Annotated in this window: 100 protein-coding genes, 3 tRNA genes, 1 pseudogene and 1 riboswitch (2 of these 105 cut by a window edge); of the genes and pseudogenes, 54 read left to right on the forward strand and 50 right to left on the reverse strand. The window is 65.1% G+C overall.

Features of this window, described 5'->3' with window-relative positions:
* The 4 genes from AC50X7_RS09915 to AC50X7_RS09930 form a co-directional block, all read left to right on the forward strand.
* Positions 1-66 carry the 3' portion of a prolyl oligopeptidase family serine peptidase gene (locus AC50X7_RS09915; protein WP_494978845.1) on the forward strand. The gene continues 2,175 nt to the left of window position 1, outside the view, so the window shows 66 of its 2,241 coding nt (coding positions 2,176-2,241); its start codon lies beyond the left edge, outside the window; the stop codon is at positions 64-66.
* 2 nt (positions 67-68) lie between these two features.
* Positions 69-599, forward strand: coding sequence for a GNAT family N-acetyltransferase (locus AC50X7_RS09920; RefSeq protein ID WP_494978846.1), 531 nt, complete (start codon positions 69-71; stop codon positions 597-599).
* A 94-nt stretch (positions 600-693) separates the two neighbouring features.
* Positions 694-781, forward strand: a tRNA-Ser gene (locus AC50X7_RS09925).
* 91 nt (positions 782-872) lie between these two features.
* Positions 873-2,303, forward strand: coding sequence for an MFS transporter (locus AC50X7_RS09930; protein ID WP_494978847.1), 1,431 nt, complete (start codon positions 873-875; stop codon positions 2,301-2,303).
* A gap of 11 nt (positions 2,304-2,314) precedes the next feature.
* Here the strand turns inward: AC50X7_RS09930 and AC50X7_RS09935 are convergent, their stop codons facing one another.
* Positions 2,315-4,546 carry a RecQ family ATP-dependent DNA helicase gene (locus AC50X7_RS09935; RefSeq protein WP_494978848.1) on the reverse strand — a complete coding sequence of 744 codons (2,232 nt, stop codon included), beginning with the start codon at positions 4,544-4,546 and terminating at the stop codon, positions 2,315-2,317.
* 157 nt (positions 4,547-4,703) lie between these two features.
* On the opposite strand from AC50X7_RS09935, the gene AC50X7_RS09940 reads away from it, so the two are divergent.
* The 4 genes from AC50X7_RS09940 (at position 4,704) to AC50X7_RS09955 (ending at position 8,425) form a co-directional block, all read left to right on the forward strand.
* Positions 4,704-6,122, forward strand: a complete 1,419-nt coding sequence (locus tag AC50X7_RS09940) for a phosphomannomutase/phosphoglucomutase (RefSeq protein ID WP_494978849.1) — start codon at positions 4,704-4,706, stop codon at positions 6,120-6,122.
* 7 nt (positions 6,123-6,129) lie between these two features.
* Complete coding sequence (locus AC50X7_RS09945; RefSeq protein WP_494978850.1) at positions 6,130-6,630, forward strand: hypothetical protein; 501 nt, start codon at positions 6,130-6,132, stop codon at positions 6,628-6,630.
* Between the two features lie 15 nt (positions 6,631-6,645).
* On the forward strand, positions 6,646-7,095 hold the full coding sequence (locus AC50X7_RS09950) for an RrF2 family transcriptional regulator (RefSeq protein ID WP_494978851.1): 450 nt from the start codon (positions 6,646-6,648) through the stop codon (positions 7,093-7,095).
* A 169-nt stretch (positions 7,096-7,264) separates the two neighbouring features.
* Entirely contained in the window at positions 7,265-8,425 is a 1,161-nt protein-coding gene (locus AC50X7_RS09955; protein WP_494978852.1) for a globin domain-containing protein, read from the forward strand.
* Positions 8,426-8,515: 90 nt separating this feature from the next.
* Here AC50X7_RS09955 and AC50X7_RS09960 read toward each other — a convergent pair whose 3' ends face one another.
* Positions 8,516-10,342 carry a phosphoenolpyruvate carboxykinase (GTP) gene (locus AC50X7_RS09960; RefSeq protein ID WP_494978853.1) on the reverse strand — a complete coding sequence of 609 codons (1,827 nt, stop codon included), beginning with the start codon at positions 10,340-10,342 and terminating at the stop codon, positions 8,516-8,518.
* 277 nt (positions 10,343-10,619) lie between these two features.
* Here AC50X7_RS09960 and AC50X7_RS09965 point away from each other — a divergent pair.
* From AC50X7_RS09965 to AC50X7_RS09990, 6 genes are all read left to right on the forward strand, one after another.
* A tRNA-Arg gene (locus AC50X7_RS09965) sits at positions 10,620-10,693 on the forward strand.
* Positions 10,694-10,868: 175 nt separating this feature from the next.
* Positions 10,869-12,323: a dihydrolipoyl dehydrogenase family protein gene (locus tag AC50X7_RS09970; protein WP_494978854.1), complete on the forward strand. Its 1,455-nt coding sequence runs from the start codon at positions 10,869-10,871 to the stop codon at positions 12,321-12,323.
* Positions 12,324-12,388: 65 nt separating this feature from the next.
* Positions 12,389-13,099, forward strand: a complete 711-nt coding sequence (locus AC50X7_RS09975) for an ABC transporter ATP-binding protein (protein ID WP_494978855.1) — start codon at positions 12,389-12,391, stop codon at positions 13,097-13,099.
* Positions 13,096-15,132 carry a YhgE/Pip family protein gene (locus AC50X7_RS09980; protein ID WP_494978856.1) on the forward strand — a complete coding sequence of 679 codons (2,037 nt, stop codon included), beginning with the start codon at positions 13,096-13,098 and terminating at the stop codon, positions 15,130-15,132. The genes AC50X7_RS09975 and AC50X7_RS09980 overlap by 4 nt, the downstream gene beginning before the upstream one ends.
* A complete protein-coding gene (locus tag AC50X7_RS09985) occupies positions 15,129-15,824 on the forward strand; it encodes a TetR/AcrR family transcriptional regulator (protein WP_494978857.1) in 696 nt (231 codons plus the stop codon). The genes AC50X7_RS09980 and AC50X7_RS09985 overlap by 4 nt, the downstream gene beginning before the upstream one ends.
* A 17-nt stretch (positions 15,825-15,841) precedes the next feature.
* Positions 15,842-16,363, forward strand: coding sequence for a hypothetical protein (locus AC50X7_RS09990; RefSeq protein WP_494978858.1), 522 nt, complete (start codon positions 15,842-15,844; stop codon positions 16,361-16,363).
* A gap of 6 nt (positions 16,364-16,369) precedes the next feature.
* On the opposite strand, the gene AC50X7_RS09995 is transcribed toward AC50X7_RS09990, so the two are convergent.
* The gene (locus tag AC50X7_RS09995; RefSeq protein ID WP_494978859.1) at positions 16,370-16,897 is read right to left on the reverse strand and encodes a SixA phosphatase family protein; all 528 of its coding nucleotides are present in this window, start codon (positions 16,895-16,897) and stop codon (positions 16,370-16,372) included.
* A gap of 100 nt (positions 16,898-16,997) precedes the next feature.
* Positions 16,998-17,864 (reverse strand): winged helix-turn-helix domain-containing protein, encoded by an 867-nt coding sequence (locus AC50X7_RS10000; RefSeq protein ID WP_494978860.1) that lies wholly within the window; start codon positions 17,862-17,864, stop codon positions 16,998-17,000.
* A 572-nt stretch (positions 17,865-18,436) separates the two neighbouring features.
* On the opposite strand from AC50X7_RS10000, the pseudogene AC50X7_RS10005 reads away from it, so the two are divergent.
* Positions 18,437-18,640 (forward strand): annotated as a pseudogene (locus tag AC50X7_RS10005) (DNA-binding response regulator); the annotation flags it as partial.
* A 357-nt stretch (positions 18,641-18,997) separates the two neighbouring features.
* Positions 18,998-19,158: riboswitch (cyclic di-AMP (ydaO/yuaA leader) on the forward strand.
* A 5-nt stretch (positions 19,159-19,163) separates the two neighbouring features.
* Positions 19,164-19,910 carry an aggregation-promoting factor C-terminal-like domain-containing protein gene (locus AC50X7_RS10010; RefSeq protein ID WP_494978861.1) on the forward strand — a complete coding sequence of 249 codons (747 nt, stop codon included), beginning with the start codon at positions 19,164-19,166 and terminating at the stop codon, positions 19,908-19,910.
* Between the two features lie 184 nt (positions 19,911-20,094).
* Here AC50X7_RS10010 and AC50X7_RS10015 read toward each other — a convergent pair whose 3' ends face one another.
* From AC50X7_RS10015 to AC50X7_RS10025, 3 genes are read right to left on the reverse strand one after another with little or no spacing between them, the layout of a single operon-like run.
* Complete coding sequence (locus AC50X7_RS10015) at positions 20,095-20,469, reverse strand: glyoxalase superfamily protein (RefSeq protein WP_494978862.1); 375 nt, start codon at positions 20,467-20,469, stop codon at positions 20,095-20,097.
* 45 nt (positions 20,470-20,514) lie between these two features.
* Positions 20,515-21,150 (reverse strand): uracil phosphoribosyltransferase, encoded by a 636-nt coding sequence (gene upp / locus AC50X7_RS10020; RefSeq protein ID WP_104043130.1) that lies wholly within the window; start codon positions 21,148-21,150, stop codon positions 20,515-20,517.
* Positions 21,151-21,190: 40 nt separating this feature from the next.
* Positions 21,191-22,042: a phosphatase PAP2 family protein gene (locus AC50X7_RS10025; protein ID WP_494978863.1), complete on the reverse strand. Its 852-nt coding sequence runs from the start codon at positions 22,040-22,042 to the stop codon at positions 21,191-21,193.
* Positions 22,043-22,102: 60 nt separating this feature from the next.
* Here AC50X7_RS10025 and AC50X7_RS10030 point away from each other — a divergent pair, with 60 nt between their 5' ends.
* Entirely contained in the window at positions 22,103-22,609 is a 507-nt protein-coding gene (locus AC50X7_RS10030; protein ID WP_494978864.1) for a nucleoside deaminase, read from the forward strand.
* Positions 22,610-22,643: 34 nt separating this feature from the next.
* On the opposite strand, the gene AC50X7_RS10035 is transcribed toward AC50X7_RS10030, so the two are convergent.
* The 3 genes from AC50X7_RS10035 to AC50X7_RS10045 form a co-directional block, all read right to left on the reverse strand.
* On the reverse strand, positions 22,644-23,615 hold the full coding sequence (locus AC50X7_RS10035) for a glycosyltransferase family 4 protein (RefSeq protein ID WP_494978865.1): 972 nt from the start codon (positions 23,613-23,615) through the stop codon (positions 22,644-22,646).
* 98 nt (positions 23,616-23,713) lie between these two features.
* Positions 23,714-24,109 (reverse strand): 6-pyruvoyl trahydropterin synthase family protein, encoded by a 396-nt coding sequence (locus tag AC50X7_RS10040; protein ID WP_494978866.1) that lies wholly within the window; start codon positions 24,107-24,109, stop codon positions 23,714-23,716.
* A 2-nt stretch (positions 24,110-24,111) separates the two neighbouring features.
* Entirely contained in the window at positions 24,112-25,143 is a 1,032-nt protein-coding gene (locus tag AC50X7_RS10045) for a zinc-dependent alcohol dehydrogenase (RefSeq protein ID WP_494978867.1), read from the reverse strand.
* Between the two features lie 205 nt (positions 25,144-25,348).
* Here AC50X7_RS10045 and AC50X7_RS10050 point away from each other — a divergent pair.
* A tRNA-Ser gene (locus tag AC50X7_RS10050) sits at positions 25,349-25,438 on the forward strand.
* Positions 25,439-25,667: 229 nt separating this feature from the next.
* Here AC50X7_RS10050 and AC50X7_RS10055 read toward each other — a convergent pair.
* The 3 genes from AC50X7_RS10055 to AC50X7_RS10065 form a co-directional block, all read right to left on the reverse strand.
* Positions 25,668-26,207 carry a hypothetical protein gene (locus AC50X7_RS10055; protein WP_494978868.1) on the reverse strand — a complete coding sequence of 180 codons (540 nt, stop codon included), beginning with the start codon at positions 26,205-26,207 and terminating at the stop codon, positions 25,668-25,670.
* 643 nt (positions 26,208-26,850) lie between these two features.
* On the reverse strand, positions 26,851-27,276 hold the full coding sequence (locus AC50X7_RS10060; RefSeq protein ID WP_494978869.1) for a PadR family transcriptional regulator: 426 nt from the start codon (positions 27,274-27,276) through the stop codon (positions 26,851-26,853).
* Positions 27,263-27,694, reverse strand: a complete 432-nt coding sequence (locus tag AC50X7_RS10065; protein WP_494978870.1) for a hypothetical protein — start codon at positions 27,692-27,694, stop codon at positions 27,263-27,265. The genes AC50X7_RS10060 and AC50X7_RS10065 overlap by 14 nt, the downstream gene beginning before the upstream one ends.
* A gap of 130 nt (positions 27,695-27,824) precedes the next feature.
* On the opposite strand from AC50X7_RS10065, the gene AC50X7_RS10070 reads away from it, so the two are divergent.
* The 7 genes from AC50X7_RS10070 (at position 27,825) to AC50X7_RS10100 (ending at position 31,160) form a co-directional block, all read left to right on the forward strand.
* Positions 27,825-28,247, forward strand: coding sequence for a hypothetical protein (locus AC50X7_RS10070; RefSeq protein WP_494978871.1), 423 nt, complete (start codon positions 27,825-27,827; stop codon positions 28,245-28,247).
* 9 nt (positions 28,248-28,256) lie between these two features.
* The gene (locus AC50X7_RS10075; RefSeq protein WP_494978872.1) at positions 28,257-28,523 is read left to right on the forward strand and encodes a hypothetical protein; all 267 of its coding nucleotides are present in this window, start codon (positions 28,257-28,259) and stop codon (positions 28,521-28,523) included.
* A gap of 167 nt (positions 28,524-28,690) precedes the next feature.
* Complete coding sequence (locus tag AC50X7_RS10080; protein ID WP_494978873.1) at positions 28,691-29,323, forward strand: hypothetical protein; 633 nt, start codon at positions 28,691-28,693, stop codon at positions 29,321-29,323.
* A gap of 176 nt (positions 29,324-29,499) precedes the next feature.
* A complete protein-coding gene (locus AC50X7_RS10085) occupies positions 29,500-29,736 on the forward strand; it encodes a hypothetical protein (protein WP_494978874.1) in 237 nt (78 codons plus the stop codon).
* A 24-nt stretch (positions 29,737-29,760) separates the two neighbouring features.
* Positions 29,761-30,645: a PheS-related mystery ligase SrmL gene (gene srmL, locus AC50X7_RS10090; RefSeq protein WP_494978875.1), complete on the forward strand. Its 885-nt coding sequence runs from the start codon at positions 29,761-29,763 to the stop codon at positions 30,643-30,645.
* An 81-nt stretch (positions 30,646-30,726) separates the two neighbouring features.
* Positions 30,727-30,915: a hypothetical protein gene (locus tag AC50X7_RS10095; RefSeq protein ID WP_494978876.1), complete on the forward strand. Its 189-nt coding sequence runs from the start codon at positions 30,727-30,729 to the stop codon at positions 30,913-30,915.
* Positions 30,876-31,160, forward strand: coding sequence for a hypothetical protein (locus AC50X7_RS10100; protein ID WP_494978965.1), 285 nt, complete (start codon positions 30,876-30,878; stop codon positions 31,158-31,160). Before AC50X7_RS10095 ends, AC50X7_RS10100 begins: the two co-directional genes overlap by 40 nt.
* Positions 31,161-31,244: 84 nt before the next feature.
* Here the strand turns inward: AC50X7_RS10100 and AC50X7_RS10105 are convergent, their stop codons facing one another.
* From AC50X7_RS10105 to AC50X7_RS10125, 5 genes are all read right to left on the reverse strand, one after another.
* The gene (locus tag AC50X7_RS10105; protein WP_494978877.1) at positions 31,245-31,544 is read right to left on the reverse strand and encodes a hypothetical protein; all 300 of its coding nucleotides are present in this window, start codon (positions 31,542-31,544) and stop codon (positions 31,245-31,247) included.
* Between the two features lie 121 nt (positions 31,545-31,665).
* Positions 31,666-32,226 carry a DUF805 domain-containing protein gene (locus AC50X7_RS10110; RefSeq protein WP_494978878.1) on the reverse strand — a complete coding sequence of 187 codons (561 nt, stop codon included), beginning with the start codon at positions 32,224-32,226 and terminating at the stop codon, positions 31,666-31,668.
* A 736-nt stretch (positions 32,227-32,962) separates the two neighbouring features.
* A complete protein-coding gene (locus tag AC50X7_RS10115) occupies positions 32,963-33,754 on the reverse strand; it encodes a hypothetical protein (protein ID WP_494978879.1) in 792 nt (263 codons plus the stop codon).
* On the reverse strand, positions 33,747-39,362 hold the full coding sequence (locus AC50X7_RS10120; RefSeq protein ID WP_494978880.1) for a DUF6531 domain-containing protein: 5,616 nt from the start codon (positions 39,360-39,362) through the stop codon (positions 33,747-33,749). Before AC50X7_RS10120 ends, AC50X7_RS10115 begins: the two co-directional genes overlap by 8 nt.
* Before the next feature lie 252 nt (positions 39,363-39,614).
* A complete protein-coding gene (locus tag AC50X7_RS10125; protein WP_003803594.1) occupies positions 39,615-39,896 on the reverse strand; it encodes a hypothetical protein in 282 nt (93 codons plus the stop codon).
* A gap of 224 nt (positions 39,897-40,120) precedes the next feature.
* Between AC50X7_RS10125 and AC50X7_RS10130 the strand changes: the two genes are divergently transcribed.
* The 4 genes from AC50X7_RS10130 (at position 40,121) to AC50X7_RS10145 (ending at position 50,779) form a co-directional block, all read left to right on the forward strand.
* Positions 40,121-42,985 (forward strand): hypothetical protein, encoded by a 2,865-nt coding sequence (locus AC50X7_RS10130; protein ID WP_494978881.1) that lies wholly within the window; start codon positions 40,121-40,123, stop codon positions 42,983-42,985.
* On the forward strand, positions 42,982-44,325 hold the full coding sequence (locus AC50X7_RS10135; protein WP_494978882.1) for an ABC transporter substrate-binding protein: 1,344 nt from the start codon (positions 42,982-42,984) through the stop codon (positions 44,323-44,325). The genes AC50X7_RS10130 and AC50X7_RS10135 overlap by 4 nt, the downstream gene beginning before the upstream one ends.
* Positions 44,326-44,386: 61 nt before the next feature.
* Positions 44,387-48,706: a type VII secretion EssC family protein gene (locus AC50X7_RS10140; RefSeq protein ID WP_494978883.1), complete on the forward strand. Its 4,320-nt coding sequence runs from the start codon at positions 44,387-44,389 to the stop codon at positions 48,704-48,706.
* 87 nt (positions 48,707-48,793) lie between these two features.
* Positions 48,794-50,779 (forward strand): serine/threonine-protein kinase, encoded by a 1,986-nt coding sequence (locus AC50X7_RS10145; protein ID WP_494978884.1) that lies wholly within the window; start codon positions 48,794-48,796, stop codon positions 50,777-50,779.
* A 108-nt stretch (positions 50,780-50,887) separates the two neighbouring features.
* On the opposite strand, the gene AC50X7_RS10150 is transcribed toward AC50X7_RS10145, so the two are convergent.
* The 14 genes from AC50X7_RS10150 to AC50X7_RS10215 form a co-directional block, all read right to left on the reverse strand.
* Positions 50,888-53,170, reverse strand: coding sequence for a gluconokinase, GntK/IdnK-type (locus AC50X7_RS10150; RefSeq protein ID WP_494978966.1), 2,283 nt, complete (start codon positions 53,168-53,170; stop codon positions 50,888-50,890).
* A 65-nt stretch (positions 53,171-53,235) separates the two neighbouring features.
* Positions 53,236-54,465: a D-mannonate dehydratase ManD gene (gene manD, locus AC50X7_RS10155; RefSeq protein WP_494978885.1), complete on the reverse strand. Its 1,230-nt coding sequence runs from the start codon at positions 54,463-54,465 to the stop codon at positions 53,236-53,238.
* Between the two features lie 45 nt (positions 54,466-54,510).
* On the reverse strand, positions 54,511-55,977 hold the full coding sequence (gene uidB / locus AC50X7_RS10160; protein ID WP_494978886.1) for a glucuronide transporter: 1,467 nt from the start codon (positions 55,975-55,977) through the stop codon (positions 54,511-54,513).
* A gap of 288 nt (positions 55,978-56,265) precedes the next feature.
* Positions 56,266-57,702: a mannitol dehydrogenase family protein gene (locus tag AC50X7_RS10165; protein ID WP_494978887.1), complete on the reverse strand. Its 1,437-nt coding sequence runs from the start codon at positions 57,700-57,702 to the stop codon at positions 56,266-56,268.
* The gene (uxaC, locus tag AC50X7_RS10170) at positions 57,699-59,105 is read right to left on the reverse strand and encodes a glucuronate isomerase (protein ID WP_494978888.1); all 1,407 of its coding nucleotides are present in this window, start codon (positions 59,103-59,105) and stop codon (positions 57,699-57,701) included. The genes AC50X7_RS10165 and uxaC overlap by 4 nt, the downstream gene beginning before the upstream one ends.
* 75 nt (positions 59,106-59,180) lie before the next feature.
* Positions 59,181-60,242 (reverse strand): LacI family DNA-binding transcriptional regulator, encoded by a 1,062-nt coding sequence (locus AC50X7_RS10175; protein ID WP_494978889.1) that lies wholly within the window; start codon positions 60,240-60,242, stop codon positions 59,181-59,183.
* A 148-nt stretch (positions 60,243-60,390) separates the two neighbouring features.
* On the reverse strand, positions 60,391-61,557 hold the full coding sequence (locus AC50X7_RS10180; protein ID WP_494978890.1) for a Gfo/Idh/MocA family protein: 1,167 nt from the start codon (positions 61,555-61,557) through the stop codon (positions 60,391-60,393).
* 62 nt (positions 61,558-61,619) lie between these two features.
* Positions 61,620-62,480: a sugar phosphate isomerase/epimerase family protein gene (locus AC50X7_RS10185; protein ID WP_494978891.1), complete on the reverse strand. Its 861-nt coding sequence runs from the start codon at positions 62,478-62,480 to the stop codon at positions 61,620-61,622.
* A gap of 47 nt (positions 62,481-62,527) precedes the next feature.
* Positions 62,528-63,433: an ATP-binding cassette domain-containing protein gene (locus AC50X7_RS10190; protein WP_494978892.1), complete on the reverse strand. Its 906-nt coding sequence runs from the start codon at positions 63,431-63,433 to the stop codon at positions 62,528-62,530.
* A complete protein-coding gene (locus AC50X7_RS10195; RefSeq protein ID WP_494978893.1) occupies positions 63,430-65,304 on the reverse strand; it encodes a dipeptide/oligopeptide/nickel ABC transporter permease/ATP-binding protein in 1,875 nt (624 codons plus the stop codon). Before AC50X7_RS10195 ends, AC50X7_RS10190 begins: the two co-directional genes overlap by 4 nt.
* Positions 65,301-66,242, reverse strand: coding sequence for an ABC transporter permease (locus AC50X7_RS10200; protein ID WP_494978894.1), 942 nt, complete (start codon positions 66,240-66,242; stop codon positions 65,301-65,303). Before AC50X7_RS10200 ends, AC50X7_RS10195 begins: the two co-directional genes overlap by 4 nt.
* Before the next feature lie 119 nt (positions 66,243-66,361).
* Positions 66,362-67,885 (reverse strand): ABC transporter substrate-binding protein, encoded by a 1,524-nt coding sequence (locus AC50X7_RS10205; protein ID WP_494978895.1) that lies wholly within the window; start codon positions 67,883-67,885, stop codon positions 66,362-66,364.
* Positions 67,886-68,078: 193 nt separating this feature from the next.
* On the reverse strand, positions 68,079-69,092 hold the full coding sequence (locus AC50X7_RS10210) for a Gfo/Idh/MocA family protein (protein ID WP_494978896.1): 1,014 nt from the start codon (positions 69,090-69,092) through the stop codon (positions 68,079-68,081).
* Positions 69,089-69,937: a sugar phosphate isomerase/epimerase family protein gene (locus AC50X7_RS10215; RefSeq protein ID WP_494978897.1), complete on the reverse strand. Its 849-nt coding sequence runs from the start codon at positions 69,935-69,937 to the stop codon at positions 69,089-69,091. The genes AC50X7_RS10210 and AC50X7_RS10215 overlap by 4 nt, the downstream gene beginning before the upstream one ends.
* A 222-nt stretch (positions 69,938-70,159) precedes the next feature.
* On the opposite strand from AC50X7_RS10215, the gene AC50X7_RS10220 reads away from it, so the two are divergent.
* On the forward strand, positions 70,160-71,173 hold the full coding sequence (locus tag AC50X7_RS10220) for a LacI family DNA-binding transcriptional regulator (RefSeq protein WP_494978967.1): 1,014 nt from the start codon (positions 70,160-70,162) through the stop codon (positions 71,171-71,173).
* A gap of 22 nt (positions 71,174-71,195) precedes the next feature.
* On the opposite strand, the gene AC50X7_RS10225 is transcribed toward AC50X7_RS10220, so the two are convergent.
* Together AC50X7_RS10225 and AC50X7_RS10230 are read right to left on the reverse strand one after the other, a co-directional pair.
* A complete protein-coding gene (locus AC50X7_RS10225; RefSeq protein WP_494978898.1) occupies positions 71,196-71,498 on the reverse strand; it encodes a hypothetical protein in 303 nt (100 codons plus the stop codon).
* 65 nt (positions 71,499-71,563) lie between these two features.
* A complete protein-coding gene (locus tag AC50X7_RS10230) occupies positions 71,564-71,908 on the reverse strand; it encodes a hypothetical protein (protein ID WP_494978899.1) in 345 nt (114 codons plus the stop codon).
* Between the two features lie 115 nt (positions 71,909-72,023).
* On the opposite strand from AC50X7_RS10230, the gene AC50X7_RS10235 reads away from it, so the two are divergent.
* The 3 genes from AC50X7_RS10235 to AC50X7_RS10245 all read left to right on the forward strand — a co-directional run bounded on the left by AC50X7_RS10235 (position 72,024) and on the right by AC50X7_RS10245 (position 74,706).
* Complete coding sequence (locus AC50X7_RS10235) at positions 72,024-73,097, forward strand: NAD(P)H-dependent flavin oxidoreductase (RefSeq protein ID WP_494978900.1); 1,074 nt, start codon at positions 72,024-72,026, stop codon at positions 73,095-73,097.
* A gap of 131 nt (positions 73,098-73,228) precedes the next feature.
* Positions 73,229-73,855: a hypothetical protein gene (locus AC50X7_RS10240; RefSeq protein WP_494978901.1), complete on the forward strand. Its 627-nt coding sequence runs from the start codon at positions 73,229-73,231 to the stop codon at positions 73,853-73,855.
* A 98-nt stretch (positions 73,856-73,953) separates the two neighbouring features.
* Positions 73,954-74,706 carry a YcnI family copper-binding membrane protein gene (locus AC50X7_RS10245; protein ID WP_494978902.1) on the forward strand — a complete coding sequence of 251 codons (753 nt, stop codon included), beginning with the start codon at positions 73,954-73,956 and terminating at the stop codon, positions 74,704-74,706.
* Between the two features lie 112 nt (positions 74,707-74,818).
* Here AC50X7_RS10245 and AC50X7_RS10250 read toward each other — a convergent pair whose 3' ends face one another.
* A complete protein-coding gene (locus tag AC50X7_RS10250; RefSeq protein ID WP_494978975.1) occupies positions 74,819-75,043 on the reverse strand; it encodes a hypothetical protein in 225 nt (74 codons plus the stop codon).
* Here AC50X7_RS10250 and AC50X7_RS10255 point away from each other — a divergent pair.
* Positions 74,988-75,479: a DUF4232 domain-containing protein gene (locus AC50X7_RS10255; protein ID WP_494978968.1), complete on the forward strand. Its 492-nt coding sequence runs from the start codon at positions 74,988-74,990 to the stop codon at positions 75,477-75,479. The genes AC50X7_RS10250 and AC50X7_RS10255 overlap by 56 nt on opposite strands.
* A gap of 144 nt (positions 75,480-75,623) precedes the next feature.
* Here the strand turns inward: AC50X7_RS10255 and AC50X7_RS10260 are convergent, their stop codons facing one another.
* Complete coding sequence (locus AC50X7_RS10260; protein ID WP_104043382.1) at positions 75,624-76,085, reverse strand: DUF4383 domain-containing protein; 462 nt, start codon at positions 76,083-76,085, stop codon at positions 75,624-75,626.
* A gap of 189 nt (positions 76,086-76,274) precedes the next feature.
* On the opposite strand from AC50X7_RS10260, the gene AC50X7_RS10265 reads away from it, so the two are divergent.
* Genes AC50X7_RS10265 through AC50X7_RS10275 form a run of 3 tightly spaced genes read left to right on the forward strand, consistent with a single transcriptional unit; the run spans position 76,275 to position 83,795 of the window.
* Positions 76,275-77,801: an FAD-dependent oxidoreductase gene (locus tag AC50X7_RS10265; RefSeq protein WP_494978903.1), complete on the forward strand. Its 1,527-nt coding sequence runs from the start codon at positions 76,275-76,277 to the stop codon at positions 77,799-77,801.
* A gap of 56 nt (positions 77,802-77,857) precedes the next feature.
* The gene (locus AC50X7_RS10270) at positions 77,858-82,972 is read left to right on the forward strand and encodes an Lhr family helicase (RefSeq protein ID WP_494978904.1); all 5,115 of its coding nucleotides are present in this window, start codon (positions 77,858-77,860) and stop codon (positions 82,970-82,972) included.
* Entirely contained in the window at positions 82,965-83,795 is an 831-nt protein-coding gene (locus tag AC50X7_RS10275; RefSeq protein ID WP_494978905.1) for an Fpg/Nei family DNA glycosylase, read from the forward strand. Before AC50X7_RS10270 ends, AC50X7_RS10275 begins: the two co-directional genes overlap by 8 nt.
* 24 nt (positions 83,796-83,819) lie before the next feature.
* On the opposite strand, the gene yczE is transcribed toward AC50X7_RS10275, so the two are convergent.
* Complete coding sequence (gene yczE, locus AC50X7_RS10280) at positions 83,820-84,473, reverse strand: membrane protein YczE (protein ID WP_494978906.1); 654 nt, start codon at positions 84,471-84,473, stop codon at positions 83,820-83,822.
* 61 nt (positions 84,474-84,534) lie between these two features.
* On the opposite strand from yczE, the gene yczR reads away from it, so the two are divergent.
* On the forward strand, positions 84,535-86,070 hold the full coding sequence (gene yczR / locus AC50X7_RS10285) for a MocR-like transcription factor YczR (RefSeq protein ID WP_494978907.1): 1,536 nt from the start codon (positions 84,535-84,537) through the stop codon (positions 86,068-86,070).
* Here yczR and AC50X7_RS10290 read toward each other — a convergent pair.
* The gene (locus AC50X7_RS10290; RefSeq protein ID WP_494978908.1) at positions 86,060-86,563 is read right to left on the reverse strand and encodes a DUF4188 domain-containing protein; all 504 of its coding nucleotides are present in this window, start codon (positions 86,561-86,563) and stop codon (positions 86,060-86,062) included. The two genes, yczR and AC50X7_RS10290, sit on opposite strands and share 11 nt — an antisense overlap.
* A gap of 79 nt (positions 86,564-86,642) precedes the next feature.
* On the opposite strand from AC50X7_RS10290, the gene AC50X7_RS10295 reads away from it, so the two are divergent.
* The 4 genes from AC50X7_RS10295 (at position 86,643) to AC50X7_RS10310 (ending at position 89,280) form a co-directional block, all read left to right on the forward strand.
* Positions 86,643-87,218: a TetR/AcrR family transcriptional regulator gene (locus tag AC50X7_RS10295; protein ID WP_494978909.1), complete on the forward strand. Its 576-nt coding sequence runs from the start codon at positions 86,643-86,645 to the stop codon at positions 87,216-87,218.
* Between the two features lie 24 nt (positions 87,219-87,242).
* Positions 87,243-88,217: an RluA family pseudouridine synthase gene (locus tag AC50X7_RS10300; RefSeq protein WP_494978969.1), complete on the forward strand. Its 975-nt coding sequence runs from the start codon at positions 87,243-87,245 to the stop codon at positions 88,215-88,217.
* A 190-nt stretch (positions 88,218-88,407) separates the two neighbouring features.
* Positions 88,408-88,626, forward strand: coding sequence for a BTAD domain-containing putative transcriptional regulator (locus AC50X7_RS10305; protein WP_494978910.1), 219 nt, complete (start codon positions 88,408-88,410; stop codon positions 88,624-88,626).
* A gap of 33 nt (positions 88,627-88,659) precedes the next feature.
* Positions 88,660-89,280 carry a DedA family protein gene (locus AC50X7_RS10310; protein ID WP_494978911.1) on the forward strand — a complete coding sequence of 207 codons (621 nt, stop codon included), beginning with the start codon at positions 88,660-88,662 and terminating at the stop codon, positions 89,278-89,280.
* 67 nt (positions 89,281-89,347) lie between these two features.
* Here AC50X7_RS10310 and AC50X7_RS10315 read toward each other — a convergent pair whose 3' ends face one another.
* From AC50X7_RS10315 to AC50X7_RS10330, 4 genes are all read right to left on the reverse strand, one after another.
* Positions 89,348-91,135 carry a S8 family peptidase gene (locus AC50X7_RS10315; protein ID WP_494978912.1) on the reverse strand — a complete coding sequence of 596 codons (1,788 nt, stop codon included), beginning with the start codon at positions 91,133-91,135 and terminating at the stop codon, positions 89,348-89,350.
* A 726-nt stretch (positions 91,136-91,861) separates the two neighbouring features.
* Positions 91,862-92,167 (reverse strand): hypothetical protein, encoded by a 306-nt coding sequence (locus tag AC50X7_RS10320; protein WP_307096683.1) that lies wholly within the window; start codon positions 92,165-92,167, stop codon positions 91,862-91,864.
* A 114-nt stretch (positions 92,168-92,281) separates the two neighbouring features.
* Complete coding sequence (ppc, locus tag AC50X7_RS10325; protein WP_494978913.1) at positions 92,282-95,104, reverse strand: phosphoenolpyruvate carboxylase; 2,823 nt, start codon at positions 95,102-95,104, stop codon at positions 92,282-92,284.
* Positions 95,105-95,217: 113 nt separating this feature from the next.
* The gene (locus tag AC50X7_RS10330; RefSeq protein ID WP_494978914.1) at positions 95,218-95,763 is read right to left on the reverse strand and encodes a hypothetical protein; all 546 of its coding nucleotides are present in this window, start codon (positions 95,761-95,763) and stop codon (positions 95,218-95,220) included.
* Positions 95,764-95,856: 93 nt separating this feature from the next.
* Here AC50X7_RS10330 and AC50X7_RS10335 point away from each other — a divergent pair, with 93 nt between their 5' ends.
* Positions 95,857-96,684, forward strand: coding sequence for a DUF1684 domain-containing protein (locus AC50X7_RS10335; RefSeq protein ID WP_494978915.1), 828 nt, complete (start codon positions 95,857-95,859; stop codon positions 96,682-96,684).
* Here the strand turns inward: AC50X7_RS10335 and AC50X7_RS10340 are convergent.
* On the reverse strand, positions 96,681-97,904 hold the full coding sequence (locus tag AC50X7_RS10340; RefSeq protein ID WP_494978916.1) for an acyl-CoA dehydrogenase family protein: 1,224 nt from the start codon (positions 97,902-97,904) through the stop codon (positions 96,681-96,683). The two genes, AC50X7_RS10335 and AC50X7_RS10340, sit on opposite strands and share 4 nt — an antisense overlap.
* A complete protein-coding gene (locus AC50X7_RS10345) occupies positions 97,901-98,770 on the reverse strand; it encodes an SDR family NAD(P)-dependent oxidoreductase (protein ID WP_494978917.1) in 870 nt (289 codons plus the stop codon). The genes AC50X7_RS10340 and AC50X7_RS10345 overlap by 4 nt, the downstream gene beginning before the upstream one ends.
* A gap of 129 nt (positions 98,771-98,899) precedes the next feature.
* On the opposite strand from AC50X7_RS10345, the gene AC50X7_RS10350 reads away from it, so the two are divergent.
* Entirely contained in the window at positions 98,900-100,135 is a 1,236-nt protein-coding gene (locus AC50X7_RS10350) for a glycoside hydrolase family 76 protein (RefSeq protein WP_494978918.1), read from the forward strand.
* Here AC50X7_RS10350 and AC50X7_RS10355 read toward each other — a convergent pair.
* Positions 100,127-100,732 carry a YdeI/OmpD-associated family protein gene (locus AC50X7_RS10355; RefSeq protein ID WP_494978919.1) on the reverse strand — a complete coding sequence of 202 codons (606 nt, stop codon included), beginning with the start codon at positions 100,730-100,732 and terminating at the stop codon, positions 100,127-100,129. The two genes, AC50X7_RS10350 and AC50X7_RS10355, sit on opposite strands and share 9 nt — an antisense overlap.
* A 104-nt stretch (positions 100,733-100,836) precedes the next feature.
* Between AC50X7_RS10355 and AC50X7_RS10360 the strand changes: the two genes are divergently transcribed.
* The 6 genes from AC50X7_RS10360 to AC50X7_RS10385 all read left to right on the forward strand — a co-directional run bounded on the left by AC50X7_RS10360 (position 100,837) and on the right by AC50X7_RS10385 (position 106,507).
* A complete protein-coding gene (locus AC50X7_RS10360) occupies positions 100,837-101,571 on the forward strand; it encodes a VOC family protein (RefSeq protein WP_494978920.1) in 735 nt (244 codons plus the stop codon).
* Between the two features lie 9 nt (positions 101,572-101,580).
* Positions 101,581-102,120: an NUDIX hydrolase family protein gene (locus AC50X7_RS10365; protein ID WP_494978921.1), complete on the forward strand. Its 540-nt coding sequence runs from the start codon at positions 101,581-101,583 to the stop codon at positions 102,118-102,120.
* Positions 102,121-102,207: 87 nt separating this feature from the next.
* Entirely contained in the window at positions 102,208-103,206 is a 999-nt protein-coding gene (locus AC50X7_RS10370; protein ID WP_494978922.1) for a DUF6707 family protein, read from the forward strand.
* Between the two features lie 48 nt (positions 103,207-103,254).
* On the forward strand, positions 103,255-103,980 hold the full coding sequence (locus AC50X7_RS10375) for an SRPBCC family protein (RefSeq protein WP_494978923.1): 726 nt from the start codon (positions 103,255-103,257) through the stop codon (positions 103,978-103,980).
* A 104-nt stretch (positions 103,981-104,084) separates the two neighbouring features.
* Positions 104,085-105,374: a tRNA guanosine(34) transglycosylase Tgt gene (tgt, locus tag AC50X7_RS10380; RefSeq protein ID WP_494978970.1), complete on the forward strand. Its 1,290-nt coding sequence runs from the start codon at positions 104,085-104,087 to the stop codon at positions 105,372-105,374.
* Between the two features lie 194 nt (positions 105,375-105,568).
* The gene (locus AC50X7_RS10385) at positions 105,569-106,507 is read left to right on the forward strand and encodes a type IV toxin-antitoxin system AbiEi family antitoxin domain-containing protein (protein WP_494978924.1); all 939 of its coding nucleotides are present in this window, start codon (positions 105,569-105,571) and stop codon (positions 106,505-106,507) included.
* Positions 106,508-106,611: 104 nt separating this feature from the next.
* Here AC50X7_RS10385 and AC50X7_RS10390 read toward each other — a convergent pair whose 3' ends face one another.
* Positions 106,612-107,346, reverse strand: a complete 735-nt coding sequence (locus AC50X7_RS10390) for a queuosine precursor transporter (protein ID WP_494978925.1) — start codon at positions 107,344-107,346, stop codon at positions 106,612-106,614.
* 145 nt (positions 107,347-107,491) lie between these two features.
* On the opposite strand from AC50X7_RS10390, the gene AC50X7_RS10395 reads away from it, so the two are divergent.
* Complete coding sequence (locus AC50X7_RS10395; RefSeq protein WP_494978926.1) at positions 107,492-108,349, forward strand: hydroxymethylpyrimidine/phosphomethylpyrimidine kinase; 858 nt, start codon at positions 107,492-107,494, stop codon at positions 108,347-108,349.
* Positions 108,350-108,362: 13 nt separating this feature from the next.
* On the opposite strand, the gene AC50X7_RS10400 is transcribed toward AC50X7_RS10395, so the two are convergent.
* The 3 genes from AC50X7_RS10400 to AC50X7_RS10410 all read right to left on the reverse strand — a co-directional run bounded on the left by AC50X7_RS10400 (position 108,363) and on the right by AC50X7_RS10410 (position 111,234).
* A complete protein-coding gene (locus AC50X7_RS10400; protein ID WP_494978971.1) occupies positions 108,363-109,454 on the reverse strand; it encodes a serpin family protein in 1,092 nt (363 codons plus the stop codon).
* On the reverse strand, positions 109,391-109,630 hold the full coding sequence (locus AC50X7_RS10405; RefSeq protein ID WP_494978927.1) for a hypothetical protein: 240 nt from the start codon (positions 109,628-109,630) through the stop codon (positions 109,391-109,393). Before AC50X7_RS10405 ends, AC50X7_RS10400 begins: the two co-directional genes overlap by 64 nt.
* A 209-nt stretch (positions 109,631-109,839) precedes the next feature.
* Positions 109,840-111,234: an MFS transporter gene (locus AC50X7_RS10410; RefSeq protein ID WP_494978928.1), complete on the reverse strand. Its 1,395-nt coding sequence runs from the start codon at positions 111,232-111,234 to the stop codon at positions 109,840-109,842.
* A 300-nt stretch (positions 111,235-111,534) separates the two neighbouring features.
* On the opposite strand from AC50X7_RS10410, the gene AC50X7_RS10415 reads away from it, so the two are divergent.
* The 3 genes from AC50X7_RS10415 to AC50X7_RS10425 are packed head-to-tail and all read left to right on the forward strand — an operon-like array spanning position 111,535 to position 114,658.
* Complete coding sequence (locus tag AC50X7_RS10415) at positions 111,535-112,203, forward strand: response regulator transcription factor (protein ID WP_494978929.1); 669 nt, start codon at positions 111,535-111,537, stop codon at positions 112,201-112,203.
* Positions 112,200-113,645 carry a sensor histidine kinase gene (locus AC50X7_RS10420; RefSeq protein ID WP_494978930.1) on the forward strand — a complete coding sequence of 482 codons (1,446 nt, stop codon included), beginning with the start codon at positions 112,200-112,202 and terminating at the stop codon, positions 113,643-113,645. Before AC50X7_RS10415 ends, AC50X7_RS10420 begins: the two co-directional genes overlap by 4 nt.
* Positions 113,642-114,658, forward strand: a complete 1,017-nt coding sequence (locus AC50X7_RS10425) for a TAXI family TRAP transporter solute-binding subunit (RefSeq protein WP_494978931.1) — start codon at positions 113,642-113,644, stop codon at positions 114,656-114,658. The genes AC50X7_RS10420 and AC50X7_RS10425 overlap by 4 nt, the downstream gene beginning before the upstream one ends.
* 194 nt (positions 114,659-114,852) lie before the next feature.
* Here the strand turns inward: AC50X7_RS10425 and AC50X7_RS10430 are convergent, their stop codons facing one another.
* Positions 114,853-115,343: the final stretch of a helix-turn-helix domain-containing protein gene (locus tag AC50X7_RS10430; RefSeq protein ID WP_494978932.1), read on the reverse strand. It continues 1,024 nt past the right edge of the window; 491 of the gene's 1,515 nt are visible here — the last part of the coding sequence; the start codon falls outside the window, past its right edge — the gene reads right to left on this strand; its stop codon occupies positions 114,853-114,855.

Below are 115,343 nucleotides of genomic sequence, written 5' to 3' on the forward strand. Positions count from 1 at the left end.
GCCGCGGCGCTGCAGGCCCGCAGCCAGCATTTCCTCTGGAAGGCGCTGGCCGGCGGGACGGAGTAGCGGTGTCCCTGGTGGTTAGGCGGGCGCTGCCGGCTGACGTGGCGCGGCTGGCAGAGGTGCACGTCCGCTGCTGGCAGGAGACGTACCAAGGCATGTTGTCCGATGGGTTCCTGGCCGCACAGGGTCCCGAAACCCGGCTGCCGCTCTGGCGCCACCTCCTCGAAGCAGCGGAGCCTGCCGAAGCGTGGGTGGCATGCGACGACGGCACCGTCGTGGGGTTCGCGGGCATCCGCCGCGCGCCCGACGGCGGATCGTCACACGCCTTTGGGGCACCATCGTCAGGGGACCTGGAGCTGTGGGGACTGTACCTGTTGGCATCGCACCAGGGGCTGGGCTTGGGACGCCGTCTCCTGGAGGCAGCGTTGGGCGACAGCCCGGCAAGCCTGTGGGTGGCGGCGGAGAACGGGCGTGCCATCGGCTTCTACCGCCACTTCGGGTTCGCACCCGACGGCGCCGCGGACGTGATTCCAGACTGGGAAAACCTGCGCGAAATCAGGATGGTGCGGCCCAGGCACGCTCCGCCCCTGCTGTGAGGGGGCGATCCCGGCGCGCCTGGAGGGGCCGGGCCGCCCGTTTTGCACTGCGTGCCACGTTCTGCGTATCCTTGGTGGGCTAGGAACAGCAATTGGAGACGTGCCAGAGCGGCCGAATGGGCTTCACTGCTAATGAAGTGTGGGGCACAACTCCACCGGGGGTTCAAATCCCCCCGTCTCCGCGTTTGGCCCCGGTCCTGGACCGGGGCCTTTTGCGTATCGGCGGACGGACAAGTGGCGCCCTGGGTGCCGCGCCGGTGGAATGATGAACGGATGGCAGCAAGGAACACGGTGGATGAGGCCGGCAGCACGAAGGCATGGAGCCCCCATCTGGCCCTCCTGGTGGCCGCCACCTTCTTTATGGAGTTCCTCGACGGCACCATCCTTACCACTGCCATCCCCAACATCGCTGCCGATTTCCGGGTTCACGCCGCAGACGTGAACATCACGATGACGGCGTACCTGCTGACCGTTGCCATGGGCATCCCCCTCAGTGGCTGGCTGGCTGAACGGTTTGGCGCCCGCCGCATCTTTTGCCTGGCCATCGTGATTTTCACCGTTGCATCGCTGGCTTGTTCGCTGAGCCAGGACCTTCCCGCGCTCACCCTCAGCAGAATCGTTCAGGGTTTTGGCGGCGCCATGATGGTTCCGGTCGGAACCCTTCTGGTCCTGCGCGGAACGCCCAAGGCAGACCTGCTCCGCGCCACGGCGTTCCTGGTGTGGCCGGGCCTGCTGGCACCGGTCCTGGCACCATTGGTGGGCGGGGCCCTGACCACGTACCTGTCCTGGCACTGGATCTTCCTGATCAACCTCCCCCTTGGTGTTGCGGCGTTGCTTGCCGCCCTGCGGCTGGTCCCGGCGGCGGCCGGCGATCACCGGCGGCGGCTGGATTGGCCGGGGCTGTTCCTCACTACGCTCGGCCTGGGCGCCCTGGTGGCCGGACTCGAACTGGCCAGCACCCATCCGGACGCTCCCTGGGCAGCCCTGAGTGCGGGATCGGGTGCGGTTGCTGTTACCTTCGCCGTGCTCTGGATGCGCCGCACCCGCAACCCCCTCTTTGACCTCGGGGTTTTCAGCACCCGGACGTTCAGGGCCATGGCCACCGGAGGTTTCGCATACCGGCTGACCATCAGCTCCGTCCCCTTCCTGCTGCCGCTGATGTTCCAGGCCGGGTTCGGCTGGTCCCCGCTGCACGCCGGCGCCATGGTGGCGGCCGTCTTCATCGGAAACATCGGCATCAAACCGGCCACTACACCCCTGATCCGGCGGTTCGGCTTCAAGCCGGTGCTCGTCTTTGCCTCCGTTGCTTCTGCGGCCACCTTTGCCCTCTGCGCCCTGCTCGCGGCAGAGACCCCTGAGCCACTGACCTTCGCCCTGCTGGTCTGCAGCGGCGCCTTCCGCTCCATCGGTTTCTCGGCCTACGCGTCGGTTCAATACGCGGACATCGTCCCGGCACAGCTCACCTCGGCCAACACCGTTTCTGCCACCCTGGTCCAGCTCGCGGCTGCTGCCGGCATCGCCGTCGGAGCCTTGCTGATCCGGCTGTTCGACGGACTCAGCACCTTCCCGGAAGACCCCGCCGGGCCATTCCGTGGTGCATTCCTCACCATGGCGTTGCTGATGCTTGCGAGCACGGCCGACAGCCTGTTCCTGCCGCGGCATGCCGGCGCGGAAGTCAGCCAGCGCAAGGCCGAGCGGATCTAGGCCACCAGGGCTCAACCAGCCTGGGCAAGGACCAGCGGCAGGACAGCCCCGGCCCCGGCCTGACGAAGGGCCCGCCCGGCAACCGTCACCGTCCACCGGCTGTCAGTCAGGTCATCGATCAACATCACCGGCTGCCCCTGCACTGCGCCCAGCGCGGCTTCGAGCTCGGGACCCACGACAAGCCGGTCCCAGACCCCTGCCAGACGGTACGCGCTGTTGCCGCCACGGCCTCCGGTAGGACCGCCGTGGGCCAGCTGCAGCGCACCCAGGTAGGGAATGCGCCCGATCTCCGAGATTCCCCGGGCCAGGGAGTCCACCAGCTCCGGCTTGCTCCGCGAGGGGATGCTCACGATCGCTGCAGGCCGGCCGACTCCGCTCCAGCCAGGATTGCGGCCATCGCCGGTCCCCCATCCCCGCAGAACCTGCACGCAGGCCTGGAGCATGGCGGGGTCCACGGGCCGGTCTTCAGCTCCGGCCGCAAACAGCCCGCGCAAAGCGCCACCCCAGCCAAGATCCGTAAGCCTGGCCAGGACACGTCCCTCGGCAAGGCCTTCCCCGGGCTTGAGCTTCCCCTTGACCGGGACTCCCAGCCGGTCCATGCCGCTGGGCCACTGCAGCCGGGCCTCCAAAACCCCGCCTGCCCTGCTGAGCGTCTGGCCGGCGGCTTCCGTAGCTGTTTCGGCGATGTCTGCCCGGAACCAGCGCCCGGCGCAGTTGTCGCACCGGCCGCAGGCCCGCGCGGTTTCGTCGTCGAGGACGGAGGTGATGTATTCCATCCGGCAGCCGGCGGTGTCCTGGTAAATCACCATGGAGTCCTGCTCATCCACACGCGCTTCTGCGATCCGCCGGTACCGCTCGGCGTCGTAAATCCAGGGCTGGCCGGTGGACCGCCATCCGCCTCCCACCCGTTCGACCGCGCCGTCAACGGACAGGACCTTCAGCAGCAGTTCCAGCGGGGTGCGGCGGAGGTCAACCCGGGCCTCCAGGGCTACCGTGGAGAGCGCAGTGCCGGCTTCTGCCAAAGCGGTAAGGACGGCCGCCGCCTTTTCTTCGGAGGGCATGGACGCGGTGGCGAAGTACTGCCAGATCTCCCGGTCCTCCGAGCCGGGAAGCAACAGGACATCGGCGTTGGCGGCACCACGCCCGGCACGGCCCACCTGCTGGTAATAGGCCACCGGGGAAGACGGCGCCCCAAGGTGGACCACAAAGCCCAGGTCAGGTTTGTCGAAGCCCATCCCCAGGGCTGAGGTGGCCACCAGCGCCTTGACCTGGTTGTCCTTCAGCAGCTGCTCGGCCTGTTCCCTGTCCGCTGGATCGGTGCGACCCGTATAAGCCAGCACCGCGTGCCCGGCTTCGGCGAGGAGCCGGGCGGTGTCCTCTGCCGCCGACACCGTCAAGGTGTAGATGATGCCGCTTCCGGGCAGATCGGCCAGATGCGTCAGGAGCCAGCCCAGGCGCTGCTTCGAGTCCGGCAGGGACAGGACGCCCATCCGCAGGGAATCACGGCCCAGCGAACCGCGGATGGTGAGGACGCCGTTCCCGAGCTGCTCCTCGATGTCGTGCACCACCCGCGAGTTCGCCGTGGCGGTGGTGGCCAGCACCGGAACTGCATCCGGCAGCTGGGTGATCAGGTCCGCGATCCGCCGGTAGTCGGGACGGAAGTCGTGGCCCCAGTCGGAGATGCAGTGGGCCTCGTCAATAACCAGCAGGCCGGTCCGCCGGATAAGCTCCGGCAGCTGGTTTTCCCGGAAGGCCGGGTTGGTGAGCCGCTCCGGGGAGACCAGCAGCACGTCCACCTGGTCCGTGGCCAGCTGCTCCCGGACTGTGTCCCATTCCAGCTGGTTGGCGGAGTTGATGGCAACGGCACGCACCCCGGCCCGGGCAGCCGCCGCCACCTGGTCCCGCATCAGGGCAAGCAGGGGCGAGACGATGAGCGTGGGCCCGGCACCGCGGCGCCGCAGCAGCAGGGAGGCAACAAAATAGACGGCCGACTTGCCCCAGCCGGTGCGCTGGACCACCAAAGCCCGCCTCCCGCCGTCGACCAGCGCTTCAATGGCTTCAAACTGCCCCTCGTGGAATGCAGCCCCGGGGTGTCCCACGAGCTCGCGGAGTACTTCCAATGCCTGCTGGTGGGTTGTGGAAGCGGAAGCAGGACCGGCGGATGGGGCTGCAGAGCCGGGCGGAAGACCGTCAAAATGCGGGGCAGGGTCAGAAATTGCTGTGGCGTGCTGGTTATCGACCATTGGTTCAGTATCCCAGCCGCCCCTGACACCAGGCACCGCACGCAGCCCTTATGTGGGCAGAGCGGGAACATCGCGTTCGCCGGGACCCGCCGTCACATACAGCGCTTCCCAACCTGTCCACCACAGCCACTTCCGCCGTCCACGTAAGATAAAGCCCGTGACTAGCGAACAGACAACGACTTTTGACCTTTCGGCTTCCTTCAAGGCGTACGACGTGCGCGGCATTGTGGGCGAATCGATTACGGCCGAAATCGTCGAAGCCGTGGGGGCCGCGTTCGTGGATATCCTGCAGCTCCAGGGCCAGACGATCCTGGTGGGCGGCGACATGCGCCCCTCCTCCCCCGAGTTCAGCAAGGCCTTCGCCAGCGGCGCAACGGCCCGCGGAGCCGACGTCGAACTCCTGGACCTGATTTCCACTGACGAGCTGTACTTTGCCTGCGGTCACCTTAACCGTGCCGGCGCCACCTTCACCGCCAGCCACAACCCCGCCGGCTACAACGGCATCAAGATGTCCAAGGCCGGGGCTGTGCCGATTTCCTCCGAAACCGGCCTCAAGGACATCCAGGCCCTGGCCGAGCAGTACCTCAACACCGGCTCCATCCCTGCCGCCGAAAAGCGGGGCCGGATCAGCGTCCGCGATGTGCTGAAGGACTACTCCGAATACCTCCGCAAGCTCGTGGACCTCTCCGGCTCCCGTCCCTTGAAGGTGGTAGTGGACGCGGGCAACGGCATGGCAGGCCTCACCACCCCGGCAGTCCTGGGCGACGCCCTGCTCCCCAAGCTTCCGCTGGAGATCGTTCCCCTGTACTTCGAGCTGGACGGCTCCTTCCCCAACCACCCCGCCAACCCGCTTGAGCCGGAAAACCTCCGCGACCTGCAGGCGGCAGTGCTCCAGCACGGCGCTGACATTGGTCTGGCTTTCGACGGCGACGCTGACCGCTGCTTCGTCATCGACGAGAAGGGCGAGCCGGTCTCGCCGTCGGCCATCACCGGGATGGTGGCCCGCCGCGAGATCGCCCGTGCCAAGGCGCAGGGCGAAGCTACTCCCACGATCATCCACAATCTCCTCACCTCGCGTGCCGTGCCCGAGCTGGTGGCGAACGACGGCGGCCGGGCAGTACGCACGCGTGTGGGCCACTCCTTCATCAAGGCCGTCATGGCAGAGGAAGGAGCAGTGTTCGGCGGAGAGCACTCGGCGCACTTCTACTTCCGTGACTTCTGGAACGCGGACACGGGCATGCTCGCGGCAATGCACGTCCTTGCCGCCCTGGGCGAGCAGGACGGACCGCTTTCCGAGCTGGGCCGCGAGTACGAGCCCTACGTATCGTCGGGCGAAATCAACTCCGAAGTTGAGGACAAGGCCGCGGCAGTTGAGCGGGTACGCCTCGCTTTCGCGGATCAAGACCTCACCATCGACGGGATGGACGGCAGCACATTCACGGCCAACGACGGCAGCTACTGGTTCAACCTGCGCCCGTCCAACACCGAGCCGTTCCTCCGGCTTAACGCAGAAGCCACGGACCGCGCCACCATGGAACGTGTCCGGGACCGCGTCCTTTCGATCGTCCGGGCCTAGTCCACGCATGGCTGAGGACACGGGATTGGACTCCGGAAGAGGTGCCGGCGGGCAGGCGTCCTGGCGGGACTCCGTTCCGGAGAGCACGGCCACGGACCTTGAGAACCTTCTGGGGACGGGCATCAGCGCCGCGCAGGAACAGCTCCAGCGCAACGGCGGGTTCCTGCCCTTCGCCCTGACAGTTCAGAACGACGGCGAGGTACGCCTGGTTGCCGTTTCCCCGGCGGATGCGGAGGAAGGCTCCGATGGGGACTTCGACGCCGATGCCATGATCAGCGACCTCACGGCCCTGCTGCGGCAGAACCGGGAAGACTTCCGGGCAGCGGCCGTGGTCTGCGACATCCTGCTCCTGGAGGAGGACTCGGACGCCATCCACGTGGCAACCGAGCACCGTGAGGGCCCGGTGTTCGCCGCCGTCCTGCCCTACTCGGCCGATGCTGCCACCAGGACCTGGGAGTTCGGCGAGCTTGCCGCGGACACCAGCGAACCCGTTATCTGGGTGGACTAGACCGGCGCCGGGGCCATGAAGATCAACGCTTTTGCTGATGTGAGCCTGCGGGCCCTGATGGTGCTTGCAGCCGTTCCTGGCGGCACCCTGCTGACCACGCAGAACATCGCGGACACCGTTGGAACCCCGTACAACCATGTCAGCAAGGCAATGGCGAAACTGCGGAACCTGGGGCTGATTGAGGTGGAGCGCGGCCGGACCGGTGGTTCCAGGCTGAGCCACGCCGGCCGGCTTGCCACCGTGGGGCAGATCCTCCGCCAACTCGATACCCGCGCCGACGCTGCAGAGTGCGTTGCCCCGAGCGGCAACTGCCCGCTGATCAACGAGTGCAAGCTCAGGTCCGCCCTCTCGCGGGCGCGTGAGGCGTTTTACCGCGAACTCGATGGCGTGGTCATCGCCGATCTTCCCGCGTCCCGGCAGATGGCCCCGGTGTTCGAAATGATCGGACTGCGGCCGGGGATCTAGGCTCCTGCCGGAAACGTCCTCCCCGCGTTACGGCACCCCCTGCAGTGTTTCACGCGCGATTTGGTCCTAATTTCTACGGCGTGTAGAACTAGGAATGAATACAGGTATTCCAGATGCCAGTATTTATCAAGGCCGGACGAAGGCCCCGGTCGCTACCTCAGGAGTTCCTATGCTCTCGGACAAATCCCGCCCTGTCATCGAGGCGACGCTGCCGCTGGTCGGGTCGCGCATCGGCCAAATTACCCCGAAGTTCTATCAACGGCTCTTCGCCGCGCATCCCGAACTCCTGGACGGCCTGTTCAGCCGCTCCAACCAGCGCTCAGGCAACCAGCAGCAGGCGCTGGCCGGCAGCATTGGGGCCTTCGCCACGCACCTCATCAACAACCCGGGCACCCTACCCGAGACCGTGCTCTCGCGCATCGCCCACCGGCACGCCTCCCTGGGCATCACCGAACCGCAGTACCGGGTGGTCTATGAGCACCTGTTCGCGGCCATCGCCGAAGACCTGGCAGAAGTCATCACACCGGAAATCGCGGAGGCATGGACCGAGGTGTATTGGCTCATGGCGGACGCATTGATCAAACTCGAGAAGGCACTGTACGCAGGCCAGGCCAACGGCAAAATGTGGATGCCGTGGCGGATTGCTGCTAAAACTCCCGCCGGCGCCGGCTCCATGACCTTCACCCTTGAGCCCGCTGACGAGACCCCGGTGACGCCGGCGCTCCCGGGCCAGTACATCAGCGTGAAGGTGGTCCTGCCGGAAGGCCTACGCCAGGTGCGCCAGTACTCCCTGTCCGGCGAGGCCGGGACCAACCGCAGCTTCACCACAAAACTGGACGACGGCGGAGAGGTATCCCCTGTCCTTCATACCAGCGTGCAGGTGGGGGATATCCTCGAGATCTCCAATCCGTACGGTGAGATCACCCTCAAGGACGGCGACGGCCCGGTGGTTTTGGCTTCCGCAGGCATCGGGTGTACTCCCACCGCGTCCATCCTGCGGTCACTGGCGGAGTCCGGATCCGGGCGGCAGGTGCTGGTGCTTCACGCAGAGAGCACCTTGGACAGCTGGGCGCTGCGCAGCCAGATGACGGACGACGTGCGTCGCCTGGACGGTGCCGAGCTGCAGTTGTGGCTGGAACAGCCTCAGGCCGGGGCCAAGGAAGGGTTTATGTCCCTGCGCGAAGTGGACCTTCCCGCCGACGCGTCCCTGTACCTCTGCGGCCCGTTGCCGTTTATGAAAACCATCCGCAACGAGGCAATCAACGCCGGCATCCCGGCCACCCGGATTCATTACGAGGTCTTCGGTCCTGACATATGGCTCGCCTCCTGAGGTTAGGACGACGACGGCCCCGCACCTTTCGCTGGAAAGGTGCGGGGCCGTCGTCGTACTTCAGGACGCCGTTGTCCCGGTCGGTTGGGCTCAGCCCAGACGGGACTTCAGGCTGGTGAGCTCCGACTGCAGCGCATTTGGCAGGGAGCCGCCGAAGTTGGCGAACCATTCTTCGATGGAGGCGAGCTCCTTGGACCATTCCGCCGGGTCCACCTTAACTGCTTCCTCCACCTGGGCGGGGGTCATGTCCAGGCCTTCGAGGTCGATCGCGTCGCCGGTGGGCACGAAACCGATGGGGGTCTCCACGGCTTCCGCTTTGCCCTCGAGGCGCTCGATGGCCCATTTGAGGACGCGGGCGTTGTCGCCAAAGCCGGGCCAGGCGAAGCCGCCCTCGGAGTTGCGGCGGAACCAGTTGACCAGGAAGATCTTGGGCAGCCGCTCGGGGTTGGCCTTGGCCGAGAGGTTAACCCAGTGGTTCAGGTAGTCGCCTGCGTCGTAGCCGATGAAGGGCAGCATGGCCATGGGGTCGCGGCGCACCACTCCGACAGCACCTGCTGCGGCTGCAGTGGTTTCCGAGGACAGGGTTGCGCCCATAAAGATGCCGTTTGACCAGCTGCGGGCTTCGGTGACCAGCGGAATGGTGGTCTTGCGCCGGCCGCCGAACAGGATGGCGGAAAGCTCCACGCCGTTGGGGCTGTGGTACTCCTCGGCGAGCATGTCGATCTGGTCGATCGGCGTGCAGAAACGGGAGTTGGGGTGTGCGGCGGGCTTATCCGAGTCCGGGGTCCAGGAGTTGCCCTGCCAGTCGGTAAGGTGCGCAGGCACCTCGTCCGTCATGCCCTCCCACCAAACACCGCCGTCGTCGGTCAGCGCCACGTTGGTGAAGATGCTGTTGCCCTTGGCGATGGCGCGCATGGCGTTGGGGTTGGTGCCCCAGCCCGTGCCCGGGGCTACGCCGAAAAGGCCTGCTTCGGGGTTGACGGCGCGCAGTTCGCCTTCCTTGCCGAACCGCATCCAGGTGATGTCGTCGCCGAGGGTTTCGACCTTCCAGCCCTTGATGGTGGGGTCAAGGAGGGCGAGGTTGGTCTTGCCGCAGGCGGACGGGAAGGCAGCGGAGACGTAGTACGTCTTCTGTTCGGGCGAGGTGAGCTTGAGGATCAGCATGTGCTCGGCCAGCCAGCCTTCATCGCGTGCCATGACAGAGGCGATGCGCAGGGCGTAGCACTTCTTGCCCAGCAGCGCGTTTCCGCCGTAACCCGAGCCGAAGGACCAGATGGACCGCTCCTCGGGGAAGTGGACAATCCACTTGTCCGGGTTGCAGGGCCAGGGGACATCAGCCTGGCCGGGCTCCAGCGGCGCGCCCAGGGAGTGCAGGGCGGGGACGTAGAACGCATTCGTTTCAGTGATGCGGTTCAGGACGTCGGTGCCGATGCGGGCCATGATGCGCATCGAGGCGACAACGTACGCGCTGTCGGTGATTTCGACGCCGAACTTGGGGTCCTCGGCGTCGAGGTGGCCCATAACGAACGGAATGACGTACATGGTCCGGCCGCGCATGGATCCGGCGAACAGGCCGCGAAGCTTGTCCTTCATTTCTGCCGGCGCCATCCAGTTGTTGGTGAAGCCCGCGTCATGCTCCTTCTCGGAGCAAATAAAGGTCTGCTCCTCCACGCGGGCCACGTCGGCCGGATCGGAGAATGCCGCGAACGAGTTGGGGAACAGTTCCTGGTTCAGCCGGGTCAGTGTTCCTGCCGCCACCAACTCGTCCGTCAGGCGGGTGTTCTCCTCTTCCGAGCCGTCCACCCAGTAGATGCGGTCCGGCTGCGTAAGCTCAGCAACCTCTTCGACCCATGCCAGCAGACCGGCATGTGTGGTGGGTGCGTTGTCAAGCAGCGGCTTCTGCGCCAGATCGCCCATTTCGGTTCCCTTCCTCGGGTTCATCGGTGTGTGCTAAATGCTATGGTCCGGACCACGTGAGTTTTTTGGACGTATGCTGAGCATTTGGCACCGTCAAAATGCCTTTCCGCGCGAATTCAAGGAATTTCAGATTCAAATCGTACAATAAAGTGACGAAGGTCACCTATACCGGTCTAGTTGCCGAGATTACACTCCGTCCGATTTGGCATCGCGGCCAAACCTCGCGTAAAGTAATTCGAGGTTCAGGGAGAGCGGTTCTTCGCCCGGGACACAAGATGCGCCCATAGCTCAGCTGGATAGAGCGTCTGTCTACGGAACAGAAGGTCAGGGGTTCGAATCCCTTTGGGCGCACAGATAAGGTCCGCACCGGTTCGCTGGTGCGGACCTTTTGCGTTGTGCCGGCCGCTGCTTGGCACCCGCGCCCCAGGGTCCGCAGCCCGGCCGCCATCAAAAGTTACGCAAACCGGCAACTGCGGTCCTTTCCCAATGCAGCCCCGGCCTCAGATCCCCGGCGTAGGCTTTCCCCATGATGCCCGAGGCAATTTCGCGTGAATTTGATGTTGTAGTGATAGGCGCAGGCGCCGTGGGGGAAAACGTAGCGGACCGGGTGGTGCAGGGCGGCCTTACCGCCGTGTTGGTGGAAGCGGAACTCGTGGGCGGCGAGTGCTCCTACTGGGCATGCATGCCGTCGAAAGCCCTGCTCCGCCCCGGCGCCGCCCTCCACGGAGCGCAGACCGCCCCGGGAGCCAAGGAAGCAGTCACACGGACCCTTGACGCTGCAGCCGTCCTGAGGCGCCGGGACGCCCTCGCATCCAACTGGCAGGATGACGGCCAGGTCAAGTGGGTGGAGGACACCGGCATCGAACTGATCCGCGGCCATGCATGGCTGACTGCGCCGAAGTCGGTTGAAGTCGCGGGCCTCGACGGCAACTCCTACCAGCTTCAGGCCCGTCATGCGGTGGTGCTGGCCACCGGTTCAGCGCCCAACACTCCCCCCGTCAAGGGGCTTCAGGACGTGCAGGTGTGGGGCACACGGGAGGCAACCTCGGCCAAGGAAGTGCCGCCGCGGCTGGCAGTGCTGGGTGGCGGCGTAGCCGGGACAGAACTGGCCCAGGCCTACGCACGGTTGGGTTCAACAGTAACGCTCGTGGCACGGAGCGGGCTGCTCGGGAAATTCCCGGCGGAAGCAGCAGGCCTGGTCGCGGCCGGGCTGCGTGCCGACGGCGTAGAGATCCGGCTCAGCACGTCTGCGGAAAGCATCCGCGAGAACGACGACGGGACACTGAGCCTGCAACTTGGTGACGGTTCCAGCGTTACCGCCGAAAAGGTCCTGGTGGCCGCAGGGCGCCACCCGGCCTTGGAAGGCTTGGGGCTGGAGAGCCTGGGACTCGAACCGAATGAGGCAGGGCACCTCGCCCTGAGGGTTGACAACTCGGGGCTGGTGGAAGGAGTCCCCGGCGGCGAGTCATGGCTCTACGCAGTAGGCGACGCCGCCGGAAAGAACCTGTTTACCCACCAGGGGAAGTACGAAGCCCGCGCCACGGGAGACGCCATCGCCGCCCGGGCCAAGGGGGAATTGGAAGGCGCAGTCCACGACTGGAGCCGCTTCGCGCAGACTGCCAACGAGCACGCAGTACCCAGTGTTGTCTTCACCGACCCGGAACTCGCCGCGGTCGGACGCACTTTGGAAACTGCACAAAAGGACGGCTATAACGCTTCTTCCGTGGACCTGCCTATCCAGGTGGCGGGGTCCTCGCTGCATTCCGAGCATTACGAGGGGTGGGCGCAACTGGTCATAGACGAGGACCGCAAAGTTCTCCTGGGCGCGACCTTCGCCGGGCCGGATGTAGCGGAACTGCTGCACGCAGCCACCATCGCGGTGGTGGGCGAAGTGCCGCTGGACCGGCTGTGGCATGCAGTCCCTTCCTACCCCACCGTCAGCGAGGTCTGGTTGCGGCTCCTAGAAAAGTACGGGCTGTAGGACTATTTGAACTGACCGGTCAGTTTGATTAGAATGGGTGCTGAACAAGTTCGCGAAAGGCCCCATTGCTCCTAGCTCAGCAGCTCCACGTCCACGGCCGCCGGGACCCCTTGCTCCCGGCGACGTCCCTCCAGGCCAGCCGCGGGGAGCTGACCCTCGTTTCCGGGGAACGGCAGGACCATCGCACGGCATTGGCCCTGGTGATCAGCGGCAGGATGAAAGCCGGTAAGGGCTACATCAGCTGGGACGGCAGCGGCGGGATTAGACAGCTCCGCATGGCGAGCGCACTGGTGGATGCCCCGGGCGTTAATGAGCCCGAGCGGCACCTGAGCGTGCGCGACCTGGTGACGGAGGACCTGGCCCTGATCCCCCGCCGCTACCGGGGCGCACTGCTCAGCAGTCCGTGGCTGAAGGTGAACAGCTTTGAGGACATCGCGGACCTGTGGACCGAGCAGCTTGCTCCTTCCCGCCGGCTGGAACTCCTGACGGCGCTGGCGCTGGCCAACCCGCATACGGACTTGCTGGTGGTTGACTCCCCCGACCGGCACAGCGCCGGCTCAGGCAGTTGGTTGCCCCGCCTTCACGAGCTGGCGTCCGACACAGGCCGTCCGCTCGCGGTCGTCGCTACGGTAGCTGCCCCGCCGTCGTCGTGGTCCGGGCCCGTCGTGGCGATCGGCAATGCGGTGCCCCGCGGGCTCCCATCCGAGTCGGAAGCCGAGACGGAAAGCCACGGGGGTACTACTGAAGCCGCCCTCGAACGTGAGGATGCCAAGTGACAGTACTGCGGCTGGCCCGCTCCGAACTCAAGCGGATGACCGGTGGGCTGCTGCCGAAGCTGACCATCCTCGCGCTGACGTTGGTCCCCCTGCTGTATGGCGCCGTATACCTCTATGCCAACTGGGACCCGTACGGCAACCTGGACCAGATCGACGCCGCGCTGGTGATGGAGGACGCCGGTGCCACCGCCAGCGACGGGTCGGAACTCCAGGCGGGCAGGGAAGTGGCCGACAGCCTAATGGACGGCAATGTCTTCCACTGGATTCCCGTGGCGGGCGGGAAAAAGGCGGACGAGGGCGTCGCCAGCGGAAAGTACGCCTTCGCACTGAAGATACCGCAGGACTTTTCCGCCCACCTCATATCCCCCGGCAGCTTTGATTCCGCCAGCCAGGCCATGCTCAACGTCACCACCAATGACGCCAACAACTACCTGCTGAGCACCATCGTGGACAAGTTGACCACCTCCGTGCACAGCACCGTCGCCGCCGACGTTGGAGAAGAAACAGCCAACCGGCTGCTCACGGGCTTCGGCAGCATCCACACGCAGATGGTCAAGGCGGCAGACGGCGCCGGCCAACTCGCCCACGGAGTGGCGGCCCTCCGCGACGGCTCTGCCACCCTTCACGAGGGAACGGCCGGCCTGAGCAGCGGAGCCGGTGAGCTGTACGCGGGTCAGCTCAAACTGCGCGATGGGGCCAACCAGCTGACCGATGGCGCCGGCCAGTTGAGCACCGGACTCTCCGTTTTGAAAAACAAGACGGCAACGTTGCCCGGCGACTCCCGGACACTGGCAACGGGTGCCGCGCAGGTGGCCGCCGGAAACGCGCAGCTGAACACCAAGGTCCAGGACGTGGCCGCCCAGCTGGAGGCGGCCGACCAGGGACTTCGCGCCCGCGTGGTGGAGTCAAACAACAGGCTGATTGCTTCCGGGGTCCTCACCCAGGCGCAGGCTGACAGCATCCTGGCCGACTTCGACTCGGTGGCCGCCTCCAGCCCGGTGGCGGCAGCCAAAACGAAAATCCAGACAGACGTTGCACAGATCCAGCAGCTGGCAGACGGCGCCGAGGCCGTCAGCGTAGGTGCGGCGGAACTGGCCGCCGGCACCCCCGCGCTGAGAGATGCCATCGCCGAGGCCTCCGGTGGTGCTGACCAGCTCCACACCGGCGCCGCGACGCTGGCCACCGGGGAGCAGTCGGCAGTGGACGGCGCCGGCGCAGTGGCGGAGGGAGCGCGCAGGCTCGACGCTGGTGCAGCACAGCTCGAGGAAGGCGCGGGCTCGGCCGCAGACGGTTCCAGGACCCTGGCCGACGAGATCGGCAAGGGTGCAGGACAGGTGCCCAACCCGGACGACGCCCAAAAGAGCAACCTGTCCCGCGTTATCGCCGACCCCGTGGCCGTCAGCAACGTCTCCCAGGCGAAGGCGGGATCCTATGGGGCCGGGCTTGCACCGTTTTTCCTAACCCTCGCCCTGTGGATCGGCATTTTTATGCTGATCCAGGCCATGCGGCCCCTCACCCAGCGCGCACTGGCCTCCAACGCCCGTTCCTGGAAAATCGCCCTTGGCGGCTGGCTGCCCTTCCTGGCCGTCTCGGCGGTGCAGGCCACCCTCCTCACCCTGGTGGTCAACCTCGCACTGAACCTCGACCCCGCCCATCCGGTCCTGATGTGGCTCTTTATGCTGGCTGCGGCCACGGGCTTCAGCGCCATCATCCAGGGCACCGTGGCGCTGCTGGGCTCCACGGGCAAACTTGTGGTGCTGATCCTTTTGGTCCTGCAGCTGGTGTCCTCCGGCGGTACTTTCCCCTGGCAGACCACACCACAGCCCCTCCACGTGGTGCACGAAATCCTGCCCATGGGGTACGTGGTCACTGGAATGCGGCACCTAATTTACGGAGCTGACCTGTCGATGATTGTTCCAACCGTGCTGGGACTTGCGGGGTACACAGCACTGGGGCTGGTGATGTCCACCCTCGCCGTGCGCAAGGGCAAATACTGGACGCTCAAGACGCTGAAACCGGAGATAGCAGTATGAGCTCCCGGGATTCCGAGCCAGGGAGGGAGGACCCGGAGCCGGACAGAAAACTGCGTCCTGCCCGGACTACTGCAACCCGGCAGAAGCTTTTTGACGCTTCCATGGAGCTGATCGGTGAGCGCGGCGCAGCCGGAGTGACCGTTGACGAGATCGCAGCTGCGGCGGGCGTCTCCAAGGGAACCGTCTACTACAACTTTGGCAGCAAATCGGACCTCATCGCCCAGCTGCTGCGCCATGGCGTGGATATCCTCAAGGCGCGCCTCCTTGCGGCGCCAGACCGAGCTTTGCCCGAGGGCGGGGCAGCAGACGGAGGCACCCGCAAAGACCCCTTGCTGGCAATGGAGGCAATGATCGGCCAGGCCATGGACTTCATGGCTGAATACCCCTCCTTCGCCCGGCTCTGGGTCAGCGAGAACTGGCGTACCCCGAGCGAGTGGCAGGGGACGTTCACGCTCCTGCGCGCCGAGCTCCTGGCGGTCATCGGTGACGCGGTGGAAAGCGTCGCCAAGGCCTACCCGGTGGATCGGTCCGTTTCGCGGGGGAGCCTGGAAACAGCAATTTTTGGCGCGTGCTTCGTGGTGGGGCTTGACCGGCAGACTTACAACCCGGAGCGCACGCGTGACCAAAGTGTTGCAGCAATCATGGCCATCATGCGCGGCTACGTGCTGAAGCAATCCCCTCCTCGGGGATGATGGTGAACATGCGTCACATGGGGAACAGCGGAAAGTTTGCGGTCGTCGCAGGCATTGTGGCTGCGGGGCTGCTGGTCCTGACGGGCATGACGCTGGCGGAGCCAGTGTTCATCGCCTTCCTCGGCGTCCTCGGTCTCGCCTGCCTCGCCTGCCTTATGGAGATACTCCGCCGCCGTCGCTTCTTGATGCTCGCCGTCGCTGGCTTATCCACGAGCCTGGCTCTGGCGGGATCGATCGCTTTCCTGAGCACCTGGGAACTGGCCTTCGCCGATCAGACCTCGCTATTCGGCACCCCGCTGCCCACCTCGGATCCGGACAACTACTTCTTCCTTGCGGCGCTCTCCCTGCTGACGGCGCTGGGGGCACTGTTCACGGGCGCCCTGTGGCCGGGGCGCCGGCGCAGCGCTCAACAAGCCCGGGCTGCTGGCGTCAGGACCACTCCCCGCGGCGGCACTGCCGCTAGGCAGGGTGCGCGACAGAACGCCGCCCGGCAAGGTGCGGTGAAGCAGCCGGTGCGCCGTCCCGCTCCGAGGAAATAAACCGCCTTAGTGGGACCGCGGCACCTTGAACCTCGTGATCCGTGCATCCTGCCCGTCCAACTCCGCCCAGGACTTCTCCGTTTCGAGGACGGTGAGCGCGTTGGTGGGGTACCTCGTGGCGGCATCCATGTAGGCGTCATGGTCGGAATCACGGGAGGCAAGGTGCATGGCAAGGTCCTGCACCCCCGGCAAGTGCGCGATCAGCATCAGCGTTGTCACCGTATCCGGCACGTGGTTGACCACCGTAAGCATACGAAGGGCCGACGCCGCATAAAGCCCGTCCTCGAGTTTGGGCGTAGGCGCTTTGTCCCCCAGTTCGGAACACACCCAAGTGCAGGTCTGGCGCGTCCGCAGGGCACTTGAGCACAGGATGAAGTCCGGAACAACGTTGTGCTTAAGCAGCCAGCGACCGGCAAGCGGCGCCTCCCGATGGCCCCGCTCCTCCAGCGGCCGTTCATGATCCGCTACACCACCAGGCCAGTCGGCCTTGGCATGCCGCATGATCACAAGGCGTCGAAGATGGTGCTGGCTCATGGCCCAAGCCTAATGCCAGCCTCAACCCCTTAGCCGCAGGGGCTAATGCTTGGAAGGGCCAAGTAGACAGGTGCCGACCTAAGGCGTCAAACAGTAAGGGTTAGATCGAGTATTCCGGAGCGGCCCAGACAACAACCTCCGGGTGCTCGTAGAACCGGTAGCCCTGGCCGCGGACGGTGCGCACGGTGTTGGCGAGGCGGCCGAGCTTGGAGCGGAGGCGGCGGATGTGGACATCGATGGTGCGCTCGTTGGGTACTTCTTCGGCGTTCCGCCACAGGCCTTCGAGCAGTTCGTCCCGGCCCACGGTGCGGGTGCCGTTTTCCACCAGGTAGTTCAGGAGCTCGAACTCCTTGAACGTCAGGTTCAGGGATTCACCATCAAGGTGCACTTCGCGGCGGGCGAGGTCGATCAGGACGCCGGAGGGACGCGGTTCCTGGGGCTGCTGCGGCCGGGGGGTTTCGGTGCGCTGACGGGTGTTGACCGTAGGGTCACCGAAAGTCGAGCGGACGACGTCGAGGGCTGAGCCGGGGGTGCCGGCCGGGGCGACGGCGACAGCGGCGTAGCTCTCGGCTCCGGTAACCAGGGACTGGGCGTAGGCGCGGATTTCCTGGGCGAGCTTGGCGATGGAAGTACCTGCGGCTGCCGCAGTTTCCTCATCGATTCCCATGTACAGAACGAATCCACGCGCAACGTTGTCGTTGGCCACTGGGCGGACCGGGTTCGGCCCGGCCACTACAGGGGTGGGAGCGGTGACCGGCGCGGACTCTGCCGGCGGGACGGCACGGAGCTGGCCGTAGGAGTTGGGGTTGTAGCCCTGGGGGCCGTATCCAGGGCCGGGGAAGCTGCTTCCCGAAGTTGCGGGAGCGAGCGACGTGCGCGGTCCAAAGCCGGGGCGGAGGCCGGACGACTGGCCACCCTTGGCGGCGTTACGGACAGAAATGTGGACGTATCCGGATGCAACTGACATGGATTGCTTACCTCAATGTGAATGGCCGTCATCGCGGCTCGAATGCTGGGTTCCCCGCAATGGATTGGGGAGGGACGCCCGACGCTGGGCTGGGGGCGTATGCCTACGAACTTCAAGGGGTGGGAAGATCAGGCGTACATTCGACAACAGCGCATGTCGGCAGCACCTGATGTGCTGGGCCAATAGTCTGCGGCTGCAGGTGCTGTTGAGTTCTTGTTCACAATGGAAGTGTGCAGCGTAACAATGCTAACTTGCAAGTAACAATGGACGCTCCGGTCCGCATATTGAGACAAAAGCGCTTAATGTGCTGCAGATCACGATTCTGACGAATGGTCGGATTGCTGATCATTTCCCCGGTTTTCTGTCCCCCGGGCTGCCGAAGCTGAACATAATTCGGGCCCGCCCCCGTCAACGAGCTTTTTCTTCAGATGCACTGGGAATGCCGAAATCGCCCAGCCGTGCGGGGTCTTCTGTCCAGCGGCACTGGGGCTTGGACAGTAAAAATGCCTCGTCCTCCGCCTCAGGAACAACCAGACCGAGAGGCACAGGAACCCCATAGCCGCGGCTAACCGATCGATCGCCCCCAGCCCTCCCACCCGGACGGATCCCCCATCCGCGCCCTGGTGGTTGACGACGAGCCAAGCCTGTCCGAGCTGATCAGCATGGGCCTGCGCGTGGCCGGCTGGTCGGTGGCGGTGGCTGCGGACGGTCGCCCCGACGGTGCAAAGTGGCTGCCCATCGAAAGCGTCAGTGACGAAAAGGTGATGGTGCCCGGGCATAACTGGCGGCTGCAGCTTCCGGACGAGCCCGTTGTGGTCAACGGCGATCCTTCGCAGCTGCGCCAGGTTGCTGATGAATCTGTTGTCGAACGCGCGGAAACAAACCTCGGCCGGAACCACCGCGGAGGCTGTCTCGGGCTGTCCATCGTGAAGGCCCCCGGAGGAAGGGTAACGGTGACGTCACAGCCACTGCGCGCTGAACCTGCCCTGCAACTGCTGATCCTGTGACCCTTTCGGCAAGGCGACGCGCCGTCGTCGTGATCTCTGTTACCAAAATGTGACTTGTGCTGGTAATTCCTGTACCGTCGATTAGGTACGGTTCCCGTTCGGGCCGTATATCCGGATGACGCCAAGCTCTGCCACTTCCCGGATTCCTCTTGAACCAAGGCAGAGGCGGGGGACCCACCGTCCCGGGCACTGATTGCCCTTGGGGTTAAGCCAGCACGTGATCCTTCCGTCTGGCCGGATGCCCTCATCCGAACCCGACAGCTAACTCCGCAGGTGTGAGAGGCGATTCATTATGTTCAAGTTCCTGGCACAGCCACGCCCGAAAAACGAGTCTGCACCGCAGGCCGCACCGGAAACCGGCAAAATCCCTTCCTTCGGCAAGCGCGCCGCCGTGGTGGCCGCGTCATGCGCACTCCTAATTGGGGCGGGCGCTGCAGGGCAGGCTACGGAAACCAGCATCCGCGTAGCAGCCACCGAGACGCAGGCCGCCGAGGCGCAATCCAGCCTCAGCATCGAGAAGAGCGAGATCACGGCGAATCCCGCGCCGGAGTCTGCTGCCCCAGCCCTGCCGAAAATCAATGTGGTTCCGCAGGCGGCCGAGCCCGCACCGGCTCCGAAAGCCGCACCGGCACCCGCTCCCAAGCCTGCGCCGGCACCAAAACCTGCCCCGAAACGTGCACCGGCACCCAAGCCTGCCCCCGCACCTAAGCCTGCCCCCGTCGTCGCGGTCAATGATCCCGCCGGCGCCCAGGCTTATGCCGCTAGCAAGCTGGGAAGCTACGGTTGGGCTCCTGACCAGATGCAGTGCCTGAAGACACTGTGGACCAAGGAATCGGACTGGACCACCACGGCCACCAACCCGAGCAGCGGCGCCTACGGCATCGTCCAGTCCCTGCCCGCCGAGAAGATGGCCAGCGCCGGCGCGGACTACCGCACCAACTACCGCACCCAGATCAACTGGGGCCTGGACTACATCCAGGAGCGCTACCAGTCCCCGTGTGGTGCGCTGAACTTCCACCTGTCGAACAACTGGTACTAAGCCCACCGGTTCCACAGGACACGTCAGCCGGCGCGGCCCGCACCTCGTAGAGGGGCGGGCCGCCCGGCGTATTGTGCACCATGACCGCGGGGCGAAGCCAAAACTGCGGGAACCCCTCGCGGCGGATTGCCAAGATGGTTGCAGACCTCAAGCCGGAAAGAAATGACCTGGCCGTCGCAGCAGGTCAGGCGCCGCGGCCGGGGATGTACTGGACGGCCCACCTGTTGCCGTCGGGATCGGCGAAGTACACAAAGTGGCCCCAGTCCTGTATGTCGACGTCACTGACGTCTACCCCGTTGTTTTTCAGATGCTGGTGCGCGGCAGAGATGTCGTCCACCACGAGCTGGAGGTTGGAGCCGGTGCCCGGAGGTGCGTCCGTAAGCCCCTCCCCAATGCAGATCGAGCAGGCCGAGCCCGGCGGCGTCAGCTGGACAAAGCGGATCGAGTCCGTGGGCCGCTCATCGAAGTCGGCATTGAACCCCACCTTGTTGACGTAGAAATCCTTGGCGCGGTCCACGTCTGACACAGGGACATACACAAGTTCCAGTTTCCAGTCCATCCGCACAGGCTAGCGACGCGGCGCGGAATGCAAAAGGCTTGAGGACTACCCCGCGATGCCGTAAAGGCGGTCGCCCGCGTCCCCGAGTCCGGGGACGATGTATGACTTCTCGTTGAGCTTTTCGTCGATTGAAGCCAGGACGATGGTTACGTTGGCGTCCGCGAGTTCCTCCTCCAGCTTCGCCAGGCCTTCCGGCGCGGCGAGGAGACAGATGCAGGTTACGTCCGAAGCGCCGCGCTTGAAGAGGAACTTGATGGCTTCGCGCAAGGTTCCGCCGGTGGCGAGCATGGGGTCCAGGACGAAGATCTGCCGGTCCGTGAGGTTCTCGGGGAGGCGCTCGGCGTAGGTGATGATGTCCAGGGTCTCCTCGTCCCGGGCCATGCCCAGGAAACCGACCTCTGCGGTGGGAACAAGTTTCGTCATACCCTCGAGCATGCCCAAGCCGGCGCGCAGGATAGGGACCACCAGCGGCGTGGGCTTGGTGAATGCGGTGCCCACGGTGGTGCTGACCGGCGTTTCAATGGTGACGGGCTCGGTGCGCACCTCGCGGGTGGCCTCGTAGGCAAGGAGTGTCACCAGCTCCTCCGTCAGCTGCCGGAAGACCGGGGACGGGGTGTTCTTGTCCCGCAGGACCGTGAGCTTATGGGCGACCAGCGGGTGGTCCACAACGAGAGTGCGCATGGGTCAAAACTATCACCCGGCTGCCCGTGCCCTTCCGCTGTCAGCCTCCCGCACCAGTCCGCGAGGAGCCGCCGTCGCGCCCTTCCGGACTAACGACGTCGTTGCTCTGGGAAGTCCCCGCGTTGCCCGGGAGCGGCTCCGGGCTGTGGTCCTCCCGAAGGACGGGATGCTCGAAGGTGGGGGCCGGGCCAGCATGCTCCCGCTTCCGCATCAGATGGAAGAGCCTGTGGGCAAGGATCACCATGCATACCCAGGCCAGGCCCAGGAACCACCCGGCCATGACGTCCGTCATCCAGTGATGCCCCAGGAAAACCCGGCTCAGGCCCATGGCGATGATGAATATGACGCCGGCGGTGATGGCAGTGATCCTGGCCCAGAGCATCTGGAACTGGAGGCACATGAGGTACACCAGGACGCCGATCACCACTGTTGTATTCAGGGTGTGGCCGCTGGGGAAAGACGGTGAGGTCTCGAAGGGCGGGACTGCTTCGGAGTGGTCCGGCCGGGTCCGGCCCACCAGGCCCTTGCCCAGGGTAGTGGCCGTGGTGGAAACGAGTGCCGCGCCGCCCACCAGGACGATGGGCCGCCAGGTTCGGCTCAGGAGCGTCAGCCATGCCGTTAAGACGCCCGCGACGATGGGCATGCCGATGCCGCCGCCCACGTTGGTGAAGCCGGTGGCGAACGCGCTGGCCTCGGGGTTCCGCAGTGATTGGGAATATTTCAGGGCAGGAATATCAAGGCTCGCCAGTCCCTCCTCGTCCACGACGTCGGAGTAGACCTCGGCTCCGAGCAGGGCCATGGCGAGCACCAGCGCACCGCCGATGATCATGGTCAGCCACAGGACGGCATAGGGCTTGATCCACTTGTCCACGCGGTCTCGGACTGTGCTCATTGTGCCTCCCGGCGGTGTACGTCACGGGCCCTGGGTATCCTTCGAAACTATCATTGAGCCATGGTCTCCCCTGAAAATAAACATGACGCCTGGATGGGCCTTGCCCTGGCGGAGGCCCGCCGTGCCCTTGCTACGGAGGACGTACCGATAGGCGCTGTGGTGATAGGGCCCGACGGCGGTGTGCTGGGTTCGGGACGAAACCAGCGCGAGGAGCTGGGGGACCCCACCGCCCATGCTGAGGTGGTTGCCATTCGCGAGGCTGCGGCCCGGCTGCGCGAACTGTCGATGGCCAGCGGCGGCAGCTGGGACGGGTGGCGGCTGGCCGACTGCACGCTGGTGGTGACGCTGGAGCCCTGCGCCATGTGTGCTGGGGCGATTGTCCTGGCGCGGATTCCCCGGGTTGTTTTTGGGGCCTGGGACGAAAAGGCCGGAGCTGCGGGATCCGTGTTCGACGTGTTGCGGGAGCGGCGGCTTAATCATTGGGTTGAGGTTTACGCAGGGATTCGCGAAGACGAATGCGGCGGGTTGTTGCGTGACTTCTTTGTGGGGCACCGCACGCGGTTGTAACCGCTTTCGCCTGCTTGGGGCCCGGGCCTGGCGTTTAGCCGCGGAGAATATCCAGCACGTTCGCGGCTGTCTTGTCCCAGCCGGGCAACCGGTCCTTCGTGGCCAGCCCCGCGGCGAGCCAAGTCTCCCTGGTTTCACTGTCCAGCAGCCAGCGCCGCAGGACCTGGGCCAGCACGGCGGGGTTTCCCGGATCATCAGTTCCCGGAAATTGCACGGCCGCGCCGGGGAAGCGGATACTTCCGCCCTCTCCCGGGGCAGCAAAGGTGAGGGCTTCCACAGCACCTGTTCCTGCGCGGACAACTGCCGGGAGGCCGTGCGCCAGCGATTCCGTGACCACCATGCCGAAAGCCTCCGCGCGGGAAACCAGGACGCTCAGGTTTGCACGGTTCCACTCGTTTTCGAGCGCTTGGCCTTTCAGCTCTCCGGCCAGCCCTACCCGGTTTTCCAGCCCGTTCGCCGCAACCGCGGCCTGCACCAGGCGCGCATACCCAGGGTCGGCGGTGTCCGATCCAACCAGCGCTGCCGTCCACTCGAGGTCCTTGATCTTCGCCAGGGCTTCAACGGTCAGCAACTGGTCCTTGTTGGGCAGGAGCGCGGCCACGGTGAGGATGTGCGGCGGGACGGAGCCGTCAGCAACGGGCGCGGGGTCGGTCCCGGGAAGTGCGACGCGCAATCCCCGTAAACCATGGCGTCTTTCCAGGACACCGGCCGCCCAACTGCTGGTGCAGACTATTCCCGATGCCGATCGTAAGGCCCGTGCCTCCCACCCGTGATGCGCGGGCGCCGGCATGTGCACAAGCACCCAGGTCTCCCGCCGGGCTTTGGCGGCGAACTCCAATTCGTCGGGGGCTCCCATAGCGATAAGTCCGTCGACTATCGTCACGACGGACTTGATCGGGGCTTCAGGTGCCCAAGCGCCCAGCAAGCTGCCCAGCCGGCGTCGTTCTTTCGCAGTGGAGTCCGGCCAGGAACCCTCGACCGCCAGCACCTCCACCTCGACACCCAAGGTTTTCAGACCTTGGACCAGGCGCGCATTGTAAACATTGCCCCCGGAGTTGTGGCGGATGTTGGCTGGTACGAGGAGCCGGAGGGGGCGCATTGGGATCAGGCGCTGAGGTCCAGCGAGTAGGTGGCCCAGGCGTCGGGGTTCTCGCGCAAGGTCACGTCGATCCCGGCAAGCTGGCCGCCGTCGTCGTCATTATGCAGCTTTTCCGACACTGACCGGGCAATGTACTCCGCCAGCGCCTCGGTGGTGGTGAGCTTGCCTTCGAAATCCGGGTGCTCGTCCAGGTTGCGGTAATTGACCCCGGCCAGCACCTCCTCGATGATGGTTCCCGCGGCGCCGATGTCCAGCACTATGGCGTCATTGTTGAGCGTCCAACGGCGGAAGGTCACCTCAGCGACAAACGTTGCCCCGTGCAGGGCCTGGGCGGGGCCGAAGGCCTCGCGGGGAAGGCTGTGGGCGATCATAAAGTGGCGGCGGACGGTCAGGCTGAACATGGCTACCTCTGGTCTTCGCGGGTTGGGTCCTGGAGATTTCGGTCTTGGGGGTATTCGATGACGTGGCATAACGCATCCAGGGAGCCGTTAGCCAGTCCCTGGACCGTTTCGGGCAGTTCCGAGAACGGTGACGCTCCGGTGATGAAGGCATCGAACACCGGATCCGTCAGGAGTGAGACTGCCAGGTCCAGGCGGTCGGCGTTGGTCCTGCGGTGGCGCCGGGCCCGTGCTACTACCCCTACCTGGCTTGCCCTGATGGACAGCCGGCGTGCGTGGAAGTCCTCTCCCAGTGGGAGCGTAACCTCCCTGTTGGCATACCAGGACATCTCAATGACGTCGCCCTCATCGCCCGCCAACTGGAGGCTGCGCTCAAGCCCCTCCTGTGAAGCGGAGCAGTGAAACACAACGTCGCAGTCCTCAAGGGCGTCATCCGGGTGGGCAAATTCGACTCCCAGCGTGGCTGCCAACTGTTGCCTGCCGGGGTCCAGGTCTACGAGCTGGAGCCGTTGCAGTGGAAAGGTCCTCAACAGGGTGGCGACCATACCGCCCACCAGGCCCGCACCCACCACCACCACCCGGTCCCCCAGCCTCGGCCCGGCCTCCCAGAGGGCATTGATAGCCGTTTCCACAGTTCCGGTCAGCACCGCACGACGGGAGGGAACGCCGTCGGGAATTTTGGTGAGGGCGTCAAGGGGAACAACGTACCGGTCCTGGTGCGGGTTCAGGCAGAACACCCGCTGGCCTATCCACCCGGCCGGCCCAGCTTCGACAACCCCGACGGACAGGTAGCCGAACTTCACGGGCCCCGGAAACTGGCCTTCCTGATGCGGAGCGGCCATTTCCTTGGCCACGCGGGCCGGGACCGAGCCATGGTGGACCACCATCTCGGTGCCCTTGCTGATGCCGGAGTAAAGGGCGCGGACAAGCGCTTGGCCGGGGCCTGGCGCAGGCAGCTCCTCCGGCCGGAGCTCACCGTGCTCCTTGGCTGTAGTCCAATAGGCGGTGGCGTGGATCGGCGGACGTGAAGTAGTCATCTTGCTGATGAATCTAGCGGGGTGCGTGCGCTGGGGAAAGTTTGACGGCGCTTATGCCCGGTTGCGTTACCAGCGACAGCAGTCTCAACCGCTTCATCCGCCTGCCCCGCGGCCATATTCGTTCCCACGAAACCGGCATCGCCGGGGGCCTGAGAGCTGGCCCGTTTTGGGAATGGACGCCATACTCCGGTACCCTAGTCAGGTTGGTGACGTGTCCGAGCGGCCGAAGGTGCAACACTCGAAATGTTGTTTGGTGTAAAAGCCAACGTGGGTTCAAATCCCACCGTCACCGCCACGTGAGAAGGTCCCGGTTCCCTTGTAAACAAAGGGAACCGGGACCTTTTGCCTTGCGGGAAAAAGGTTCTGCGGTAACGCAGCGGTAACAAGGATTTAGCAGCCGCCATCCTTCAGCGGCTCCAAGGAGCAAAGCGCAGCTTGCGATCCACGCTTATCCATCAAGGCTCCGAGTATCTAATCAACTCTATAAACAAGCTAGAGTCTCACGGCATGTGTGTTGAGTTGACTTATCGCAGGGACGATTCCTGATCTTCCAGCGCCTTGAGCTGAAAAGGGAAACTGCCCGCATATAGCCCGGTGATTCCCGCCCATTCCGGAACCTGTGAGAGAACGTCACAGTCACCCCACCGATAGTCCTGCACTGAGGGAATCCCTTGCCTGATGTCTCTGGTCCACACTCTTGAATACCAACCAAGGTCGAACTCGTATTCGCTGCCAGCTTTGAAGGATGCAGCCACTTCGTCTTGATTATCGAAAGTCACCCCCGGAGAGACATAGATACTCCCGCAGTTAGTCGTCTCAACCATCACGCCTGCTGTCGAAGCCGAGCCTCTAGTGCCACCGGCACTTGTATGCGATTTTGCCGAGCTAATCTCACATCGGATGCTCTCAATCCCTACGAAGTCCAGAGGGAGCATCACCATATGGAAAATAGTGAAGCCAAAGAATAGTATTCCGGCCAGCTTCCAATACCACTTCAGCACGCCCTTGTCGATGTATCGGGACCGGCCCTTCGGCGGCTTCGTCTTGGTGGCGGCTACCGGCACCTCGGCGGTATTCCTTCGAGTTCCTGTTAATTTGCTAAGCGATAGCCGTGTACTGATGGAATCTCTTGCCTGATGTCTTTGGTCACCACTCGTGAGAACCAACCAAGGTCGAACTCGTATTCAGTCCCGGCTCGGAAGGACGCAGCAACCTGGTCTTGGTTATCGAAAGTCACCCCTGTGGACACATGAATTTTCCCGCAGTTAGTCGTCTCGACCAGAACGCCTGCTGTCGAAGCCGAGCCTCTAGTGCCACCGGAACTTTTATGGGGCTTTGCCGAGCTAATCTCACATCGGATGCTCTCAATCCCTACTGAGTTCAGAGCGGGCATGAACATATAGAAGATGGTGTAGCCAAAGAATAATATTCCGGCCAGCTTCCAGTACCACTTCAGCGTCGGTCTCTTGGCAGTCTTTCCCGAGCCGTCGTTCGTCTTCGTCATTCCATCCCCAAGTCAGATCAGCAGACACTCGCCCTGAGGCCGCTGGAGGGCCGAATTGAGCCATTGGCCAAGCCCCCGGCCCCAAATCTAGCGGACGACTGAGCCGGCAGCCCTGGAGCGTTGCTTAGTAGCTGCGCAATCTGACGCTAAGTGCAGGCGACCGCCCAGGAGGGAGACTGGGCCGCCGGCAGCCCGATACAAAGTCAGCTTGGTTGGATGTGGCGGGCGGCAGCAGTTGAATCTCGGAAGAGTTCGCTGTTCACATACGCCATCGGCCCCTGAAGATAGCCTGCCAGGACCCGCTCACCGGAGGCGGTGAGCTCGTAGATCTTGCGTTTGGCGCCGGTGCCCGCCACGGATTCCTGGCTGTGAGTGATGAGGTTTAGTCCTTCCACCCGCCGCAGGGCCCGGTGCAGGCTCTGCTCGTCCACCGCCAGCTGCGCTTCGCTGATGTCAGTGATAAATCCGCGGATCTGTCCGGACCACCGCGGCTCTTGGGATAAGGCCAGCAAGATGAAGAGCATCAGTGTGCTCTTTTTGTGAGTGTCAGTCCACGCGGCGAGGACCTTACGCTCATAGTCAGAGAGCTCAAGGTCGGGTCCGTCCGCTGCCGGGTCAGACTTCGACATGCTCATAGCCCCTGCTGAGCATGGCGCCGATCGTGTGCACCAGAAGACCGGCACCCCACAGTACGCTCATCGACATCAGAGGGCCGGACCAGCCCTGCTGCAATATCTCATCGCGTCCGCTAAGCATCAGGATCCAGGCATGCACCCAGAAGCTGCCGTTGATGATCAGGTAGGCGACGGCGTGGGCGAAGTAGGTTCCGTACGCGCGTTGGCGCAGTGCGGTTCCATTCCTCACCGTGAAGACCACCATATAGAGCGCCACCGCAGCGAGCAGGAGCGCGGTGCCCGCTGTTACTCGTCCATCGGCCACGAAGGCGGTGTATCCCTGGACAACCAATACGCCCACGAACAGGGCGCCGGTGTACCGGGCGAGTCCTTGATTAGTGATCGGGGTGACGCCATCAGGTCTGGTACCCATACCCAAGCTCCTTAGTAGACTATAGGTATAGTACCTAGGCATTTATAACAGACAATAGTGCCAGCAGCCGCAGGTTAGCATTATGGCTGCCCCGGCTCTCCGGGCTGGGCGAGTAAGAGGGGGTGCCCAGGTGGGACTGCATCGCATCGCCACAACAGCCGGCTTGGCCGCCCTGGCAATGCTCACGCTGACGGCCTCATCCTGCGACGAGCGGCCGTTCACGCGCGAAGACGCCCTTGCTGTTCCGCACTCCGTGATCCAGGTCGGCGAGTATCGCGACAAAGACTGGGAGTACGTCGACAACAACGGAGTGACGCAGAAGCTCAACAGGTGCGAGGACATAAGCCCTTGGACCGTCGAATACAGGTGCACCTCTCCCGACGGCACTGTCGAGCTGACCTTCGATAACTCGAAATACGACAGGATGAAGAATGCCACGCTCCACATCAATGACCAGGATGTGCCTCTCCACTGCATCAACGGCGGCTTCTGGACCGACGGAAAGATGTTCTGCATGCCGAACTCAGCCACTCCGGAGCCGACCGGTAACTAAAGTAAAGCGGTGACTGTACAGATCGAAAATCTACTGGCTTCGTTGAATGAGGAACTGCGGCTTGCCAAGGAGCAGCGCTCCACCGGCGCGTCTGATCTGTCACTTCAGGCGGTACTGAGTTTGCTTCAGCGAGCAGACACGTTGGCAGCTTCGGGCCAGTGGGCAAACGCCAACGAGCTTTTTAATGCTGCCGCACGACAGGTATCAAACTCCTGGTCCTTTAGCTCAAGACTCGGTGTGGAAGTTCTTGAATTCGTACGGGCGGTCGAGCGTTGAGCTTCAAATCAGTGGCGCTGACGACGACTCCGCATGCTTCCATCGGGCCGGGCTACTGCCGGCCCAGGGACCAGCACTTTCCCTCCGGCGAATGCTGAATGGGCGGAGGAGCTGGGCATTGAACCGGAGCAGGTCGAACAACTCAGCTTCAGGCAAGGCTGAGCACCGTGGCGTTTGAAGCCCTCCATCACCCTGCTCCCGGACAACGCGTCGCCCACAGGAGGTCTTTCGTATGGGACCTCATCCTGGCAGTTGTCGCCACCGGACTGGGAACCGGCGTGCACGCGGCTTCGACGTGGAGTGTCGAAGCCGGGCCCGGTCGTCTGGTCTTCTTCATGCTGTCTGGCTGGCAACTCTTCCTGATCGCTCATGTCATCAGCGGCCTGGCTGCGGCTACAGCTCTGACCCTGTTGATTCCGTTTCTGATCAGAAAGATCTACCGGGTCAGGGTTCGCCGGCTGGTTGCGGCCGCAGCTGTCCTGGCGGCCGTCGCGGCGGCTGTTCCTTGGCTGTTCTACTTCGCGGGCATAGGCCTGAACGCTGCCTCAGCTACCTATACCAAGGTCGCAGCCGAAGACGGACGAAGCGTGATTGTCGGGCAGTCAGGCTTCGACCGGAGGGATTACGTCGTCTACAGCCAGGAAGCCCTGCTTATGTGGAAGAAGAGCGCAGCCGGAAAGTCTCTTTCAGAAGTCTTCAATCCGGATGCGTGCAGAGTGACGATGGATGGTGCGGGCGGAGCGGATCTCCAGCTCACTTGTGGCGCTGACAGCATCACTGTTCCGCCTGCGGGCGGATAAAGAGGATTCTCCATGAACAGATGCCCTGTTAGCCTTGTCGACATGCATTGCACGCAGCGATTTACCAGCCCCCGACCGGTCACCGGTCGCGAGGGCTTCGAGGCGCGCGCCTAAGTCCTGGCGGCCACCTGGATCGGGGGAAGACCACCGACCCAACCGCAGCCAAGGACTTAGCAATGACCACATATCTCTCCGTAGCGGAGCTTCATGACGCGCTCACGCTTCGCGACCTATCGGATCCCGAGCAAGGCCCTCACGCCATGCAGAAACTTCTGGCCGGGGTGACAGCAGCTCTTGCCAGATCTTGGGGCATCACCGCCCGGACAGTACGCAACAGCCCGCTGGTGTCAGTCAGCGACAACTACGACAAGCTGGGTTTCGATACGTCCGCGGTGACCCGGGATCAAAGGTAATCGAGGTATGCCAGCCCGACGGTGATGCTCAGGAGCCACACGTCAGCCTCGGTGCCGTCGCTTCTGAGAAGCCTGCCGGCCGGTGAAACGCTGGACGAGCTGGTAGTCATGCCGGGGCTGGTCTTCCGCAGAGACTCCATCGACAGGACCCACGTCGGGGCTCCGCACCAGGTGGACCTATGGAGGATCTCTTCGTCTACCCGCCTGACGTCGTCTGACCTGAAATCCATGGTGGCGGTGCTTGCTGACGCGGTGCTGCCCGGCGCAAACTGGCGGCTGGTGCCCGCAGTTCATCCCTACACGACCAACGGAATGCAGCTCGATGTTCTGGTGGGTGAGGAATGGCTGGAACTGGCAGAGTGCGGGTTGATCGCACCCCACCTATTATTGGGTGCAGGGCTGAACCCGGAACAGTGGTCAGGCCTCGCCATGGGGATAGGTCTGGACCGCGCGCTGATGCTTCGCAAGGGAATTCCCGACATTCGCCTCCTGCGCGCTCAGGATGAACGCACCAGCTCCCAGATGCTTGACCTGAAGCCCTGGCAGCCGGTGTCGCTGCTCCCGGCCATCCGGAGGGACATCTCGATCGTCGTGGAAGAACCTTTCGACGAGGAGATACTGGGCGACGAGGTGAGGAAAGCGCTTGGCGCCCGGATGGATGATCTTGAGGCTGTGGAACTTCTCGGACTGGCTGGATATGAGGATTTACCGCCGGCCGCCAGGGACCGGCTACAGATCGAACCCGGACAGGCGAACGCCCTGATCCGCCTTACGCTGCGCCCCATCGAGCGAACGCTGACGGCACCTGAGGCGAATCTGATCCGGGACGACATCTATAAGGTGCTGCATCAGGGCCGGTCATGGAGCTTATTGCCGGCTGAGCAGGACGACAGGACGCGCGCGGGCTGAGCCGGGAGAGGCTTGGGGCGGCCCGTGGCCCTGTTGGAATGAGTGTGTCTAAGCATTCAACCTGGAAAAGGACCACGAGCCTTGATCGAGCCTACCGGGGTCGCAGCCGATGCTGCCACCGTCCTTTTCAACCTGCCCGACTACCGCGTTATCTCCACGATCATGTCCGCTGGCCGGCGTAAGGTCATCGTCGAAACTGACGTGCTGCCGGCTGCCCGAGCTGCGGGGTCATCGCCTCCCGGCGGAAGGAACGCCGCCTCCAGCGGTTAAGGGATATTCCTGTTGCCGGGCCGGTGGAAGTGCTCTGGTCCAAGTACCGCTGGTACTGCCAAGAGTCGGCATGGGGGCAAGCTATCGTTCTTCGAATCGACGCCGCAAGTGCCGCGCCGGGCGCGGTCCACGAGCATGCTTCGGGCCCACCTCGTGGACGCGGTCGTCCGCTCGGGCAGGGCGGTCTCGGAGACCGCTGCCGGCTTCGCAGTGTCCTGGTGGATGGTTCGGGCGGCCCTGAATGAGGCCTGCCTGCTGGGGCTGCCTGACATGGACCAGCTCAGCCCGCGAATGCTGGGTATTGATGAACACCGGTTCCGGTCTGTGCGCTACTTCCAGGACCCGTCATCGAAGGCGTGGACACGGTTCGAGCCGATGACAACCATCGTGGATCTGGACACCGGGAGGTCCTTGGCGTGGTCGACGGCCGGGCCCCGGCAGAACCTCTCCCAGCAGGTCAAGGGCCGCCGCAGCCGGGCCATCGACAAGGCCTGGCCCACCGCATGCTCCTGCTGCGCGGTGGCGACAACCTCAGCTGCCGGGTATCCCTCCGGCTGCAAGAGGTGTTCACCGCGGACGACCCCACCGGCGCCCTTGATGAAATCGCCACCCCACCCGACGGGGGACACCGCCGGCCGACCCCAGCAATCGTCTCCGCAGTTCATGCCGGGAACCGCGGACAGCTTGTTAACCGCCAGAAGGTTGCACCGAGCGATTGTCGATGCAACCTTCAGCATGTGCTGCCGCGTGTCATCGAGGATCGAAGCGTTGTCCTTCGGCCTTGGACGGCATCAACGCCAGAATGAAAACAACCAGACCGCCAACAAAGGGAACAAGCCCAAGGAACGCAAACGGACCTGCCAGGTTTGCATCATGCAGACGCCGCCAGAGCAGCGACAGCTGAGGCACCAAGAGCGCCAAACCCAGAACAACGACAAGAATGAGACCAACCACCATCAGACTGCCGGTCGGCGCGTTCACAACCCCAGGAGCGCCCTCATAGAACACTTCCTGCCCGGTGGCCGGATCGAAACCCATGGACTGCACATTAGGGTTCTGCTGAGCCCAGACAGTACTGCCCACGAGCCCGACCGTCGTCACGAGGTACGGGACCAACATGATCAGAAAAACGAAAAGCTGACTCCACCAGAACTCACTCCGCGAAGCGCGACCCGCGAACTTCGCATACCTCGCAAAGAACCGCTTCACGGACGTACCAAACGACGCACCATAAAGAGGCCCACCCAACCCGCCCGGGCCTGAAACCTCCGCAACGCCTCCGCCTGCAGCATCAACAATCTTCATATCCATCTATCTTCATCTCCTTAACGAAACCATTAGTGAAATTGACAAAACTAAAGAACTCGCGGACAGAGTTCGCTTCCGCCGCAATAAGTCCATCGAGAGAAAATATCACTATCCCGACACCTACCAGCCGGGAAAAATGCGCCTTCAACCAGAATTGTTCGCGCCATAACCCAATGGCCCGCGACGCGGGCTACCACAATGGCCATTCCGAGGATATATGTCCCTACCCGCGACCCTTTCCACATGGGATGCGCATCAGCTTTCCTCCCTGCCCCCGGATGCCAAAAAGAACTAGAGACAACGAAGCATCGCGATCTGCATCCGAAGCCCATTCCCGCCCCAGCTGGTCCGTCACCGAGTCCACTGGGCCCGTGGCCGTGTACACGCGGGGGTGACCTTACCGTCCCACTCGCACTACCGTGCCTCAGAGACTCAGTGGCAGACGCTCGGCAGCTATCGGCGCTTCGGTTACGGGCTCGGCCCCAAGGCCGGCTGTACGGCCGGAGGCGGGGTCGCGGAGATGGTGGAGGGTGCCGATGCGTTCTAGTCAGCCACATAGCCTCTCGCGAGGAACCCTCCAGACCAGACATCCCACGTGGCGCCCTGGCTGCAACTCGGTATTCACCAGCCCGCCAAACCGCTCCCCCAGCTGCTTACTCAAGACGAAGCCCCAATCGGAGGGCGCTTAGATACTTCGTGTCAAACGGCATCAGGCTGTACCAAGGAACGATCGTCAGGTCTAGCCGAACTTCAAATCAAGCACTGCATCTCCTGAAATCCAGGAAAGCTCCGGATCAGGGCCACGGAAATGGAAAAAGCCGCGTAAAGCTCTACTTGCAGTTTCCAGATCGACAACAACACCGCTAGGCGCAAACGCAGGACCAGAAGGAATGAGAATCTCAGACTCCTCTTTCCCTCCCAATGAACCCAACACCCGCCACTCACTCTCCTCCTGAAAATTAGCCACGCAATGCACGATGAAACCCGTTGCCGGACTTCCCATCGCCTCAAACAACCCATCATTACGCTCCACGAAGAAACGCCCCGCCGCAGCGCTATCCCATGACGAAAGCGCCGCCAGTGACGTAGCCTTCGCCGTCTCCGTGGGTGGCACCTCGACACCATTGACAACCCACACGTCACGGGTCGCTTTTCCTTTACCATCAAGGAGTCCGAGGCGAATGACATTACCGACCATCACGCCAATTGCGCTTGCGGGAACTAGCACCGGCCAGAGCTTAGACCAAGGCTCGGCAAATTGAGAAAGAATAAAGGCTTCCCCTACGACAACGAGGACGAGAATTATCGTCACCCAACTTTCGCGGACGAGAGCCCGAATCAAACCGCCCCCAAGCATGCCGGCGGCCAGTAAGATACCGACCTCCAGACCGTCAGAGCCACCGGTCAATGAAAAAGTGGAAACAAATATCCCTACCGCAAAAACCAGCGCCATCACCCAGAGGGCCCAAGCGGCTCGGAAGAAACGAAAAAACGACGAAGAATTCTGCATATCTTTCATATCCTCAATCACCTGTAACCAGAAATCTTAAGTAATCGAGTCCGCCCCCAACCGAAGCGCCGATAGCTGCCGAGCGTCTGAGCGCTACTCCATTCACCCCACTGCGAAGCCCAGAAAGTGTGCTGGGATTGGTCCAAGCCGCCTGCGACAGAGTACTCGACCCAGAAGGACCGCCAGGGAGATGAGTCAAGCCACCACCAGTAGCAGCTGACCAAAGCACGTCGTCAAACTGTAGCTGTTCCCCGGAGATGGCCTTGTCTAGGGCCGTCCCAACTACGCCTCCGCTACCTCCTAGAGCCGTCATCCTGACCGTTGCTGGCAGCCTAGCAATATTGCTGACCGCGGAAGTGTTCGCCGCGTAACCCCCTGCTCTGGCAAGAGTGCCCCCCGCCGGACCGGCCAAACCGCCTACGGCTCCGCCCACGCCACCGCCAACCATTGCACCAGCGAGCCCGCGCCAGTTCTGGATGCCTCCGTTTTTAGCAGCGAATGTAATGCCACCAGCGGCTGCGCCTGTGGCTCCGTTAACTCCCGCATTGATCGCCACGTATCCACTGAGCCTGGATAAACTCGACGAAGCTGCCATTGTGGTTCGGGCAGCTGCGATTCCGGCCCCTCCCAAGGCGCCGGCAACACCACCAGCTACGGCTTCCACGCCTACTTGCCCCCAGTTCACGGTACCGTGCGCTGCCTTTTGTGAAAACGTTGACAGACCCCCGGAGGCAAGCGCACCCGCAATTGCTCCTGCCGCGATGATATTGAGCCCGGGGACGAACAGCGCCGCAAAGCCGGCCGCCACGGCAAGTCCCCCGACGACGTATTCCCAGTGGCTTCCGGCGGACTGATCGTACGCCTTCAGCTCCTCATCTGTAAGGGGGCGGAGTCCGGTGGGGTCGGTGGTGTTGATGGGGTTGTTGCCGGCGTACGCGTACGCGTTCCCATCCCAGCCAGCACCGAGGACAGGAGCCAAAGGATCAGTCGAGAGAAAACCACGGCTGGCAGGGTCATATGCCCGGGCGCCGAGCCATTCCAGGCCCGCGATATCCAGACCACCATTACCGGTCAGCATAATCCCAGCCGGCAACGCACCCGCCAGGCCAGCCCCAGCCCCCGCAACACTGCCCGGCACAGGGTCCGCCACAGTCGGGGTGCCAACAACAGCCCACGGATCAGCCTGATCCGTGGGACGCGCAGCCCGCCAACCTGGCGCAGTCCAGGCCTCCCCAACACCGGTAACACCGCCCGGCAGCGAAAGGACCTGCCCGCCACCGATACCAGCCAGAGTGGGGACGGGGTTGGCGGTATCCCACCACAGGTCACAGCCGTCGACGGCGGCAAGCTCACCTAGCGCGTCAACCCACAGCGAGTGCCGGGACACCTCAGCCCCATCACGATCCCGCACCACAGATCCGCTCAGAAGTCCGTTGGGACCCCACGCATACTCGGTCCAAGACCCGTCCGATCCAATCAACCGTGTGCGGCGGCCCAAACCGTCATGGACATACTCCGTCCGGGACCCGTCGGGTTCCGTGACGGACAGGAGTTGGCCCGCGGCATCGTAACCGTAAACCCGGTACCCGCCCGGGAGCGCCTCACGCAGAAGCCGCCCGCCGGCGTCGTACTCCCACCCCAACACCACAGCCGGCACATCATCATCGCCGGAACCGGTGGTCGTCGCCGACGTCATTTGCCCGGCGCCGTCATACCCGTACCGGGTCACGGCACCGGACCGGGTCAACCCGGTGATCCTGCCGTCGTCATCGCGGCCGATCATCGTCACGTCAGCGGCACCCGAACCCGCACGGTCAATCCGGCTGTGCTCGGAGAGTGCCCCTTTGCGGTACGCCCACTCCTGGACAAGACTCCCTGTTGTGGCGGAGGTGATCCGGCCGGCAGCGTCATAACTGAAGACCGCATCCCCAAGCAACGGGTTACCAACTGCGGTGATTTGCCCCGCGGCGTCACGGGAGTACGTGGTAACAATCCCCTGCGCATCGGTGAATCTGGTGCGGTTCCCGTCCGCGTCATACTCCCAGGACAGGCCCTGCGCACCACGGGTGCGGGAGGTCAACCGGCCACACCGGTCAAAGCCGAGTTCATGTTCCACGGCCAACCCGTCCGGGCCGGTGTAATCGGTGATGACCACCCGGCGGCGGAGCAGGTCGCGATCAATCGAAGTGATCAGCTTCCCGTCCACCGTTGTAGTGGCTTCACGGCCGGCCCGGTCGTACGTCCAGGTGGTGGTGTGCCCGTCCGGATCGGTTTGCGAGAGCAGCCGTCCGGCCGGGTCGTACGTGGCTGTCGCGACCCGCCCCAGCGGGTCCGTCACCGAATCGACGAGGTCCGTGACCGTGTAGGTCCGGGTGGTGACACCGCCGTTGGGGTCGGTGATCCTGACCAGCCTGCCGCGGATGTCGTATTCGAACCGGGTCCGCCCGCCTACACCGTTGACCGTCTCAACGAGTTCGCCGGCGGTGTTGTATTTGTACCGGCGGGTCCCGTACCAGGTGTCCTGGGAGAAGGTCAGCCGCCCGCACCGGTCATAGCCGTACCTTGAGAGTCCCTGCCCAGGGGTGCGGCGGGCAATCAACCGCCCGCCGGCGTCGTACTCGAAGGACTCAACGTCCCCGGTGGGCAGGGTCCGAGTCACTATCCGCTGGTCTGCGTCGTAGCCCAGCTCGGTGACGGCGCCGAGCGGGTCCGTGGTGCGCCAGGGCCGTCCGCAGACGTCATACTCGTACCGCGTGACGGCGCCGCCGGATGAGGTGACCGAGATGATCTTTCCGGCCATGTCCCGGCCCAACACGGTCAATCCGCCTTCACCGTCGACCAGCTCCACCGGGTTCCCGGCCGCGTCATAGGTGACCAGCTCCGCTGACCCGTCCGCGGCTTCCACCCTCGTGGGGCGCCCGAACTCGTCAAAGCGAATGGTGGCGGATCCGAAAGCCTCCGTCAGAGTGGCCGTCCCCGCCTTCCGGTCGGTGGCAGCGTCCGTGCGGACCCCGGTCGGATCGATGACGGCGGTCAGTGCGCCCACCTTGTCGTACTCCCGGGCCCAGTCATTCCCGGCAGGGTCCGTGACCCCGATGAGGCGGGAGAGGGTGTCGTGCGTGTAACCCCAGCCCGCGCCGTCGGGCAGCACCGCGGCGGTGACGTTCCCAAGTTCGTCAAAAACCCGCTCAACGGACCGACCCAGGGGGTCGATGGTGCGGACTATTTCACCGTTGGGGGCGTATTCGAGTTCGGTCCGGCCACCGTCCGGGGCCACGGAGGCCGTAATCCGTCCGGCAGCATCATGCTCGAAGGCCCACACAGCCCCGTCCGGGTCCTCCCGCCGGACCAGCACCCCGGCACCGTCATAGGTGTAGCGGGTCTCGGCGCCGGAGGGGCTGACCGCCGTCACCGGGCGGCCCGCCTGGTCCCGGAGAATTCGGACAACGTCGCCTACCGCGTTCCGGGCAGCAACCAGGTCCCCAAAGGCGTCGTACTCAAACCCAACCTGCACCCCAACAGGGTCCGTGACCTGGACCAACTGGCCCTCGCGCCACTCAAGCTCGGTGCGCCCGCCCAGCGGGTCCAAAACCACGGCAGGGTCCCGGGAAAGGTCATCAGCGTACTCATAGGACACGACCGCACCGGAGGCGGTCACCAGGGTGGTGATCCGGTCCTTCTCATCCCAGCCATAGGTCAGGTCCGCACCCTCCGGGGTCACCGTCCGGGTCTTCCGGCCCCGTTCGTCGTACGCGTGCACCGTGACCGCGCCATCGCGTTCGGTGAAGGACACCAGGTTCCCGTGGGTGTCGTAGGCCATCGACTGCTGCTGGTCATGGGAATCCAGCACGCCCACCAGGCGGCCCTTGGCATCGGCGATCCACGAGTTGGAGCGCGTGCCGTCCTCATCCGACACCACGGTGACCCGGCCCGGCAGGTACGCGAACCGGACCCGGCGCCCGTGCTGGGTCACCTGCAGGATGACCCGGCCCAGCTCGTCGTAAGTGTTTTCGGCTTCAAGAACACCCGCGGCGGAGTACACGGCATCAACCAGGCCCGCCTCGTTCCACCGATACGCCCGGGTGCCCGCCTCCGTGCCCACACTGACCAAACGGCCCGCGGCGTCGTACCCGTATTCGACGCGCCGGCCATCGGAGGCGCGCACGACGGCGGCGCGTCCAGCCGCGTAGTCGACCTCCAGGAAGCGGCCCCGCACGTGGTCCAGCCTCGTTACCAGCCCGGCCCTGCCGCCGTCGGCCGCCTCGGTGCCGTCCGCCGGGACAGCAGCAGGTGCCTCCCGGTGGACCGACACGGTCCGGCCCGGACCGGAACCGGCACCCAGCCATACTCCGGCGAGGCTGAACGCCCACCAAGCGCCTTGGTTGTCCCGGACCACGAGCAGCTCGACTGTGCCCGCGGGCAGGGAGCTCAGCTCCGTGAAAACACCTGCTGTGGCGGGTTCGCGGGTGAGCCAGTAGTTCTCGCCCACTGCCCGCGCCCAGCCGGCGCCGTTCCGGGGGAAGTCCACGGCACGGCCATCAGCCAGCACCCACCGGCAGCCCTCATCCGAGAGGACCAGGGACTGATCCAGCACCGAGGCCCAGCCAGGACCGAAGGCCCCGACCTGCTCCAGTCCCGAGCCCAACGAGTTATACATCCGCGAGAACACCAGGTTCGAGGCAGCCCCGGCGAACCCCAGATCCGTTTCCGGTTCGATGAAGTTGCCCGTCGCGGTGTTCACAGGGTCATTGGCGTAACCGCTGGTAGGCATCGCGCCCGCCGCCGTTGGCGGGTCAATGACCAGCCCGGACCGGCTCGCGCTCAGCCCGGCCGCGGCCAGCGCTTCATTCACCGCCGCGTCCGAAAGCGTCGAAACGTTCCCCTCGCCCCCGGCCGCGGCAAACGCCTCAGCAACCGTCACCGCCCACTTCGCGTCGTTCTCGTTCGCCCTCAGGTACTCCCGGTAAGCCCGGAGCACGCCCGACGCCTCAATCGATCCCCAGTAGCAACTGGACTCAAACGAGGACAACTGCCCCTCCAGGGTCCCCGGGGCCGAGGCCAACCCGTCATCCAAACCGCGGGAGTTCGCTGCGAAGGACCGCAGGTTTGCCGGACGCGCCGAGGAGGTCCCGCCCCCATACCCACCGCCCGGCGGCGGGGTATCCCGCGAGCCAGCGGCGGCATGGGCCGGAGCAAACACCGGGGCCTTCCCCGGCTCCGCGTTGGGTCGTGCATCTTCGCCGAAAAGCCAGTCACCTGCCTGCTCGAAAAGATTCCGGTCATTGTGCTCCCGGACCCACTCATTGTTCCGCTCCCGCCGTGCGTCCTCTTCACGGGCAGCTTCGATCATCTTCCCCACGTAGCCGGCAACCGTCCGCAGCGCAGATGCCAACGCACCCGCGTCATTCCTGGCCGTGGCAGCGTTAGCCTCAAAGACCTCCGAAAAGTGCCCCCGGAAGTCCTCCTTCGCCGAGGAGACGTACGACATCCGCGAACCTGAATGCTCTTCAAGCCTCGCAGCCGCCAACTCGAACGCCGACCTGACCGACCCGGCCACCCCGTAATCGAACCGCCCGCCGTCAGAAGCATCGGAATGCGGCAACAACGGCATCTCAACGAACTCGGTCACAACCAAAGCCCCCCCATGAACAAGAAATGAAACAAAAAACAACCACCACCCCGCAGGACAGGCACCCGCACGGGAAAAGAACCACCAAAAAGCAGGACGCGCCCGGGAGGAGGCCTTAAGCCGGGCAGGGAGCCCCAAAACCCGCCCGGGGAACCCAGGGCCGGAGGAACGATTAAAACAAGGCAACGGCCAGGCAACCGGCCGCTCCCCCGAGCGGCGCGGTCACCCGGCCTTCACGCCAGCAAAGACAGGCTAGGCGCCGCCACCGGCGGAGAAAATGTCCTGCGAGATCTTCTGCAACTGGCCCCGCAGCTGCTCCAACTCTTCCTTGGCCTTATCCAATGCAGCCTTCGTCTCCGGCCACGTCGAACCACGGAACTGGGCAGCCAAAGGACCATCCCAAACATTCGGATCGGACAAGACCCGCCCCTGCGCATCCAGCGCCGAGATCTGGTCCGTGAACCCACCGTTGATGATCGACTGCACCTGACCGATCGCAGCCTTCGCTTGCTCAGTAGACAACACACGCGACATAGAAAATTCCTCCCCAAAGACAAACGTAATTACCGCCGAACACCTTACCCCGGCGATCAGACGAACCTGACGCTACCAACACAGCCGAATAAATCCAACAAAAAGAGAAATAAATATGGCGTTCGTCTTACAACTGCGTTACGCGCATGATCTTCGCGTAAGGGATTAGTCCATTCGCGAGGGCAACCCCGTATCATGCTGAAGGCACTGTGAACGGAAGAGGGATGATCTTGCCCAAACGAACTTATACCTACCAGCACGCCACGGGGCGCCTTGTCACCCCGGGACGGGCGCTGGGCGGCTTCCTTCTAGCCCTCGGGCTGATAGCGACGACGTCGTGCACCCCGACTCCCCAGCCGGAGCCGGTATCAAACCCCGTGAAGCTCCTCCAAAGCGTGCGTGTGGGCCTGTCCCCCGCCGCCGGAGTCGAGACTGTCGAAGGCACCACCATCTCGGTATCCGCGGCCGGCGAATCCTCTGCCGAGGAAACAAAGTACGACGTGGCAGAGGTTGTCGGGGAACTGCCCGTGCGGGTGAGCCTGCAGTACCGGGCCGGGGACAAGTCGGGCGCCGACCTCGCCGAGCTTGAAGGCCACACCGGGCCGGTCGAAATCAGGCTGACCCTTGAAAACCTCACAGTCGGGCCCCGCGTTATCGAGTACGACGCCGCCGGCCAAAGCCGCGCTGACACCGCTCTCGTCGGTGCACCCCTGACCATCGCGGCATCCACCAAACTCGCCGGCGTAAGGGCAGACGACGTCACCCCGGGCGCCGCCGACGGCGCATCGGGTACGAACGGCGTCCTAAGTAACTCGGAAGACGGCGCCACTGTCGTTCAATGGGCCACAGTGCTGGCTCCGCCGCGTTCAGGCGCCAGTACCACACTTCGTCTCGTCGCCGACGTGGAGGACTTCCAAGTACCCGACTTCGACGTGGCGGTCCAGCCCGGCCTCAACACCGACCTCAGCGCCAACGGTGTCATCGCCAGTGCCTTCTCTTCCGGTGCAGGCTCCGAGATGGAGCTGCAGCGCCGCACCATCTCGCTGGTCTCTGACGTCAACACCGTGCTGACCAAGGCTGGATCCACCATCACCGAGGTTCGACGGAACCTCCAGGCGACCTCCCAGACCCTGGGCGTCAAGACCGCAGGGGAATTGCGCGACAACTCCCAGGCGCTGGCCGCGACCATGTCCGGCCTGAAGGAACAGCTAAGGGCGCTCGGTGCCGACCTGGAGTCCGCAACGACGACAACACAGTCCACCACTGCGTCCCAGCTCAAACAGACCGTCTCCGCCGTCAACTCGATGCTCGGCGACACCTCGGCTGTGCCCCCTGCAGTCCCCATCAACGGCGAGGGCTGTGCCGCCGAGGTTCCCAAGTCGGCAACATCTGCCACCGTCTACTCCAGCGTCCTGACCATGGCATCGCAGCTCGACGCCTACGCGAAAGTGAGCGCGGGCTGCCGGGACATCGTGGCGGGCGCCATTGAGGCCACCATGGGCCCTGAGAACCCCACCGCCGAGGAGTGCGCGGAGCAGGGGTCCATGACCTGCTCCCTTTACGGCTCCGCCGTGACAGTAACCGGCGCGTTGCTGGGCCTGGTGGAGAAGGGCGACGAGCTCGTGGCGGGTCTGCAGCCACAGATGGTCGAGGGCGCCATCAAGGACCACGAGGCCTCCGCCGCCACGATGGAGACACTGCGCGCAGATTTCGCCGCGGTCCTCGACGGCGCCGGGACCACCGAGGATTACAAGACCGCCCTCGCAAACGTGGACGAAGCGATCAAGTCCGCCCGGGCCTCCGTCGCCGCAACCCGGGACGCGGCCGCTTTGGCCCGCAGCAGCATCGACGGCCTCCGGCAGAAGCTGCTCGACGTCGAGAAGGCTGCGAAGAACGCCCGGGGCGAGCTGGGTGACGGCTCGCTGCTGAACGGCTCAATGACCCAGCAAACCCAGAGGCTCGCCGATGAGCTGTGCAGGATCGCCGACGGCGACGTCCCCCGCGAAGGCCAACTGTCCGCCAAGCAGGCCGAGCAGTTGCGCTCCTACCTGACGTCCGCTCCGTGCGAGCCCACGGATGAAAGCGGAAACCCTGCGCAGGAGCTGAACCCGCCGATGGGATTCAAGGACCCCCTGGATGCCCGGCTGGAGGCTCAGTCTGGCGCCTGGGACGCGGTCCTGGCGGCCACTGATACCACCGCCCCGGATGAGGCGATCGGCCAGGCGTTCACCACCCTCGGGACCACGATCGACGACGTCGACGCCAGGCTGGCAGATATCAGCAAAGCCGCGAAAGAGCTCGACGGCGCCGCAACGGGCGGCGTCAGCAGCACCAGGCGCGGTCTTGAAGCCTTGCACGCCAAGCTCGGCCATGCGATCGACTCCTCCGGCAGTGTCGGCTCGACGCTCGTAAAGCTGAAGGAGCAGCAGGACGGGCTGGGCGACAAGGTCAAGCAGTCCCTCCGGGAAGTCTCAGCTGAAACCGCCGCTGAAGTCTACAAGACCGTGGACGACCAAGTGCGCCAGGTCGCCGAGCTCGGCGACGCGGGCTCCGAGGCAGTCATTACGGCCTTCAACCGGTCCATCTCCGGGTTGAAGGCCACGTCTAACGAAGTGGTGAACGATGCCGGGGGCACAGTGGACAAGCAGCGTGACGAACTGCTCGGGGAGAGCGACGTCCTTGCCGCGTCCTTGGCCAAGAGCACCCAGTCCTCGCTGGCGGGCATCGCGTCGAGCACTTCCGGCTCAACCCGTGACGTCGAGGGCGCCAACGCCCTGCTGTCCTCAAGCCTTGGCAAAGTGATGCTCGACCTGGGCGACCGCGCTGTGAACGGATCCGGGTTGCTCGGCTCCATGGCCACAAGCGCCGCCAAGGCTGACACTGCCGACTACCAGTTGGCCCTGGCCTCGCAGAACGCTGAAGGGTATGCGAACATCCGCTCCCGTGATGTGGCCGGGCTGCTGCTGCGCCAGGCACAGTTCAAGGCTTCACTTGCCGCGGCCGCAGAACTGCCGCCATTCCATCTCGAAGTCCCGGCCGGTGCGACGTCGCAGACCCTGTACACCTTGAAAATCGGCGGCCGTGCATGATCCCCCGCAGCAGGCTCTTCATCCTGATCACCGCGGGGGCCGCTGTAGTCGTCGCGGCTGCGGTCGCCCTGGCGATGACGTTGATTCGCCCCACGGCGGCCCCCCGGCCCGACCCCGTGGCCGCCACAGTTCCCGTGGCATTGTCCGCTGACGGCGTGCCGAAGGACTTCTCCATCGGCGTCGTCCTGACGTTTGGCCAGTCCGGCGAGCCCGGCTCCGAATACAACCGGGCGGCGCAGGGTGCTGTCGTTGCCGCAGAACGCTTCGCAAAGGGCGGCATTACCGTCGCCCTTTCGGCCCAAAACGACCGTGGTACGGAGGAAGGTGCCCGGGCCGCCGTCCAAGCGCTGGCCGAACGGGGAGCGTCCGCTGTCATCGTGGCGAGCACGGGACCGCAAGCCCGGGCCGCAGCCAAGACCGCAGGAGAGCTGGGCCTCCCGGCGATCCTGCCCTACGCCGAACCGGCGGAGCCCGCGCCGGCCACCTGGACCATGTGGCCGGCGCGGGCATCCGTCGAGGACGCCCTTCGAACCACGCTGGAGGGCAAGAAACGGGTGCTGCTCGTCAACGACGGCGGCCAAACCCCATCGGTGCAGATCTCGCAAACGCTTACCCGCGAAGCGTTCGAAGACGTAATGGGCCTGGCCCAGGAAGCCGCAATCCAAACGGGAGACCAGCTGCGCCCGCCTGCCGAAGACGCTCCCGCAGGCGCCGCGTCCACAACGGTCGCCGAAGCGGCCGACGCCGTGATCGTCTCGGCCGCCACCCCGCAGCGGCTGGCCCGGCTGGTCCAAGCCCTGCAGTCCCGCAATGTGACTGTCCCCCTGGTCCTGCCGAACGGGGCAACCGCCCCCGCTTTCACGTCCACTCTCGCCGAAGTCGACGGCACCGCTTCCGGCCAGCTGGTCAGCTATTCCCCCACAGGCGGCGATGCCGCTGCGCTCCAGCAGGACGCCCAGGGGCGCGGAATGTCCGCTTTCCTGTCCGCCGTCCGCCTGGCGTCCAGCAATTCCGAGATCACCAATCTGACGGGCGACGCTCCCTTCTCGGCTGACGCCTGGGCAGCGGACACAGGCAGCCACGACGCCGTCGTCGCCCTTGTGAGGGCGTCGGCGCTGGCCGGAACCGGCGACCCCGCCAGGGTCGGGACGGCGCTGGGCACCATGTCGTTTGGCCCAGGCGAGGGAATCGCAGGGCCCGCCCTGGACTTCTCCCGCTCTGCAGCACTCAAGGCCGCGGCAGTACCGGTCTATGCTTCATCCCAGGACTTGGGCCTCCGCCCGGCGGACGAGAACGCTCCGCGGCTCGTTTGGGTGCCGGCGCCGCCGGCCGGCCCCTGACCATCCCGTCCCGGCCCGTCCTCTGAGGGGCCGGGCCATTCCACCATGAAGGAGCGCCTCGGTGCGTGTGCTGATCGACCTGGACGGGAGCCGCCTTGAATGCGAGGTGGCGCGCGCGGCGCCGGCCACCACGCTGACGGACTTAGTAGTGGCCGCCGGCGGGCCCAGCCTTGCGTCCGAAGAGGTGGTGTTCGTGAACGAGGCCGAGGTACGGGGTTCAACCCCTGTCTCGGAGCTGGTCCTATTGGAAGGCAGCCGCATCTCGCGGGCGCCGTGGCAAACGCCGCACCGCGTACAGGGCTGGAGCGTGACGCTCGCCGGCGGCCATCGCGCCGGAACCGTCGTTGAGGTCCCGCGGGGACGCGAGATGCTCATCGGCCGGTCGCCCCACGCCGATCTCAGCCTTCCCACGGAGAGCGCGTCCTGGGACCATTGCCGCCTGCGCCGGGAGGAAGACGGGGTGCGGGTGCTGGATGGCGGATCTACGAACGGCACCCTCGTCAACGGCGAAATGGTGGCGGAAGACGGAATCCTGGTCACCGAAACGGCCACCATCACGGCGGGCGGCACCGTGCTCCTCCTGCGCCCGTCACTGGATGAGACGCCGGCCCCGGCCCCGGGCAGCCTGCACAATCTGACACCGGCGGCAACTGCGCCCTTTAACCGGCCGCCCCGTCCCGGCCGGGCCCTGGCAGGCGACCCATTGGTCCCGCCAAGCCGCAAGGAGGTTCCGCCGGCCAACAAGTTCAGCTACATCACTGTGCTGGCGCCCCTCGTTATGGCCGTGGCCATGGTGTTGATCCTCGGAGATATGCGCTTCGCGATGTTCGCCATGCTCAGCCCGGTGATGGCCGTGGGCATGTGGTTTGAACAAAAGCGGCGCCATGTTCGGGGCGTCAAGGAAGAGGACGAGCGCTTCGCCTCAGCGCTCGAGCAATTTGAACAGCAAATGCGCACGGCCGGCGAGGCGGAAACCGCCCGGCGGCATCAGATGATTCCCGACCCAGCCACGGTATTGCGCCGTCCGGCCCTCCCCGCTACTTCCCTGTGGCAGCGCCGCGCCGACGCGGACGACTTCCTTGCCCTGCATGCCGGCACAGGCGACGTCCCCTGGAAGCCGGAGGTGGACCGCACAGCAGGATCACGGCTGGATGAAAAGGTGAAGGACTCCCTCGCGGCCGCGCGCCTGCAGGCTGCGCCCGTGCTGGTGGACCTCACTGATGCTGGTGTGGTGGGAATGGTGGGCCCCCGGGAGGGAGCCTTGGCCCTCGCGCGATCCCTTGTTGCCCAGGCAGCGGTGCACGTTGGCCCGGCGGACCTGACGATCGGGATTTTCTGCGACGCGGGCCGCGCCGACGAGTGGGAGTGGGCTTCGTGGCTTCCGCACACGCGCCAAGCCGGCAGCAGCACGGGCCAGCGATGGATGTCCGCGCACCGCGAGACGAGCCTCGCCATGCTGCGCACACTCAAGGACACCGTCCAGGAACTGCCCACTCCGGCACTTCTGGTGGTCCTTGACTCCGAAGTGCTCACCGAGGGCAGGGATGCCCCGGCGCGCGCGTTGCTTGGGATGGGCCGCACTTTGCCCGGGGTCCATCTGAACCCGCAGCAGCGCCCGGCACGGGTGGCAGGCATCGTCCTCGCTGCCTCCGAAGAGCAGCTGCCCGCTTCCTGCACCACCATCATCAGGGTGGGGGCGGATTCCGCGGCCACGGTGGACCAGCCGCAGGACCTGACCCGTGTGGAGGATGTCATCCTGGCGGGCCTTGATGAGGACGAGGCCCTGCGCTGCGCCCTCCGCCTGGCGCGCTTCGATGATCCGGAGCTGAACGTCCCCGGCGCCTCGCTGCCCTCTCTCGTACGGTTGCCCGAACTCCTTGGCTACGAACGCCCTGACTCAACCACCATCCGCCGCCTGTGGCAGTCCCCCACGGGGGTTTCCACACCTATCGGCACAGGGGAAAACGGGTCGCTGACCCTGGACCTGGTCAAAGACGGCCCACACGGCCTCGTCGGCGGCACAACGGGTTCCGGCAAGTCCGAGTTCCTCCGCTCGCTCGTTGCCGGCCTCGCTGCGCGCAACGACCCCACCCGCCTGAATTTCATCCTCGTTGACTTCAAAGGTGGGGCGGCGTTCAAGGCGTGCGAACGTCTTCCGCACACCATCGGCACGATATCCAACCTGGACGAGCAACTTGCCGATCGCGCCCTCCGCGCCCTGGAGGCAGAGATGGAGCGCCGCCAGCGGGTTTTTGCAGGAGCCGGCGAAGGCATCGACAACCTGAACGCCTATTTGGCGACAAACCCGGCCGAGCCCATGCCCCGGCTGCTGCTTGTGATCGACGAGTTTGCCATGCTGGCAAAGGATTTCCCGGACGTCCTCAAGGCCCTGGTGAGCGTAGGCGCAGTGGGCCGGACGCTGGGGGTGCACATGATCCTGGCGACGCAGCGGCCGGCGGGCGTCGTCAGTGACGACATCCTCGCGAACACGAACCTTCGGGTGGCGCTCCGTGTGCAAAGCCGGGAGGACTCCAACAACGTCATCGGCGTGCCTGCCGCATCGGCGATTGGCAGGGCCCAGATGGGCCGGGCCTTTGTGAAACTGGGCCAGGACGACATCACGCCCGTGCAGACTGCCCTGGTGACCGGACAGGCGCAGGCGGGTGGGGGTGCCGCCGTCGAGGTGCGGGATATTATCCAGTTCGGCGTCCCCGCCCCCGCGGTGGCTGCGCCGCGGCCTGAGGCTGTGGATGACAACGACCTGGACCTCCTCATCGACGCGGTGGTGGCCGCCAACAACGAGGAGGGGTACGCCGCTCCCCGTCAGGTTTGGCCAGAGGCCCTGGGCGAACGGGTGGAGCTGGAGGGTTTCCTTCCGGCCCAGGACAGCGGTTACCCCGGGCCTCGGGTCCATGCTGCCGCCGATCCTGCAGCACTGCCCCTGCCGGTGGTGGGCGGCGTCCGGGGTTCCTCCGTCATTGTGACCCTCGTGGATGAACCCGATCTGCAGCGCCAGTCCGCCGCAGGATGGGATATGTCCGCGGGAAACCTGATGCTTATGGGCGTGGCAGGCTCAGGAACGAGCACCACGTTGGCCTCGATTGCCTTGACCCTGGCGAGGGATGCCGATCCGGCCGAGCTGGACCTGATGATCCTCGACCTGGGCTCGCGCGAGCTTGAGGCGCTGGAACGCCTGCCCCACACGGTCGCCTACGTGGGGACCGGTGCCGGCGCAAAGGAACAGCAGGCCCGCTTCCTGCGCCACCTGCATACCGAACTGGAGAGCCGCCGCGCCGCGCCGGGCAAGCACCGCCACGCCGTGGTGCTGCTGGACGGCCTTGCCTCCCTGCGGGACGAGTTCCAGGACTTCGAAGGGCAGCAACTGCTGGCCCTCCTGTACCGCGCCTACGCTGACGGCCCGGCTCTGGGCCTGTCCTTCGCCGTTTCCACCACACGCGCCAAGGCTGTGCCGTCAGCCATGAATGAGGTGACGCTGCAGCGGTGGCTTTTCCGGCTGGCCGACAACTACGACTATTCCTCGCTCGGCGTCCGGGGCAAGGCAATTCCCGCCGCGCTTCCGGGACGCTGCGTGGATCCGCGCACCTCGCTCCAGATGCACGTGGCCACGCCCAGTATCGGGTTGGAGGCAGCGGTGGACCGGGTGCGGCAGAGCTGGGCACATGTTCCGGGAAAGACCGCTGCGATCCGGCGCCTGCCTTCCGACGTCACCATGCTGGACCTGGGCGTGGAACCCCGACTGGAGGCAGAGCCCTGGCTTATCCCCGTTGGCATGCAGGAGGCGGACCTCTCCCCGGCGTTCCTGGAAGTTTACGAGGGTGAGCACGCGCTGGTCGCCGGGCCGGCCCGTTCGGGGAAGTCGACACTGCTGCTGGCCCTGGCCGCCGCCCTGCGCGGCGCGCCCACTGCCCAGGGACCGGCCCAGGTATGGGGCATCTGCGACCGCCGCTCGCCCCTGGCTCTCGCGGGTCTCGACCGCGTGGCAGTCGGCGCAGACGACGTGCCGGCCCTGCTGGCCTCCCTGCGGCTGGAGCGCGCTACGGTGTTCCTGCTGATCGACGACGCCGAGCGCTTCGAGGACGCCGATCAATCGATTGCGGGGGTGGTGGCATCCGGGCAGCCGGGGCTGTGCGTCATTGCGGCGGGGCGTGCCGCGGACCTGCGCGGGCTGTACAGTCACTGGACCAAGACGATCCGCAAGTCGCGCCTGGGCGTGCTGCTTCAACCGGACGTAAATTACGACGGTGAGTTGCTCGGCGTCGTCCTCCCGCGCAAGGCACCCGTGGCGATGACCACCGGCCGCGGCTACATCGGGGTGGGCGGACAAATGGCGCTGATCCAGTCGGTCAGCGCCGAGAGCTGATCCCCGGCGGCCGGAGGGGGCGCCTAGAGTAGGTGGGCGGCGGGGGCGGCCGTGAAAGACCAGATCAACTGCGTTGGAGAGAACGGTATGCAATTCGCACAAACTGGCCAGGCGCTCGGCGCGTCCTACCGCTTCGGCGAGCGGGTGGGTTCCGGCGCCGTCGGCGAAGTGTGGACCGTGACGGCGGCCGATGGCCGGACATTGGCCGCGAAGGTCCTGCGCCCGGAACACGCCGACGATCCCTCGCTCGTTGAACGGTTCGTCCGGGAACGTTCCGTGCTGCTGGGGTTGCAGGACCCGCGCATCGTCACGGTGCGGGACATGGTGGTGGAGGGTCCGCGGCTGGCCATCGTTATGGACTACGTTGCAGGCGGCTCACTGCGTGACGCAGTGAAGGAGGCGGGCCCGCTGCGTCCCGCGGACGCGCTCAGCCTCGCCGCCGAAGTGTTCGATGCGCTCGCTTTCGCCCACTCGCGGGGCGTCACGCATCGCGACATCAAGCCGGACAATGTGCTCCTCGCCCGCCCCTGGCCAGAGTGCGGCCCAGGCGACGTCCGGGTCTCCGACTTCGGCATTTCCGACGTGGTGGGCGAGAGAATACGCCAGACAACCGGCCTCATCGGCACCCCGCAATACATGCCTCCGGAGCTCATCAGCCAGGGCAGGTCCGGTCCGGAGGGCGATGTGTATTCCGCAGGAGTCCTGCTCTACGAACTGCTTGCGGGGCGGACACCTTTCGCCGGACCGGGGACGGACTTCAGCGTCGCCTACCGCCATGTTTCCTCCCGCCCGCCGAGGATTGCTGTGGACGATGCGGTATGGAACATTCTCGATGTCCTGCTGTCCAAAGACCCGGCCCGACGCCCGGCGGCCCCTGATGCAGCATCGACCCTCCGACGCCTCGTTCCCCGCGTTGGCGGCAGCGCACCGCTTCCGCGGGAGGAGGCTCCGGAGGACTTCGACGACGTCGAACGCACCGCCACAGTGGTCCGCGGGGCTGCGTTTACTGATTCTGACCTCGCAGCCCTGGCGTCCGCCCCGCCGGGGGACGAGGACGTGGAGGTTCCCAACCTTGGTGAGGCCGGCAGCGCAACCATTGCGCGTCCGCTCCCGCGCCGGGACGTGCGCGCGAAGGCGGACGCCCGGCCCGAGGAGATGGACGCCACACCGTTCTGGCGCACGCGCAAAGCACTGCTGCTGGCCGGCACCGCGGCGCTTCTCCTTATTGCCATGGTCGTGGGGTTCGTTGTCCTTGCTCCACCCAGCCAGCAGGCGTCGCCCGGTGGCGCCGGCTCCCAACTGTCCTCGCAGTTGCAGGACACACCGCTTCCCACTGGCCTCACGATCTCGCGGGGCGCCTCCTATGACCCGTCGTCCGGCCAGGTCCGCCTGACGGTCGCGTATGCCGCGCAAAAGGCGCCGTTGTCCGGCGAGTTCCTTGAAGTGATCCCGGGCTTGTCCGAGGGGGACGCTTGCCCGGCCGTCACATGGGAGGGGACGTCGGTAAGCCGCAACCAGGCTTCCATTACCGGTCTTGACGTCGATTGCGGGTGGAAGCTCCCGGGGATGCAGATCCCGGCTGGAGGGTCCGTCCAGGTGACGGCCGAGGTGCCGGTGGCGCCCTCAGACCAGAGGGCACTGGACGGCTGGCTGCGGGCCGGGTCGGAGGCCACGGCTGCCGCTACCCAGGACGCAGCAGTCAAAAGTACGTCTTACCCCGTCCAGCGCCTGAAGGGGGTGGAGATACGAACTCCCGCGCGTGTGGTGACGCCGAGTCCCCTGAAGATCACCCTGGTGCCGGTGTGGGCCAGCGGCGTTGATGAGCTGAATCCGCTTTACGTGAGTCCCGCCTCCGGCAAACCCTCACAGATGCTCACGGCAGTGACCGGCGGTGAGAAAGGGTTACGGTTCTCGGATGGGTGCGGCGGGGCGCTGGCCGTGGACAGTTCCGGACTTACCGTGACGGCCCTGCAAATTACGCCACAGTGCACCGTGCGCGCCAGCGTGGGAAACTTCACCGAGCTGCAGTCCCCAGCCTTCGGCATCACCTCGCGGGAGAACTCGGGCGAGTGAACCGTCAGAAACCAATCGCTTCTCGACGAGCCCAAGGCAAGGCACGGCGGCAGGAAGTCCCGGCCGCCACGCCCCGCCCGGCAGGTCCACGATTCCCCTGGGCGGCTCCTAAAGCCGGGTGTCGAAGGAATCGCAGAACACGTTGTCGTTGAACGTGCCCTGGAATTCGGACTTGCCCTGGATTTTGGCGATCGTGGCCCGGATGGCCTCCCGGGAACCGGCGTGCGCGTGGATCGCCGTCTTGACCATGGGCACGTCAATCAGGTGGTTGGGCTGGTTGAGCGAGACAAACACCGTGGGCACCTCGGTGGCGTACCACGGGATTTCCGCGGCCATCGGTGAGGACCACTTGATCCGGATGGCGGCCTCCTGGGCGAAACCCTTGACGTTGGCGAACACCAACGCGGCGTCGTACCTGTCCGCGTAATCGCCTACAGCTTCCTCGGACAGGACCCGCATGAAGTTCATGCCGGTCTCGCCCGCGGCCTCCCGCTGCTCCGCCGTCCTGAAAATGTGCACCTCGAAACCGGCCGCTTCCAGCTCTTCCTTGACCGTGTCCAGGTAGGCCAGCGGGTCAGCCCGGGTGAAGTCAGCGCCGCCCGAAATCCCATACAAACGGATTCGCGGATGCGTCTCCGGCGTGATGGGCAGGTTGTTCGCAGTGTCCTTGACCAGCGTGACGGTCTTGTGCGCGATCTCCGCCGCGATGGCACGGTGCGCCTCACTGCCGATGACGGCCAGCGCTTCAGCCGGCGGCACCAGCTGGTCCGCAGGCTTCCGGTGCAGGCCCAAGGACGCCTTGAGACCCAGGATCCGGCGCAGTGCATCCTGCAGCCGCTGTTCGGTGATGACGCCGGACTTGTAGCCATCCAGCATGTACCCGAAGTCCTCCGCCGGGTTCCGGAAGAACAGGAACATGTCGCAGCCGGCGGCGATGGTGGCTGGCACCAGGTCCTTGCGCTTCATGGCCTGCGTGAGGCCCACCATCAGCGAGGCGTCCGTCAGGATCAGTCCGTTGAAGCCGAGCTCGCTGCGGAGCAGGTCCTGGAGCAGTTCGGGCGCGAGCGTTGCGGGCAGGATGTCCTTGTCCGCCAGGCCGGGCCGGAAGTGCCGGGACAGTTCCGGCGCGCCGATGTGCCCCACCATGATGGACTGCACGCCGTGCCCGATCATTTCGCGGTACACGTGCCCGTACGTCCGGTTCCATTCCTCGTAGCTGAAGGTGTTGTAGGAGGTGACAACGTGCTGGTCACGCTCGTCCACGCCGTCCCCGGGAAAGTGCTTCATGGCGCAGACAGTGGGTGACTCGCTGATCCCGTCGAAGTACTCCTTTGCGCGCTCCACCACCACCTCCGGGGTGTTGCCGAAGGCCCGGGTGGAAATGACGGTGTTCCGCCAGTTGTAGTGGATGTCCACGATCGGAGCGAACGCCCAGTTGCATCCGAGCGCCGCGGTTTCCACCCCGGCCACCTGCCCCATCTGCCGGGCGATGGCCTTGTCCGGGTGTGAGCCGGCCTGCAGGTGCGTTGACACAAACGTTCCGTCGTCGCAGCTTCCGGCTCCCCCCATTTCCGGGTTGGAGGCCACCAGCAACGGGATGCGGGTCTTGGACTGCGCGTAGCGGATGTGCTCCTGCACTGCAGCGGACGGGCCGGGCCGGTACCGCATGCCACCCACGTGGAAGTTCTCCAGCACCCCATCGAGGTACTCAGGGGAGTAGTCGTTGTTGTGGTTGATGAACAGCTGGCCGATCTTCTCCTCGAGGCTCATGCCGGCCAGGGTGGATTCCACCCAGGCGACGGCGTCGTCGTCGAGGTTGAACGGCGCGGCCTGAAGGTCGACGTCGAACTGACCCGCCAGGGTGCCCTCAGCGCCCTTGGTGCCACGGGCTGCAGAAAGAGACGCGGAGGAAAGCCCGATGGCGGCAATTCCGGCGAGTGCCTCCCGCACCACCTGCTGGACCGGCGCGGCGATGTCCACCACGACGCCGGCTTCGTCCGCCGCGAGCGGTTCCAGCGTGGCCAGCTGGGACTCGAGCAGCGCCGGCGGCATGAAGTGGCCGGAACGCCCTTCAGTCCGGGCCGTCAGCACCTCTTTGCTGCCGTGCAGGTGCAGGAAGACGGTGTCCGGTGCCTGCTGCCGGATGGCGTCCCGGTAGCTGCGGCGCAGCGCGGAGCAGGCAAGGACTATGCCGCCGTCGCCGGCGTTAGCCAGCTCGGTGCCCACGGTTGCGAGCCAGGGCCAGCGGTCCTCGTCCGTCAGTGGTGTGCCGGCTGCCATCTTGGCGACGTTCTCCACGGGGTGGAGGGAGTCGCCGTCGAGGAAGGGGACGCCGAGTTGCCGGGCGACGAGGTCACCGATGGTGGTCTTGCCACAGCCGGAGACTCCCATCACGATGACGAGGAGCTTGGGCTGAGCGGCTGCGGCCGGAGCGGTTGTTTCAGGCTTGGGGGTGTTCACCAGTCGTGGACCGTTCCGTCGACCAGGCGGTTGTAGGGCAGGTAGGCCTGCTGGTACGGGAAGGCCGCGGCGGCTTCTTCGTTGAATTCGACGCCGATGCCCGGCTCGTTGCCCGGGTGGAGGTAGCCGTCCACGAAGGTCATGGACTGCTTGAAGACCTCGTTGGTTTTGTCCGAGTGCTGCATGTATTCCTGGATGCCGTAGTTATGGATGGCAAGGCCCACGTGCAGCTGCGCGGCGAAGCCCACCGGGGAGATGTCTGTGGGGCCGTGGAAGCCGGACTTGATCTGGTACTGCGCGGCGAAGTCCATGACCTTCTTCAACGGGCTGATCCCGCCAAAGTGCGTGGACGCGGCCCGGACGTAGTCGATCAGCTGTTCCTTGATGATGGTCTGGTAGTCCCAGACGGTGTTGAAGATCTCGCCGATGGCCAGCGGGGTGGTGGTGTGCTGGCGGACCAGGCGCAGGCCCTCCTGGTTCTCCGCCGGGGTGCAGTCCTCGAGCCAGAACAGGTCATACGGTTCCAGCGCCTTGCCGAGCTTCGCGGCCTGGATCGGCGTCATCCGGTGGTGGCCGTCGTGCAGCAGCGGAATCTCCGGGCCGAACTCGTTCCGGACCGCTTCGAAGACGGTGGGCAGGTGGCGCAGGTAGGCGCGGGTGTCCCAGTCCTCCTCCTGCGGGAACGCGCCGCGGCCGGCCGGTTCGTAGTCATAGCGCTCACCGGATGCCTGCGCCTGGGCAGCCACGCCGTAGACGGCCTTGATGCCCGGCACTGCGGTCTGGATCCGGATGGACTTGTACCCCAGCTCGAGGTGCTCCCGGACCGAATCGAACAGCGATGGCAGGTCCGCACCGGAGGCGTGGCCGTAGGCGCGCAGCCCGTTCCGGGACGCCCCGCCCAACAGCTGGTACACCGGCATGCCCGCCAGTTTGCCCTTGATGTCCCACAGCGCCATGTCCACCGCGGCGATCGCAGCCATCGTGACCGGGCCGCGCCGCCAGTACGAGGAGCGGTAAAGGAACTGCCACGTGTCCTCGATCCGGTGCGGGTCCTTGCCGATCAGCAACTGCGCAACGTGCTCCTTCAAATAGGCGGCAACCGCGAGCTCACGGCCGTTCAGGGTGGCGTCACCAATACCGGTCACACCGTCCTCGGTGGTGATCCGGAGCGTCACGAAGTTGCGGGAGGGACTGGTCACGAAGACTTCAGCGGCAATGATTTTCACGGCAGATCCTTTCAAGGACTTCAGGTCAGGTTGTGGTGCTTGGAGTTATTGGCCGGCAGGTTTGCCGGCATCAGCAGGGGTGCTGGCTGCCGGGGAAGTGCTGGCGCCCGCGGCGGGGGTAGTGGCCGGGTTGGTTCCTTCGGAGGTGTTGGCATCAGCGGTTTCATCAGCGCCCACTGTTTTGGTCCGGCGTTCCTGGATCTCCTTAAGGATTTCCGCGTGCTTGACGTCCGTCAGCGTGTACTTGGTCATGACCAGTGCCGCCAGGAAAGTCAGGACGGCCGGGAGTGCGCCCGCTGCGATCTGAATGCCGAACACTGCTTCGGAGGTCTGGGCAACTCCGCCGGACTTGTAACCGCCGAGGGCGAGCGCATAGGCGGCGAGTGCGCCACCAACGGCCTGGCCAGACTTGCGGGTGAAGGAGAAGAGCGCGTAGGTAATGCCCTCGGTCCGGACGCCAGTCTTCCACTCGCCGTATTCCACGGTGTCTGCTTCGAGGGCCCACACCACGATGCTCATCGCCAGGACACCCACGAGGCTGAGTACGAGGCCGCTGAAGCCCATCATGACCTGGCCGGCCGGGCTTAGGAAGATAACCACGCCGCCGAGGACAGTGATCAGGGAAGAGTAGATGTAGATGCTCTTCTTGCCAATGCTGCGGACCAGCTTGGGCATAATCGCAGCCAGCAAGAACGTCAGGACGAGCTGGATGATGGACAGTACGGGGTAAAGGTCCAGCCGGCCGAGGACGTCGCGCAGGTAGTACAGCTGCACGGAGGTCAGCGCCAGGTAGCCGGAGAGGAAGAAGAAAGAGCTGATGCACAGCATCAGGAGCGGCTTGTTGCCCTTGAGGGTATCGATGCTTTGTTTGACCGACACATTAGGAACGGCGCGGTGGACGCGTTCCTTGGCGGTCAGGACCGTGAAGAAGTAGAGGGCCGCGCCGATCACCACAAACACCAGGGTGATGGTAGTGAAGGTCGACTGCAGGTCAGCGCCAGGCTTGATGAGCGGTGCCACGAAGATGCCAAGGCCCGAACCCACCAGCAGGCCGCCAATCATGCGCGCCGATCCCAGCTTGGCACGCTCACCCGGGTCCTGGGTCATTGCGCCGGCGAGCGAGCCGTAGGGGATGTTGACGAGGCTGTAGGCCAGGCCGAGGGCCGCATAGGTGACGTAGGCGTAGAGCAGCGTCCCGGATTCACCCAGCTGCGGGACGGAGAACGTTGCCACACTCAGGAGCAGGAGCGGGATGGAGCCGAACATGATGAAGGGACGGAACTTACCGAAGCGCTTGCTGTAGGTCCGGTCTACGAGGCGGCCGGCGAAGACGTCAGCGAAGGCGTCAAACAGCCTGACCACGAGCAGCAGGGTTCCGGCGGCCGCTGCGGAGATACCGGCAACGTCCGTGTAGTACACCAGCAGGAACATCGTGGCAGTGGTAAAAGCGAGGTTGTTTGCGGCATCGCCGGCCCCATAGCCGATGATGCTGAGCTTGCTTAGCTTTTTCATGATATTTGGGCTCCTTTACCCGCTGCCGCCTTGGAGGCCGGCGAAATATGGAAATGCTATAAAGCGGTAAATCGTGGCGAGGCCTGGCTTAGTCATGCCCGACATCCGACGGACGTGCCGCACTGTGTTTCTCGTTGCCTGTAATCCTAGTCACTTGGCAATCAAATGGCAAGCGGTTGCCAACCTATTTGTTGAAACTTCATGAAACAGCTTGTGGATTGAAAAACAGTACTGCCCGGTCCAATAATCGTGGACCGGGCAGTGCAGGACGAACAGACAGCGCTGCGGTTACTTGGAATCGGCGCCTGCAGCGAATGTTCCCAGCAGGCCGGCAACCAGCTCCACCACCGCGTCGTCTGCCGCGACAGCCGGGTCCACAAGTGCCAGCAATGCCTGCACGCGTTCCGTTCCCCCGAGCTTGTTGGCCTCGGCCACTTCGGTTGCCAGCGGATCGTGGAATGTCTCTGCTGCTGCACTGAAATCAATCCAGGCCGCAATCATCAGGGCCGCAGCGGCACCGGGCCTGCCCTGGGCGCGTTCGGCCAGGAGGACGGGCACGGCCCGCATGCGCAGCTTAGTGCTGCCGTCCATGGCGATCTGGGCCAGGTGGTGGGCAATACGCGCATTGCCGAAGCGGGCCAGCAGGGCGGCACGGTACGCCGGGATCTCCAGGTCCGCGCCACCGGCCGCGGCGCCGGACAGGTTCGCTTCGGCCTCGTCCCAGAAGCTTTCGACGGCGTTCAGGCACTGCGGGTCCGCGAGGGCCTGCGCCACCGTGGTGTGTCCGCGGAGCTGGCCGGCGTAGGCCAGCAGGGAATGAGCCCCGTTCAGGAGCCATAGCTTGCGGTTCTCGTAAGGCTCGATGTGGTCAACGAAGACCGCGCCGGCATCTTCCCAGCGCGGACGGCCAACGGGGAAATCGCCGCTGAGCACCCAGTTGGTGAAGGGCTCGGCCACTACCGGCGAGTTGTCACGGTAGCCGCAAGCGGCCTCGACCGCGGCGATGTCCGCGTCCGTGGTGCGCGGAGTGATGCGGTCCACGGACGTGCTGACAAAGCTGACGTTCGCTGCAACCCAGGCCGCGAGCTCCGCGTCCCAGGCCGCAGCCAGCCCGGTAACAGCGTTGCGGGCTACCGTGCCGTTGTCAGCGAGGTTATCGCAGCAGACAACGGCGAGCGGCCCGGCTCCGGCAGTCCGCCGCGCGGCGAGGGCGAAGACCAGCCGGCCCAGCGGCGTCGACGGGTTTCCGCTGCCGGAAGCCAGCAGCCCAAGGTCACTGACGACGTCGGACGCCGCAGAGTCCAGCTGTCCGTCGGCACCGAGCCGGTAGGCCGCTTCGGTGACCGTCAGGGTGACCACGGCGGTGGCAGGTGCCGAAACGAGCTCCGCAAGCCGCTGCACGTCCGCGCCGTCTGCCGCTTCAGCGATGCTGCCGACGACGACGAACGTGTCACCGCTGTCAGCGCGTTCCACGAGCGTGAAGAGGCCGTCCTGCTCGGCAAGAGCCAGGGCAGCATCCGGGCGGCGGCCGGTGAAAGAGGCAATGCCCCACTCAGCGGCGTCGCAGGCCTGGCTGGTGTACCAGGCCTGATGTGAGCGGTGGAAGGCACCGAGTCCCAGGTGGACGATCCGCACCGGCGGCTTGGCGGAAACGGCCAGGGTCCGGTCCAGCTGCGGCAGGAATCCGGCAGTCTTGCCTGTCACATCGGTCTGTTCGATGCTCACAGTTTGAAAACCCTTCGCGGGGAGGAATCGACGGTGTCCACGATGATTTCGTGGGCCCGGTCTTCACTGACACGGTGCTCGACCACGAGGCGGGCCAGGAAGGAGGCTTCGATCCGGCGGGAAGCATCGTGACGGGCAGGGATGGAGCAGAAGGCCCTGGTGTCATCGATGAACCCGGAGGAACGGGAGAAGCCTGCGGTCTCGGTGACGGCGGAGCGGAACCGGAGCATGGCATCCGGGGCGTCCAGGAACCACCACGGGGCGCCCAGGTAGACGGATGGGTAGAACCCGGCCAGCGGTGCGAGCTCGCGGGAGAACACCGTCTCGTCCAGGGTGAACAGCACGAGGTGGAAGTCCTTGGCCGTGCCGAAGTCCTGCAGCAGAGGCCGGATGGCCTCGGTGTAGTTGGTGGCGACCGGGATGTCGTGGCCGGTATCGGCACCGAAGGCATCGAACGTGGGGGTGTGGTGGTTGCGGAATGAACCCGGGTGGATAGTCATGACCAGCCCGTCTTCCACGGACATGCGGCCCATTTGATACATCATGTGGGCTTCGAAGGTGTTGCGGTCCTCCGCCGTGGCCTTGCCGGCCCGCGCGAGTTCGAAGATCCGCTCGGCCTCGGCACGGTCCAGCTTGAGCGTTGCCGGAGTGGCCACGCCGTGGTCTGCCGAGACTGCGCCGTGCTCCACGAAGTAGCGGCGCCGGTTTTCCAGGGCCGTGATGTAACCCGTGTATCCCGCGGCGCCGTCACCGGCGGTTTCAATCAGGCGGTCAACATTGGCGCTCCAGGTGGGGTGCGCGATGTTCAGGTAAGCGTCCGGACGGAAGGTCGGCAGGACGCGGCCGTTGAAGGTGGGGTCCTCGGCGATGGCCTTGTGGCTGGCCAGGTTGTCCAAGGGGTCGTCGGTGGTGGCCAGAACCTCAATGTTGAAGTCCTTGAAAAGCTGGCGCGGGCGGAAGCCTGGCTCTACGAGTTTGGCGGCGATGGCGTCATAGCTGGCCTCGGCGGACATCTCACCCAGGTCTGCACCCAGCTTGAAAACGCTGTCGAATTGGTTGCGCAGCCAGTAGCCGGAGGCTGTGCCTTCGAACAGTGGCCAGGCATCCACGAATGTCCGCCAGATTTCGCGTGACTCGGGCGTGGTGGGACCGCCCGCCCGCAGGTTGTCCAGAGGGGCGCCGTTGGCGTGGATCAGCCGGGTGACGTAGTGGTCCGGGCTGACCAGCAGCGCTGCCGGGTCCGGGAACGGGGTGTTCTGCTCGATGACTGCGGCGTCAACGTGCCCGTGCGGGGAGATGATGGGGAGGTCCTGAACGCGCTGCAGGAGTTCGCGCGCAATGGCGCGGGTTCCGGGATCAGCGGGCAGGAGCCGGTCTGGGTTGGCAGCAATCGACTGTGACATAAGTCAATAATCCGGGTTGACCGCTGCATTTGTCAACCGGTTGCCAAAACTTGCCACCACCGTTTCTGCTGGGGTTCAGCCCGCCGGGAGGACCCGTCCGCTGGAGCCGCGCAGCACGAGCTCCGTTTCCACGCGCAAGGTCCCTGCGGGTTCCCCGCTGCCCTGCAATAAGTCAAGCAGCCGCGTGGCGGCGCCGGAGCCGCACTCCCCCAGCGGCGAGCGTACGGTGGTCAACGGCGGGGTGGTGAAGTCCGCACCGAAAATATCGTCGAAGCCCACGATGCTGATCTGGTCCGGCACGGCCATGCCGCCCGCCTGCAGTTCCTGCATGAGGCCTATGGCCAGGAGGTCGTTGTACGTCAGCACAGCCGTGGCTCCGGTGGCCAGCACGTCGCGTGCAACCTGCCTGCCGCCGTCGACCGTTGGTTTGCTGGACTCCACGCGCACTGCCTCAAGGTGGGACCATTCGCAGGCAGCCTGGGCGCCTTCCCAGCGCCGCGCCGACATCCAGGACCGCGCGGGGCCGGCGACGAACGCCAGCTTCTTGTGTCCGTTGCCCGCGAGGCTGCGAACCGCCTCGCCAATGCCCTTGCGCACATCCGGGATGACACAGGGCACGTCCTCCACCTCGCGGTTGATAACCACTACGGGTTTGTCGCGGGCCAGCGCCCGGATATCGTCGTCGTCCATGCGCGGGCTGGCGAGGATCAGGCCGTCCACGGTGGTCATCATGCGCCGTGCTGCCGTCAGTTCGGTGACAGCTGACTCGGCCGATTCGGCTAGCACCAGGGTGTAGTCACGCCGGGTTCCGGTGGTCTGGGCGCCTCGGATGATGTCGAAAAACGTGGGGTTGGTGATGTCGGCAACGATCAGGCCGAAGGTGTTGGTCCGACCGGTGGGCAGTGCACGGGCGAACGGATTGACCTGGTAATTCAGCTGGGCAGCGGCGTCCTCGATGAGCTTCTGCGTCTTGGCACTGACCCTGCCGGGCTTGCTGAGCGCCCTGGAAACGGTGGAAGGGTTGACGCCGGCAAGCTTGGCGATGTCGTAGATGGTGGCGTTGGCCTTACCGTTGCGGGCTGGCTTCTTGCCAGTTTCCGGCGATATGGCAGGGCCCTGCGTCTTGGGTTCGGTCACCGCCCCATCCTAACGAGGAAACCACCCAACTTAGTCGCGCTAAGTGTCGTTTTGGGGCGTCAAAACGACACTTAGCGCTACTTGGTTGGGCTGCAAAAGGGCCAGCGGTTGCCAGCGCCTCTTGCCGGGGCTGGTTGCTGGCCGGCAGCTAGGAGCGCTCGGGGAACTTGCCTTCGTCCGCGATGCGCTTGTTGAGTTCGGCGAGGAACACGTCCTCGTTGAAGTCCAATCCAACTTCCTTACCCGTCCAGGCGGAAAGATGAATGGCGTTGGCCAGGCGGACGCCGTTGATGCCGTCAGAGCCGGGAGCGAGCAGCGGGGTGCCGTCCAGGATGTTGGCGGCGAAGTTCTCCAGAACGCCGGAGTGCTGGGCACCCCACGCGGACTCGAACTCGATGACCTCGGTGGTGTAATACTCCTCCGGGTTCAGTTCGCCCATAAAGAGCTTGCGGACATCGTCCATGCCCATGCCGTCGCTGAGCTCGCGCTCAGGCTTCTTCAGGCGTGTCACGGTGGCGGTCTTGCTGCCTTCGACGACGATCTTGCCCTGGTCACCCAGGATCTCGAAGCGGTCCGTGCCAGTCAGATCGTGCGTGGCCGTGACAAAGACGCCGGTAACGCCGTCTCCGTAGTCAGCCACCGCAGTCACTTCATCTTCGACAGCGATGTCGCGGCGGAAGCCGAAGGAAACCTTGGAGTAGACGGACTTCGGCACGCCGCAGATCCACTGCCACAGGTCCAGCTGGTGCGGTGCCTGGTTGACCAGGACGCCGCCGCCCTCGCCGCCCCACGTTGCGCGCCACTCGCTGGAGTTGTAGTAACCCTGCGGACGCCACCAGTTGGTGATGATCCAGTTACTGCGGCGGATCTTGCCGATCTCGCCGTTGTCCACGATCTCTTTGAGCTTCTTGTACAGCGGGTTGTTGCGCTGGTTGAACATGATGCCGAAGGACAGTTCCGGCTTGCTGGCAGCAAACTCGTTCAGTTCCTTGACCTGCTTGGTGTAGACGCCGGCCGGCTTCTCCACCAGCGCGTGGATGTTGCGCTTGAGCGTTTCAATGCCCATTTCCGGGTGCAGGAAGTGCGGAACACAGGTCACGACGGCGTCAACGTCGCCGCTTTCCAGCATGGCGATGTAGTCATCGTAGAAGGGAGCGTCCGGGTAGGTCTCCGAGGCGACGGCCTTTTTGGCCGGATCGGTGTCGCAGATTGCTCCGATCACCATATTGGGGACTGCACCGTCAGTGATGAACTTTGCGTACATGCCGCCCTGCTGGCCCAGGCCGATGATGCCGAGGCGTACTTTCTTGCTCACAGTTATTTATCCTTCTTTGTTGGTTGAGCTTGTCGATACCAAATTGGGGAAGTGGGTGTGGTTTAGAAGAGCTCGGACTGGCCTAGTGCAACCAGGTTGTCGTAGGACGTCTGCAGCGCTTCCCAAACCGTGCGGCCATAGAGTTCGTCCTGCTCCACCAGCAGGTACTCAGCACCGGCAGCCTGCGCGGCCGGAATGATGGACGCGAAGTCCAGGTTGCCCTCGCCCACTTCGGCGAACTGGACGACGTTCTTGAACTCCTGCATGAAGCCCATAAAGTCCCCGGAATCCAGCAGCCCCATAGCCGATTCCGGCATTTGGCCGATCCGGTAATCCTTCAGGTGGACCATGGCCGTGCGGCCGGCGTACTTTTCCAGGGTGCGGACCGGGTCCAGGCCGCCGCGCTGCACCCAGTGCACGTCGATTTCCATGCCCATGGCCGGGGAGTTCTCGGCGATGATGTCCAGCATGTACTTGCCGTTGAACTTTGCAAACTCGATGTGGTGGTTGTGGTAGTACAGGCCCAGGCCCTGCTCCAGCAGCCGCTCGGCGTATTCGTTGGCCTGCTTGGCGAAGTCGATGACGGCGCCAATGGACGTCATCGCCCCGAACGGCAGCATACCGATCCGCAGCAACTTCGAGTCCAGGCTCTTCGCGTCGTCCACAATCTTGTCAAACTGCTCCGCCAGCGAATCGCCGGGCCGGCCCTTGGGGGTCTCCATGGCCACGGACAGGGCTGCGATGTCCATGCCCAGCTCACTGCGGGACCGGTCCAGTTCAGCGACATTTTCAGGCGTCATCGGGATTTGGGAGATCTCGACGGCGTTGTAGCCGATGTCACTGACCTTGCGGAGCGTTTCGAACGCCCCGACTTCGGTGAAGCTGTCCTTCAGCATCATTGCCTGTACGCCAATTTTGGCCACGTTATTCCTCCATTGTTCTTGCTGTTGAGTTGATTGGGGCACGTGCCCTAGGCAAAGGCAGCGGCCTGCTCGTTCTGCTGGCGCTGTTCTTCGAGCAGCCGGTGACGATCGGCACGGCGCTTCTCCTGGCGGTCCGGGTCCGGCACGGGTGAAGCGAGCAGCAACCGCTGGGTGTAGGGGTGTTCGGGGTTCCCTGTGACTACCGCTGCGGGCCCCTGCTCCACGATTTCTCCGCGGTACATCACGGCTACACGGTGGCTGATGTGACGGACCACGTCAAGGTCGTGGGAGACAAACAGGTAGGAGACGTCAGTGTCTTTCTGGATCTGCAGGAAGAGGTCCAGGACGCGGGCCTGGGTGGACAAGTCCAACGCACTGACCGGCTCATCACAGACGATGAGCTTCGGAGACAGCGCCAGGGCGCGGGCGATGGCCACGCGCTGGCGCTGGCCGCCGCTGAACTCCCGCGGCAGGCGGTGAATAGCGTCCGACGGCAGGCCAACCTGGTCCAGGAGCTCCTTCACGCGCTTCTTGGCTGCTGTCGTCTCCATGCCCTGGACGCCCAGGGGTTCGGAGAGGATGTCGCCGATCTCCAGGGCCGGGTTCAGGGATGTGTAGGGATCCTGGAAGACGACCTGCATATCGCGGCTGAGGACGCGGCGCTGCTTTCGGGTGGCGTGGCTGATGTCCTGGCCTTCGAAGGTGATCCTGCCGCCGCTCACCGGCGCGAGGCCCAGTACAGACCGGCCCAGGGTGGTCTTGCCCGATCCGGACTCCCCCACCAGGCCCAGGGTTTCGCCCTGGCCGATGCTGATGTTGATGTCCGTCAGGGCTCGGAACTTCCGTGCACGGAACCCCTTGCCGGCGTACTCCACCACTAGGTTTTCCACCCGAAGGAGTTCTTTGCGTGCCGGCGCTGATCCCTCCGCGCCCAAGGCTGCAGATACAGTCACAATACGTTCTCCTTGGCAGTTGGTGACGCAGTGGAAGACGAAGCAGCTGACACCAGCATGGTCATGGGTTCCTTGCCTTCCAGCATTGAAGCCAGCAGGGTCTGGGTGTAGCTTTCCTTCGGTTCGCGGAGGATCTCCCGTACGGGGCCTTCTTCCACGAGCCGGCCGTTCTGCATGACCACCACGCGGTCGCAGAGGTCGGCCACCACGCCGAAGTTGTGGGTCACCAGGATGACGCCGACGCCGAGGCGGCGCTGGAGGTCGCGGATGAGGTCCAGGACGTCGGCCTGCACGGTGACGTCCAGGGCGGTGGTCGGTTCATCGGCGATGATGAGGTCCGGTTCGCAGCTGATGGCGCCGGCGATGAGCACACGCTGGGCCATGCCGCCGGAGACCTCGTGGGGGTAGGCCTTGAAGGTCCGATCCGGGTTGACGATGCCGACGTCGGAGAGCAGCTTCATCGCCCGCTTGGTGGCTTCGGCCTTGGTGATTCCCAGGATCCGCACCATGGGCGTGACCAGCTGGTAGCCGATCGTGAAGGCTGGGTCCAGGTTGCTCATGGGCTCCTGCGGGATGTAGGAAATCCGCTTGCCACGAAGCTTGGAGAGGCGGTCCTGGCTGACCTTGTCCTCACCGGGAGCCACCGTGTAGTTGCCATCGAACTGGATGGCGCCGCCCACGATGCGTGCCGTATCCGGCAGCAGGCCCAGGATGGAGAAGGCCGTCTGGGATTTGCCCGACCCCGATTCGCCCACGATGCCGAGGATTTCGCCCCGGTCAACGTGGAAGGAAACGTCATCAACCACCTTCTTGATGGATCCGTCGGCCTGGGGGTAGCCGACGCCAAGGTTGGTCACCTTGACCAGGTGGTGTTCGGTTCCGGCCTCGACGGCGGCAATGGTCTTGCGCGCTGCCTTGGCGGCGCTCGCTGCGGCAGCATCTTCAGCCTGATGTGCTTTCTGCCTGCGGTGCTTGATCTTTTCGCCGTCTTCCAGGGCATCCCGGATGGCGTTTCCCAGCAGGACCAAGGCGCCGATGGTCAGCGCCATGGCAAACGCCGGCCAGAACAGCAGCGTCGGTGTGAGGTAAACGTTCTTAAATCCTTCACTGAGCATCACGCCCCAGGTTGCCTTGGCCGGATCGCCCAGCCCCAGGAACTCAAGTCCGGACTGGATGGCGATGGCGACGCCGGCGATTGCGGCCGTCTGGATGATGATGGGCGCTCGGACCACGGAGAAGATGTGGCGGGTGATGATAGTGAGGTCGGACAGACCGGAGACGCGGGCGGCATCTACGTAAAGCTCGTTGCGTACCGACTGCACCGCTGATCGTGTCAGCCGGAAGTAGGAAGGGCTGATCAGCACACCGAACGCGATCATGGCAATCCATACTGACGGACCGAAAGCGGCCCGGATGGTGAGGAGGACGATCAGGCCAGGGAGGCTCATCAGGATGCTGACGACCCAGTTGGAGACTGCTTCGAATTTGCCGGCATAGTAGCCGGCCACCAGACCGGCGGGCAGGCCGATCGCGATGGCGACGGCGGCGCAGAGGAGGGCTGAGGTGAGGGTCAGCTGTGCCCCGAAGAGCAGCCGGCTCCAGACGTCGCGTCCTGAGCTGTCCGTGCCCAGGACGTTGACAGCGTCCGGCGCGGCGAGGGTCTTGGAGATGTTGGCGAAGTTCTCGTCGAACGGGGCCAGGACATCGGCGAAGACGGCCATCACTGCCATTGCCAGCAAAATGACGATGGCGATGATGCCGAGAGGATTCTTGAACAGGCGCTTGAGGACTGTTGACCGGACGACGGTCCCAGTCTGGCCCGACGTGCCGGGGGCGGACGTCAGAGCGGAGGTTTCGACGGACTCTGTCACGAGACACGCACCTTCGGGTTGAGCCAGCCGTTGAGCAGGTCAACAATGAGGTTGACCACAATAACAACGGCGACAGTGTACATAACAACGCCCATAACCACGGGCTGATCGCTCTGCGCGGTCGCGGCTACGGCGAGCGGCCCCATGCCGGGAAGGGCAAAGATCGTCTCGATGATGACCACACCGCCGAGCATGCCTATCAGCTGGAGGCTGAGCACGGTCAGGCCGGCCGGGGCTGCGCTGCGCAGGACGTGCTTGAACAGGACCTCACGTTCACCGATGCCGCGGCTGCGGAGAGTCCGGACGTAGTCGCGTTCGAGCTGTTTGATGACGGCACTGCGGATCTGCTGTGCACCGCCGGTGACGCCATTGATCAGCAATGCGATCACCGGAAGGGCCAGGGACAGCATCCAGGCATCTGCTCCGGCGCCGGGCGAAATGGTGCTGGTGGCCGGGAATAAGCCCATCTGGATGGCCAGGATGGTCACCAGGATGATGCCGATCACGAAGCCGGGGACGGAGTCGCCGATGATGGCACCGATCTGGACCACACGGTCCACCCAGCCGCGCTTCACCGCTGCGGCAACGCCGATGAGAGTGGCTATGATGGCGATCAGAATCATGGCTACAATCACCATGGTCATCGTGACCGGGATGCGGGTGGCGAGGGCGTTGGCCACGGGTTCAGAGGTGAACCAGGATGTGCCCAAGTCCCCCTGCAGGGCTCCCGTGAGCCAGCTGAAGTAGCGCGTCATGATGGGCTGGTCGAGCCCCAGTTCGGCTTCTTTCACGGCCAGCTGCTCCGGTGTGGCCTGGTCGCCCAGGATGTTCCGCGCAATACTGCCGCTCGATACGTAAAGCAGGGAAAAGACGAGGATCGAGACGGCGAACAGGACTACGAGTCCGCTGCCGAGGCGTTTAAGGATGAAAGTGATCATTGCTGGCTCCAGTGAACTGGCATGGATTGGTTGCCCGGTCCGGCAGCCCATCGTTGGTGGTGGGCTGCCGGAATGGCGCAGGTTTTTGTGTGGCTACGTCCCTGGTAATTCCTGGCGGGTTACTTGGCGGGTGAGTAGTTGTAGATCGACGGGACAGCCTGCTGGACCTGGGGCGTCACCGTGATCTTGGAGTTGTGGTAATACATCTGGTTGACCCGGTACAGCGGGGCGAACCATGCCTGCTCCACAACGTACTTGTTGACTTCCTGGGCCGCCTTGCCGGCGTCCTTGCCACCCTTCTCGACGGCATCGATCTTGGCCTGGAGTTCGGGAGTGGTGTTCTTGAACGGGTTGTAGAGGGCCTTCGTGGAGACGATCTGGTTGGTGGCCACCCACGGCTCACCCTGAAACAGCGAGAATAAAATGGCGGTGAACTTCTGCGCCGAAATGTCCGTGGTGTAGGTATTGGTGATCGCGGCGCCGACGTTTAGTGTGATCCCGATATCGGACAACTGCTGTTTGACCACCGCGAGCTGGGTTTCGAAGCCCGGGACAGCCGGGACGTCGAGGACAACGCCGGTTTCGTAGCCTGCTTCCTTGAGGAGCGACTTGGCCTTGGCCGGATCGTAGCTGTAGTAGTTCTCCAGATCCTCAGTCCAGGCCCCGCTGGCCTTGCCGAACGGCTGCGAGGTCGGGGTGCCCTGGCCCATCAGCACCTGGTCCACAATGGTCTTGCGGTCAAAGGCGTGGTTGATAGCCTGGCGGACCTTGACGTTGCCCAGCGCGGGGTTCTTGGTACCGTCGCGGTCCATCAGCAGGAGACCCTGCCAGTCCACCTCGGTGGCTACCAGGTTCATCTTGGCGCCTTCAGCCTGCTTGCCGGTCTTGGGGTCCAGCAGCGTGGCGTCCACCTGGCCCGAAACGAGGGCGTTGGTGCGGGCGGTCAGGTCAATCAGGATCTTGAAAGTGACTTTCTCGAACTTCTGGATGTCCTTGTTCCAGTAATCCTTGCGGGCCGTGAACACAGACTGTGAGTCCTTGACCGTGGCGGCCTTGTCCATAACGTATGGGCCGCTGCCCACAGGCTCGGTCTTGATACCTTCGGTGCCCAGCGCCTTCGGGCTGCCCATCAGGCCGGCTGCCTGGCTGAGGTAGAACTCCAGGGACGGATCCGGGCTTGTGAGGTTCAGTTCGATCGTGTCGGCATCCACAACCGCGACGTCGGAGACGGCGGTGAGCTGGGCCATCTGCGGGCCGTTGGCCTTCTTGAAGTGGTCCAGGTTTGCCTTGGCTGCCTCAGCGTTGAACGGTGCGCCGTCACTGAAGGTCACGTCCGTGCGGAGGTCCACGGTGAGCTTGGTGTTGGTCTCGTTGTACTTCCACTCGGTGGCCAGCATGGGGCTGAGCTTGCCGTCCGGTTCCCGCAGGACCAAAGAGTCGTACGCCGCCTGGTAGGGCTGGAGGTAGTGGCCGACGTGGGCCTGTGCCGGATCCCAGGAGCGCATTTCCTGGATGGCACCCACGGTAAGCGTCGTTGTTTTGGCTGCTGCCGTGCCGCTGGTGGCGCTGCCGCCGCAGGCTGTCAGTGCCAGTGCTGCACTGACGGTAATGGCGACTGCAGCCGCTTTTGGACCTAACTTCATTGTTGGCTCCTGAATCTGTGGAACGTGGGTGGGATGAATCCGGCCGGTGTGGCGTGCACCACACCGACCTTCCAAGATTCAGAATACGCATAATTGCCATCTTTGGCAACCGATTGTCAATGCTGTTGCAAAATTGGCTAAAACGGCCGCGAATGAAACGTTTCTAACGCCTTCAACCGGTTGCCACCAGTGGTTAGGAAACCTGGGCCGCCGCGTCAGGGTAGCTCTGGCGGTAGATTTCCTTGACGATCTTCAGCGATTTCTCTGCCTCCTCCGGGTCGATCCAGAAGGGTCCGGACTCCCCGAGCCGGGCGTAGAAGTCGCTGATGAGCAGCTCGTGCGAGACACCCCAGTAGGCGCGGCCGCCGGACTCCACCACTCGCTCCGGGACAACGTCCACCTGGCCATCCGCATACGTGACGGTCAAATCCCCGCGAAGACTGAGAGTCGCTTTTTCCGTGACGATGTCCAAAGTAACCGGCGCGTTCACGGCGTTGGCCAGTGTGGCATAGAAAGCGCTGCGGACACCGTTTGTGTGTTCCGCCACGAATTCCGCAGTGTCCTCCACCTCAATGGCTTCGCCCAGGAACCGGGTGGCGGCGTTGCCGGACAACGATACGACGTCGCCCACCAGCCACTGCAACAGGTCAACGGTGTGGATGGCCTGGTTCATCATGAGCCCGCCGCCACCGCCCTCCCAAGTACCGCGCCAGGGCCGGCTGCGGTAATAGCCCGCGTCGCGGTGCCACAGCACCGTGGCGGAAGCCCCTACTACCGCGCCCAGCTCACCGGAGGACAGCAGCGCGTGCATGGCCTGCGCGGTGGAGTTGTAGCGGTTCTGGAAACAAACGGCGATCTTCGCGGTACTGGCTTTAGCCGCCTCCACCAGCCGGCGGCCCTCCTCGAGCGTGTGCGCCAACGGCTTTTCCACAATCACATTGACGCCGCGCTCAAGGCAGTCCGCGGCTATCGCAGCATGGGTGTTGTGCGGCGTCGTAACGTGCACAACATCCGGCCCGACAGCCTCAATCAGGCTGACGTGGTCCGGGAATCCCGGAACGCCGTAGGCGGCCACAGCCGCCTCAAGGCGGCCGGGGTCCGTGTCACAAACCCCGGCCAGGCGCGCGCCGTCGAGCTTTGCAATGGCCTCAAAGTGCACGGCCGACACATCACCACAGCCAATAACTGCGGCCTTGAGGCCGGTCATGAAAGCTCGATTCCGTTCTTGGCGGCAAGGATCGCGAAGGCGCGGGCCGCATCGCCGAAGGCAACCGGCCCGGAGAAGCCGCCCAGTTCATGGTGGCTGGCCAGGTGCGGTTCAAGGGAGGCAAATCCTGCGTAACCGTCCGCCTTCAAGGCGGCAATGGTGGCGTCCAGTTCGCCGTCGCCCTGACCGGACGGCACAACCTCACCCGTGGCCATCACCGCGTCCTTGACCTGGAGGTATTCGAGGTAGGGGCGGAGCATGGCGTAGCCGTCGGTGTAGGGGCGGACGCCCACCTGCACGAAGTTGGCGTTGTCCCAGGCGGCCCGCAGGGCCGGAGAGCCAACGGACTCCATGATGTCCAGGACGCGCTGCGGCGTATCGCCGTAGATGCCCTTTTCGTTCTCGTGCAGAAGGACGACGCCGGCACTCTCGGCTTCCGCAGCCAGTGCCCGCATACGCGTGATGACGTCGTCGCGGATTTCGTCCTGCGTCTGTTCTTCGCCACGGAAGAAGGAGAAGATCCGGATGTACTTGGTATCGAGGCCCTTGGCCACGGAGATGATCTGGCGGAGGCGCTCAACCTCGTGCTCCACAGGCAGGCTGATGTCCACCTTGCCGATGGGGCTTGCGACGGCAGAAACCTTAAGGCCCTTGGCGTCCAGGATTTCCCGGAGTTCGGATACCTGTGCCGGCGTCAGTTCGGAGACATTGACCCCCCAGGCGCTGCGTACTTCGATGTAGCTCGCACCCAGGGCCAGCAGGACAGCAGCCTGGACGGCGGGATCCGGATCAACCTCGTCGCCGAATCCTGAGAGCGGCCAGACGGTCTTTGATGTTTCGGTCACGGAAATCTCCTTAGGTGTGCCCGCGACGGGACAGCCTTGGTGCCGCTCCAGCGCACGGGTGACTCAGTTCACAAAAAGTGCTCCCCTAAGTCTAGACACGATTTCGATCAATGACAACCGATTGCCAAATGGTTGCATCCTGTGGCAATCTAGGAATTAAAGGGCTGTGGCAACCGTCACAAATGCCTCCTGTCATCCCGTTCACTGAGGAGCGCCATGGCGATGCAAGCGGCCGGAACAGACCGTCCTGCCACCATCCACGACATCGCCGCCATGTGCGGGGTGGCCGCTTCCACCGTGTCCCGGGCACTCTCCACTCCGGACCGGGTCAACATCCGCACGCGCGCCCGCATCGAAGCAGCGGCAGTTGAGTTGAACTACACGCCGAACAGCCAGGCGAAGGCCTTGAGCTCCGGCCGCACCGGCGCCGTCGGCGTTCTGGTGCCTGACATCACCAACCCCTTCTATTTTGACCTCATCCGGGGCACCCAACTGCAGCTCAAGGCGGCCGGTTACACGCAGCTGCTCGTCGACACGGAAGAGTCCGACGAGGTGGAGGCTTCCACCATGGAGCAGCTGCGCAAGAGCGCTGACGGAATCATCGTCGCAGCGTCCAGGCTCAGCGATGAGTCACTGCTGGCCGCGGCCGCCAAGATCCCCATGGTGACCATCAACCGTGATGTTGCCGGTGTCCCGGCGGTCATCATCGACACGCCGTCCGCTACCAGCCAGGCGCTCGACCACCTGATTTCGCTGGGGCACTCCCGGGTTGCCTACATTGCGGGGCCTTTGACGTCGCAGTCCAGCGAACGGCGTTGGGCTGCTCTGACGGAGGCGGCCCAGGACCGTGGCGTCGAGGTGCGCAGCCTCGGCCCCTTTGCGCCGAAGACACAATCCGGTGCAGCCGCAGCAGACGCCGCCGTGCACAGCGGTGTGACAGCTTGCATTGCCTTTAATGACCTCATTGCCATCGGCATGCTCCAGCGTTTGCGCGAACGCGGGATCCGTGTGCCGGAGGAGATGAGCATCGTGGGGTGCGACGACATCTTTGGAGCAGACTTCTGCAACCCCCCGCTGACCACCATGGCTTCGCCGATCGAGCAGGCCGGCCGGGTGGCTGTTTCCATGTTGTTGGCCCAACTCAACCCGCTCGCCGGCGGCGGCATCCGCAACCGTTCGGTGATGCCCACGCATCTGACGGTCAGGAGTTCCACGGCCGCCGCGCGGAACTCCTGACCGCTTAGCTCCCGTTGTGCGCCTAAAGGTGCACCGCCGGAGTGTCCGACGCCGTACCGCTGAAGGCCGTGCGGTAAATGTCGATCAGCAGCAGGGCTATCGGAACGATCAGGATGGCAACACCGGCGGCCAAGAGGAAAACCAGGGAGTAGCCGGCCGACACCGCAGCCAGTACCGCTCCCCCGACCGCAGCTGTGGCTGAGGCAGCGATGGTGCTGAAGAGCGCGATGCCCAGCGATCCGACAACCTGCTGCGAGGCATTGACCAGCGCGCTGGCCACGCCGGAATCATCCCTGTCCACACCGAGCAGGGCGAGGTTCTGCATCGGAACACGGACAAAGGAAGCCCCAGCGGCGGCTGCCGCTGGGGCTCCTAAAATGACGGGTTCCGCTAAAGCCGGTCCGTCTGGTCCTCACCCTTATGGCCGGACCCGCGCAGGTTCTCCTGGACCTTGCCGAACAGATCCTTGATGGTGGATTCGGCGTTGGTGAGGACATCCACCGGCAGGTAGACCTCATGCGTGAGCGGCAGGTCGTATTCATCCTTCAGGTGGGTGCCGTTCCCCACACCTTCCAGGGACAGGTAGACCATGGCCTCCGTCCGGGCGATTCCAGCGATCTTGCCAAAGACAACGGTGAACTCGTTCGGCTGGAAGCTGATGGTCTGGCCAACATGGCTGCGGCCAAGGTCACCGGCGGTGACGGCCTTTTCCTGCTGGCTGCGGGTGTATTCCATAACTACTCCTCTGGGTCGCCGACATCTACGCCAGCAGTCTAGCGTCGCCCTTTCGGGACGGTACATAGTGCAAGACTGGGTTAGAGCCCAACCACACGACCCACCGGGAGCTGCCATGACCGCCCACCCCCGCCCTTCCACCTCCGCCGGCAGGGTCACGACACTCTTCGGGATCGACGCTCCCGTGGTTCTTGGCCCCTTCGGCGGCGTCTCCTCCGTACAGCTCACCGCAGCAGTAAGCGACGGCGGCGGGCTGGGTTCCTACGGCCTGTACGGGTACGACGGCGGCGCCATCCGCAAGACCGCCGCCAAGCTTCACGCCGCCACAGGGAAGCCCTTCGCCCTGAACCTCTGGGTGCCCAACGGCAGTGAAACACCAGCCCTGCCACAGGAAGAGTTCGACCGCTACGCGACCGCCCTGAAGCCGTACTTCGAGGAACTGGGCATTCCCCTGCCGGACATGCCCGCGCGGTACATGCCCGACTACGGCGAACAGGTGGAAGCGGCGATGGAGGCGCGCCCCGCCGTCGTGAGCTTTGTCTTCGGCGTGCCTGCTCCGGCCGTTGTGGAAGAAGCACACCGCCGCGGGATCAAGGTCGTGGGCACGGCCACCACCGTTGCAGAAGCTGTGGTGCTGGAGGCAGGCGGCGTCGATGCCGTGGTAGCCAGCGGAATGGAGTCCGGCGGCCACCGGGTGTCCTTCCTGAAGCCCGCGGAGGAGTCCCTCGTCGGAACGTTCGCCCTGGTCCCGCAGGTGGCCGATGCCGTTTCCATCCCCGTGATCGCGGCCGGCGGAATCGCAGACCGCCGCGGCTTCGCGGCAGCCATGGCTCTGGGAGCCAAGGCTGTGCAGGTGGGAACGGCGTTCCTGGCCACCAGGGAGTCAGCCGCCGTGCCCGCCTACCGGAACATACTGCGCAGCAACGCAGCAGCACAGACGGTGCTGACCCGGACCCTGAGCGGCCGGCTGGCCCGCGGCATTCCCAACCGCATCATCGCCGAGCTTGAAGAGGGCGGCACCGTAGCCCCCTTCCCGGTACAGAATTGGCTGACGGGCCGGTTCCGGCCGGAGGCAGCCAAAAGGGATAACACCGAACTTATGTCCCTGTGGGCCGGGCAGTCCGCGCCGTTGCTGCGGCACGAAACCGCAGCGGAAGTCCTTGCCGAGTTGCTGGCTGGCACCCACTGACTGTCATACCGCCTGCCGTCTACGTAACGCCGGCCCGGGGCCGCCAAGGGATCACCGATAGAATCTGAACGACTATCAGCTGACCGGCGCCGCACACCCGCGCCGGTCCGGTCACCAGGAAGGGAGAAGCTGTGCGCGCGCACCGTCAGCGGACGCCCTTCCATTTCCTCCGCTCGTCCGCCGTGGCCACAGTCATCCTGACCCTCGCCGCCGGAGCACACCTTGCCGGCGGCGGAGAGCTCCCGGCTCCGGCCATCCTGCTGGCAGTCCTGGCACTGACCGCCCTCGGCAGCACCACCGCCACACGCCTGCGGCTGGGCTTTCCGGCAATGGCCGCCCTGCTGGGCGGTGGTCAACTGGCCCTGCACAAACTGTTTACCGCCTTCGGCCCGGCCGCTGTCGGGGCAGCACCAACTACGGCTGCCCCCCATGAAGCCCACCTTGCCGGCGCCGAAATCCTGGCTCCCGCCGTCGCCCATCTCCACGGAGCGGACGCTGCGTCCGGGCCCCTCATGCTGGCCGCGCACGCCCTGGCCACACTGGGCTGCGCGATCCTGCTCGCCAAGGGTGAAGCGGCCCTGTGGGCACTCGCCGCCTGGCTCCGGCCCCTGGCCGCGCTGCCCCGCGCGGTGGCGCCCGACGCTGTTCCGCCAACTCTGGCCAGCTTCCCCACCTTCGCGGCGCCGCTGCGTCCCTGGCGAAACCTCCGGCAAGACAGCCGTCGCGGCCCGCCTTCCGCCGTCGTACTTCCCTGGTAGAACCGCCGCCGCACCTCCTGCAGGCGGCAGCACATCCGAATTTTCGTGCTCCCGGCCACGCTCCGGCCCAACGGTGAGCACGCCAGAAAGGCAAATCCATGAACACCTCAGCTCTTCGCCGTACCCTCCAAACTGCCGCCGTCACCGGTGGCGCCGCAGCCATGCTGCTCACCGCCGCGGGTGGAGCTTCGGCACATGTCGGGGTGACGCCGGACAAAACCGCCGCCAACTCCCACGCCCTGCTCACCTTCGGCATTCCGCACGGCTGCGATACCTCCAGCACCACGAAGGTTGCCATCACCCTGCCGCAGGAACTGAACGACGCACAGCCCACAGTCAACCCCAACTGGACGGTGGAGAAGGTTACCGAGCAGCTCGCCGAGCCAAAGAAACTCGGTGACGGAACGTCCATTACCAAGCGGACCAGCCAGATCGTCTACACCGCAAAGGCACCTCTGGCCCACGAGCTGCGGGATGCACTGGTGCTCTCCGTAAAACTTCCTGATGCAGCCGGCACCACGCTGTACTTCCCCACCCTCCAGAGCTGCGAGACCGGGCAGACGGACTGGTCGGAGATCGCCAGGGACGGCCAGGACCCGCACTCGCTGGAGGCACCTGCGCCGTCCATCACGATCACCCCGGCTGCCGGCCCCGATGGACATGGCGAGGCCGCGGCAACATCCCACACCGCTGAAAGCCCCGCCACCGAGCAGGCGTCAGCAACGGACAGCGGGGCCGACGTCCGCAGCTGGTCGGGGCTGGCAGCGGGCATCGGCGGCCTGGTGCTTGGCGGCGCAGCCTTCCTGCGCAGCGGTTCGCGCCGCAGCGCAGCCGGGGCATCGGGCAAGTAGGAGAAACGCTACTGATGCCCGGATCATCACGATCCGGGCATCAAAACGCTCGGCTGCGTGCTGGCATCATTGACGCGGCCACGCACTGCCGCCAAGGTGGTGCCATGAGGTCTCAGCGAATTTCACATGGGTTGGTTATGTCGACGGCGGCCGCGGCGGCTGCACTGATGCTCAGCGGGTGCGGCCCCAGCCAGCCGCAAACGCAGGCGACCACGGTGCCTGGCACCAGCTCTGCCAGCCCCGACGCGACGTCCGCCTCGCCGGCGGCGCCAGCGACGCCGGTGGAAACGCCGTCTGCAGCGGCCCCGGCTACACCCAAGAGCGGGGCACCGGCCACGGCGAAAACTGGGGGCCCCGGCCTCTGCAAGGCGGCGGGCCTTTCGGCCGCAACGGATGCGTCAGGCGGCGGAGCAGCGGGGAGCGTCTATATGAAGCTCAACCTCACCAACACGGGCACTGAAGCCTGCGTCCTGCGGGGTTTTGCAGGGGTGTCCCTCGCCGCTGATGCTGCAGGCGCCCCCATCGGCGCACCGGCCACCCGTGACGAAGCCATGGCACCCGTTACCGTCCTGCTGGCCCCCGGCCAGACGGGCACGGCAGTCCTGCGCTACACGCAGGCCGGGAACTACCCCGACTGCACCATGGTGGATGCCGCCGGCTACCGGATCTATCCGCCGGAGGACACAGCATCCCTGTTCCTTCCCCAGCCGACGAAGGCCTGCAGCAACGCCGATATCAAGCTGCTGACTATTGGGGCTTTCCAGCCCGCGTAGAGGCATTCCCGCTGTCCCGCTCTACTTCCCTGCTTTCCCCGGCGAATCGGTGCCCCGATAAGTGCACAGATAACTGCAGGCGGTCCGGCAAGGTGCCGGGCCGCCTGCAGTTGGTTCCGCCCGCTGGGGCGTTTGTTGAGGTATTTAGTGTGCGGTGGTGGTGCGTCCGGCACGGGCGGTGCCGCGGGAAAGGGCAACGCCCAGGCCGATCATGCCAACCCCGAGGACAAAGTGCAGCCAGTTATCCGCGGTGTTAACCGGGACGAAGTTCGCGGCCGTGTCGAGTCCGATCAGCAGGCCGTAAAGCCAGAGGACCAGGTAGATGGCGCCACCAACGAGCAGGTAGTTCCTTGACTGTGCAGCGCTGCGGGCCATGGCGATGCCGGCCGCCCCAAACAGGAGGTGGACGATGTTGTGCAGAATTGACACCTGGAAGATCCCCAGGAGCAGGGCCTTGGATTCATGCCCCGCGAAGCCCATGGTCTCGTAGTTGGAGGTGATGCCCGGGATGAAGCCCAGGACGCCCACCAGAAGGAACACTGCGCCCACGGCAAGGGCAGCTTTTTGGATGTTTGTTCGGCCTCCGGTGCGACCGTCGGAACTCATGCTTGTCATGATTACTCCTGCTGTTGTCGTAAACGTTCACATCTGGCTGCCGGGTCGCGCCTGAACCATAGACTTAAACACCGACATCATAAGTATACTTAGCAACTACGCCAGGCATAGATCAGGATCTATAACAGACCCATCACAAATGGCCCGCAAGGGCATGGACCAAAGGCAGGCTGAGCAGGGATGACGTCGATTTGGTTGGATCGCGCGGAGACTTTCACGTCAGATCCGTTCGAGCCCGGAAGCAGCTATGACACCGTGGTGGCCGGCGCCGGACTCACCGGCCTGGTAACCGCACTCCTGCTGGCCCGCTCGGGGCAAAACGTCCTGGTGCTCGAGGCCCGCCATCCCGGTGCCGTGACCACCGGAAACACCACCGCCAAAGTGACACTGCTGCAGGGCACCTTCCTGTCACAACTGGCCCGCCAGTACTCACAGAAGCAGGTGCAGGCGTACGTGGATGCCAACCGCGAAGGCCAGGCGTGGCTATTGCGGTACCTCGAAGAGCACAGGGTGCCCTTCCAGACCCGGGACGCTTTTACGTACGCGGCGTCCGCGCAGGGGACGGAAAAGCTCCGAGAAGAGGTCAGCGCCGGCACCACCGCAGGACTGGACATGGAATACGTGCGCGACCCCGGGCTGCCGTTTCCCGTCCACGGCGCCGTACGCCTCACGGACCAGGCGCAGATCAACCCCGTGGAGGTGCTGGACACCCTGGTGTCCGACATCCGCGGCCGTGGCGGCTCAATTGTGGGTGGCGTACGGCTGCAGGATGTCACCGGCGCCAGCCCGGCCACTGTCCACACAGACCGGGGCACTGTCACCGCCAACGAAGTGGTACTCGCCACCGGCATTCCGGTGCTGGACCGCGGACTCTACTTCGCCAAGCTGAAGCCCAGCCGTTCCTATGCGGCGGCCCTGCAGCTGCAGGAGGACCAGACTCCTCCCCCTGGTATGTACCTCTCGGTTGAACAGCCCACACATTCGCTGCGCGACTACGAGGTGGACGGCCGCCGGCTGCTCCTGGTGGGCGGGCACGGACACCACGTGGGCCGCGCACGTTCCGAGAAACACCATCTCGGCAGTCTCCTGGACTGGGCCGTGCAGCACTACCCCGGCGCGGTTGCCACCCACACCTGGTCAGCGCAGGACTACATGCCCACCAACCTCATGCCCTTTTTCGGCAAGTTCCCGCGGGGCAAGGGCCACATCCACTTCGGCACGGGCTACAACAAGTGGGGCATGACCAATGCCGTGGCTGCCGCCGTGGGCATTTCGGCTGACATCCTGGGCGGGAACGTGCCGTGGGCCAAGACCATCCACCACCGGGTCACCTCACCCTCCGGCGCCTTCTCCGCCGTCGCGCTCAATGCCGGAGTGGCAGCAAAGCTCGCTACCGGCTGGGGGCAGGTGGCCGCCGAGGGCCTGCGGAAGGACGGGAAAGAACCTGTGCCCGCACAAGCCCCGGTGGTTCCGCCCGAAGGTGAGGGCAGGGTCTACCGCGAGGGATCAAAACCGGTCGCCATCTCGACCGTTGATGGCACCACCTGCAAGTTGTCGGCCGTCTGCACGCACCTGGGCGGAATTCTGCATTGGAATGACAGTGAGCGGTCGTGGGACTGCCCGTTGCACGGCTCCCGTTTCGACGGTGACGGAAAACGTCTTGAAGGTCCGGCCACCAAGGATCTTCCGGCCGCAGGAAAGGCTTGAGCCAAGGCAAGGGGGAGGCCGGCACCAGTGTCGGTGGCCTGGGGCATGATGGAGGCATGAAGCAGGAGCAGCCCACCGCCGGCCGGGACAATGGCGTGCTGGCTCCCATGGCCCAGTTCAGCAGGCCAACACGCGACTGGTTCCTCGGCGCCTTCTCGGAGCCGACACCGGCGCAGAACGGCGCCTGGCAGGCGATCTCCTCGGGGTCGCACGCGCTGGTGGTGGCTCCCACCGGATCGGGCAAGACCCTCGCCGCGTTCCTCTGGGCGCTGGACCGGCTGCTCGCTTCCTCCGCCACGGCTGCCCCCGAGACGCAGGTGCCGGAGGCACCGGCAAAAGGCAAGCGCGCCCGGGCACCCAAACGCAAGACCCGCGTCCTGTACATCTCACCCTTGAAAGCCCTCGGCGTGGACGTGGAGCGGAACCTCCGCTCCCCGCTCATCGGCATCACCCAGACCGCGAAGCGGCTTGGGCTCCCGGCACCGTTGATCACCGTGGGTGTCCGGTCCGGGGACACCACCACGGCGGACCGCCGCGCGCTGCTGACCAACCCGCCGGACATCCTGATCACCACGCCGGAATCGCTCTTCCTGATGCTCACCTCCAAGGCCCGCGAGACCCTCGCCGAGGTGGACACCATCATCATCGATGAGGTCCACGCCGTCGCCGGGACCAAGCGCGGAGCCCATCTCGCCGTCTCCCTGGAGCGGCTCGATGCCCTGTTGCCTCAACCGGCCCAGCGGATCGGGCTGTCGGCCACCGTGGAACCCAGGGAACTGGTGGCGCAGTTCCTGGCGGGCGCCGCGCCGGTGGAAATCGTTGCCCCGCCGGTCAAAAAGAACTGGGACCTCACTGTCTCCGTGCCAGTGGAGGACATGTCGGACCTCCAGGGCGCTGCGGGCGCGTTCGACTCCGGCCCGGCCTCCGGCCTGCAGCCTCAGGCGTCGATCTGGCCGCACGTGGAGGAAAAGATCGTTGACCTGGTGCTGGCCAACCAGTCCACCATCGTTTTTGCCAACTCCCGCCGCTTGTCCGAACGCCTCACGGCACGCCTTAACGAGATCTACGTGGAACGGCAGCTGATGGCGGAAGGCGGGGGCTGGGACGATCCTGTCCCGGCAGGACCCGCGGCGTTCAGCTTAACGGCCGGAGCGCCGGTATCTACAGCAACACCGGCACACATGATGGCCCAGGCGGGAACCTCCGCCGGAGCAGATCCCGTGCTGGCCCGTGCCCACCACGGATCCGTTTCAAAGGACCAGCGCGCCCTGATTGAGGACGACCTCAAATCCGGCCGGCTGCGCTGCGTTGTAGCCACGTCATCACTGGAACTTGGCATCGACATGGGCGCGGTGGACCTGGTGGTGCAGGTGGAATCCCCGCCGTCGGTAGCCAGCGGCCTCCAGCGCGTGGGCCGCGCCGGCCACCAGGTAGGGGAAGTTTCCCAAGGCGTCCTCTTCCCGAAGCACCGGGCGGACCTGGTGCACACAGCCATCACCGTGGAACGGATGCTGGGCGGGAAGATCGAGCGCCTCAGCATCCCGGCCAATCCCCTGGATATCCTTGCGCAGCAGACCGTGGCTGCCACGGCACTGGGCAGCATCGATGTTGAGGAATGGTTTGCCATTGTCCGCCGCTCGGCCCCGTTCGCGTCCCTCCCCCGGTCAGCATTCGAGGCGACCCTGGACCTGCTCGCCGGCCGTTACCCATCCGACGAGTTCGCCGAGCTTCGTCCTCGGATCGTCTGGGACCGCAACGCGGGCACCATCGAAGGCAGGCCCGGCGCCCAGCGCCTGGCAGTCACTTCAGGCGGCACTATTCCGGACCGCGGGCTCTTCGGCGTGTACATCATCGGCACTGAGGTGGAGGGATCGGCTTCGCCTTCCTCCGACGGCAAGCCCGCGCCTGCCCCGAAGGGCGGCCGGCGGGTGGGCGAACTGGACGAGGAAATGGTGTACGAATCCCGCGTGGGCGACGTCTTTGCCCTGGGCGCCACCAGCTGGAAGATCGAGGACATCACCCATGACCGCGTGCTGGTCTCCCCCGCTTTCGGCCAGCCCGGCAAGCTTCCGTTCTGGAAAGGCGACTCGCTCGGCCGGCCCGTGGACCTGGGCCGCGCCCTCGGTGCGTTCGTGCGGGAACTGTCTGCGTCCGACGTCGGGCCCGCCACCGAGCGCTGCCAGGCCAGCGGCCTGGACGCCTTCGCGGCCAACAACCTGATCCAGTACCTCAGTGAACAGAAACAGTCCACCGAGGTTGTGCCCAGTGACACCACCCTGGTGGTGGAGCGTTTCCACGACGAACTGGGCGACTGGCGGGTGATCCTGCACAGCCCCTTCGGCATGCCCGTGCACGCGCCCTGGGCGCTTGCGGTGGGCCAGCGGCTCCACCAGCGGTATGGGATGGACGGCTCAGCCATGGCGGCCGATGACGGCATTGTGCTGCGTGTGCCCATGATGGAGGACGAGCCGCCGGGGGCTGAACTGTTCCTGTTCGACCCCGAGGAACTGGAACAGATCGTCACGGCGGAAGTAGGCGGCAGCGCGCTCTTCGCCTCACGTTTCCGTGAATGCGCGGCCCGTGCCCTGCTGCTGCCCCGGCAGACCCCCGGCAAGCGGCAGCCGCTGTGGCAGCAGCGGCAGCGGTCGGCCCAGCTGCTGGACGTGGCCCGGAAATACCCCACGTTCCCCATCGTGCTGGAAACGGTCCGGGAATGCCTGCAGGACGTTTACGATCTCCCGGCGCTGAAGGACATTGCCGCGTCCGTGGAGCGGCGCGAGTTGCGGATCGTGGAGACCACTACCTCGCAGCCGTCGCCGTTCGCGAAGTCACTCCTGTTCGGATACGTTGCACAGTTCCTTTACGAGGGCGATTCTCCCCTCGCGGAGCGCCGTGCCGCTGCCCTGGCCCTCGATTCCACCCTCCTCAACGAACTGCTGGGCCGCGTCGAGCTGCGCGAACTGCTGGACGCCAGGGTCATCGACGCCACCGAACGGGAGCTCCAGCGCCTGGCACCGGACCGGCGTGCGCGAGGGGTGGAGGGCGTCGCGGACCTGCTCCGGCTCCTTGGCCCGCTTGCGCCGGAGGAAGCGGCAGCAAGACTCCACAGCGAGGAAGCCGCGGCCCCGGAATCACAGGCCGCTGTACCCCCTGCAGAGGTGTCGGCTGTAGAAGCACAGATGGCCACGGAAGAGACTGTTGGGGAACCAACAGACGCCGAGCTCGCGGCGGACGCAGCCGGCCAGGCGCCGGCACGCGAGCTGCCGCCTGCCAGCACTGAGACCGCCACCGGACACCTGCTGGCGCTGCAGCGCGCCAACCGCGCCATCAAGGTCAACATCGGCGGTGTGGAACGTTACGCGGCTGTCGAGGACGCCGCGCGGCTTCGCGATGCCATCGGCGTGCCCCTTCCCATGGGCGTCCCGCTCGCGTTTATCGAGCCCGTGGCGGATCCCCTTGGTGACCTCGTATCCCGCTATGCCCGCACCCACGGGCCGTTCACCGCGGCCGAAGCAGCCGCCCGGCTTGGCCTGGGCGTGGCAGTGGTAAGCACAGCCCTGAAGCGCCTGGCCGCGGATGGGCGGGTGGTGGAAGGCGAGTTCCGGCCCCATGCAAGTGCCACTGATAACGGAAGCACCGCCGACACCACTCTTCAAGCTGGCGTTGAATCGCCGGCACAGGCGCCGTCGGAGGAACCTGCAGCACCTGAAGCACCGCCTCCCGCCACGGTCAGTGAGTGGTGCGATGCCGAGGTCCTCCGCAAGCTGCGGCGCCGCTCCCTGGCAGCGCTGCGGGCAGAGGTGGAACCTGTGGATGCGTCCGCCTACGGCCGCTTCCTGCCCGCTTGGCAGCACGTCCGCACGCCGGGCGCGGGCCGCGGCCAGCCCTCGTTGCGCGGGCTGGACGGCATCGTCACGGCCATCGACCAGCTCTCCGGCGTTCCGGTTCCCGCTTCGGCCTGGGAGCCCCTGATCCTGGCAAGCCGCGTCTCCAATTACCAGCCAGCCATGCTCGACGAACTCATGGCCACCGGCGAGGTTCTTTGGTCCGGAGCAGGAGCCCTGCCCGGAAACGACGGCTGGATCAGCCTGCACCTGGCCGATTCCGCCGAACTGACGCTGAATCCGGCCATTGACTACGAACCGGGCGACGCCCAGTTGCGGCTCCTGGACCACCTTCGCAACAACGGCGGAGGCTACTTTTTTCGGCAACTGACCGAGGTGGCCGGCGGGATGGACTCGGTTCTTAGTGACCAGGAGGTTGTCACCACGTTGTGGGACCTGGCGTGGGCGGGCCGTATCACCGGGGACACCTTTGCCCCCGTCCGGGCACTGATCGCCGGCGGGCACACAGCACACCGCCAGGTTGCCCGCGCGCCCCGGGCAAGGGCTCCGCGCCTCAGCCGGTTGGGCCGCTCCCACGGGACCGGCTTGTTGGGCTCGGCTGGAGGGGGCAGCGGACGCTACGGCACGTCAGCAGGCACGGCCACCCCTCCCATGGCGGCAGGCCGCTGGTCCGCCCTCCCGCAGCCCGAACTGGATCCCACTATCCATGCCCGGGCCACGGCCGAACTCCTGCTTGACCGCTACGGTGTGGTCACGCGCGGCTCGGTGATGGCAGAACAGATCCTGGGCGGATTCGGCCTGATGTACAAGGTCCTGGCCAGGCTCGAGGAAGCCGGCCGCTGCCGCCGCGGCTACTTCATCGAACACCTGGGAGCAGCCCAGTTCGCCGTCCCCGCCACCGTTGACCGGCTGCGTTCATACTCAGAAGACACGCAGCTCGCCAAGCCCGAACCTGTGGCCCTCGCCCTGGCCGCCACCGATCCTGCCAACCCCTACGGCGCCGCCCTCCCCTGGCCCGCCCTCCATGACGACGCCGGAACCGGTCACCGCCCCGGGCGGAAGGCGGGAGCACTGGTGGTGCTGGTGGACGGGGCACTGGTCCTCTACGTGGAGCGCGGCGGAAAAACCCTGCTGGCCTTCAGCGACGACGACGCCATCCTCGCCGCCGCAGGTACGGCATTGGTGGGTGTGGTGACCAGCGGCGCCGTGGACAAACTGATCATGGAGAAGGTCAACGGGCACGGAATCCTGGACACGCCTATTGCCGCAGCCCTCAGCTCTGCTGGCGCCTACTCCACGCCGAAGGGACTGAGGATCCGTGCCTGAGGGGGACTCGGTCTGGCGGGCCGCCAACCAACTGCACCAGGCCCTGGCGGGGCAGAAGCTCGTTGCATCCGATTTCCGCGTGCCCCGCTTCGCCACGCTGAACCTGGCCGGCTGGACGGTGGCGGAAGTCCTGGCCCGCGGCAAACACCTGCTCATGCGGGTGGAGGGTCCGGAGGACAAAAAACTCACCATCCATTCGCACCTGAAAATGGAGGGCACCTGGCAGATTTATCCGCCGGGCGGCAGGTGGCGGAAACCGGGCTACACGGCCCGGTGCGTGCTGCGCACACCTGTGGCGGACGCCGTCGGGTTCTCGCTGGGAATCGTTGAAGTGGTGGCCACGGCCAATGAGGACTCCATTGTGGGGTTCCTTGGCCCGGATCTCCTGGGCCCGGACTGGGACCTGGATGAAGCGGAGCGGCGGGTGCGCGCTGCTCCGGACGTCCCCATTGGGGTCGCCCTCCTGGACCAGCGCAACCTCGCCGGGATCGGCAACATCTACCGCTGCGAGGCGTGCTTCCTGTCTGGAGTGCACCCGGCGTCCCCGGTATCCGCCGTCGAGGATGTGCGGACCATGATGACCGACGCCAAGCAGCTGCTGGAAGTGAACCTCGGCCCCGGCCGCCGCGTGACCATCCTCAACGCCAAAGGCCTGCCGGTAGGGAGAATGGCCGGACGGCCCGGCTACTGGGTGTACCGCAGGGAGCACCAGCCCTGCCTCAAGTGCGGGACACCCATTCGGCGCGGCCTGCTGGGGAAGTTGAACGGCGAGGAAGAACGGGATATCTACTTCTGTCCGCAGTGCCAGCCGCTCCTGCCTTAAGGGCCCCGCCGTGGAAAGCCTGCGCTAGCCGTTACTGGCCAGTGGTTCCGGTGCGGCGGCAGTGCCATTGTGCTCCTGGCGGTCAGGTTCCGCCGGAAGCGCAGCCGGCACCATAAACACCGGGAGCAGCAGCTGGACAAGGGGCCCAATAGCGAGGGCGTACACAACGGTACCTACTCCCACCGAACCGCCCAGGACCCAGCCGACAGCCAGGACCACCACTTCAATGAGGGTGCGCGACAACCGGACGGACCAGCCGGTGCGCCTTGCCAGCCCTGTCATCAGTCCGTCACGGGCGCCGGGACCAAACCGGGCACCGATATAGCAGGCGGAGGCAATGCCGTTCAGCAGCACGGCGCCGGCCAGCATGCCGATCTGGCCACCCAGGTGGGAAAGAGCGGGGATCAAGGCAAGGCCTATGTCCGCGAAGACGCCCACCAGCACGGCGTTGCACAGAGTGCCGAAACCGGGCCGCTGCCGCAGCGGGATCCAGAGAAGCAGCACCAGGAAGCTCACGATAATGACCACCAGGCCGATGCTGAGCCCGGTCCTGCCGGCCACGCCCTGGTGAAAGACATCCCACGGGTCAAGGCCCAGTCCGGCCCGGATAAACAGGGCGAGGGAAATGCCGTACATGGCGAGGCCGAGGAAGAGCTGGAGGAGTCTGCGGGTCAGCATGGGAACAACTCTCGCAGAAAACTGGCCTTGAAATACATAGCCAGTTTGAAATACTGGCCTTATGACTTCCATGGGCGCGCCGGCCCTTGCCCGCCTCCTCGGCACGTGGAACGTCGGTGCTTCGCCCGCCTACCGCGAGCTGGCCGACGTCGTACGGCTCCTGGTGCTGGACGGCCGGGTGGCCCTGGATGCCGCCCTGCCCAGCGAGCGTGCCCTGTCGGAATCGCTTGGCGTCAGCCGGACCACTGTCACGGCCGCCTACGGCCTACTGCGCGAGCAAGGGTTCCTCACCAGCGGCCAAGGCAGCAGGAGCCGGACCCGGATTCCGCGCACGACGCCAGCCGGCACCGCCGCATTCACTGGCCCAACGCCTGGTCCCGCGCTTGCAGGGCCGGGACAGACGGCCCCCGGACTGGCTGCGCCGGCGGGACTGATCGACCTCGCGTACGCGTCACTTCCCGCCAGCGGCGAGGTGGTGCACCGCGCGTTCGCGGCTGCACTTACGGAACTTCCGGCCCTGCTTCCGGGATTCGGCTATGACGCGGTGGGACTGCTCCCCCTGCGGGAGGCAGTGGCGGCACGGTACACGGCAGCCGGGGCACCCACTACTGCGGACCAGATCCTGGTGACGTCCGGAGCACAGCACGCCCTGAACATCGTCCTCCGCGCCCTGGTGGGCCGGCAGGATCGGGTCCTCGTGGAGCACCCGAGCTACCCGAACGCGCTCGATGCCATCCGCGCAGCGGGCTGCCGGGCCGTCCCTGTCGCGTTCACGGGCAACCACGGAACCGGTACGGACGGTGCCCGCGGCCGGTCCGCCCCTTCGGCCTGGGATCTGCAGGCACTGCAGGCCGCCCTGATGCAGCAGCGGCCCAAGCTCGCGTACGTGGTGCCGGACTTCCACAATCCCACCGGCCACATGATGCCCGATTTCCAACGGCGCCATCTGGTCAGGGCGGCAACTGCGGCCGGAACAACACTGGTGGTGGATGAGACCTTGCGGGAACTGAACCTCGACGGTGTCGAGACGACTCCGGCGGCGGCCTTCAGTCCTGCAGTGGTGACCATCGGCTCACTCAGCAAGTCCCACTGGGGCGGTCTCCGCACGGGGTGGATCCGGGCGTCGGAAGATCTCATCCAGCGGTTCGCGGCGGCGCGGACGTCCCTGGATCTGGGTGGACCAGTCATGGAGCAACTGGCCGCGGCGCACCTGGTCCGCGCGCTGGATGAGCCGCTGCCGGCCCGCCTCACGGCGCTCCGTGACAGTCGGGCTGCCCTGCTGGATTTGCTGGCAGGACACCTGCCGGAGTGGGAGGTGGCTTACCCCTCCGGCGGCCTGTCCGCCTGGTGCAGGCTGTCCGCCCCGATCAGCACTGCGCTGACGGTCATCGCCCCCGAGTTCGGGATCCGGTTGGCTGCAGGGCCGCGCTTCGGGGTTGGCGGTGCTTTCGAGCGCTACCTGCGCGTGCCTTTTACGCTGCCGCCGGAGACGTTGGAGGTTGCGGTGCTGGCCCTGCGATCGGCTCAAGACCGGCTAAATGCTGCACCCCAGCTCCGGCGGACCCTCAAGGACGCCCCCGCCGTTGCTATTGCGTGACGGGTGACGGCCGGGCCGATCTGCCCAAGCGCTGCTTTGCCGTGCTGGTGCCGGCCCTAACAGGAACATGTGCGGTGGCTTTGGCCAGCCCAAACAGGGGCATTCCGTTGTAAATGACCTCGATTCCGGACGCGGGCACCTGATAGGTCTCATGCCAGACACCGACGTCGCCACTCCCGGCCGTTTCCTTCATAAAGCGCCGCCAGGGCTCCAGATGCGGGGATTCCCGGTCCGCGGCGAACTTCCGCAGGTGTTCCGGACTCTCCCAGTAGCTGAGCAGCATGGTGGTCCGCCCGAACCACTGCTCATATCCCAGCATCCCCGACGACGGGTCCCCCGCCAGATGCTGCAGCATCCGGGGCATGGCAGCAGCGACCTTGCCCACCGTACCTGCCTTCCACCAGCGGTTTGCGCGCATGCCGATAAGGAAGACGGTGACTGAGTCACGGCCCGGGTCTGCGGTGTACCGGCCGGAAAAAACGTTCTGCGCCACGGGATGCTCCTTGGTCCTGGTTCCGGTCATACTGTTACGTAACAGCGTTACAAAACAAGGTTATGAAACAATAGGTTTCATGGCAAGACCTTTGGTGCACAACGATTCCTTGCGGCAGCAACTGCTGAGCGTCACCGCCGAACTCGTGGACCGGGACGGGCCGGCCAGAGTGACTCTGCGGGATGTGGCATCGGCGGCCGGTACTTCCACCACAGCCGTTTACTCCCTCTTCGGCGGGAAGTCACAGCTCCTGACGGCGGTGGTGGATGACGGGTTCCGGTCCTTCGGCGACTCCCAGCGTGCTGCTGCCACGGGAGGATTACTTGGGCTTGGTGTCGCCTACAGAGTGTGGGCGCTGGAGCATCGGGCACTCTACCGGCTGATGTTCGGGGGCGCGCTGGCGGCGTACGTGGACTGCCAGCCCAGCCCGGAGGTGGCGGCCGGGTCCATGGAACCCCTCATGGAGGCCGTTGCTGCCGCACAGTCCGAGGGCGCCCTGCGGCCGGCGCCGGTTGAGATGGTCGCTTTCGCAATCTGGGGCCAGGTGCACGGACTGATGAGCCTGGAACTGGCGCAGGTGGGGCCGCCGGACGCGGACTGGGCGGCCGCGTACAGCTCAGCGCTGGACGCCGTCGCGCGTGGCTGGGCCGCCTGACCCAACCCGTAGAATTGGAAGGTGATGCAATCCCCCCTCCCCGTGCGCGACGGCGTCAACGCCACCCGCCTGCGCCTTCCCGGGGAGGGCCCGTGGGAAACCGCAATGGACTACATGATGCACCGCTGGGGGCATATCGATCCGCAGGGCATTGAAGACAGGTTCGACGCCGGAGAGATCGTTGGCGAGGGCGGCGCACCGCTCAGCCGCTCCACTCCGCTGCAGGACCACACGTTCATTTGGTACTACCGGACACTGCCGCCCGAGACCCGCATTCCCGTGGAGCTGGGCATCCTGCACCAGGACGAGCACCTGCTGGTGGTGGACAAGCCGCACTTCCTGCCCACCACGCCGGGCGGGACCTACATCCAGGAATCGGCCCTGGTGCGCCTGCGCAACCAGCTGGACCTCCCGGACCTGATTCCGATGCACCGGTTGGACCGCATGACGGCCGGCGTCCTGCTTCTCTCCACGAACCCTGACACCCGCGGCAAGTACCAGGTGCTTTTTGAGAAACGACAGGTTCAGAAGGACTACGAGTGCGTGTCCGCCGCAGAGCCAGCCCATGGGTATCCCGCGGTCGAATTTCCCGTGGTGGTGCGCAACCGCATGACCAAGTCCCGCAGTTATCTGTTGGCCGAAGTGATTGACGGCGAGCCAAACGCGGAAACGCGGATTGAGCGGCTGGAAACGTTCGACGCCGGTGCTTCCGCCGCCGCTGCGGGCTGCGAAAGTCCCGCGCGGCGGGCGCTGTACCGGCTGGAACCCCACACCGGCAAGACCCACCAGCTGCGGGTTCACATGGCGTCCCTGGGGCTGGGGATCGTCAACGACGCGTTCTACCCCGAGCTGCTGGACAAGGCCCCGGACGACTACACCAAGCCGCTGCAGCTCCTGGCCCGCGGCATCCGGTTTGTGGACCCCATTTCCGGGAAGCCGGTGGAGTACCGCAGCCGGCTGCAGCTCAGCGAGGCCGCCGGTTCCTTCCTTACCCGCTGACGGCTTAGAGCCCGCGCATCACCGCGGCGGAAGCGTGCAGCCACGCCTCCCGGGTTTCCGGCTGCAGCGCCTGGTAGTTCAGCCGAGCGCCTGCGGCGCAACCGCCAAGCCCCCAGCGGACTTAAGTGCCACTCCAATCCGAGAGTCACCGTCATGCCAATCCCTCTCAAAAGACCGTGGGATTATTCGGGTGCCGCCACCGAAGCTTCCTGTCCGGGCTCCTGTGGCAGGCATCGAACCCCTGAGGGAATCTGCCCACCTGCTGCTGGTCCAGGCCCACCTTGGCGCCGGAAACAGGGCTGCAGCGGTCCGCGCCTACACGATGTTTGCTGACCGGCTCTACGACGAACTTAGAGTTCCGCCTTCTGACCAGCTCAGCGACCTCGTGTCCAACTTCGTCCGGCACTGAGCCAGTTACCTGGATCTGCGGTACGTTGTGGCAATGGACAACGGCTACGCAGACAGCTGGGGAACGGCCATCTATTTCTGGATCATCCCCATCGTGCTCGGCGACGCCATCTTTCCGCCCGTCCCGTCCGAGATGGTGGTGATCACCGGCGGGGCACTTTCCGCTGACGGCCGGGCCAACGTGTTCCTGGTGTTGGCCCTGTCCGCCCTGGCTTCCTGGCTCGGCGACGTTGTGGTGTTCCAACTGTTCAGGCGGCGGCTGAGCCACATCCTGGACCGCTGGACCTGGGGCCGGCGCGTGCACTCCGGAATCCACGAGGCGATTGCCAGGGCCGGGCGCTCGTCCACGTACGGAGCCATCATCGGAGCCAGGTTCATTCCGGGCGGACGGCTGGCCACGTCCGCCACTGCCGGGATCGCCAACGTCTCGGTCCGCGGCTTCAGCCTGTGCGCAGGGCTCGGCGCGATGCTCTGGGCCTGCTGGCTGGTGGGCCTGGGCTACTTCACCGGCTCAGCAACCGGCCTGCCGTTCTGGGCCAGCTCGCTGATCGGCGTGGCGATGGGACTGGTGATCGGCGTCGTCGTCGGCATCATTGTGACGCGGCGGCGCGGCAGCAGATCGCCGGTTGAGGAGCCGGAGCCCCCACTGGCCTAGGTGTAACTCCCAGGACGTTGTAAACAATGTGATGTTGCGTATACGGCGGAGCGGATTGTTTGCATTGTCAGCGCCCTTTAGTGAATCTAAGTCTCCTGGATCCATATGTAATAGCCGCTCCACAAAGAACCGATCCGACCGCGGCTGCCCAAATCGGGTTGTGATCCTGAGTGACGTCCTTACCCTCCGTGGGGTCTGCTAATGCGCCCCCGACGGGAGCGACAGCTGAAGCACCACGTGGTGATGGAGCAGAAGCTGCAGCCGCTGTTGCCGAAGCTGCCGTTTCGGGTTCGTTACTGACCCGGTCCGCTGCCGCCGGAGGTGCAAGCACTTCCGGTTCAACCATCGACACTTCCTGCTCCGCGTTGCCGGCATCGGATGAGGATGGGGCGAAACTGGATGCAACCTGATGAGAGGGCTCATCAGCAGGGGCAGGGGCAGGCGCCGCCTCAGTAGCCTGGGGAGTGAGATTGGCAGCAGAAACAGGAGCAGGAGATTCAACGGCAGTTACGACGGGGGCAGGAGATTCAGTTACAGCTGCAGTCGCTTCCGCGGTAGAGAGAACAGAAGGTGCTGTTCCTTGCAGCCCACAATGTGTCCCTACTCCGGCCCATGCATCGCCGAGTTTCAGAGATGAGCAGGAGGGAAGGTTGGGAGTGGGAGACGGTACAAATAGCAACCTGTTAGGAGTTGCACCCTTGTTGCTACTGACTAAACCCGTAGTAGCGTTATTGATTATTGTCTGCTGAACTTCTGCTGGAGACAGCGAACGGTGACGGGAAAGCAGAATTGCGGCTGCACCAGAAACGTGTGGAGTAGCCATTGAGGTGCCATCCAAAGTGTTGTATCCGGTAGGAGAGCTGTTCCACGCAGACCTGACGGACACTCCGGGAGCCTGAATATCAACGCAAGAACCGTAGTTGGACCATGAAGCTTGAGCATCGTTGATAGTCGTTGCTGCGACAGTAATGGCAGATGGAACTCGGGAGGGGAAAGTGGTGCAGGCATCTGCACCGGAGTTGCCTGCTGCTGCTACTACTGTAATTCCATCATTCACCGCGCTTTGAACGGCCTCCTCAAATGAAGCATTGGTAAAGCCGCCAACGCTTAGGTTCATCACGGCTGGCTGGCCAGAAACATGGTGTGAAATCGCCCAGTCAATCCCCGCCATGACGGTTGAAGACCACCCACTCCCGTCGCACTCAAGCGTTCGGACGGGGATGATGTTCGCTTTCCTGGCAACGCCATAAGTTGTTCCGGCGGCGCTTCCGGCGACATGTGTTCCATGACCGTTGCAGTCGTTAACCCCTTTGCCATCATTGATTCCGTTCCACATTGCAGGAATCCTGCCGGAAAATTCTGAATGGGAAAGGTACAACCCGGTATCAACAACGTAGACATTCACCCCGGCGCCTTCATCACCGATGCTGTACTGCCCGTCTCTTCCAGATCGTTGATCTACTCGGTCAAGCCCCCAGATAGAAGTAGAACTTGAAATCGAAGCACGACTGTCAAGTTCGATTGAGGCTACGTCTTTTGAGTTTTCCAGGGACTCCAATTCCTTAGGTGTCGCGACAACTACTGAAGCTTTCATTGCGTGGGAAAGAGTACCTTTTACTTCGATCCCTTTTAGTCCCAGCGAGTCCGACTCGGCTTCCGCATTCACATCATTGACGTATTTCACAATATACCTGTTCTCCCCTTCAGGTAGAGCAGAGGTATGGAAAGGAGTTTGGGCGAGCGAATCATCAACCGTGAGATCAACATGAGCAACAGCAGGGGTTATAAATAGAGCTATCGATCCAACGACAACGGAAATAACAGCTAAAGGCGCATAGGACGAAAACTTTTTCATGCAATTTCCGTTCGGAGATCTTTGGAGTAAAGGCCGCATGAACACGCGACGCAGTCTCGGTGTGGTCACGGGGCGGTGGCGTGGTCGTCGTGGAGTTCTATATCGGTGGCTTCAACCTGCGCCAGGGCAAGTCGAAAGACTAGCGATACAAATGGCTGAACGATTAAGGTCTTTTTGAAGAACTGGGGACCGCCACGACAGGCCGTCCTTCGCTGCAAACACCAGTTTTTGGCGTTCCTCTAGACTCATTCTGATTGCCCCCCGGCCTTCAATTGGTGTCATCCGCGCGGCAGCACCGTCCGGATACAACTCCCCTGAGCGGGACCAGCAGATTCTCTTTTGCCGCGCTGACCCCAGTAACTGTAGACACGGATCTTGGATGCAAGAACGGGATTTGGTTCACGATGCCGATTCCTACGAAAATCTTGTGCTTTCTATGCGACAAACCTTGGCTCGCGCTGAGCAGCCATCTCAGGACCTACACCGACCGGAGGGTTGCCTGCCCGCTCAGGACCCTCGCAGGGCAGAGGCCAGGGTGTCTCCTGTGGTCGAGGCAGTTCCGTAGAGATCCAGCTTTAGGCAGGACCTGCCATCAGCGAGGGACGACTGTCGGCGCCGCCACCCTCCACCTTCCTCAGGCATAGCGGTACCTGCGGCCAGGACTGAACCGGTCGGGCAGCCCAACCAGGCCAATGCGTAGGGCGCCGGGACGAGGCCTAGCCCGCCCTAAACAGGCGCCCAGCGGCCACGGCTGCGCCGCAGCACCATCAGCGAGCCGGTCAGCGCAACGCGTTCGACGGCGTCGCGCATCATGGCTGCCGACTCCAGCGCCTGCTGGTTCTCACCGCTGTATTCCGTAGCCTCCACGAGGAAGCGCAGGTTCAGCTGGGGCACCCCGCCGGCGATCTGCAACTGGTTCGACTCCACATGGTGACGTGTTTCCAGTGCCTCCACCGCTGCCTCCATAACGGCTTCGGGCAGATTGCCGGGGCGCAAGCCAGTGATTTTCAGGCGGGTCTGGAACGAAGGCATGCCCCCAACCCTACCCAGACGCGCGCTCACTTTTGGCAGGAAAAACGCGAACGCCCGCTCACCAGTTGAGCGGGCGTTCGCCAATAAGCCGCCGGATGGGAGCGGGGTTGGGGGTTACCCGGTGTTGCGGAGGCCGGCCGCCACACCGTTGACGGTGATGAGCATGGCCCGCTGGAGGCGTTCGTCGATCTCGGCCCCGCTGATGCCATCGGCCTTGTTGGTAGCTTCTGCGCGGACGCGGCGGAGGAGTTCCACCTGCAGGTAGCTGATGGGGTCCAGGTACTGGTCGCGGATCTCCAGAGAGCGCTTGAGTGTGGGCTGGGCCTCCAGGAGGAGGTTCTCGCCTGTCAGGTTCCGGACCTCGGCCACGGTGAGCTCGTATTCCTCGCGGATAGCCCGGAAGATGTGGTGCAGTTTTTCCGGAACCAGGGTGGACACGTAGTAGCCGGCAATGTCCATGTCGGTCTTGGCGAGGGTCATCTCCACGTTGGAGAGCACGGACCGGAAGAAGTGCCAGTTTTCCCACATCTCCACCAGCTGCGCGGAGTTCCCTGCCTCACGGGCAGCTTTGAGGCCGGACCCGACGCCGAACCAGCCGGGGACGATCTGGCGGGACTGGGTCCAGCCGAACACCCACGGGATGGCGCGCAGGCCGCCAAGCCCCGCGCCGGAATCCGGGCGCTTGGAAGGACGGGAGCCGATGTTCAGGGAGCCCAGCTGTTCCACGGGCGTGGACGCCAGGAAGTAGGCCGGCAGGTCGGGATCGTCAATCAGGTTCCGGTACTGCTCAAAGGCGGCGTCGGAAATGGTTTCCATCACGTGCCCGTACCGTTCCCGCTGGTCTGCGGAGGTGCGCGGATCCCGGTGCAGGGCCGAACCCTGCAGCACGGCAGCCAGGGACAGCTCGAGGTTTTCCCGGGCCAGCTCGGGCAGCGAGTACTTGTCCGAGATGACCTCGCCCTGTTCGGTGAACTTGATTTCGCCTTCCAGGACTCCGTTGGGCTGGGCCAGGATGGCATCGTAGGTGGGCCCGCCGCCGCGGCCCACGGAGCCGCCGCGGCCGTGGAACAGGCGCACGCGCACGCCGTGCTTGGCGGCCACATCCCGCAGCTTGCGCTGGGTCTTGTGGATCTCCCACTGGCTGGTCATCACGCCGGACTCCTTGTTGGAGTCCGAGTACCCCAGCATGATCTCCTGGACATCCCCGCGGAGCCGCACGAGTTCGCGGTAGGAAGGATCGGAGAGCAGCTGGTCCACGATTTCCGCCGAGGCGCGAAGCTCCTCCACTGTCTCCAGCAATGGCGCGAACCCGATCTTGGCGTAGGGCTTCTCGCCGAAGAGGTTCACCAGGCCGGCCTCACGCGCCAGGACGGCAGCGGCCAGTACGTCGTCGGCACCGCGAGTCATGGAAATGATGTAGGTCTCGATGACATCCGGGCCATACATGCGCAGGGCGCGCCGGATCTCCCGGAAGACGTCGTACGTGCCGTCCGCGGCGCCGTCGAGCTTGATCGGGTGGCCGGACAGCGGACGGCGTGAGGCAAGCTCGGAGCCCAGCACCTCAAAGCGTTCCTTGCGGCTCAGCTCGGCGTACCGCAGTCCCGGGCCGCCAATCCGGTCCATCAGCTGGCCCACCGCGTCGTGGTGATGGTCGGCGTGTTCGCGGATGTCCAGCGTGGCCAGGTGCAGGCCGAAGGACGCGACGGCCCGGCGGACTCGGGCAAGGGCGCCATCGGCAGCCAACGACGCCGAATGGTTTCGGAGTGAGAGTTCCAGCAGTTCGAGGTCCGCCAGGAGTTCGTCGGTTCCGCTGTAGTCCCGGCCATGCTCGTGATTGGAGTTTGCCGCTACTCGCTTGCCGGTGTTGATCAGCTTGGCTTTGATGCACGTGAGCTTCAGCCGGTAGGGCTCCTGGGCGTTGAGCTCCAGGACCCGCCGGTCCAGCCCGGGCAGCTTCTTCAGGTCGGCATCGAGGGAATCCAGCAAGGCCTGGTCCGCGCCGGCGAGGGCGGTGGAGTTGGAGAGGATGGAGATCAGTTCATCCATCATGCCGATGCTGATCCGCACCGCGTGCTGGTTCTGGATCTGCAGGATTTCCCGGGTTACTGCCGCGGTGACATTGGGGTTGCCGTCACGGTCGCCGCCGATCCAGGAACCGAACCGGATGGGGGCGTCCTGGGAGGCGAGGCTGACACCGTGTTCGCCCAGCAGTTCGGAGAGTTCTGTCAGCATTTCGGGCATGGCGTCCGTGAGGATGCCGCCCAGGTAGTAAATCGCGTTCCGGGCTTCGTCCACCGGGGTGGGCCGGACCTGGCGGAGTTCATCCGTCTGCCACATCTGGTCAATAATCTCGGCGAGCTGGCGGTCCTGGCGGCGGCGGGCCGTGGTGCCCTCGGCGGTGGGCTGGGCCAGCACGTCGGAGAGCTTGCGGATCTTGTCCAGCACGGAGCGGCGCGAGGCCTCAGTGGGGTGCGCGGTGAATATCGGCCGGACATCGAGCCCGTTGACCACTTCCTGCAGCACGCCGGGCCCGGCCTGCTCCGCGATTTCGGCGACGGTTTTTGCGAGCCAGCCGTCCTTCTCCGCCCGCGTCCGCAGGCCCCGTACTCGGTGGACCTGTTCAGCCGCGTTGGCGAGGTGGAAGTAGAAGGCGAAGGCACGGACCAGGTCGGTGGCCTGCTCGATGGGCAGGGAGCCGAGGAGTTCGCGGACCTGGGCCACGACGTCGTGCGCGCTCCACGGCCCGGTGGCGTCCGCACCCCCGCGGGCCGCTTCCTTGGATTCCTTGGTGAGGAGGCGGACCTGCTCCACGAGGTCCAGGAGCTCCGGCCCGTGCTGGCGGACCAGGGATTCACCCAGGAGGGTGGAGACGCGGCGGACGTCTGCCCTCAGTTCGGAGGCAAGATCTGTTTCGGGATGTGCTGCAGTGTGAGCCATGGAAGCTATCTTTCGAGGGTTTCGGACTTGGCTCGTACACTGCGCTGGATACTGTGAGCCACGTTACTAGCTAAAGATGCTACCCGCAGTCCGGGGCCCCGGGGCAATTTGTCTCAGATAATGTCGTTCCCGGGGTAACCGACATGGCGCTTTACGCCCTCCAGCTCCACCCGGAGCGCTTCCATCTCGGAACTGTAGCGGGCCAGTGCGGCATTCCGCCGCCGTGCGGCCCGGGCGTTGGCCGCAAGGACCAGCAGCCCCACCGGTACGGCCGCTGCCAATGCCCAGCCTGCCGCCGCAAAGTAGTCCAAAGCCACCGGAAGGGCCGACCGGAAGTCTATGAAATCGTTGACGCCGTCCGCCATGCCGCCCAGCGCCCCTTCCAAAGGCTTAAGAAAGTCCCCCACCACCGGCGCACCGGACAACGACGGCGCACTAAGCTTGGCCTGCGCGTCACCGCCCCAGCGTCCGTCGCTCAAATGGTTCAGGACATAGATGCCTGCGCCCACGCTCGCGGCCATAAACACCATTACGGCGGCCAGCAGCGCCTGGTCCGGGCGGCGCCGCCGGCACACCAGCACTGCCGCTCCACAGACAACCGCACTGATCCAGGTCAGCGCCCTAAGCGACTCACCGCTTACTCCTGCCAAAATATCCACGCAGCCTATTCAACAGTGGAGACACCGTCACCGCGGAATGAACATCCGGCCCGGGCAGTTGTAGCCGGGGCAAGAAGATCTGCGAAAGGAACCATGAGCACCATTCCCGCCGCCAAGCTGGAGCGCTGGCAGCGCTTCCGTGACAACCGGAACAAGGCCCTCGCCGCCCGCCACGGCTGGCTGACTCTCACCTCCTTCCAGTGGCTGGAGGACTCCCCGGCCGCCGTCGAGCTGGCGCCCGGGCTGTGGGCAACGGACGGTACGACGGCGGCACTCACCGCAGTGCCGGAGGACGGGCTGTCCCTGGTGGAGTCGGGCGAACCCGTCAGTGGGACGGTGTCCGCCGCGCTCGCCGATGAGGAGTCGCTGATGTGGGTCCGGTTCGGCGGCGTGGACGGGACGCAGGTGGTGGTTGAGCTGGCCGTGCGCGGAGGCAGGTACGCCATCCGCACCAGGGACGAGGGCTCCCCCATTTTCACCGAATTCGACGGCGTCCCCACCTACGGGTATGACCCCCGCTGGGAGGTGGCCGGCAGGTTCGAGCCCTACCCAGAGCGGGTGGACGTGCCCATCGCGACGGCCAATCCCCTGGTGGACGGCATCCACCGCACGGTGGGCGAGGTGGTGTTCCGCCTTCCGGACAGCCCCCACGAATGCCGGCTGCAGGCGGAGGAGGAAAAGCTCGGCGCCCTGACCGTCACGTTCCACGACGAAACCAACGGCGATACCACCGATGACTGGCGCAAACTCGCCCTGCCGAGGCCCCGGCCGGACGGCTCGGTGGTCCTCGATTTCAACCGCGCCATTAATTACCCCAGCGCCTTCACCCCCTACGGCACCTGCCCCATGCCCGTAAAGAACAACTCGCTGGACGTGCGGGTTGAGGCGGGCGAGCTGCAGCCGTATTCTGCCGGGGACTAGACGATGGCGGACACCCCCGTGACGGCGCGGCCAACTATCAGGGTGTTGATTTCAAACGATCCTTCATAGGTGTAGATGGCCTCCGCGTCCGCGAAAATCTTCGCCATCCGGTAATCGGTCACGATGCCGTTTCCGCCAAGGATTGACCGGCCCAGCGCCACGGTCTCACGCATCCGGGCGCTGAGGTAGGACTTGGCTAGGGCCACCTGCGGCATGTCAGCGGCGCCTTCGTCCTGCAGCCTGGCAAGGCCAACCATCATGCCCATGCTCGCCACGGCGTTGCCGAGCATGGTCACGAGCTGTTGCTGGACCAGTTGGAACTGCGCCAGCGGGCGTCCGAATTGGCGGCGTTCAACGGCGTACTGCCGGGCAACATCGAACGCCGCCAACTGCTGCCCCACGGCCTGCCAGGCAACCATGATGCGCGAGCCGCGCAGCAGTTCGTTGGTGTCCTCGAAGCTGTTGATGGCGGCGAGGCGGTCGGCTTCAGCTACCCGGACGTTATCAAGAACAATGTCGGCGTTCTGGACGGTCCGCAGGGCTATCTTGTTTTCGATCCGGGACCGGCTGACCCCCGGGAGGGTGGCGTCCACGATGAAGCCCCGCACTGATCGGTCAGCCTCGTCCCGCGCCCACACCAGCATGTAGTCGCAGAACGTCCCGTTGCCGATCCACCGCTTCGCCCCGTTCAGCACCCAGGTGTCCCCGCCATCGTCGGGCTTTCCCGTGGCGGACGAGATCCTCTTGGCGCGCGTCTCCATGCCGCCGGCTACGTCGGAGCCGTGGTTCGGTTCGGTCAGGGCGAAGGCACCGGTGATGCGCAGGTTCGAGGCGTCCTCCAGCAGCCGGTGCCTCTGGTCGGCGGTGCCGAAGGCGTACAGCGACTCAACAAAAAGGTCGTGATGGACCAGGAAGAAAGTGGCGATCGAGGTGTCCACACGCGTCATCTCGGCGATCACCAGCCCGGCAAACAGATGGCTGTAGCCGCGCTGTGCCGGGGTGCTGAGCTGCAGGGCGGCCAGTTTGGGCAGGATGTGCGCCGGAAACTCGGCCTTGTTCCACCAGTCCCCCGCGTAAGGTGCAACTTCGGTTGCCAGGAACCCGCGCAGTTCTGCCAGCTTTTCCCGCTCGGTCTGGTTCAGCAGTGACTCGACGGCGAAGAAGTCCGCCGAGGGCAGGCCGGACAGGCTTTCCGCGGCCGGGTAGGAGGGGCTTGTCATTTGGGTCCCATCCGGATGGCGCCGTCGAGCCGGATGGTTTCACCGTTCAGCATGGCGTTGTCCACAATGTGCGCCACCAGGCTGGCGTATTCGTCGGGCCTGCCCAGCCGGGAGGGGTGCGGCACCTGGGCACCCAGGGAATCCTGCGCTTCCTGCGGCAGCCCCGCCATCATCGGCGTTTCGAAGATCCCCGGAGCTATGGCCACCACCCGGACCAGCGAGCGCGCGAGCTCCCGTGCGATGGGAAGGGTCATGGCCGCCACAGCGCCTTTGGAGGCTGCGTAAGCAGGCTGGCCGATCTGCCCCTCAAAGGCGGCCACGGAAGCGGTATTGATGATGACGCCCCTTTCGGGTCCACCCAGCTTTGTGGTGGCGGGTTCGGTGGCGACCATCGCCGCTGCTGCCAATCGCACCACATTGAAGGTCCCCACCAGGTTTACCTGGACCACCCGGTTGAACGCCTCCAGCGGAAGCACGCCCTCCCGGCCCAGCACCTTGCCGGGGGTGGCGATGCCGGCGCAGTTGACCACAATCCGCAACGGTCCCAGTGCCGTGGCGGCATCGACGGCGGCCTGTACCTCGGCTTCGCTCGTCACGTCCGCCGGCACGAAGACAGCCGATTTTCCCGGGCTTCCTTCCGGGCTGCCGTCCCGGCCGTTGCCGCCGCCGCTGTTCAAAGCTGCACTGTTCAAAGCCGCACTGTTCAGCGCGTCGCCGTTCAGCTCCTCCGCGAAAGCTGCCCCTGCCGAGGACGGAAGGTCAACAAGCACCACTGTTGCTCCGCCGTCGAACAGCCTGCGGGCCGTGGCGGCTCCCAGGCCCGAGGCGCCTCCGGTAACCAGCGCAACGCTGCCAGTGACGTCCATACATCCTCCTTGATGCGTGACTGCTTCCGCAGGAAACCGCGAAGCATTAGTTAGTGCATGTTAACTGAAATTGCTGCGGGTCCGCACAACGAGCCATCGCCACGCCGCGGCCCCGCTAGGGTGGAAGCCATGACTTCCGCGGCTGCTCCTTCTCCCGTTGACTGGCAGGAAAGGGCCAACGTCGCCGCCCGCGCAGTGACTGCACTCTTTGGGAGGAAGCTGTTCTTCCTTCCGGGCACGCACCTCGCCGTGGGGAAGTGGCCGTCCCCTGCCTGGCGGTTCGGCCTGAAGGGGACACTGCTCCAGCCCTGGCACTACTGGTGGCAGGCCCACTACGTCGACTGCCTGGTGGATGCGGGCCGGCGGGAACTGGGGAACCGCGCCACCCCGGCTTCGGGATTCGACGGCCCCAGCAACCCCGGCGCCGGGCGGCTGGCCTCCCGGCTGCTGACCGGAATGTGGCTGCGCAACGCCTTCACCTTCGTCAACAACTACTACGACGACATGGCCTGGCTCGCCCTTGCCGTCCTCCGGCTCGACACGCTGGCAGAGGAAACGGGCACGCGGGGGCGGCGGCGCAACGCACGCGTCCGTACTTCCCTGACCCTGCAGTTCGACGCTGCCTGCACCGGTGACATGGGCGGGGGTGCCTTCTGGAGCAAAAAGCGGGACTTCAAAAACACGCCCGCCACTGCACCCATTGCCCTCTACTATGCCCGCACCGGCCACCCTGCAAAGGCGCAGGCACTGCTCGACTGGCTGGACGCCACCCTCTTTGATCCGGACCAGGACCTGTACTTCGACGGCGCCCGGCTCAGTTCCGAAGGGAATGTGCTGATCGACAGGGCGGTCTACACCTACAACCAGGGCCCGGTCCTGGGCGCGCTGCTTGAGCTGGGCGGGGAAGCGAACCTTGTGAGGGCGGCTGCACTCGTGGAAGGAGTAGACAGGCTGCTGACCGTTCCGGTACGGAACGCCTCTGCAGCCGTGCACCCCGAGGGGGCTCCCAGGAAGGTCCTGCGCTGCGACGGAACGGGCGACGGCGGCCTGTTCACCGGGATCCTGTGCCGTTACCTGGCCCTCGCCGCAGCCGATGCCAGGCTTCCCGAGCGGACGCGGACTACCGCTGCCCGGCTGGTGGTTGACACTGCCGTCGCGTTTTGGGACGGAAAGCGGCCTGCCGGCCCCGGCGATGGACCACTCCGCAAGGGACAGGCGGGAAGGCCCATCTTCTCGATGCACGCCGCAGACCCGGCGGACGCCACGTACCCGCCCGGATCCGTCGTCGAACTCTCCACGCAGCTGCAGGCCTGGATGGCCATCGAGGCCGCCGCCTCGATCACCATCGCCGAACGATCACCCTGACACTCCAGGGGGGCGCTTCTTCTGCGGATACGGCGCCTCGCCGCGGGCCAGCATCTCCACAAACCCGGCGATCTTCCGCTCCCGGGTGGCGGCCTGCTTCACTGAGTTGGTCCGGTAGATCAGTGCGAACCGGTTGGTCCTGGTGAGGACGTCGAACATTGCCTGGGCGGCCGGAACCGCGGCTATTGCCGCTGCCAGGTCCGCCGGGACTTCGGCGTTGGCCTGTCCCTCGTAGGCCTTGTCCCAGCGGCCGTCCTCCTTGGCAGCGTTCACCGCCGCCCACCCGGCGTCGGCCATCCGGCCCTCGGACTCCAGCCGCGCCACATAGGTGACGTTCCGTGCCGACCACGGGCTTTTGGGTCCCCGCGGCGTCATCCGCTGGAAGGAACTTTCACCGTCCCGGCGCCTGGCCTGGCCGTCGATCCAGCCGAAGCACAGGGCTTCGTCCAGCGCCGCCGCATAGTCCAGTTCGGTGACCTGTCCGCCCTTTTTATGCAGGACGAGCCATACTCCGGGGCTGGTTTTGTGGTTTTCCTCCAGCCACCTGCGCCAGGCGGGGGCGTCCGGAACCAGCAGTTCCTCAAGTTCAACGGCCATGGCCCTATTCTGCTCCTGCAACCCGGCGGCACAAGCGCGGCGACACCCGGCGAACCAGGTGGCAGGATGGCACCAAAGTCCCATGACTAACCGAAGGAGAAGCCATGCTGCGCGTCCGACCCCTCCACTTCACATCCAAGATCGAGTCCTGGGACCGGCTCCTTACCGCCCTGGGCCTGGTCCTGACCGAGGGCGACGGCGGTTTCCGCGTTTTTGACGCCGGTTCGGGCCGCCTTGCCCTCCATGACGTGCCCGAAGGGACAGCGGGGGACGGAACCACCGCGTTGGCGGTGGAGGTGGGAGACCTGGCCGAGTTTGCGCGCCGCACCAATCTCTCGGCGGCAGATGAGGGAACCCCGCCGGCGGAAATCATCACGGCAGACCACGGCGAAGCCTGCAAAATCACCGCGCCGGATGGTTTCAGTTTCCTGGCTGATCCGGCCGCCCTCGACGCCCAGGGCGGCGGCGCGGACCCGGCCCTCGCCGTCGTCGGGGTCTGGCTGACGGAGGACACCGCCTCCGCTGCGCAGACGCTGCGGCACGTCGGCGCCCGCCCGCGTCCCGTGCCGGACGCTGACGAAACTGCCGACTTCACCGCCAAGAACGGAGGAGTCCTCCTGGTGCGCCCGGCGTCGGGGACGCCCCGCTCAGGGCTCGGCTTTGAGTACCACGGCAACCTGGAACCGCTGCGGGAACGCCTCGCCTCGGCAGGGTTCGAAGCCGGCATTACGGAGGAAGCATTTGGCAGCACGCTCCACGTGCCCAACCCGGATGCCGGCGCCGCCGCGCCCCACGTGCCGGCCACGGTATGGATCTCCGAGCGGCGTCCCATGGGGTAGAACTTAACCATGAACGTGCGCACCCCTGACCCGAATCCCGGCTGGCTCTCCGAAGAAGACCTCTTTGAGGCGCGCGGGCGGCTGCCCATGGTCTACGTCGAGGCAGTGCCCGTCCGGCTGGATCCGCTGGGCTTCGTCAACGAAGTGGGAACACTCCTCCAGGCTGACGAGGACGGCACCATGGTCCGCTCCCTCGTTTCCGGCCGCGTCATCTACCGCGAGACCATCCGCGCGGCCCTTCTCCGGCACATGGAGAAGGACCTTGGCCCGCTGGCGTTCCCGCAGCTTCCCGTCAGCCCGGTCCCCTTCACCGTGGCGGAGTACTTCCCGGCCCCGTCGCAGACCGGCTTCACCGACGAGCGCCAACACGCCGTCTCGCTGGCCTACGTGATCCCCGTGACGGGCGAATGCGAGCCCCGCCAGGACGCCCTTGAACTCACCTGGATGACCCCCGAGGAAGTGCTCAGTCCCGGTGTTCAGGTGGAGTTCACGGGCGGGCGCGGCGGGTTGATCCGGCAGGCCCTGGCCTTCGCGGGGGTAGGGTCCTGACACCCTCGGCCGCACCCGGCGTCCCCGATTTCCGGCACCGTCCTTTGTAGACTGTAGGGCGGACCGCAAGAGAACTTAAGGACTCCCATGACCGAAACACCAGCCGCCCGGCACCATCGTGAACAGCAGGCTGGATCCCTGACCACGGGCAGCCACATCCTCCTGCCCGACGGTGAACGGACGGCGGAGATCCACCAGGTGGAACTGGAACCGGACGATTTCGGCGCCCCCGCGCTGGTACTCGCCAGCCTTGCCGGCGGCGGCACTCTGCGCATCGCCGTGGGCACCACCGTGACGGTAACCGACGGAGCGTCCGACGCCGTGACGCAGCTTCCCGTGCCGGCGGAGCCTTCCGAGGAGGCCCGGCAGGAGCAGCCCGGCGAAACCCCCGCTGCGGCACCGGTGGCTCCCGCCGTCGTCGTCCCTCCGCTGCCCGCGGTTCCGCCGGCGGCCAGCGGCCCCAGCGAGGAGGAACTCGCCCTGATCCCGGCGCCGATGGGCACACCGGAATCGGTGGTGGAAGCCGCAGCGGAAGCGCACCCGGACGCTATGGGAGTGCTGCTGCTGGCCGATCGGCTGGCGAAAGGCGTGAACTTTAAGTCGGGCAGCTGCCTCAAGGACCTCAGCGACCTCGCCCACGAACTCTTCATCACCCTCAAGGACGCCGACGGATCGCTGGCGGTCGCGGACCTGCTGAACGTCCTGCCGTACGACGGGAATCCCGGCCGGTGGACCTCGGTGGAGGCGTCCCTGGCACTGTCCAGCTACATCTGCCGGCAGGACGGCCAGGAGGAGCGGGCAGAGGTCTACGAGAGGCTGATCCGGACGCCGGAAAACCAGGAGACAGATCCGTTCAAGGCGAGGATGGCCGCCAAGGTCCGGCAGCGGTCCCTGAACGAGCCCAACCTGTACGACAAGGAAATTTTCCGGTCCATCGACAACTCCAACCACGATGCCGAGCGGGAGTGGCGGCTGCTGCGGCTCGAATCCCTGCTGTTCCTCCGCGCCCACGGAGGTTCTGAAACCATCGGGTCCGGCGAACTTGAACGCCGCATCAGCAACGAACTTGAGGCTGTCCGCGCCTAAGTAAATTCCCTCTACCCGGCACCCGGCCGGAGTTGTACATTCGGGGCTATGACTAACAATTTGAGCGTGGTGATCAATGCTGACGCGCCGCAGGTCTGGACAATGCTGCGCGAACCGTCCAAAGTCGCTCAATGGCACGGCTGGCAAGCCGAGGACCTGGACGCCGAGATCAAGGAAATCTACTTTTCCTCCGACGTGGAGGAAGCGCCGGACCACACCAGCCTGACGGTCCACGGCGGGGACATCTTCGAGCTTAGGCCGGTTCCCCAGGGGACGCTGGTCAGCGTGACCCGGGCCGCCGTGGACCACAACTCCGAATGGGCGGCCTGGGACGAGGACATCACCCAGGGCTGGCTCACATTCCTGCAGCAGCTCCGCTTCACACTGGAACGCCACCCGCACGGCAAGCGCCATACGCTGTTCCTGCAGCTACCGGGCGGACCCGGCTCCGCCATCGACAAACTCGGCCTGGCCGAGCTCCCCTCCCGCGGTGACAACTACGAACTGACCCTGGCCACCGGCGAAGAGATTTCCGGGAAGGTCTGGTACCGGACCAACCACCAGGTGGGATTGACGGTGCACAGCTACGCGGACCACGGTGACGGCCTCCTGGTGGTCGCCGACCAGCTTGCCATCGACGACGTCCGGCCCGACGGCGGGTCCCTGGTGATCGCCTCGACGTACGGCCTTGGTGCCGCCAGGCTCGATGCGATCCGCGCGTCCTGGGACTCCTGGCGGGCTGAGAACTACCCCACATCCGAACCGGTGAGCTGAGGGGCCTGCACGATTGCTGGCACACTGGTACGGTGCCAGCCAACCCTGCTTCTGCTCCTTCCCCTTCTGCCGCCCTGACGGAAACCGGGCCTTCGTCCCGGCCTGTGTCCCCCCGCGAGGCGGCGCCGGGCGCAGCGGCGCGGCAGTCTGAGTTCGGGTTCCGGGTGGGCACCCGCCTTGCCGAGACCTGCCCGCCGTCGGCTGCCCAGGTGGCATCCAACGGCGGTCACTTCCTGGGACGCACCGGCACCATCACCACTCCCCATGGTGAGATCCGGACGCCGGCGTTCATCGCCGTCGGGACCAAAGCCACGGTCAAGGCCGTGCTGCCCGAGTCCATGGCAGACCTCGGCGCCCAGGCCCTGCTGGCCAACGCCTACCACCTGTACCTGCAGCCGGGCGCCGACATCCTCGACGAGGCAGGCGGCCTTGGCGCGTTCATGAACTGGTCCGGGCCCACCTTCACGGACTCCGGCGGATTCCAGGTGATGAGTCTGGGATCCGGGTTCAAAAAGGTCATCGACATGAAATCCGTGGACGCGTCCGGGCCGGATGACGCCGTTGCCCCCGGCAAGGAACGCCTCGCCCACATCGATGACGATGGCGTCTGGTTCAAATCGCATTTGAACGGCGACAAGCACCGCTTCTCCCCCGAAATCTCCATGCAGGTCCAGCACCAGATTGGCGCGGACATCATGTTCGCCTTCGACGAGCTGACCACGTTGCAGAACTCGCGCGGCTACCAGGAGGAATCGCTGGAGCGCACCCGGCTGTGGGCACTGCGGTGCATTGAGGAGCACTTCCGCCTGACGTCCTCGCGGGTGGGCAAGCCGTACCAGGCCCTGTTCGGCGTGATCCAGGGGGCGCAGTACGAGGACCTGCGGCGGAAGGCGTGCCGGGACCTGGGCGCCATGCCGTTCGACGGGTTCGGCATCGGCGGGGCACTGGAGAAGGAGAACCTGGGAACGATTGTGCGCTGGTGCAACGAGGAACTCCCGGAGGACAAGCCGCGCCACCTGCTGGGCATTTCCGAGCCGGACGACATCTTCACCGCCATCGAGAACGGTGCCGACACCTTCGACTGCGTCTCCCCCACCCGGGTGGCCCGGAACTCTGCGTTCTACACGCCCCAGGGCCGGTTCAACCTGTCCGGCGCCAAGTACAAGCGCGACTTCGGCCCCCTCCAGGACGGCTGCGACTGCTACACCTGCACCCACTACTCGCGGGCGTACATCCACCACCTGTTCAAGGGCAAGGAGATGCTGTCCGCCACGCTGATCTCCATCCACAACGAGCGCTTTGTGGTGAAGATGGTGGACGACGCCCGCCTGGCCATCGAGGCCGGCACCTTCTTCGACTTCAAGGCCGAGACGCTGGGACAGTACTACTCCTAGACTCAGGCTGGTCCCGCCGTCGTAATCCCCCGAACGGGGCGCCGGACGGAATGGTGCCCGGACGCCGTTTCGACGGTTCCCTGCGGGCGCGACGCTTTCGAACGTCGAGTGAGCAGGGAACCGTCGAAACGGGCTTGTCCACATAGCGGTGTCCGGCCCTGGGCTGCCGAGGCCGGCCCGGCGATTGTGGAGCCATGACCACACTTGCTGCCCTTCCTCCGTCGGTGAACCTCTGGCGGACGGATGAACTCCTCGAACAGGGGCTGAACTCCCGGGCCATTGCGGCACTGGTCCGCGAAGGTACCCTGCTGCGGGTGCGGCGTGGCTGTTATGCGCGCAGCGCCTGGTGGACAGGCTTGAAAGCCGCCGGACGCCGTCGCCAAATCATCCATGCCCACGCGCACGGAACCAGAACGACGTCGGCAGGCGGGTTTGTTTACAGCCACACCTCGGGTGCCAGCTTGCGGCGGCTTCACCTGTGGGACGTCGATGACCTGGTGCACTTGACCCAATCGGGTCGCCCGTCCAAGGTCTCACACGGGCATGGGGTCGTTGCCCACACCAGGAGTCTTATCAGCCGCGACTTCTCGTTTGTGGACGGCTTGCCGTGCACTTCGTTGGAACGCACGGTGGTGGACTGCTGCCTGATGTTCAATCTCCGGCAGTCCGTGATCCTGGTGGATCACGCTGCCAGGCTGGGCGCAGATCTTCCACTCCTGAGGGGTCATTGCGCCGCGTTGGCAGGCCGCAACGGAGTGGTGGCACTGCGCAGGGCCCTTGAACTTGCCGACCCCCGTTCAGAGTCAGCCGGCGAGAGCCTCACCCGGGAGCTGCTCGTGAGGCTCAAAATAGAAGTCCCCGTCCCCCAGTTCGAAGTTCACACGCCACTCGGACGGTACCGGCTGGACTTCGCCTGGCCGGAACGCAAGGTTGCCCTTGAATTTGATGGCAAGTCAAAGTACTTCGTGTACCGCCCCACCAATGAGGTCCTGTTCGAGGAACGCCGGCGCGGGAAAGCGCTGATGGAGGAAGGCTGGACGTTTCTCCGGGTGGAGTGGAAGGACCTGTTCAACGAGGCCGAATTCAAGTACCGCGTGCTGCGTGCGTTGGCCCAGGGCTCGGAGCACGGCTGAGCACCGCCGTTTCGACGGTTCCCTGCAGGCGCGACGATCTCGAACGTCGAGTGCGCAGGGAACCGTCGAATCGGGCAGCAGGCGTCGGCGGGTGCGGCGGGGGCTCAGGCCGCGGGCGCGGGAACCACCCCGTAGCTCGGCTCGCGCTTCTTGATCCAGCCGATGACCAGCGACGTGACGGGCACGAAGAGGAATTCCACCAAAGTCTTGTAAACGAAGCCCACCACCACGTAGTTGACGAAGGTCCCGAAGTCGGTAATGCCGATGACGGAAGCCGCGATGCTGCAGAAGATAAGGGTGTCCACGAACTCGCCGGCACCGGAAGAACCCATAAGGCGCGCCCACAGGGACTTCTCACCTGAACGGGCCTTCATCTTGACGAGGATCCACGAGTTGATGGTCTGCCCGGCAAGGAACGCAAGCAGCGAAGCCAGCACAATCTGCGGTACCGGGCCCAATGCGCCTTCCAGCGCGGCCTGCTTTGACGTCCCAAACTCGTCGTCAAAGCCGGGCAAGGCAATGATCACCCCGTAGCAGAGGGACGCGAAGACGGACAGCGCAAACGTGGTGAGAATGGCCTTGCGGGCCACCCTGAAGCCGTAAACCTCGCTGATGACGTCGCCCAGGATGTACGCCAGCGGGAAGAGGAAGAAGCCGCCGTCGGTGATGATCGGCCCGATGGCTACGCCCTTCGACGCCCCGATGTTGGACAGGATCAGTACCACCGCCATGGACGCCAGCATGATCCCGAAGTAGGGAGAACCGATGGAGGCGAACTTGGCTGCGCTGCCTGGCGGGGTTGTTTCGGGCAGGGCGTTGTGGCCTGAGCCTGAGGGCATGGGGATTCCGTTCATAGTGGTTCGCTCGGGCGTCCGGGGTTGATGCCGGCCGCCGGCTGTATTAGCACTGTCCGCCCAATTCTCCCATTGAACGCTGTTCAGGCACACAAAGCGGGCGGGCGACGCCGGATGGCAGGATAGTGCCATGACTTCTGTTCCCACCGACGTCCAGTCCCCCGCTGCCGCTCCCGCTGTTGTCCTGACGATTGCAGGCTCTGAAGCCACCGGCGGCGCCGGCGCCCAGGCCGACCTGAAGACCTTCCAGGAGCTCGGCGTCTTTGGCATCGCCAACCTCACCTGCATCGTGTCCTTCAACCCGAACGACAGCTGGAACCACCGCTTTGTCCCGGTGGACCAGCAGGTGATAGCAGACCAGCTGGAGGCGACGACGGCGGCCTACGGGCGGGAATCGGGCGCGACGTCGGTGCTGGAAACCGTGAAGATCGGCATGCTGGGCAGCCCGGCCACCATCAACACTGTGGCCGGCGCCCTCGAGGCGGGACAGTTCCGCAACGTGGTCCTGGATCCCGTGCTCATCTGCAAGGGCCAGGAGCCCGGGCATGCCCTGGACACGGACCAGGCATTGAAGGCGCAGATCCTCCCCCTGGCCACGTTCGTCACACCCAACCACTTTGAAGCCGAGTCCCTCTCCGGGCTGGAGATCAATGACGTGGAGTCCCTGAAGGCTGCGGCTGTGCGCATCCACGAGCTCAGCGGGGCCGCAGTGCTGGCCAAGGGCGGGGTGCGGCTTGCAGGCCCGGACGCCGTCGACGTCTACTACGACGGCGAAACCTTGGAAGTCCTCAGCGCACCCAAAGTGGGCGAGGTGGCGGTGTCCGGCGCCGGCTGCTCGCTCGCGGCGGCAGTAACGGCGGAACTGGCCAAGGGTGCCACGCCGCTGGAAGCTGCCCGGGCGGCCAAAGACTTCGTCACCGCCGGAATCCGCAACCGGGTGGCCTCCGGGGCTCCGTTTGACGCCCTTTGGCAGGGCGGCACGCGCTAGCGGATCCTCACGCCTACCGCGGGTCCGCGACCTTCCCCGTAAACAACGGCAGGCCCGTCCCCACATGCACAACCTGGTAGTGAAACGGCCGGTCGAAGCTGATGGACCGCGCCGGCTCGGGCTGGACGCTCGTGGCCATGCCGTTGATCTGTGTGACGGCGGCGGCCACGGTCCCTTTCTCCGCCACGGTGATGTTGGCGTCCTGGGCAGCCTGCGTGATCGTCAGCCCCGGCTGGATTGCGTCGAAATCACTGGTGGTGCTCAAGGTCTTCCGCAGTCCAAGCTTTTCGAGGATGGTCCGGACGTCAAAGTGGCTCTTGTGGTCCCAGGTGGGCAGTGCCAGGTCAATATCCTCCGGGGCGGCCGTCTCAAGGGCAAGTGCCACCTCCGCCAGCCGGTCGGCTTTGAGGGCGCCGGCACCGCCGTGGGAATCCTCGGCGGGAAGCACCAGCCGCATTACAAAACCCTCACCGTACGGGAGGTCCACGGCCTGCCAGCCCGCGCCCTCGGCGTAGGCCATTTCCTGCAGGCCGTGCATCATGGGGACATCAACCGTGCCATCTGCCGTGGCGAACGCTTCATCCCAGGTCCCCTCCGCGTCAAACGGAACGTCCCAGGCGGCAGCGAAGTAGACGGCGTTGAGCAGGCTGAAGGTATTGTCCGGGTCATACGGAGCCGGCGCTTTCTCGATCCGGCCGCCGGTGTTCCGGTTGACCCACGCATCGATGGCGGGTTTGGTGGCCGCCTCGTCACGGAAATCCACTGGATGCACGCCTGTCCCGTAGTGCTTCGTGAGCGCCTCCAGGTAGCCCCGGCCGGTGGGGACGTTCTTGCCCACAAACAGTCCGTTGGCAGTGTGCACCAGCGGTTTGGCGGGCGGGTTGTCCTCGCCCACCGAGCCGGGGTCGCCGTCGTACTCTTCGAGGGATGCGAGCAGGGCGTTCATGGCCTCGTCCCGGTCCGCCTCCGGTAGTCCCAGCACGGCGTCCATTTCGGCGGCGGCCTCCCCGGAGGCGCCGGCGCGCAGCATGGCCAGGGCAATCAGCAGGCTGCCCGGCGATGCGATGACGTTCCCCTCTTCGCTGGCCAGAAATGCGTCGCCCAGCTCAAAGCGGAATCCCGGAACGAAGCCAGTTCGTCCGGGTAAGCCGCGCGGTCCGCCGCGGCGCGCTCGACGCCGTCAGCCGTAAGCAGTTCCGGGGCTGCCGGGGCTGCCGGGGCTGCACACGCTGCCAGTCCCACCACAGCGCCCAACGCCATCATCCGCTGAAAACGAAACACCTCTGTCGCCTCCCCCGGCACACGGCGGGAATCCGCCTCCTCCCAGTGAACCAGCGACGGCGGCATCAGGCGATGCAGGTAGGGTCACGCTTTACACTCATTTGGGTCTCGCCGGCATGCCAGCCCGATCGGCTTCCTGGAACCCCACCTAAAAAGGAACGACGGCGGGTGGGCACCCGCCGTCGTTCCTTCTTTCCTACCCCTGGACGCTAAGCGTCTACGAGGTCCTTGTCCTTGTCTTCGTCCTTGCGGCCCTGCACCCAGGCGTGGCCCTGTTCGTGGTCCAGGTGGGTTGCCTTCTTGTTCTTCAGCGCGAAGATGTAAACCACCAGCGAGATGGCAATGGCCACCGTGACGTAGGTGAAGAACAGGTCCACCCTTTCGGCCTTTTGGAAGGCGGCTCCGATGAGCGGGACCGTCCCGCCGAACAGGGAGTTGGCGATCGCGTAACCCAGGCCGACGCCGAGGGCACGGATGGAGGCCGGGAACAGTTCAGCCTTCACCAGGGCGTTGATGGAGGTGTAGCCGCCCACGATCAGGAGGCCGCCCAGCATCAGCAGGAAGGCAGTGAACGGATCCTTGGTGCCGGCCAGGGTGGAGAGCAGGGGCCACGTGAACAGGACACCCGTGATGCCGAACCACAGCAGCAGGGGCTTGCGGCCCACCTTGTCCGAAATCATGCCGTAAACGGGCTGCAGGAGCATAAAGATAAACAGTGCCCAGAAGTTGATCACAGAGGTGTCGGTCTTGGCGATGCCGGACGTGTCATTCATGAACTTCAGGATGAAGTTTGTGTAGGTGTAGAACGCCACAGTGCCACCGAGCGTGACGCCGATGCAGATCAGCAGCGGCTTCCAGTACTGGGTGAACAGCAGCTTCATAGTGCCGGGCTGGGCAACGCCTGCTGCGGCCGGGGTCTTGGCCGCCTCTACCTGCTCCTCCGAAACGGTTTCCTCCATTGAACGCCGCAGCCAGAGGACCACCAGCGCCGCGACGCCGCCCAGTGCGAAGGGAATCCGCCAGCCCCACTCGGTGAGGGCGTCCTTGCCAAGGGCGTTCTGCAGGATCACCAGAACCAGCAGTGCCAGCATCTGGCCGCCGATCAGCGTGACGTACTGGAAGCTGGAGAAGAAACCCCGGCGCTTGGACGTTGCGGCTTCGGACATGTAGGTGGCGCTGGTACCGTACTCGCCACCCACCGAGAAGCCCTGGACCAGGCGGATCAGGATCAGCAGGATCAGTGCCCAGACGCCCACCTGCTGGGTGGTGGGCAGGATCGCGATGGCGAAGGAACCGGCGGACATCAGGGTGACACTGAGGGTCAGCGCGGCCTTGCGGCCCTTGCGGTCGGCATAGCGCCCGAAGAACCAGGCTCCGATGGGGCGCATCAGGAATGACGTGGAGAAGACCGCCATTGCTTCGAGGCCGGCCTGAAGATCGTCCGTGGAGTTGAAAAAGTGGGACTGGAAGTAGGCGGCAAAGACCGTATAGACGTACAGGTCATACCACTCGACGAGGTTGCCGGCCGAGCCCTTGAGAATGTTGCTCACTGCGCGGCGCGTCTGGGCTGCCTCGCCTGCTGCTGCGGTTTGCTGGGCGCTCATCGCTGAACCTTCCTTGGCTGCGCGGCCCCCGGTATCCGCTCAGGCCCTACTTTTGTGCTGTCCATGGCAACATTGCTCACGGTTCCTCCTCGACATTGACCGTCCCCGGGATGCCTGAGGACCTCACCAAAACTATTGGTGATGCAAGGCACAGCCCAAGCCGAAGGCGATTTTCCTAACACTTCCTTAGGTTTTCCCCTTGCCCTGCCCGGCCGGGCGGACGTGCTGGCAGGACTGAAAACCGGCGGAAGGGGTAACCTCCAAAGGCAGGCAGCAGCTTAGACGGGACAGGAACTGGCAATGGATGTGCTCATCGTCGAGGACGACGACGCCATGGCGTCCGCCCTTGGCGCGGCCGTGGTATCGGCCGGGCATACGTCCAGCAGGGTCTCCCGCGGCGCCGACGCACTCCTCGAGCACCGGCGGTTCGAGGTCATCCTGCTGGATCTGGGGCTTCCCGACATGGACGGCCTCGAGGTACTCCGCAAGCTTCGCCAGGTCACCCCCGTTCCCATCCTGATCCTCACCGCCCGCGACGATGAACGCAGCGTGGTGCTGGGCCTGCGCTCGGGGGCCGACGACTACCTCGTCAAGCCGGTAAAGCTGGTGGAACTCCTCGCACGGATTGAAGCCGTCACTCGGCGGACGGGCCGCGCGAAGGACACCAGGCAGAGGCCTATCGTGCTGGGAGAACTCCAACTGGACCTCGAGCGCCGGGTGGCCGTCCTCGGTGATAAGGCAGTTCCCCTGACGGCCACGGAATTCGACCTGCTTGCGCTCCTGGCCAGCCACGCAGGTTCAGTGGTAACACGGGAACAGATCCTGGACGCGCTGTGGGGCGACGCCTTCCTGGCCTCCTCACGGTCGCTGGACGTGCATTTGACCGGCCTCCGGTCCAAGCTGCAGATGCCCGGTTTCATCATCAACGTCCGTGGCGTTGGCTACCGCATCGAGGCGGATCCTGCGTGAAGCTCCGTGTCCTCGGCGTCCTGAGCATCCTGGCCGTCCTCCTGGTGCTCATTGCTTCCTACACCATCCTGGCCTCCGCCAGCCGGGAGCTCACCCAGGAGCTCCAGATCAACCGGGCCGCTGCCCTCAACAGGCTTGCGCAGGTTGCGTTCGACGCCGGGACTGACGGAGGCGATTCCGCGCAGCTTCAAGCCGAAATGGACAGGTACTCCGAGCTCTATGGGGAAGGAGTCCTGATCCGGCTCCAGCAGGGAATCCTGCGCTCCGGGGGCCTGAACGAGGACCGGGAGGACGTGAAGGACGCCCTTGCCGGGGCGAACCTGAGCCTCAGTGACACCACCCTGACACCGCTACAACCGTTCGGCACCGGAACCCAAATCATTTCCCGTTCCTTCGGCAGCGCCAGCCAGGTGCTGGGCGCAGCAGTATTGGAGGTCAACCCGGACGTCGCCCGGCAAAAACTGCGGGAACGCTGGCTCGCTGTCGGACTGGCCGCTGCCACGGTCGCCGCCGTGTTCCTCGTCGGAGCTGCACGGGTGACCCGCTGGGTCCTGCGCCCGGTCCACCGCCTCAACGCCGCCGTCGCGGAACTTGAAACCACCGGCCGCAGCAGCCGGCTGCCGGCTGAAGGACCGCCCGAATTGAGGGAATTGAGCCGCTCGTTCAGTGCGATGGCCCAAAGCGTCAGCGACAGCATCAAAGCCCAGCGCCAGCTCATCGCTGACACGTCACATGAGCTGCGCAATCCCGTTGGTGCCCTGCGGCTGCGGATCGATCTGCTGCAGCTGGAACTCAAAACTGCGCAGGAGCGGACTGCGGCAGCCGCCGTCGTGACGGAGCTCGAGCGCGTGGAAGAGATTCTCGACGGCGTACTGAGGCTGGCCGCGGCCGAGCACCAGGCTTTCGAGGGTTCTGCCGGCACCCCGGCCGCCCAGCTTTTCCCTGGGGGCAAGGCAACTGTTGACCCCCTCGCCATCGTGCAGGAAGAAGCGGAACGGGCAGGACCTGCCGCCCGGCGCGCCGGAGCGTCCATCCTCCTCGGCAGCGCGCCCGGGCAGTCCGTGCTCATCCCCTGCAACCCGGACCACCTTGCACAAATGGTGGGAGAACTGCTGAACAACGCCATCAAATACGCGGGCCGTGCGCGCATATCAGTTGCCGTCCGCGTGCGAGGCGCCACCGTGGTGATTGAAGTGTCCGACGACGGGCCTGGGCTTTCGTCCGACCAGAGGGCTGCTGCCACCAATAGGTTTTGGCGCTCGCCGCAGCACCGGGACATCAGCGGCAACGGCCTGGGCATGACCATTGTGGAGAAGCTGGCCGTCGCTAACGGGGGGCGCCTGCTGCTTGGCGAGGCCCCGCCGCACGGTTTGGCCGTTTCTCTGAAGTTTCCGCGTGCTCCAGAAGGCCAATTCCCTGGCCCCGAGGGGGGCGCCGCATGACTGACCCGTCCTTGAGTCTGCTGTCGAGGCGCGGGGCCCTAAAAGCCGGGGTTGCCGCTGGGTTCGCCGGCCTGCTGCTGCCGGCGCTGGGCGCCTGTACTGCGCACGAACGGCCGGATTCCGTCACCGTTGCCGGCGGCGAAGCGGGCGGCTTTTACCTGGAGTTCGCTACCCTGCTGGCGGCGTCGCTGCAGCGCCATGGTGTGGCGCGGAACGCCACGGCGCTGACCACCGGCGGCAGCCTGGACAACCTCGAACAGCTCCTGAGCGGGAAGGCCACGATCGCCGTCGCTCTCGCCGATGCCGCAGCCCAAAGCGAAGCGGGGAGGATCGCGTCCGACGCTGGAATCACGGCCCTCGGAAGGGTTTACGAAAACTACGTCCACTGCGTGGTCCGAAGGGCCAGCGGCATTCGGACTATTGCCGAGTTGGCCGGAAAGACGGTCGCAGTGGGCGAGCCGGGCTCTGGAACGTCCCTGACGACTCCCCGCCTGATCGACGCTGCCGGGCTCAGTCCCGTCGCTGCCGGCGCAGGTTCTGCCGTGCCTGCCGGACAGGCCGTCACCGTCTTGAATCTGGGCCTCAATGACGGGCTGACGGCGCTGCGGGAGGGAGCAGTGGACGCCTTGTTCTGGTCCGGCGGTGTTCCCACAGCGGCCATCGCTGCTGCCCATAACGACGTCGGGCTCAATTTCCTGGAACTCTCCGCGCTGCTTCCGGCGCTGCGGACAAAGTACGGCGTTTTCTACGACCGGGTGCTGATACCCGAGGGAGCCTACGAAGGAGTTCCCGCCGTGTGGACCGTCGGTGTGACAAATCTGCTGCTATGCCGGAGCGACCTGGCTGACGCGACTGTCAAAAAAACAGTTGAGCTGGTGGTGGGCCACGCGGAGGAGCTTATTCCCCAGTCCAGCCTGGGTGTCCAGTTCCTCAGCCCGGAAACCTTGATCAACACGGCGGGCATTCCGTTGCACCCGGCGGCCGCTGACGCCTACCGGCAGCTCCACGGCTGAACGCCCGCTCACTAGATGCACCAATCCCGGGAACTCCCGCTCACACAATGCACCAATCCCCGGAACGCGCGCTCATCACCTTCCGCCAGCTAGCCGAAAAGTTTCCCGCACCTCCTGAGCGAGCGTTCCGGGAAAATCGGCCAAACCTGAGCTGGCGTTCGGGGAAAACCCGCCATGCGTGAGAGGGCGTTGGGTCAGCTCCCCGAGTGCGCCTGCAGGAAGCTGTACACCTCAGTCTCGTCCACGCCCGGGAATGCGCCGGGGGGCATGGCGGCCAGCAGGTGCGAATGTGCCCGGGCCGAAGGCCATGCGTTCCCGGCCCACTCGGATGTCAAGGATTCAGGCGGGCGTTTGCAGCAGGTGGGATCCGGGCAGTTCGAAGTAGCCCGCGCCGTCGTTTCCCGCCCGCGGAACCACTTCACGTGCTGGTACGGCACGCCGATACTCAGCGAAAACTCACCGCTCGCCGAGCGTTCGGTGCGGGCGGTACACCAGTACGTACCGGACGCTGTGTCCGTGTACTGGCTGTAGGCGCTGAACTTGTCCGGCACGTCGAACACAGCCCGCGATGTCCACGCCTTGCACGACGGTTGTCCCTCAATGGCGCCGGTGTGGTCCTGGGGGAAGTTCACGCCGTCGTTCTCGTAGGCCTTGTAGATTATCCCACTCTGGTGCGTCTTCTGGA

The organism is Pseudarthrobacter sp. Hb11, from assembly GCF_059383655.1.

Excerpts from the sequence above, each read along its gene's own strand:
- AC50X7_RS09930 (WP_494978847.1), top strand. The coding sequence starts at position 873 with ATGGCAGCAAGGAACACGGTGGATGAGGCCGGCAGCACGAAGGCATGG.
- AC50X7_RS09935 (WP_494978848.1), bottom strand. The coding sequence starts at position 4,546 with ATGGTCGATAACCAGCACGCCACAGCAATTTCTGACCCTGCCCCGCAT.
- AC50X7_RS09945 (WP_494978850.1), top strand. The coding sequence starts at position 6,130 with ATGGCTGAGGACACGGGATTGGACTCCGGAAGAGGTGCCGGCGGGCAG.
- AC50X7_RS09950 (WP_494978851.1), top strand. The coding sequence starts at position 6,646 with ATGAAGATCAACGCTTTTGCTGATGTGAGCCTGCGGGCCCTGATGGTG.
- AC50X7_RS09955 (WP_494978852.1), top strand. The coding sequence starts at position 7,265 with ATGCTCTCGGACAAATCCCGCCCTGTCATCGAGGCGACGCTGCCGCTG.
- AC50X7_RS09960 (WP_494978853.1), bottom strand. The coding sequence starts at position 10,342 with ATGGGCGATCTGGCGCAGAAGCCGCTGCTTGACAACGCACCCACCACA.
- AC50X7_RS09970 (WP_494978854.1), top strand. The coding sequence starts at position 10,869 with ATGATGCCCGAGGCAATTTCGCGTGAATTTGATGTTGTAGTGATAGGC.
- AC50X7_RS09985 (WP_494978857.1), top strand. The coding sequence starts at position 15,129 with ATGAGCTCCCGGGATTCCGAGCCAGGGAGGGAGGACCCGGAGCCGGAC.
- AC50X7_RS09990 (WP_494978858.1), top strand. The coding sequence starts at position 15,842 with ATGGGGAACAGCGGAAAGTTTGCGGTCGTCGCAGGCATTGTGGCTGCG.
- AC50X7_RS09995 (WP_494978859.1), bottom strand. The coding sequence starts at position 16,897 with ATGAGCCAGCACCATCTTCGACGCCTTGTGATCATGCGGCATGCCAAG.
- AC50X7_RS10000 (WP_494978860.1), bottom strand. The coding sequence starts at position 17,864 with ATGTCAGTTGCATCCGGATACGTCCACATTTCTGTCCGTAACGCCGCC.
- AC50X7_RS10010 (WP_494978861.1), top strand. The coding sequence starts at position 19,164 with ATGTTCAAGTTCCTGGCACAGCCACGCCCGAAAAACGAGTCTGCACCG.
- AC50X7_RS10015 (WP_494978862.1), bottom strand. The coding sequence starts at position 20,469 with ATGGACTGGAAACTGGAACTTGTGTATGTCCCTGTGTCAGACGTGGAC.
- upp (WP_104043130.1), bottom strand. The coding sequence starts at position 21,150 with ATGCGCACTCTCGTTGTGGACCACCCGCTGGTCGCCCATAAGCTCACG.
- AC50X7_RS10025 (WP_494978863.1), bottom strand. The coding sequence starts at position 22,042 with ATGAGCACAGTCCGAGACCGCGTGGACAAGTGGATCAAGCCCTATGCC.
- AC50X7_RS10030 (WP_494978864.1), top strand. The coding sequence starts at position 22,103 with ATGGTCTCCCCTGAAAATAAACATGACGCCTGGATGGGCCTTGCCCTG.
- AC50X7_RS10040 (WP_494978866.1), bottom strand. The coding sequence starts at position 24,109 with ATGTTCAGCCTGACCGTCCGCCGCCACTTTATGATCGCCCACAGCCTT.
- AC50X7_RS10045 (WP_494978867.1), bottom strand. The coding sequence starts at position 25,143 with ATGACTACTTCACGTCCGCCGATCCACGCCACCGCCTATTGGACTACA.
- AC50X7_RS10060 (WP_494978869.1), bottom strand. The coding sequence starts at position 27,276 with ATGTCGAAGTCTGACCCGGCAGCGGACGGACCCGACCTTGAGCTCTCT.
- AC50X7_RS10065 (WP_494978870.1), bottom strand. The coding sequence starts at position 27,694 with ATGGGTACCAGACCTGATGGCGTCACCCCGATCACTAATCAAGGACTC.
- AC50X7_RS10085 (WP_494978874.1), top strand. The coding sequence starts at position 29,500 with ATGACCACATATCTCTCCGTAGCGGAGCTTCATGACGCGCTCACGCTT.
- srmL (WP_494978875.1), top strand. The coding sequence starts at position 29,761 with ATGCTCAGGAGCCACACGTCAGCCTCGGTGCCGTCGCTTCTGAGAAGC.
- AC50X7_RS10110 (WP_494978878.1), bottom strand. The coding sequence starts at position 32,226 with ATGGATATGAAGATTGTTGATGCTGCAGGCGGAGGCGTTGCGGAGGTT.
- AC50X7_RS10125 (WP_003803594.1), bottom strand. The coding sequence starts at position 39,896 with ATGTCGCGTGTGTTGTCTACTGAGCAAGCGAAGGCTGCGATCGGTCAG.
- AC50X7_RS10130 (WP_494978881.1), top strand. The coding sequence starts at position 40,121 with ATGATCTTGCCCAAACGAACTTATACCTACCAGCACGCCACGGGGCGC.
- AC50X7_RS10135 (WP_494978882.1), top strand. The coding sequence starts at position 42,982 with ATGATCCCCCGCAGCAGGCTCTTCATCCTGATCACCGCGGGGGCCGCT.
- AC50X7_RS10145 (WP_494978884.1), top strand. The coding sequence starts at position 48,794 with ATGCAATTCGCACAAACTGGCCAGGCGCTCGGCGCGTCCTACCGCTTC.
- AC50X7_RS10150 (WP_494978966.1), bottom strand. The coding sequence starts at position 53,170 with ATGGGAGTCTCCGGCTGTGGCAAGACCACCATCGGTGACCTCGTCGCC.
- uidB (WP_494978886.1), bottom strand. The coding sequence starts at position 55,977 with ATGAAAAAGCTAAGCAAGCTCAGCATCATCGGCTATGGGGCCGGCGAT.
- uxaC (WP_494978888.1), bottom strand. The coding sequence starts at position 59,105 with ATGTCACAGTCGATTGCTGCCAACCCAGACCGGCTCCTGCCCGCTGAT.
- AC50X7_RS10200 (WP_494978894.1), bottom strand. The coding sequence starts at position 66,242 with ATGATCACTTTCATCCTTAAACGCCTCGGCAGCGGACTCGTAGTCCTG.
- AC50X7_RS10205 (WP_494978895.1), bottom strand. The coding sequence starts at position 67,885 with ATGAAGTTAGGTCCAAAAGCGGCTGCAGTCGCCATTACCGTCAGTGCA.
- AC50X7_RS10210 (WP_494978896.1), bottom strand. The coding sequence starts at position 69,092 with ATGACCGGCCTCAAGGCCGCAGTTATTGGCTGTGGTGATGTGTCGGCC.
- AC50X7_RS10220 (WP_494978967.1), top strand. The coding sequence starts at position 70,160 with ATGCAAGCGGCCGGAACAGACCGTCCTGCCACCATCCACGACATCGCC.
- AC50X7_RS10225 (WP_494978898.1), bottom strand. The coding sequence starts at position 71,498 with ATGCAGAACCTCGCCCTGCTCGGTGTGGACAGGGATGATTCCGGCGTG.
- AC50X7_RS10230 (WP_494978899.1), bottom strand. The coding sequence starts at position 71,908 with ATGGAATACACCCGCAGCCAGCAGGAAAAGGCCGTCACCGCCGGTGAC.
- AC50X7_RS10235 (WP_494978900.1), top strand. The coding sequence starts at position 72,024 with ATGACCGCCCACCCCCGCCCTTCCACCTCCGCCGGCAGGGTCACGACA.
- AC50X7_RS10245 (WP_494978902.1), top strand. The coding sequence starts at position 73,954 with ATGAACACCTCAGCTCTTCGCCGTACCCTCCAAACTGCCGCCGTCACC.
- AC50X7_RS10260 (WP_104043382.1), bottom strand. The coding sequence starts at position 76,085 with ATGAGTTCCGACGGTCGCACCGGAGGCCGAACAAACATCCAAAAAGCT.
- AC50X7_RS10265 (WP_494978903.1), top strand. The coding sequence starts at position 76,275 with ATGACGTCGATTTGGTTGGATCGCGCGGAGACTTTCACGTCAGATCCG.
- AC50X7_RS10270 (WP_494978904.1), top strand. The coding sequence starts at position 77,858 with ATGAAGCAGGAGCAGCCCACCGCCGGCCGGGACAATGGCGTGCTGGCT.
- yczE (WP_494978906.1), bottom strand. The coding sequence starts at position 84,473 with ATGCTGACCCGCAGACTCCTCCAGCTCTTCCTCGGCCTCGCCATGTAC.
- yczR (WP_494978907.1), top strand. The coding sequence starts at position 84,535 with ATGACTTCCATGGGCGCGCCGGCCCTTGCCCGCCTCCTCGGCACGTGG.
- AC50X7_RS10295 (WP_494978909.1), top strand. The coding sequence starts at position 86,643 with ATGGCAAGACCTTTGGTGCACAACGATTCCTTGCGGCAGCAACTGCTG.
- AC50X7_RS10300 (WP_494978969.1), top strand. The coding sequence starts at position 87,243 with ATGCAATCCCCCCTCCCCGTGCGCGACGGCGTCAACGCCACCCGCCTG.
- AC50X7_RS10310 (WP_494978911.1), top strand. The coding sequence starts at position 88,660 with ATGGACAACGGCTACGCAGACAGCTGGGGAACGGCCATCTATTTCTGG.
- AC50X7_RS10315 (WP_494978912.1), bottom strand. The coding sequence starts at position 91,135 with ATGAAAAAGTTTTCGTCCTATGCGCCTTTAGCTGTTATTTCCGTTGTC.
- AC50X7_RS10320 (WP_307096683.1), bottom strand. The coding sequence starts at position 92,167 with ATGCCTTCGTTCCAGACCCGCCTGAAAATCACTGGCTTGCGCCCCGGC.
- ppc (WP_494978913.1), bottom strand. The coding sequence starts at position 95,104 with ATGGCTCACACTGCAGCACATCCCGAAACAGATCTTGCCTCCGAACTG.
- AC50X7_RS10335 (WP_494978915.1), top strand. The coding sequence starts at position 95,857 with ATGAGCACCATTCCCGCCGCCAAGCTGGAGCGCTGGCAGCGCTTCCGT.
- AC50X7_RS10340 (WP_494978916.1), bottom strand. The coding sequence starts at position 97,904 with ATGACAAGCCCCTCCTACCCGGCCGCGGAAAGCCTGTCCGGCCTGCCC.
- AC50X7_RS10345 (WP_494978917.1), bottom strand. The coding sequence starts at position 98,770 with ATGGACGTCACTGGCAGCGTTGCGCTGGTTACCGGAGGCGCCTCGGGC.
- AC50X7_RS10350 (WP_494978918.1), top strand. The coding sequence starts at position 98,900 with ATGACTTCCGCGGCTGCTCCTTCTCCCGTTGACTGGCAGGAAAGGGCC.
- AC50X7_RS10355 (WP_494978919.1), bottom strand. The coding sequence starts at position 100,732 with ATGGCCGTTGAACTTGAGGAACTGCTGGTTCCGGACGCCCCCGCCTGG.
- AC50X7_RS10360 (WP_494978920.1), top strand. The coding sequence starts at position 100,837 with ATGCTGCGCGTCCGACCCCTCCACTTCACATCCAAGATCGAGTCCTGG.
- AC50X7_RS10365 (WP_494978921.1), top strand. The coding sequence starts at position 101,581 with ATGAACGTGCGCACCCCTGACCCGAATCCCGGCTGGCTCTCCGAAGAA.
- AC50X7_RS10370 (WP_494978922.1), top strand. The coding sequence starts at position 102,208 with ATGACCGAAACACCAGCCGCCCGGCACCATCGTGAACAGCAGGCTGGA.
- AC50X7_RS10375 (WP_494978923.1), top strand. The coding sequence starts at position 103,255 with ATGACTAACAATTTGAGCGTGGTGATCAATGCTGACGCGCCGCAGGTC.
- AC50X7_RS10385 (WP_494978924.1), top strand. The coding sequence starts at position 105,569 with ATGACCACACTTGCTGCCCTTCCTCCGTCGGTGAACCTCTGGCGGACG.
- AC50X7_RS10390 (WP_494978925.1), bottom strand. The coding sequence starts at position 107,346 with ATGCCCTCAGGCTCAGGCCACAACGCCCTGCCCGAAACAACCCCGCCA.
- AC50X7_RS10395 (WP_494978926.1), top strand. The coding sequence starts at position 107,492 with ATGACTTCTGTTCCCACCGACGTCCAGTCCCCCGCTGCCGCTCCCGCT.
- AC50X7_RS10410 (WP_494978928.1), bottom strand. The coding sequence starts at position 111,234 with ATGAGCGCCCAGCAAACCGCAGCAGCAGGCGAGGCAGCCCAGACGCGC.
- AC50X7_RS10415 (WP_494978929.1), top strand. The coding sequence starts at position 111,535 with ATGGATGTGCTCATCGTCGAGGACGACGACGCCATGGCGTCCGCCCTT.
- AC50X7_RS10425 (WP_494978931.1), top strand. The coding sequence starts at position 113,642 with ATGACTGACCCGTCCTTGAGTCTGCTGTCGAGGCGCGGGGCCCTAAAA.